The organism is Streptomyces sp. NPDC032198 (genome assembly GCF_040636975.1).
In the GTDB taxonomy this organism is placed as follows: domain Bacteria; phylum Actinomycetota; class Actinomycetes; order Streptomycetales; family Streptomycetaceae; genus Streptomyces.
The window spans coordinates 569,217-663,381 of the sequence record NZ_JBEZVL010000002.1 but is presented as its reverse complement, the minus strand read 5'-3'; the positions used below and the strand labels follow the sequence as shown (position 1 = coordinate 663,381).

General features: G+C 70.7%; 87 protein-coding genes (1 of these 87 running past the window's edge). 36 read left to right on the top strand and 51 right to left on the bottom strand.

Annotation, left to right across the window (positions count from 1 at the left end):
* The first annotated feature begins 528 nt into the window (after positions 1-528).
* Positions 529-1,539, top strand: coding sequence for a tryptophan--tRNA ligase (gene trpS, locus AB0E78_RS08175; RefSeq protein ID WP_361829501.1), 1,011 nt, complete (start codon positions 529-531; stop codon positions 1,537-1,539).
* On the opposite strand, the gene AB0E78_RS08170 is transcribed toward trpS, so the two are convergent.
* Positions 1,494-2,465, bottom strand: a complete 972-nt coding sequence (locus AB0E78_RS08170) for a helix-turn-helix domain-containing protein (RefSeq protein ID WP_361829555.1) — start codon at positions 2,463-2,465, stop codon at positions 1,494-1,496. The two genes, trpS and AB0E78_RS08170, sit on opposite strands and share 46 nt — an antisense overlap.
* A 146-nt stretch (positions 2,466-2,611) precedes the next feature.
* Here AB0E78_RS08170 and AB0E78_RS08165 point away from each other — a divergent pair, with 146 nt between their 5' ends.
* Positions 2,612-3,199, top strand: a complete 588-nt coding sequence (locus AB0E78_RS08165) for a cysteine hydrolase family protein (RefSeq protein WP_361829499.1) — start codon at positions 2,612-2,614, stop codon at positions 3,197-3,199.
* Between the two features lie 134 nt (positions 3,200-3,333).
* Here AB0E78_RS08165 and proC read toward each other — a convergent pair whose 3' ends face one another.
* From proC to AB0E78_RS08140, 5 genes are all read right to left on the bottom strand, one after another.
* A complete protein-coding gene (gene proC / locus AB0E78_RS08160; protein WP_361829497.1) occupies positions 3,334-4,146 on the bottom strand; it encodes a pyrroline-5-carboxylate reductase in 813 nt (270 codons plus the stop codon).
* A gap of 75 nt (positions 4,147-4,221) precedes the next feature.
* Positions 4,222-4,959, bottom strand: coding sequence for an ABC transporter permease (locus AB0E78_RS08155; protein WP_361829495.1), 738 nt, complete (start codon positions 4,957-4,959; stop codon positions 4,222-4,224).
* Complete coding sequence (locus tag AB0E78_RS08150) at positions 4,956-5,753, bottom strand: ABC transporter ATP-binding protein (protein WP_361829493.1); 798 nt, start codon at positions 5,751-5,753, stop codon at positions 4,956-4,958. The genes AB0E78_RS08155 and AB0E78_RS08150 overlap by 4 nt, the downstream gene beginning before the upstream one ends.
* Positions 5,754-5,805: 52 nt before the next feature.
* Positions 5,806-6,585, bottom strand: coding sequence for a class I SAM-dependent methyltransferase (locus AB0E78_RS08145; RefSeq protein ID WP_361829491.1), 780 nt, complete (start codon positions 6,583-6,585; stop codon positions 5,806-5,808).
* Positions 6,586-6,696: 111 nt separating this feature from the next.
* A complete protein-coding gene (locus tag AB0E78_RS08140) occupies positions 6,697-7,215 on the bottom strand; it encodes an EamA/RhaT family transporter (protein ID WP_361829489.1) in 519 nt (172 codons plus the stop codon).
* Between the two features lie 172 nt (positions 7,216-7,387).
* Here AB0E78_RS08140 and AB0E78_RS08135 point away from each other — a divergent pair, with 172 nt between their 5' ends.
* Complete coding sequence (locus AB0E78_RS08135; protein WP_361829487.1) at positions 7,388-9,655, top strand: PQQ-binding-like beta-propeller repeat protein; 2,268 nt, start codon at positions 7,388-7,390, stop codon at positions 9,653-9,655.
* Between the two features lie 58 nt (positions 9,656-9,713).
* On the opposite strand, the gene AB0E78_RS08130 is transcribed toward AB0E78_RS08135, so the two are convergent.
* The 5 genes from AB0E78_RS08130 to AB0E78_RS08110 all read right to left on the bottom strand — a co-directional run bounded on the left by AB0E78_RS08130 (position 9,714) and on the right by AB0E78_RS08110 (position 14,643).
* Positions 9,714-10,025, bottom strand: coding sequence for an SH3 domain-containing protein (locus AB0E78_RS08130; protein WP_361829485.1), 312 nt, complete (start codon positions 10,023-10,025; stop codon positions 9,714-9,716).
* Between the two features lie 107 nt (positions 10,026-10,132).
* Positions 10,133-11,986 carry a dihydroxy-acid dehydratase gene (gene ilvD, locus AB0E78_RS08125; RefSeq protein ID WP_361829483.1) on the bottom strand — a complete coding sequence of 618 codons (1,854 nt, stop codon included), beginning with the start codon at positions 11,984-11,986 and terminating at the stop codon, positions 10,133-10,135.
* Between the two features lie 155 nt (positions 11,987-12,141).
* Entirely contained in the window at positions 12,142-12,786 is a 645-nt protein-coding gene (locus tag AB0E78_RS08120) for a TetR family transcriptional regulator (protein WP_361829481.1), read from the bottom strand.
* Positions 12,783-13,607, bottom strand: coding sequence for a sugar phosphate isomerase/epimerase (locus tag AB0E78_RS08115; protein ID WP_361829480.1), 825 nt, complete (start codon positions 13,605-13,607; stop codon positions 12,783-12,785). Before AB0E78_RS08115 ends, AB0E78_RS08120 begins: the two co-directional genes overlap by 4 nt.
* A 76-nt stretch (positions 13,608-13,683) precedes the next feature.
* A complete protein-coding gene (locus AB0E78_RS08110) occupies positions 13,684-14,643 on the bottom strand; it encodes a Ppx/GppA phosphatase family protein (protein WP_361829478.1) in 960 nt (319 codons plus the stop codon).
* 71 nt (positions 14,644-14,714) lie between these two features.
* Between AB0E78_RS08110 and AB0E78_RS08105 the strand changes: the two genes are divergently transcribed.
* Positions 14,715-15,548 (top strand): hypothetical protein, encoded by an 834-nt coding sequence (locus AB0E78_RS08105; RefSeq protein WP_361829476.1) that lies wholly within the window; start codon positions 14,715-14,717, stop codon positions 15,546-15,548.
* 72 nt (positions 15,549-15,620) lie between these two features.
* Here AB0E78_RS08105 and AB0E78_RS08100 read toward each other — a convergent pair whose 3' ends face one another.
* Positions 15,621-17,312: a hypothetical protein gene (locus AB0E78_RS08100; RefSeq protein ID WP_361829474.1), complete on the bottom strand. Its 1,692-nt coding sequence runs from the start codon at positions 17,310-17,312 to the stop codon at positions 15,621-15,623.
* A gap of 223 nt (positions 17,313-17,535) precedes the next feature.
* On the opposite strand from AB0E78_RS08100, the gene radA reads away from it, so the two are divergent.
* Both radA and disA read left to right on the top strand, forming a co-directional pair.
* Positions 17,536-18,945 carry a DNA repair protein RadA gene (gene radA / locus AB0E78_RS08095; protein WP_361829472.1) on the top strand — a complete coding sequence of 470 codons (1,410 nt, stop codon included), beginning with the start codon at positions 17,536-17,538 and terminating at the stop codon, positions 18,943-18,945.
* 79 nt (positions 18,946-19,024) lie between these two features.
* Complete coding sequence (gene disA, locus AB0E78_RS08090; RefSeq protein ID WP_249588570.1) at positions 19,025-20,149, top strand: DNA integrity scanning diadenylate cyclase DisA; 1,125 nt, start codon at positions 19,025-19,027, stop codon at positions 20,147-20,149.
* 52 nt (positions 20,150-20,201) lie between these two features.
* Here the strand turns inward: disA and AB0E78_RS08085 are convergent, their stop codons facing one another.
* Entirely contained in the window at positions 20,202-21,029 is an 828-nt protein-coding gene (locus tag AB0E78_RS08085; protein WP_361829470.1) for a hypothetical protein, read from the bottom strand.
* Between the two features lie 185 nt (positions 21,030-21,214).
* Here AB0E78_RS08085 and AB0E78_RS08080 point away from each other — a divergent pair, with 185 nt between their 5' ends.
* Positions 21,215-21,874: a phosphatase PAP2 family protein gene (locus AB0E78_RS08080; RefSeq protein ID WP_361829468.1), complete on the top strand. Its 660-nt coding sequence runs from the start codon at positions 21,215-21,217 to the stop codon at positions 21,872-21,874.
* A gap of 50 nt (positions 21,875-21,924) precedes the next feature.
* Here AB0E78_RS08080 and AB0E78_RS08075 read toward each other — a convergent pair whose 3' ends face one another.
* Positions 21,925-22,578, bottom strand: coding sequence for a response regulator transcription factor (locus tag AB0E78_RS08075; RefSeq protein ID WP_361829466.1), 654 nt, complete (start codon positions 22,576-22,578; stop codon positions 21,925-21,927).
* Complete coding sequence (locus AB0E78_RS08070; RefSeq protein WP_361829465.1) at positions 22,575-24,152, bottom strand: histidine kinase; 1,578 nt, start codon at positions 24,150-24,152, stop codon at positions 22,575-22,577. Before AB0E78_RS08070 ends, AB0E78_RS08075 begins: the two co-directional genes overlap by 4 nt.
* Positions 24,153-24,302: 150 nt before the next feature.
* Here AB0E78_RS08070 and AB0E78_RS08065 point away from each other — a divergent pair, with 150 nt between their 5' ends.
* The 5 genes from AB0E78_RS08065 to cseC all read left to right on the top strand — a co-directional run bounded on the left by AB0E78_RS08065 (position 24,303) and on the right by cseC (position 28,765).
* Positions 24,303-25,226 carry an A/G-specific adenine glycosylase gene (locus AB0E78_RS08065; RefSeq protein WP_361829463.1) on the top strand — a complete coding sequence of 308 codons (924 nt, stop codon included), beginning with the start codon at positions 24,303-24,305 and terminating at the stop codon, positions 25,224-25,226.
* A gap of 195 nt (positions 25,227-25,421) precedes the next feature.
* Complete coding sequence (locus tag AB0E78_RS08060) at positions 25,422-25,970, top strand: SigE family RNA polymerase sigma factor (protein ID WP_361829462.1); 549 nt, start codon at positions 25,422-25,424, stop codon at positions 25,968-25,970.
* On the top strand, positions 25,958-26,611 hold the full coding sequence (locus tag AB0E78_RS08055) for a hypothetical protein (RefSeq protein ID WP_361829460.1): 654 nt from the start codon (positions 25,958-25,960) through the stop codon (positions 26,609-26,611). The genes AB0E78_RS08060 and AB0E78_RS08055 overlap by 13 nt, the downstream gene beginning before the upstream one ends.
* Before the next feature lie 9 nt (positions 26,612-26,620).
* Positions 26,621-27,334 carry a two-component system response regulator CseB gene (cseB, locus tag AB0E78_RS08050; protein ID WP_361829458.1) on the top strand — a complete coding sequence of 238 codons (714 nt, stop codon included), beginning with the start codon at positions 26,621-26,623 and terminating at the stop codon, positions 27,332-27,334.
* A gap of 60 nt (positions 27,335-27,394) precedes the next feature.
* Positions 27,395-28,765: a two-component system sensor histidine kinase CseC gene (gene cseC / locus AB0E78_RS08045; protein WP_361829456.1), complete on the top strand. Its 1,371-nt coding sequence runs from the start codon at positions 27,395-27,397 to the stop codon at positions 28,763-28,765.
* A 112-nt stretch (positions 28,766-28,877) separates the two neighbouring features.
* On the opposite strand, the gene AB0E78_RS08040 is transcribed toward cseC, so the two are convergent.
* Entirely contained in the window at positions 28,878-30,575 is a 1,698-nt protein-coding gene (locus AB0E78_RS08040) for an MDR family MFS transporter (protein ID WP_361829454.1), read from the bottom strand.
* Positions 30,576-30,732: 157 nt separating this feature from the next.
* Here AB0E78_RS08040 and AB0E78_RS08035 point away from each other — a divergent pair, with 157 nt between their 5' ends.
* The gene (locus AB0E78_RS08035; RefSeq protein ID WP_361829452.1) at positions 30,733-31,308 is read left to right on the top strand and encodes a TetR/AcrR family transcriptional regulator; all 576 of its coding nucleotides are present in this window, start codon (positions 30,733-30,735) and stop codon (positions 31,306-31,308) included.
* Positions 31,309-31,321: 13 nt separating this feature from the next.
* Here the strand turns inward: AB0E78_RS08035 and AB0E78_RS08030 are convergent, their stop codons facing one another.
* Positions 31,322-32,002 carry a M23 family metallopeptidase gene (locus AB0E78_RS08030; RefSeq protein WP_361829451.1) on the bottom strand — a complete coding sequence of 227 codons (681 nt, stop codon included), beginning with the start codon at positions 32,000-32,002 and terminating at the stop codon, positions 31,322-31,324.
* 519 nt (positions 32,003-32,521) lie between these two features.
* On the opposite strand from AB0E78_RS08030, the gene AB0E78_RS08025 reads away from it, so the two are divergent.
* On the top strand, positions 32,522-35,665 hold the full coding sequence (locus tag AB0E78_RS08025) for an NACHT domain-containing protein (RefSeq protein WP_361829449.1): 3,144 nt from the start codon (positions 32,522-32,524) through the stop codon (positions 35,663-35,665).
* Here AB0E78_RS08025 and AB0E78_RS08020 read toward each other — a convergent pair.
* The gene (locus tag AB0E78_RS08020; RefSeq protein WP_361829448.1) at positions 35,655-36,083 is read right to left on the bottom strand and encodes an ATP-binding protein; all 429 of its coding nucleotides are present in this window, start codon (positions 36,081-36,083) and stop codon (positions 35,655-35,657) included. The genes AB0E78_RS08025 and AB0E78_RS08020 overlap by 11 nt on opposite strands.
* 321 nt (positions 36,084-36,404) lie before the next feature.
* On the opposite strand from AB0E78_RS08020, the gene AB0E78_RS08015 reads away from it, so the two are divergent.
* On the top strand, positions 36,405-37,307 hold the full coding sequence (locus tag AB0E78_RS08015) for a helix-turn-helix transcriptional regulator (RefSeq protein WP_361829447.1): 903 nt from the start codon (positions 36,405-36,407) through the stop codon (positions 37,305-37,307).
* Complete coding sequence (locus AB0E78_RS08010; protein WP_361829445.1) at positions 37,304-37,498, top strand: DUF397 domain-containing protein; 195 nt, start codon at positions 37,304-37,306, stop codon at positions 37,496-37,498. Before AB0E78_RS08015 ends, AB0E78_RS08010 begins: the two co-directional genes overlap by 4 nt.
* Here the strand turns inward: AB0E78_RS08010 and AB0E78_RS08005 are convergent.
* From AB0E78_RS08005 to AB0E78_RS07995, 3 genes are all read right to left on the bottom strand, one after another.
* A complete protein-coding gene (locus AB0E78_RS08005) occupies positions 37,479-38,021 on the bottom strand; it encodes a hypothetical protein (RefSeq protein ID WP_361829444.1) in 543 nt (180 codons plus the stop codon). The two genes, AB0E78_RS08010 and AB0E78_RS08005, sit on opposite strands and share 20 nt — an antisense overlap.
* Before the next feature lie 93 nt (positions 38,022-38,114).
* Positions 38,115-38,846: a DUF4232 domain-containing protein gene (locus tag AB0E78_RS08000; RefSeq protein WP_361829442.1), complete on the bottom strand. Its 732-nt coding sequence runs from the start codon at positions 38,844-38,846 to the stop codon at positions 38,115-38,117.
* A 123-nt stretch (positions 38,847-38,969) separates the two neighbouring features.
* Entirely contained in the window at positions 38,970-39,983 is a 1,014-nt protein-coding gene (locus tag AB0E78_RS07995) for a YafY family protein (protein WP_361829440.1), read from the bottom strand.
* Between the two features lie 144 nt (positions 39,984-40,127).
* Here AB0E78_RS07995 and AB0E78_RS07990 point away from each other — a divergent pair, with 144 nt between their 5' ends.
* The 3 genes from AB0E78_RS07990 to AB0E78_RS07980 are packed head-to-tail and all read left to right on the top strand — an operon-like array spanning position 40,128 to position 45,780.
* Complete coding sequence (locus tag AB0E78_RS07990) at positions 40,128-40,544, top strand: VOC family protein (RefSeq protein WP_361829437.1); 417 nt, start codon at positions 40,128-40,130, stop codon at positions 40,542-40,544.
* A 58-nt stretch (positions 40,545-40,602) separates the two neighbouring features.
* Positions 40,603-43,158, top strand: coding sequence for an NACHT domain-containing protein (locus AB0E78_RS07985; RefSeq protein WP_361829435.1), 2,556 nt, complete (start codon positions 40,603-40,605; stop codon positions 43,156-43,158).
* A gap of 57 nt (positions 43,159-43,215) precedes the next feature.
* A complete protein-coding gene (locus tag AB0E78_RS07980) occupies positions 43,216-45,780 on the top strand; it encodes an NACHT domain-containing protein (RefSeq protein WP_361829433.1) in 2,565 nt (854 codons plus the stop codon).
* Between the two features lie 143 nt (positions 45,781-45,923).
* On the opposite strand, the gene AB0E78_RS07975 is transcribed toward AB0E78_RS07980, so the two are convergent.
* Positions 45,924-48,449: an ATP-dependent Clp protease ATP-binding subunit gene (locus tag AB0E78_RS07975; RefSeq protein ID WP_361829431.1), complete on the bottom strand. Its 2,526-nt coding sequence runs from the start codon at positions 48,447-48,449 to the stop codon at positions 45,924-45,926.
* 441 nt (positions 48,450-48,890) lie between these two features.
* On the opposite strand from AB0E78_RS07975, the gene AB0E78_RS07970 reads away from it, so the two are divergent.
* Positions 48,891-49,484, top strand: coding sequence for an SCO3374 family protein (locus AB0E78_RS07970; RefSeq protein WP_361829429.1), 594 nt, complete (start codon positions 48,891-48,893; stop codon positions 49,482-49,484).
* Here AB0E78_RS07970 and AB0E78_RS07965 read toward each other — a convergent pair.
* From AB0E78_RS07965 to AB0E78_RS07915, 11 genes are all read right to left on the bottom strand, one after another.
* Positions 49,463-49,801 carry an Lsr2 family protein gene (locus tag AB0E78_RS07965; RefSeq protein WP_361829427.1) on the bottom strand — a complete coding sequence of 113 codons (339 nt, stop codon included), beginning with the start codon at positions 49,799-49,801 and terminating at the stop codon, positions 49,463-49,465. The two genes, AB0E78_RS07970 and AB0E78_RS07965, sit on opposite strands and share 22 nt — an antisense overlap.
* Positions 49,802-50,024: 223 nt before the next feature.
* Positions 50,025-50,558 (bottom strand): amino-acid N-acetyltransferase, encoded by a 534-nt coding sequence (locus tag AB0E78_RS07960; protein ID WP_361829426.1) that lies wholly within the window; start codon positions 50,556-50,558, stop codon positions 50,025-50,027.
* A 9-nt stretch (positions 50,559-50,567) separates the two neighbouring features.
* Positions 50,568-51,068 carry a BlaI/MecI/CopY family transcriptional regulator gene (locus tag AB0E78_RS07955; RefSeq protein ID WP_361829424.1) on the bottom strand — a complete coding sequence of 167 codons (501 nt, stop codon included), beginning with the start codon at positions 51,066-51,068 and terminating at the stop codon, positions 50,568-50,570.
* Positions 51,069-51,240: 172 nt separating this feature from the next.
* The gene (locus AB0E78_RS07950; RefSeq protein WP_361829422.1) at positions 51,241-51,411 is read right to left on the bottom strand and encodes a hypothetical protein; all 171 of its coding nucleotides are present in this window, start codon (positions 51,409-51,411) and stop codon (positions 51,241-51,243) included.
* Between the two features lie 13 nt (positions 51,412-51,424).
* A complete protein-coding gene (locus AB0E78_RS07945; RefSeq protein WP_361829553.1) occupies positions 51,425-52,036 on the bottom strand; it encodes a hypothetical protein in 612 nt (203 codons plus the stop codon).
* 147 nt (positions 52,037-52,183) lie between these two features.
* The gene (locus tag AB0E78_RS07940) at positions 52,184-53,851 is read right to left on the bottom strand and encodes a hypothetical protein (protein ID WP_361829420.1); all 1,668 of its coding nucleotides are present in this window, start codon (positions 53,849-53,851) and stop codon (positions 52,184-52,186) included.
* Positions 53,852-53,999: 148 nt separating this feature from the next.
* Complete coding sequence (locus AB0E78_RS07935; protein WP_361829418.1) at positions 54,000-54,806, bottom strand: type III pantothenate kinase; 807 nt, start codon at positions 54,804-54,806, stop codon at positions 54,000-54,002.
* Between the two features lie 7 nt (positions 54,807-54,813).
* Positions 54,814-55,797, bottom strand: coding sequence for a carboxylating nicotinate-nucleotide diphosphorylase (gene nadC, locus AB0E78_RS07930; RefSeq protein WP_361829417.1), 984 nt, complete (start codon positions 55,795-55,797; stop codon positions 54,814-54,816).
* A gap of 2 nt (positions 55,798-55,799) precedes the next feature.
* Positions 55,800-57,512: an L-aspartate oxidase gene (locus AB0E78_RS07925; RefSeq protein WP_361829414.1), complete on the bottom strand. Its 1,713-nt coding sequence runs from the start codon at positions 57,510-57,512 to the stop codon at positions 55,800-55,802.
* The gene (panC, locus tag AB0E78_RS07920) at positions 57,509-58,510 is read right to left on the bottom strand and encodes a pantoate--beta-alanine ligase (RefSeq protein ID WP_361829412.1); all 1,002 of its coding nucleotides are present in this window, start codon (positions 58,508-58,510) and stop codon (positions 57,509-57,511) included. Before panC ends, AB0E78_RS07925 begins: the two co-directional genes overlap by 4 nt.
* Positions 58,507-59,445 carry a DUF2520 domain-containing protein gene (locus tag AB0E78_RS07915; protein WP_361829411.1) on the bottom strand — a complete coding sequence of 313 codons (939 nt, stop codon included), beginning with the start codon at positions 59,443-59,445 and terminating at the stop codon, positions 58,507-58,509. The genes panC and AB0E78_RS07915 overlap by 4 nt, the downstream gene beginning before the upstream one ends.
* Before the next feature lie 147 nt (positions 59,446-59,592).
* Here AB0E78_RS07915 and AB0E78_RS07910 point away from each other — a divergent pair, with 147 nt between their 5' ends.
* Positions 59,593-60,813, top strand: coding sequence for a beta-eliminating lyase-related protein (locus tag AB0E78_RS07910; protein ID WP_361829409.1), 1,221 nt, complete (start codon positions 59,593-59,595; stop codon positions 60,811-60,813).
* On the opposite strand, the gene AB0E78_RS07905 is transcribed toward AB0E78_RS07910, so the two are convergent.
* A complete protein-coding gene (locus tag AB0E78_RS07905) occupies positions 60,770-60,997 on the bottom strand; it encodes a hypothetical protein (RefSeq protein ID WP_361829407.1) in 228 nt (75 codons plus the stop codon). The two genes, AB0E78_RS07910 and AB0E78_RS07905, sit on opposite strands and share 44 nt — an antisense overlap.
* Positions 60,998-61,240: 243 nt before the next feature.
* On the opposite strand from AB0E78_RS07905, the gene AB0E78_RS07900 reads away from it, so the two are divergent.
* Entirely contained in the window at positions 61,241-62,353 is a 1,113-nt protein-coding gene (locus AB0E78_RS07900; RefSeq protein WP_361829551.1) for a DUF5937 family protein, read from the top strand.
* A gap of 17 nt (positions 62,354-62,370) precedes the next feature.
* Here AB0E78_RS07900 and AB0E78_RS07895 read toward each other — a convergent pair whose 3' ends face one another.
* Positions 62,371-63,045, bottom strand: a complete 675-nt coding sequence (locus AB0E78_RS07895) for a response regulator transcription factor (RefSeq protein WP_361829405.1) — start codon at positions 63,043-63,045, stop codon at positions 62,371-62,373.
* A gap of 92 nt (positions 63,046-63,137) precedes the next feature.
* Complete coding sequence (locus AB0E78_RS07890) at positions 63,138-64,340, bottom strand: sensor histidine kinase (RefSeq protein WP_361829403.1); 1,203 nt, start codon at positions 64,338-64,340, stop codon at positions 63,138-63,140.
* 162 nt (positions 64,341-64,502) lie between these two features.
* On the opposite strand from AB0E78_RS07890, the gene AB0E78_RS07885 reads away from it, so the two are divergent.
* On the top strand, positions 64,503-65,492 hold the full coding sequence (locus AB0E78_RS07885) for an SAM-dependent methyltransferase (RefSeq protein ID WP_361829549.1): 990 nt from the start codon (positions 64,503-64,505) through the stop codon (positions 65,490-65,492).
* Here AB0E78_RS07885 and AB0E78_RS07880 read toward each other — a convergent pair.
* Positions 65,457-66,608, bottom strand: coding sequence for an NADH-quinone oxidoreductase subunit D (locus tag AB0E78_RS07880; protein WP_361829401.1), 1,152 nt, complete (start codon positions 66,606-66,608; stop codon positions 65,457-65,459). The two genes, AB0E78_RS07885 and AB0E78_RS07880, sit on opposite strands and share 36 nt — an antisense overlap.
* A 63-nt stretch (positions 66,609-66,671) precedes the next feature.
* Between AB0E78_RS07880 and AB0E78_RS07875 the strand changes: the two genes are divergently transcribed.
* The gene (locus AB0E78_RS07875) at positions 66,672-67,199 is read left to right on the top strand and encodes a PH domain-containing protein (protein WP_361829399.1); all 528 of its coding nucleotides are present in this window, start codon (positions 66,672-66,674) and stop codon (positions 67,197-67,199) included.
* Positions 67,196-68,539 (top strand): PH domain-containing protein, encoded by a 1,344-nt coding sequence (locus AB0E78_RS07870; protein WP_361829398.1) that lies wholly within the window; start codon positions 67,196-67,198, stop codon positions 68,537-68,539. The genes AB0E78_RS07875 and AB0E78_RS07870 overlap by 4 nt, the downstream gene beginning before the upstream one ends.
* Positions 68,540-68,582: 43 nt before the next feature.
* Here AB0E78_RS07870 and AB0E78_RS07865 read toward each other — a convergent pair whose 3' ends face one another.
* The 4 genes from AB0E78_RS07865 to AB0E78_RS07850 form a co-directional block, all read right to left on the bottom strand.
* Positions 68,583-69,656 (bottom strand): hypothetical protein, encoded by a 1,074-nt coding sequence (locus AB0E78_RS07865; RefSeq protein ID WP_361829396.1) that lies wholly within the window; start codon positions 69,654-69,656, stop codon positions 68,583-68,585.
* A 152-nt stretch (positions 69,657-69,808) separates the two neighbouring features.
* Entirely contained in the window at positions 69,809-70,783 is a 975-nt protein-coding gene (locus AB0E78_RS07860) for an ABC transporter substrate-binding protein (RefSeq protein WP_361829395.1), read from the bottom strand.
* A gap of 73 nt (positions 70,784-70,856) precedes the next feature.
* Positions 70,857-71,537 (bottom strand): ABC transporter permease, encoded by a 681-nt coding sequence (locus AB0E78_RS07855; protein ID WP_361829393.1) that lies wholly within the window; start codon positions 71,535-71,537, stop codon positions 70,857-70,859.
* Positions 71,534-72,262, bottom strand: coding sequence for an ABC transporter permease (locus tag AB0E78_RS07850; protein WP_361829391.1), 729 nt, complete (start codon positions 72,260-72,262; stop codon positions 71,534-71,536). The genes AB0E78_RS07855 and AB0E78_RS07850 overlap by 4 nt, the downstream gene beginning before the upstream one ends.
* Positions 72,263-72,394: 132 nt before the next feature.
* Here AB0E78_RS07850 and AB0E78_RS07845 point away from each other — a divergent pair, with 132 nt between their 5' ends.
* Positions 72,395-73,552, top strand: coding sequence for a betaine/proline/choline family ABC transporter ATP-binding protein (locus AB0E78_RS07845; RefSeq protein WP_361829389.1), 1,158 nt, complete (start codon positions 72,395-72,397; stop codon positions 73,550-73,552).
* 42 nt (positions 73,553-73,594) lie between these two features.
* Here the strand turns inward: AB0E78_RS07845 and AB0E78_RS07840 are convergent, their stop codons facing one another.
* Positions 73,595-74,713, bottom strand: coding sequence for an alpha/beta hydrolase-fold protein (locus AB0E78_RS07840; RefSeq protein ID WP_361829387.1), 1,119 nt, complete (start codon positions 74,711-74,713; stop codon positions 73,595-73,597).
* 187 nt (positions 74,714-74,900) lie between these two features.
* On the opposite strand from AB0E78_RS07840, the gene AB0E78_RS07835 reads away from it, so the two are divergent.
* From AB0E78_RS07835 to AB0E78_RS07810, 6 genes are all read left to right on the top strand, one after another.
* Complete coding sequence (locus AB0E78_RS07835; RefSeq protein WP_361829386.1) at positions 74,901-76,748, top strand: phosphatidylglycerol lysyltransferase domain-containing protein; 1,848 nt, start codon at positions 74,901-74,903, stop codon at positions 76,746-76,748.
* Positions 76,749-76,778: 30 nt separating this feature from the next.
* Positions 76,779-77,651, top strand: coding sequence for a dihydropteroate synthase (folP, locus tag AB0E78_RS07830; RefSeq protein ID WP_361829385.1), 873 nt, complete (start codon positions 76,779-76,781; stop codon positions 77,649-77,651).
* Positions 77,648-78,175, top strand: coding sequence for a nuclear transport factor 2 family protein (locus tag AB0E78_RS07825; protein WP_361829384.1), 528 nt, complete (start codon positions 77,648-77,650; stop codon positions 78,173-78,175). The genes folP and AB0E78_RS07825 overlap by 4 nt, the downstream gene beginning before the upstream one ends.
* A gap of 133 nt (positions 78,176-78,308) precedes the next feature.
* Complete coding sequence (folB, locus tag AB0E78_RS07820) at positions 78,309-78,668, top strand: dihydroneopterin aldolase (protein WP_160506392.1); 360 nt, start codon at positions 78,309-78,311, stop codon at positions 78,666-78,668.
* Positions 78,665-79,276, top strand: coding sequence for a 2-amino-4-hydroxy-6-hydroxymethyldihydropteridine diphosphokinase (folK, locus tag AB0E78_RS07815; protein WP_361829383.1), 612 nt, complete (start codon positions 78,665-78,667; stop codon positions 79,274-79,276). The genes folB and folK overlap by 4 nt, the downstream gene beginning before the upstream one ends.
* Before the next feature lie 63 nt (positions 79,277-79,339).
* Positions 79,340-79,828, top strand: a complete 489-nt coding sequence (locus AB0E78_RS07810) for a DUF3180 domain-containing protein (RefSeq protein ID WP_361829381.1) — start codon at positions 79,340-79,342, stop codon at positions 79,826-79,828.
* Positions 79,829-79,854: 26 nt separating this feature from the next.
* Here the strand turns inward: AB0E78_RS07810 and folE are convergent, their stop codons facing one another.
* The 6 genes from folE to dacB form a co-directional block, all read right to left on the bottom strand.
* Positions 79,855-80,460, bottom strand: a complete 606-nt coding sequence (gene folE, locus AB0E78_RS07805; protein ID WP_344522535.1) for a GTP cyclohydrolase I FolE — start codon at positions 80,458-80,460, stop codon at positions 79,855-79,857.
* 110 nt (positions 80,461-80,570) lie between these two features.
* Positions 80,571-82,595 (bottom strand): ATP-dependent zinc metalloprotease FtsH, encoded by a 2,025-nt coding sequence (ftsH, locus tag AB0E78_RS07800; protein ID WP_361829378.1) that lies wholly within the window; start codon positions 82,593-82,595, stop codon positions 80,571-80,573.
* A 193-nt stretch (positions 82,596-82,788) separates the two neighbouring features.
* Positions 82,789-83,349 carry a hypoxanthine phosphoribosyltransferase gene (gene hpt, locus AB0E78_RS07795; RefSeq protein ID WP_135330538.1) on the bottom strand — a complete coding sequence of 187 codons (561 nt, stop codon included), beginning with the start codon at positions 83,347-83,349 and terminating at the stop codon, positions 82,789-82,791.
* Positions 83,350-83,400: 51 nt separating this feature from the next.
* Entirely contained in the window at positions 83,401-84,528 is a 1,128-nt protein-coding gene (tilS, locus tag AB0E78_RS07790; protein WP_361829375.1) for a tRNA lysidine(34) synthetase TilS, read from the bottom strand.
* Positions 84,529-84,764: 236 nt separating this feature from the next.
* Positions 84,765-85,883: a zinc-dependent metalloprotease gene (locus AB0E78_RS07785; protein WP_361829373.1), complete on the bottom strand. Its 1,119-nt coding sequence runs from the start codon at positions 85,881-85,883 to the stop codon at positions 84,765-84,767.
* A gap of 141 nt (positions 85,884-86,024) precedes the next feature.
* Positions 86,025-87,491: a D-alanyl-D-alanine carboxypeptidase/D-alanyl-D-alanine-endopeptidase gene (gene dacB, locus AB0E78_RS07780; RefSeq protein ID WP_361829371.1), complete on the bottom strand. Its 1,467-nt coding sequence runs from the start codon at positions 87,489-87,491 to the stop codon at positions 86,025-86,027.
* 193 nt (positions 87,492-87,684) lie between these two features.
* Here dacB and AB0E78_RS07775 point away from each other — a divergent pair, with 193 nt between their 5' ends.
* Positions 87,685-88,173, top strand: coding sequence for an inorganic diphosphatase (locus tag AB0E78_RS07775; protein ID WP_135330561.1), 489 nt, complete (start codon positions 87,685-87,687; stop codon positions 88,171-88,173).
* Between the two features lie 142 nt (positions 88,174-88,315).
* A complete protein-coding gene (locus tag AB0E78_RS07770) occupies positions 88,316-89,989 on the top strand; it encodes a threonine/serine exporter family protein (RefSeq protein ID WP_361829368.1) in 1,674 nt (557 codons plus the stop codon).
* Positions 89,990-90,036: 47 nt separating this feature from the next.
* Here AB0E78_RS07770 and AB0E78_RS07765 read toward each other — a convergent pair whose 3' ends face one another.
* The gene (locus AB0E78_RS07765; RefSeq protein ID WP_361829366.1) at positions 90,037-90,729 is read right to left on the bottom strand and encodes a VTT domain-containing protein; all 693 of its coding nucleotides are present in this window, start codon (positions 90,727-90,729) and stop codon (positions 90,037-90,039) included.
* 136 nt (positions 90,730-90,865) lie between these two features.
* Here AB0E78_RS07765 and AB0E78_RS07760 point away from each other — a divergent pair, with 136 nt between their 5' ends.
* Positions 90,866-91,234 carry a YbjQ family protein gene (locus AB0E78_RS07760; RefSeq protein ID WP_351171935.1) on the top strand — a complete coding sequence of 123 codons (369 nt, stop codon included), beginning with the start codon at positions 90,866-90,868 and terminating at the stop codon, positions 91,232-91,234.
* 77 nt (positions 91,235-91,311) lie between these two features.
* Here the strand turns inward: AB0E78_RS07760 and AB0E78_RS07755 are convergent, their stop codons facing one another.
* Positions 91,312-92,070 (bottom strand): MerR family transcriptional regulator, encoded by a 759-nt coding sequence (locus AB0E78_RS07755; RefSeq protein WP_361829547.1) that lies wholly within the window; start codon positions 92,068-92,070, stop codon positions 91,312-91,314.
* Positions 92,071-92,229: 159 nt separating this feature from the next.
* On the opposite strand from AB0E78_RS07755, the gene AB0E78_RS07750 reads away from it, so the two are divergent.
* Positions 92,230-93,666, top strand: coding sequence for a glutamate decarboxylase (locus AB0E78_RS07750; RefSeq protein ID WP_361829364.1), 1,437 nt, complete (start codon positions 92,230-92,232; stop codon positions 93,664-93,666).
* 15 nt (positions 93,667-93,681) lie between these two features.
* Here the strand turns inward: AB0E78_RS07750 and AB0E78_RS07745 are convergent, their stop codons facing one another.
* Positions 93,682-94,165: the 3' portion of an ABC transporter permease gene (locus tag AB0E78_RS07745; protein WP_361829362.1), read on the bottom strand. It continues 344 nt past the right edge of the window; only the last 484 of its 828 coding nucleotides appear in the window; its start codon lies off the right edge, out of view — the gene reads right to left on this strand; it ends in the stop codon at positions 93,682-93,684.

The following is a 94,165-nucleotide window of genomic DNA, read 5'->3' as shown; positions in this document are numbered from 1 at the left end:
TTTCCCTTTCCGGCGAGTCCGACTCTACCAGATCCTTTCGGGCCTGATTCCCAGTCAGCGGGGCTTGTCTTCCCGGCTGTTGGGCCGTTCCGACGAGTGAGACTTTAGCGGAATCCTCGCTCCCGACCTAATCGGGGCGTCCTTTCGAACGCGGATTCCTCATTTCGCAAAAGCGCATGAAAACGAACAGACGACGGGTCATCGAAGAGACACGACATCGATCGCTTGAATGGTTGTTGCGGAATGGCTGCCCGGGGACCGACCAGGGGTCGGCGCTCACGCCGGACAACTCGGAGAACACTACGTACGCGGTCTGGGCGTGTCAACCCTGGTACACGGCGGCCCGGGAGGACTACCGTAGGAGCCGTGACTACACATGCGCACACCCAGCTGTGGTGGGCCGCCTGACCGGCGGCCGTACACGCATGTACTCAACGGCTGCCGACTTGGCGGCCGTTTCTTGTTTCTCCCCCTGGAGGACCCGGAGCCCGGTCGTCGGGCCGGCGGTTCTGACCAGGAGGCGGAGAGATGACGAGGATCTTCAGCGGGATCAAGCCGACGGGGCACCTGACCCTCGGGAACTACCTGGGCGCCCTGCGCCAGTGGGCCGAAGTTGATCAGCACCGGGCGGAGTCGCTGTTCAGCATCGTCGATCTGCACGCCCTGACCGTGGAGCACGATCCCGGGCGGGTGCGCAGGCTCAGTCGGCAGGCGGCGACGCTGTTCCTCGCGTCGGGCATCGATCCCGAGAGAGCCGTCGTGTTCGCCCAGAGTCATGTGGACGAGCACGCCCGGCTCTCGTACCTGCTGGAGTGCGTCGCGACGGACGGCGAGATGCGCCGGATGATCCAGTACAAGGAGAAGTCCGCGCTGGAGGCGGCGCGGGGCGGGAGTGTGCGGCTTTCGCTGCTCACCTATCCCGTGCTGATGGCGGCGGACATCCTGGCGTACGGCGCGGACGAGGTGCCGGTCGGGGACGACCAGGTGCAGCACATCGAGCTGACTCGGGATCTGGCGGTGCGGTTCAACCAGCGGTACGGACACACGTTCGTGGTGCCGCGGGCCACGTATCCCAAGGTGGCGGCCAGGGTCATGGATCTGCAGGACCCGACGTCGAAGATGGGGAAGTCCGGCGATGCCGGGGCCGGGATCGTCTATCTGCTGGACGAGCCGGACGTCGTGCGGAAGAAGATCATGCGGGCCGTCACCGACAGCGGGTCCGAGGTCGAGTACGACCGTGAGGCCAAGCCGGGCATCTCGAATCTGCTGGAGATTCTTGCGTCCTGTGAGGGTGGGAACCCCGAGGGCTTGAGCGGTGTATATGAAACGTACGGGGCTTTGAAGAAGGACACCGCCGACGCCGTGGTGGAGCTCTTGAGGCCCCTGCAGGAGAGGCACAAGGAGCTGGTTGCTGACCCCGCGTATGTAGAGGAGGTGTTGCGGCGGGGGGCCGAGCGGGCGAGGGCGATGGCCAGGCCGACGGTGGACACCGCTTATCGCGCGATCGGTCTGCTGCCGCCGGTGAACGAGGCGCGGTAGGCGCGGGGGCTGGTGGTGAGGCGCGATGCGAAGTGCTGGCGCATCGTGACCTCGCTGCCGAAGCCCGCGCGGCGTGCGACTTCGGGCATGGGCAGGTCGGTGCGTTCGAGGAGCTTCTGCGCGGTCGCCAGGCGCTGGTCCAACAGCCAGCGCAGTGGAGTGGTGCCGGTGGCCGTGGTGAAGTGACGGGCGAAGGTGCGTGCCGACATGCTTGCCCGGGTGGCGAGGTCGGTGACGGTGAGCGGTTCGTGGAGGTGACGAAGGGCGTATTCGCGTACGGAGGCGAGGGCATCGGCGTCGCGGTCGGCGTGCGGGGTGGGGTGCTCGATGAACTGGGCTTGGGTGCCGGTTCGGAAGGGGGCGGTGACCATCGAGCGGGCGATGGTCGCGGCTGCTTCGGAGCCGTGGGCCTTGCGGACCAGGTGCAGGCAGAGGTCGATGCCGGCGGCCGTGCCCGCGGCGGTCCAGATGTTGTCGTCCTCGATGAAGAGGGCGTCGGGTTCGACGGTGACAAGGGGGTGGTGGGCACGGAGCAGGTCGACGAGGCCCCAGTGGGTGATCGCGCGGCGGCCGTCGAGGAGGCCTGCCTGGGCGAGGGTGAAGGCGCCGCCGCAGAGGGCCGCGATGGTGGTGCCTCGGGTGTGTGCCTTGCGCAGGGCTTCCAGGACCGGGGGTGGTGCGGGGGTGAGGTGGTCGTCGAGGCCGGGGACGACGATCAGGTCGCTGCCGGTGAGGCGGTTCAGCCAGGCGAGGGTGCGGTCGGGGGCGAGGGTGAGGGCGCCGCGCATCGGGACGGGTGCGGGGTCGGTGCCGACACGGCGGAGATTGAAGGGGGGTACGCCTCGGTCGGTGCGGTCCGTGCCCCAGACCTCCGTGATGACCGAGACGTCGAAGGCGCGGATGCCGGGGAAGGCGAGCAGGGCGATGCGCTGGGGGGCGGTGGTGGCTGCGGTGACCGCCGTGGCGGGGGGCGTGGCGGTGGCGGGAGGCTTGGGCACGATGGCAGTAAACCATCGATCGATGGCTTTCTTTCCTCTGGGCCGGAGGGTGGTGCGTTGGCAGCATCGTCGTCATGGAGATCGCAGGGAACGCAGCGCTGGTCGTGGTGGACGTGCAGAAGGGGTTCGAGGAGGAGGAGTTCTGGGGAGCACGGAACAACCCGGGGGCCGATGAGAACATCGCGTCGCTCATCGACACCTGGCAGGCCACGGGGCGGCCGGTCGTCTTCGTACGGCATGACTCGTCTCATCCGCGGTCGCCGCTGCGGCTGGGGCATGAGGGCAACGACTTCAAGGAGTACGTCGAGCAGCGGCGGGGGAAGGGGGCCGGGTCGGAGCTGTTCGTGAGGAAGACCGTGAACTCGGCCTTCTACGGGACGCCGGATCTGGACGCGTGGTTCAAGGCGGAGGGGATCGACGAGTTCGTCGTGGCCGGGATCCAGACCAACATGTGCGTGGAGACGACCGCGCGGATGGGAGGGAACTTGGGGTATCGGGTGCTGTGCGCGCTGGATGCCACGCACACGTTCGACCTTGAGGGGCCGTTCGGCTGGCGGCGCAGTGCGGAGGAGTTGGCGCAGGCCTCGGCGGTTTCGCTGCACGGCGGGCGCTTCGCGGAGGTGCTGACCACGGAGGCTGTCGTCGACGCCGCGGGGCGGTGAGGGCTTGACGCGGTGAGGGCCTGACGCGGTGAGGGCGTGACACGGGGGATGCGGGGATCTGCCGGGGTGGGTGAGGGGTGACGTTGGGGGCGCGGTGGGTGCGCGCCCCCGGCCCTCCGGCCCCGGTCGGTCGGCTAGCTGTTGTTGCCGGAGGCCAGTTCGCGGCTGCGGTCGCGGGCGGCTTCGAGGGCGGCGATGAGGGCAGCTCGTACCCCGTGGTTCTCGAGTTCGCGGATGGCGTTGATGGTGGTGCCGGCCGGGGAGGTGACGTTCTCGCGGAGCTTGACCGGGTGTTCGCCGCTGTCGCGGAGCATCACTGCGGCGCCGATCGCGGCCTGGACGATGAGGTCGTGGGCCTTGTCGCGGGGCAGGCCGAGGAGGATGCCCGCGTCGGTCATGGCCTCGACCAGGTAGAAGAAGTACGCCGGTCCTGAGCCGGAGAGGGCCGTGCAGGCGTCCTGCTGGGTCTCGGGGACGCGGAGGGTCTTGCCGACGGCGCCGAAGATCGCCTCGGCGTGGGCGAGGTGGGTGGCGGTGGCCCGGCTGCCCGCGGAGATGACGGACATGCCTTCGTCCACGAGGACCGGGGTGTTGGGCATGACGCGGACGACGGGGGTGCCTTCGGCGAGGTGCTCCTCGATGAAGGAGGTGGTGATGCCGGCGGCGGCGCTGATGACCAGGCGGTCGGGGGCGATGTGCGGGGCGAGTTCCTCCAGGAGGCGGCCCATGTCCTGCGGCTTGACGGCGAGGATGAGGGTGTCGGCCTGCTTGGCGGCTTCGGCGTTGCTGACGGGGTCGACGCCGTAGCGGGTGCGGAGTTCCGCGGCGCGTTCGGAGCGTCGGGTGGTGACCAGGAGGTCGGCGGGGGCCCAGCCGGCCCGGATCATTCCGCTGAGGAGGGCTTCGCCGATCTTGCCGGTGCCGAGGACTGCTACGGGCTGGGGCATGTGTGGGTCACCCTCCGAGTACGGGGCTAGCGGGTCAGCGCTTCAGCTGGGTGGGGTCATCCTCGCATTGGTGGGTCAGGCGGTGCGGCGGCGGAGGGTGGCGGCGCCCAGGGCGAGGACGAGTACGGCGCAGCCCGCGACGATGACGGCGTCGCGGATGAAGTCGCCGGTGATGTCGGGGTGGCGGAGGACTTCGTTCATGCCGTCCACGGCGTAGGACATGGGGAGGACGTTGGAGATCGCTTCGAGGGCCGGCTGCATCTGGTCGCGCGGGGTGAACAGGCCGCAGAGGAGGAGCTGGGGGAAGATCACGGCCGGCATGAACTGGACGGCCTGGAACTCGGATGCCGCGAAGGCGGAGACGAAGAGCCCGAGTGCCGTGCCGAGCAGGGCGTCGAGGAGCGCGACCAGGAGCAGCAACCAGGCGGAGCCGGTGACGTCCAGGCCGAGGGCCCACAGGGCGAGGCCGGTGGCGAGGACGGACTGGATGACGGCGAGGAAACCGAAGGCGAGGGCGTAGCCCGCGATGAGGTCGCCCTTGGCGAGGGGCATCGCGAGGAGGCGTTCGAGGGTGCCCGACGTGCGTTCGCGGAGGGTGGCGATGGAGGTCACCAGGAACATCGTGATGAGGGGGAAGATGCCGAGGAGCGAGGCGCCGATGGAGTCGAAGGTCTGCGGGCTGCCGTCGAACACGTAGCGCAGGAGAAGGAGCATCACGCAGGGGACGAGCAGCATCAGCGCGATGGAGCGGGGGTCGTGGCGGAGCTGCCGCAGGACACGGGCCGCGGTGGCGAAGGTGCGGTAGGTGTTCATCGGGGGCTCCTGGCGGGGGTGGTGTCGGGGGACTTCTGGGCGGCTACTGCCTCGTCGACCAGGTGGAGGAAGGCCGCTTCGACGGTTTCGGTGGCGGTGCGGGTGCGCAGGGCCTCCGGGGTGTCGTCGGCGAGGAGCTCGCCTTCGCGCATCAGGAGGAGGCGGTGGCAGCGTTCGGCCTCGTCCATGACGTGCGAGGAGACGAGGATCGTGGTGCCTCGGTCGGCGGCGATGGAGTGGAAGAGGTTCCACAGGTCGCGGCGGAGTACGGGGTCGAGGCCGACGGTGGGTTCGTCGAGCACCAGGAGTTCTGGAGCGCCGAGGAGAGCCACCGCCAGGGAGACGCGGCTGCGCTGGCCTCCGGAGAGGTTGCCCGCGAGGGCGTCGGCGTGGGTCGTGAGGTCGACGTCTTCGATGGCCCGCGTGACGTGTTCGTGGCGGCGGTGGGCGGCGGGGCCGCGGCCGGGGTCCAGGACGGCGGCGAAGTAGTCCAGGTTCTGGCGGACGGTGAGGTCGTCGTAGACCGAGGGGCTCTGGGTGACGTAGCCGATGCGGGAGCGGAGGGCGGGGGCGCCGGCCGGCTGGTCGAGGACCTTCAGGGTGCCGGTGACCTTGGCCTGGGTGCCGACCGTTGCGCGCATGAGGGTGGATTTGCCGCACCCCGAAGGGCCCAGGAGGCCGGTGATCTGTCCCTTCGGGACGGTGAAGTTCAGGCCCTTCAGGACGGTGCGGGGGCCCCGGACGACGGTCAGGTCCGCCGCCTCGATGGCAGGCGGTTCCTCAATATTCATCATGTGATGATTATGACGCCTCCGGCGCGGGGGCCGTCAAGGGCTTCCGTCGGCGCTACCGGGCGGGGCGGAGATCCCGTACGACCGTGAGGTCCACGGCGTACGCCTCCTCCACCGTCCCCTCCGGGAAGAGGTCGAGCAGATGTGCGCGCTCGGCGGCGAGGACCGGTGCGGACTTCTCCGGGCCGAGCACGGCGAAGTAGGAGCGGCTGCCGAGGTGCCCGAGGTGTACGTCGACGGGGACGCGGCGGGTCCAGTGCAGGCGGCGGTAGACCGGACGGAGGTCCGGGAACAGGCCGAGGGCGATCTCGGCGGCGTCGGCCGTGATGCCGTGCGCGTGATAGCCGGGGAGGCGCGACTTGAGGCGTTCCTCCTGGTCGACGGTCCAGGCGGTGTCCGGGTCGGGCACGTTCCACCAGAGGGCGAGCGCGCCGCCGGGGCGCAGGACGCGCAGGGCCTCCGGCAGGGAGCGGGCCGGGTCGGTCCAGTGCCAGGACTGGGCGTAGGTGATGAGGTCGGCCGTGCCGTCCGCGAGGGGGAGGGCGTCGCCGACGGCCCGTAGGAGAGGAGTGTCCGGTAGCGCCGCCCGCAGCTGGGCACCCATGGCGGGGCCCGGTTCCACGGCCACGACCCGCGCGCCCCGGTCCAGGAGGAGACGGGTGGCTATACCGGTACCGGCACCCACGTCGACGGTGCGGGCTCCGCGCAGAGGTTGTTCCGCGAGTTCCTCGACGGTGGTGAAGAGGTGGGGCGGGTAGCCGGGCCGGGAGGCGGCGTACTGGGCGGCCACGGAGTCGAAGGAGAGGGCGAAGGGAGACGCGGCGTGATCATCCATACCCTCATCGTGACCGCTTCGGGAGTGGCGCGGGAGGGCTGGGCGTGGACCTGCCCGAGCGTGCGGGCTGCTGCGGGCTGCTGCGGGCTGCTGCGGGCTGCTGCGGGCTGCTTAAGCCTTTCTCCTCTTCCGGGACGGGTTGCCCGTGCGGCGCGTGGTGCGTTGGGTGTACTGCCGGCGGGCTGCTTCGTATTCCTCTCGGTGGAGTTGTTCGCCGGGGGCCTCGGTGAGGGAGCGGAAGAAGTGGGCGAGGAGTACGCCTACGAAGCCGATCGTCAGGAGGCCGCGCATCGAGGACTGGGACGCCGGGTCGTGGCGGCGGGTGAACCCCTCCCAGGTGCGGCGGAAGGCGACCGCGCTGCAGATCGAGAACATGATGAGGACCAGGAAGTTCACGAACGTCCCCACGTCCGCGACCGCCATGCCCTCGTACGCGAAGCGCAGCACGAAGCAGCCGGCCGCCGCCGCCAGCAGCGAGCCCACCGCGACGCCCGCGCGGCGCATGCCGTAGCCGTTGTCGTGGCCGACCCAGGTCGTGCCGAAGAAGCGGAGGGGCTCGGGCTGCGGGCCGGGGGCCGCCGAAGCGGCTGCCGTGTCCGTGCTGTCGGGGGTGCTGGAATCTGCGCTCACCCGTCGAGTATCGCCCGGCGTGGCCGCCGTACGAGTCCAGGACCTCGCCGGGCAGGCTCGCCCTATTCGTCCCCCGCCTTGCCCTCCCCTACCACTCGGCGGCTAGTTTGTGGGGCAGGACAGATAAACGGGCTCATGCGAAAACTGGTGCACGCGGGACGGGAGGTCGAGAGTGTCGCTCCGCGGAGGTGACCCCGCCGAGATCGGCGGCTACCCGCTCGAGGCACGGCTCGGCTCGGGCGGCATGGGCACCGTCTACCTGGCGCGTACGGCGTCCGGGCGGCCCGTGGCGATCAAGCTGATCCACCAGCAGTTCGCGGGGGACGAGGAATTCCGCATCCGCTTCCGGCAGGAGGTCGCGGCGGCACGGCGGGTGAGCGGCGCGTTCACCGCCGCCGTGATCGACGCCGACCCGGAGGCCGAGCACCCGTGGATGGCGACGACCTATATAGAGGGGCACACCCTCGCCCAGCAGATCGCCAAGAACGGCCCGCTGGCCGGCGCGGATCTGCGTACGCTCGCCATCGGTCTGACGGAGGCGCTGCGTGACATCCACCGTGTGGGCGTCGTGCACCGCGACCTCAAGCCCTCGAACGTCGTGCTCTCGCCCGAGGGGCCGCGCGTCATCGACTTCGGCATCTCGCGCGCCGCGGACCAGCAGACGCTGACGATGACGGGGCGGGTCATCGGTACGCCGCCCTTCATGTCGCCGGAGCAGTTGCAGGCGCCGCGCGGCGTCGGGCCGCGCTCCGACGTCTTCTCGCTGGGCACGCTGCTGGTGTACGCGGCGACGGGGCAGGGGCCGTTCGATGCGGACAGCCCTTATATGACGGCATATCAAGTGGTGCACGAGGCGCCGGAGTTGGACGCCGTACCGGCCGCGCTGCGTGCGGTGGTCGAGCCGTGCCTCGACAAGGACCCCGACGCGCGGCCCTCCGCGGACCAGCTCCTGGAGCGGCTGCGGGACCTGCCGGTCGAGTTGGGGGCCGCGGCCGGGGTGCGGGCCAGCCGTACGCGGGACATCGATACCCAGCATCACCGGCCCTCCGTGGACAGGACCGGGGCCGGGACCGACACCAGTAGCAGTGCCGGGGCCGACGGGTCTCTCAACACCCCCCGCCCCCGCCGCCGTTGGCGCACCGTTCTCGCCGCCGCCGTCGCCGTGGCCGCACTCGGCGGCGGGATCGCGGCGCTCCAGCTCGGCTCGTCCGACGACTCCACCGGCGATGACGGCGACGGCAAGGACCGCACCGTCGCGGCGGCCGAGGCTCCCCTGCCCGGCGGCTTCCGGCCGTGGCGCACGACGGTGCCCAACGACAAGGGCATCCCGGACGAGGTGCGCTGCGTGCCGCGCGGGGACGCGTTGTTCTGCGGGGGCGGCGGAGTCATCGCGACCCGGCTGCGGATCTCCGACGGCAAGGAGGTCTGGAAGGTCAAGAGCCCCGGTGTGCCCATGCAGGGCATGCACATCGTGGGCGCGACCAACGACACCGTTCTCGGCTACCGCATCCCGGATGACGCCGCCTCGTCCGGCAAGCCCGTCGAGCTGGTGGCCCTGGACGCCAGGACCAGCAAGGAACTGTGGTCACGGCCGATCGGCAGCCAGTCCCAGATCTACACCGGGCGTTCGCAGGACGCGGTCCTCTCCGGCTCGACGGTCCTCTCGGTCGACGCGGGCCGTACGCGGGTCGAGGCCAGGGACGCGCACAGCGGGCGTTCGCTCTGGTCGACGCCGTTCCCCGCGGGCTCGGAGTGCACACCGGTCCCGGCGGGCCAGCGGATGTACGCGATGTGCGCGCCCTCCGCCGAGGTCGACAACGTCGAGGTGAACCACCCCGTCCTCCACACCCTCGACCTCAAGGGGGGCACCTTCGGCAAGGGCATCCCGGTCGAGGGGCCGGTGCACCCGGTGGGTGACAGCGAGGGCAGGCTCGTCCTCCTTCACCAGCGTCTTAAGGGGCCCGAGTTCCTCGGGTACGACAAGGTGCTGCGGGTCGAACCGGGCAGCGGTCGCGTCTCGGCCCGGCCGCTGAAGAAGACGTACGGCGCCACGTCCGGCATCGCGGACGGCACGGTCTACTTCACGGAGCAGACCGGGCGGATCAGCGCGGTGGATCCCGCGACCGGCCGGCAGAAGTGGTCCCGGCAGACGAACGTCGAGGGCGCTTCGGGGCCCGTGCCGGACGCGAATCCGGTCGGCGGCAGCGGCACCGGGTCAGGAGCCGGGGCCCTGTACTTCAGCTCGGCCAGCGGGCGCGTCGTCGCCCTCTCGCCGCGCGGCGGCAAACCCCTCTGGACCACGGATCCGCGCGCGGAGGGCCTCGCCGGTGAGGTGAACGCGAGTCCGCGGGTCGCGGTCTCGGGGCGTGTGGTGGTCGTGACGGCGGCCGAGAACACCGTGTTCTCGTTCGACGCGACGAGGCCGCCGAAGTCCGGGTGAACTTCGGCGGCCTCGGCCGTCCGTGCCGTGTCGTTCCCTGCCGTGCCTGTCCTGCGTATCAGCAGCGGGGCGCCACGTAACCGTCGCTGCCCGTGCGGACGTACGTGTCGGAGACGTAGCGACCGCTGCCGATGCGGTCCCAGAGCTTCGACGTGCCGGTCGGGCCGGTGACGTTCTCGCCCGGCTTCTGGCACTGGATCGTCACCCGGGTTCCCGCCGAGAGGCGGCCCACCTTGCCGTACGACGTACCCGGACCGGAGCGGACATTGACGTCCGCCGCGATCGCGTACGTCCGTGCCGCCGCGGCCTCGACCGCCTCGACGGCTTCGACGGCCTCCGCCGACTCCGGTGCAATGACGTTCTCGCTCATGCTTCTCTCCCCCGTGAAGCGGCGGCTCGGGGCCGCCCTGTGCATGGTCGTCACAGGGTGGACGCGTGAGCGAGGCGGGACGGTTGCGGCTTCGCCGGGCCGGGTGTCTAGCCGAGCTTCGACACGTCGCGCACCGCGCCGCGGTCCGCGCTCGTGGCCATCGCCGCGTAGGCCCGCAGGGCCGCCGAGACCTTGCGCTCACGGGACTTGGGGGCGTAGACGCCGCCCAGGGCCTCGCGGCGGCGGGTCAGCTCGGCCTCGTCGACGAGGAGTTCGATGCCGCGGTTCGGGATGTCGATGCGGATGCGGTCGCCGTCCTCGACCAGGGCGATCGTGCCGCCGGACGCCGCCTCGGGCGACGCGTGGCCGATCGACAGGCCCGACGTACCGCCGGAGAAGCGGCCGTCCGTGACCAGGGCGCAGGCCTTGCCGAGGCCGCGGCCCTTCAGGAAGGAGGTGGGGTAGAGCATCTCCTGCATGCCGGGGCCGCCCTTGGGGCCCTCGTAGCGGATGACGACCACGTCGCCTTCCTTGATCTGCTTCTTGAGGATCTTGTCGACCGCTTCTTCCTGCGACTCGCAGACCACGGCCGGACCCTCGAACGTCCAGATCGACTCGTCGACGCCCGCCGTCTTCACGACACAGCCGTCCACGGCGAGGTTGCCCTTGAGGACCGCGAGGCCGCCGTCCTTCGAGTACGCGTGGGCCGCGTCCCTGATGCAGCCGCCCGCGGCGTCCGTGTCCAGGCTGTCCCAGCGCTTCGACTGGGAGAAGGCGGTCGCCGAGCGCTCGCAGCCCGGGGCCGCGTACCAGAGGTCGACCGCCTCGTCCGACGGCGAACCGCCGCGCACGTCCCACGTCTCCAGCCAGTCCTTGATGGACGCGGAGTGGACCGTGTGCACGTCCTCGTTCAGGAGGCCCGCGCGGTACAGCTCGCCGAGGATCGCGGGGATGCCGCCGGCGCGGTGCACGTCCTCCATGTAGTACGTGCCGCCGGGGGCGACGTTCGGGGCGACCTTGGCCAGGCAGGGCACGCGGCGCGAGACCTCGTCCATGTCAGCCAGGGTGTAGTCGAGCTCGGCCTCCTGGGCGGCGGCCAGGAGGTGCAGGATCGTGTTCGTGGAGCCGCCCATGGAGATGTCGAGCGCCATGGCGTTGTCGAAGGCGGCGCGCGTGGCGATGTTGCGCGGCAGGACCGACGCGTCGTCGCCGTCGTAGTAGCGCTTGGCGATCTCGACGACCGTCCGGCCCGCGTTCTCGTACAGCGCCTTGCGGCCGGTGTGCGTGGCGAGCATCGAGCCGTTGCCCGGCAGGGAGAGGCCGATGGCCTCGGTCAGGCAGTTCATGGAGTTGGCGGTGAACATGCCGGAACAGCTGCCGCAGGTCGGGCAGGCGTTCTCCTCGATACGGAGGATGTCCTCGTCCGAGACGCTCTCGTCGACCGCGTCACTGATCGCGTTGACCAGGTCCAGTTTGCGGACCGTGCCGTCGACCAGCGTGGCCTTGCCGGCCTCCATCGGGCCGCCGGAGACGAAGACCGTCGGGATGTTGAGGCGCAGGGCCGCGTTCAGCATGCCGGGGGTGATCTTGTCGCAGTTGGAGATGCAGATCAGCGCGTCGGCGCAGTGCGCCTCCACCATGTACTCCACCGAGTCCGCGATCAGGTCGCGGGAGGGCAGGGAGTAGAGCATGCCGCCGTGGCCCATCGCGATGCCGTCGTCCACGGCGATCGTGTTGAACTCGCGGGGGATGGCGCCCGCCGCGGTGATCGCCTCGGAGACGATCCGGCCGACCGGCTGCAGGTGGGTGTGGCCCGGGACGAACTCGGTGAAGGAGTTGGCGACGGCGATGATCGGCTTACGCCCGATGTCCGCGCCGGGTACACCGGAGGCACGCATAAGGGCGCGCGCGCCCGCCATGTTGCGGCCGTGGGTGACTGTGCGGGACCTGAGCTCGGGCATCGTCGCTCGCTCCTTCAGGATCGGAGAATCCGGGTAGCAGAAGCCATCTTCAGAGAGATATGACTGCTGTCGAGCGTACGCCGCCGCTCCACGATCTGGACAGGCTGTCCGAATAGCGGGACGGCCGTCTCGGTGAGCGGCCTGCCCGGAGCACCTCAGGGCCCGGTCAGATGCCCCTGCACCACCGGCGCGATCCGCGCGATGATCGCCTCCGGGTCCGCCGACGCGAGCGGCTCCACCTGGATCACGTACCGCAGCATCGCGGTGCCGACGAGCTGCGCGGCCGCCAGTTCCGCCCGCAGCTCCGCGTCCGGCTGGTCGATTCGGCTCGCCATCCTGCCGAGGAGCTGCGCCGCGATGAGGCGGCGGAAGACGGCCGCCGCCGTGTCGTTGTTCACCGCCGAGCGCACGATCGCCAGGAGCGGGACGCGGGTCGCGGGGTTCTCCCAGACGCCGAAGATGAAGCGGGTCAGGCGCTCGCCGACGCCGTCGAGGGGGCCGTCCTCGATGGCCGAGGGCGCGTCGAGCGCGGGCGCGAAGGCCACCTCGATCGACGAGGCGAAGACCTGCTCCTTCGTACCGAAGTAGTGGTGCACGAGCGCCGAGTCCACCCCGGCGGCCTTGGCGATCCCGCGCACGGACGTCTTCTCGTACCCACGGGCGGAGAACTCGGTGCGGGCCGCCTCCAGGATGCGGTCCCGCATCGCAGGGCCCTCGGCGGACTGCGTACGGGAGGGACGTCCCCTGCGGCGGGGTGCCGCACCGTCCTGTGCCGCACCGCCCCGTGCCGACGCCGTCACGACCGGGGCACCTTCACCGCGGACGCCAGATGCAGCCGCGTGTAGGCGAGGGCCTCGGCGAGGTCGGCCTCGCGTTCGGCGCTGGACATCGCGCGGCGCGTATTGACCTCGATGACGACGTGGCCGTCGAAGCCGGTCGTCGCGAGGCGCTCCAGGAGTTCGGCGCACGGCTGCGTGCCGCGGCCGGGCACCAGGTGCTCGTCCTTGGCGGAGCCCTTGCCGTCGGCGAGGTGGACGTGCCCGAGGCGGTCGCCCATGCGGTCGATCATCTGCATCGCGTCCGTACGGGCGGTCGCGGTGTGGCTGAGGTCGACCGTGAAGTGGCGGTAGTCCTCCTTGGTGACGTCCCAGTCGGGGGCGTAGGCGAGCATCTCGCGGTCGCGGTAGCGCCACGGATACATGTTCTCTACGGCGAACCGGACGTCCGTCTCGTCCGCCATCCGCCAGATTCCGTCGACGAAGGCGTTCGCGTACCCCCGCTGCCAGCGGAAGGGCGGATGCACGACGACGGTCGACGCGCCCAGCTTCTCGGCGGCGGCCTGCGCGCGCTGGAGCTTCACCCAGGGGTCCGTGGACCACACGCGCTGCGTGATCAGCAGACACGGGGCGTGAACGGCGAGGATCGGGATCTGGTGGTAGTCGCTGAGTCTGCGCAGGGCCTCGACGTCCTGGCTCACGGGGTCGGTCCACACCATGACCTCGACACCGTCGTAACCCAGGCGTGCGGCGATCTCGAAGGCCGTCGCCGTCGACTCCGGATAGACCGAGGCCGTCGACAGGGCGACCTTCGCATCCGGGATGCGCACCACTGGTTCTGCCACGAGGGACAGCGTACGGGCCGCGCCCGGGCACCGGGGAGGTGGTCTCCCGCACACCCGGGCCGGATGTGACGTACGTCTACGCCTCGTCGTCGGTGGTGGCGACCTGGGTGGCCGGAAGGTGGTCGAGCCGGCGCAGGATCACGCCCTCGCGCAGAGCCCACGGGCAGATCTCCAGCGTCTCGACGCCGAAGAGATCCATCGCACCCTCGGCGACGAGCGCCCCCGCGAGCAGTTGTCCCGCCCGCCCCTCGGAGACCCCGGGCAGCTCGGCGCGCTCGGCCGCCGTCATCGCGGCCAGCTGCGGGACCCAGTCCTCCAGGGACTTCCGCTTCAGCTCGCGCTGGACGTAGAGGCCCTCGGCGGAGCGCGCGGCGCCCGCGAGCCTGGCCAGTTGCTTGAACGTCTTCGACGTCGCCACTACGTGGTCCGGGGCGCCGAAGCGGGTGAACTCGCCCACCGTGCGCGCGATCTGGGCGCGCGCGTGCCGCCGCAGCGCCCGCACGTCGGCGGGGTCCGGCGGGTCCTGGGTCAGCCAGGCCGAGGTGAGGCGGCCCGCGCCGAGCGGCAGGCTGACCGCCGCGTCCGGTTCCTCGTCGATCCCGTACGCGATTTCGAGCGAGCCGCCGCCGATGTCGATGACCAGGAGCTTTCCCGCCGACCAGCCGAACCAGCGGCGGGCCGCGAGGAAGGTGAGGCGGGCCTCCTCGGCGCCGGAGAGGACCTGGAGGTCGACGCCGGTCTCCTCCTTGACCCGGGCCAGGACCTGGTCGGCGTTGCTGGCCTCGCGGACGGCGGAGGTCGCGAACGGCAGCAGATCCTCCACGCCCTTGTCCTCGGCGGCCTCCATCGCGTCCCGCACGGTGGCGACGAGGAGGTCGACGCCTTCGGGGCCGATGGCACCGGCGTCGTCGAGCAGTTGGGCGAGGCGCAGGTCCGCCTTGTGCGAGTAAGCGGGCAGGGGGCGCGCGCCGGGGTGGGCGTCCACCACCAGCAGATGCACCGTGTTCGAACCTACGTCGAGGACACCGAGTCTCATATACGGAACGCTACTGCGCGTGCGGCCGTCGCTGGTCCTCGGACCGGGTACCGCGCGCATACCCTGGAGACGTGCCAAAGACGAAAAAGGCGAAGACCGACAAAACGAAGTCACAGAAGAAGTCGGGGAAGCCGGAGAAGCCGGGAAAGGTGCAGCCGGACGAGAAGGGCCTCGACTTCGCCCGCGCCTGGGTGGAGTTCCCGGATCCCGCGGACGACGAGCAGGTCTTCCGCTGCGATCTGACATGGCTGACCTCTCGGTGGAGCTGCATCTTCGGCAGTGGCTGCCAGGGCATCCAGGCGGGCCGGGCGGACGACGGCTGCTGCACGCTGGGCGCGCACTTCTCGGACGAGGACGACGAGAAGCGGGTCGCCGAGTCCGTGGCGCGGCTCACCCCCGACATCTGGCAGCACCACGACATCGGCACGGTGAGCGGCTGGGTGTCGACGGACGACGACGGCGAACGCCAGACCCGTCCGTACAACGGCTCCTGCATCTTCCAGAACCGCCCCGGTTTCGCCGGGGGCGCCGGGTGCTCGCTGCACATCCTGGCGCTGAAGGAGGGGCGTGAGCCGCTGGAGACGAAGCCGGACGTCTGCTGGCAGCTGCCGGTCCGACGGACGTACGACTGGATCGACCGGCCCGACGACACGCGCGTCCTGCAGGTGACGATCGGGGAGTACGACCGGCGCGGCTGGGGCCCCGGAGGCCACGACCTGCACTGGTGGTGCACGTCGGCGACGTCGGCGCACGGCGCCGGTGACCCGGTGTACGTCTCCTACCGCCCCGAGCTGACGGAGCTGATGGGCAAGGAGGGGTACGACCGGCTCGCGGAGCTGTGCGAGGAACGCCTCGCGTCCCAGCTGCCGTTGCTCGCGCCGCATCCGGCGGATCCCTCTCGCTGAAACCTGCTGCCCCCGGGCCTTGCGTGCCGCGATCACCGGCTCCGCCGAGTTCGTCCTCAATCGCCGGACAGGCTAAGAAGTCGGACTCGGGCCACCGCTGTCGCTCGGCGGTGGCGTCGAGTCCCCCGGGTCTGACGGGGTCGGCGTCGGGTCCGGCGGGGTCGGGTCCGGGTCCGACGGCGTAGGCGTCGGGTCCGGGGTCGTAGGCGTCGGCCTCGGCTTCGGGGGCGTCGGCGTGGGCCTCGGGCCCGGATGCGTCGGGCGGCCCGATCCGCTGCCGTACCCGTCGATCGAGATGATCGCCCCCGAGGGCGCGATGGAGACGCGTGCGCTCCAGTGTCCGGCCGGCTCCCGCGCGTGGTCGACGTACACCCTGATCGTGAACGTCTCCCCCGGGGCGAGCGTCCCGGACGAACGGCTCAGGTAGAGCCAGGACGCCCCGGAGCTCGCCGACCAGTGGACCGGCTCGCCCCCGGACGCGGAGAGCGTGATCAGTGTCGTGCCGCCGCTCGACTGCGCCTGGACGGTGAGGCGTCCCGCGCCGGTCCCCGAACGGGACGGGGGCGATCCGGGGCTGATGACCTCCACGGAGACGTCCGGCGAGCGGCTGCCCGCGGTGAAGCGGGGGTCGGGCGGGGTGTCGGCGTTGCCCGCGTTCTCGTAGTCCTCGCGCCTGCGGTCGCCGTTCATCGAGTCGGAGCCGTCCTCGCTCGCGCTGACCGAGCGGCCGTCCTGGCCCTCGCCGGTCAGGGGCGCGCCTCTGTACGCCGCCCAGAGCGCGAGCACCGGGGCGGCCACCACGGTGGCGACGACGGTCGTCGTCACGGCACGCGCGCGCATCCGGTCGCGGCGGGCCGCGTGGTCCTTGGGGTCCATCGGGAAGCCGCGCCGGTCGAAGCGCGGAGCGGCGACCCGCGCGCGCGGGACGTGCGCCATCGCCACGTGCACGGCGGCCCGGGGGGCCTCGATGACGGGCAGCGCCGCGGGCGACGCGGCCGTGCCGGGCCAGGCGCCGGAGCCGGCGCGCTCGGCGGTGCGGCGGCAGCGCGGGCAGTCGTCGACGTGCCGGACCAGTTCGCGGCGCAGGGCCGTGCCCAGGAGGAGCTGGTTGTCGCCGGTGAGGCGGGCGACGATCGGGCAGGTGCCGGTCTCCACGACGGCGAGCGCGGCGCGGGTGCGCTCGACCTCGCAGGCGGCGGACGCGAGGAGGTCGCGCGCCTTCACGAGGTCCATGCCGATGACCGCGGCGACTTCCTTGGGGGTGAGCTGATGCCGTACGGCGAGCTCCAGGGCCTCGCGCTGTTCGGGCGTCGTCCCCGCGGCCTCCGGCCAGGCGAGCTGGGCGAGTTCACGGCGGCGCTGCCGCTCCGTCTCGTCCGGCGGCGCGTCGGCCCCGTCCTGCTTCGGGACGCGGGACGCCGCTCCGGAGGCGTGCGCGCCCTGCCGCTTGCGCTTGGCGTCGGCGAGGGCGCGCAGGCAGACCCAGCGGGCGAGTGCGTACAGCCAGGACTTCAGCTCGGCCTCGGTGCCGGGGCCGCGTGAGCCGCGGCGCTCGGCGATGGCGAGGACGTCGCCCAGGGCGGCGGTCGCGGCGTCGTGATCGCAGAGCACGGACAGGCAGTACGTGAACAGGCCGTCCAGACAGGGCTCATAGCGTGCGGGGGGCGCCTGCGGCACCGAGCGGGGCACAACGCGCTGGCGCGCGTCACGATGCGCCCGGTGTGCGCCGGTTGCTTGGGTGGGGGTTTCCGGCCTGCTGCTCATCACCCGTGCGAAGTTAGGCGGATGATGCCGGGTCCCTCTTCCCACTTGAGCACATTTAATCCTTACGGGTGAACAGATCCCTCAAAAGGGGACAGGAACCCATGATTCCGTGACGCGCGCCCCCGAGCGGAACGGAGCGCGTGCGCCGTGGTCGGCGCTGTCGGCGTTGTGAGCGCTGTCGGCGCTGTCGGCGCTGTCAGTGGCGCCCGCTACGGTTCGTTCCATGGTTGCCCGTACGAAGTCCGGCAAAGACCGGCCGTCCTATCGCTGCACCGAATGCGGCTGGCAGACGGCCAAGTGGCTCGGCCGCTGCCCCGAGTGCCAGGCCTGGGGGACGGTCGAGGAGTACGGCGCGCCCGCGGTCCGCACCACCGCCCCTGGTCGGGTCACCTCGTCCGCCCTGCCCATCGGCCAGGTCGACGGCCGCCAGGCCACCGCGCGCTCCACCGGCGTGCCCGAGTTCGACCGCGTCCTGGGCGGCGGCCTCGTCCCCGGCGCCGTGGCGCTCCTCGCCGGCGAGCCGGGCGTCGGCAAGTCGACGCTCCTCCTGGACGTCGCGGCGAAGTCGGCGAGCGACGAGCACCGCACCCTGTACGTCACGGGCGAGGAGTCGGCGAGCCAGGTCCGCCTGCGCGCCGACCGCATCAAGGCCATCGACGACCACCTCTATCTGGCGGCGGAGACCGATCTCGCCGCCGTTCTCGGTCACTTGGACGCCGTGAAGCCGTCCCTCCTGATCCTCGACTCGGTCCAGACGATCGCCTCGCCGGAGATCGACGGGGCGCCGGGCGGCATGGCCCAGGTCCGCGAGGTGGCGGGCGCGCTGATCCGCGCCTCCAAGGAACGCGCCATGTCGACGCTCCTGGTCGGCCACGTCACCAAGGACGGCGCGATCGCGGGCCCCCGCCTTCTGGAGCACCTCGTGGACGTCGTCCTGTCCTTCGAGGGCGACCGCCACGCGCGCCTGCGTCTCGTACGGGGCGTCAAGAACCGGTACGGGACGACGGACGAGGTCGGCTGCTTCGAGCTGCACGACGAGGGCATCACCGGCCTCGCCGACCCCAGCGGCCTCTTCCTCACCCGCCGCACGGAGGCCGTCCCCGGCACCTGCCTGACCGTCACGCTCGAAGGCCGCCGCCCGCTGGTCGCCGAGGTCCAGGCGCTCACCGTCGACTCCCAGATCCCCTCCCCCAGGCGCACCACGTCCGGCCTGGAGACCTCCCGCGTCTCGATGATGCTGGCCGTCCTGGAGCAGCGGGGCCGCATCACCGCCCTGGGCAAGCGCGACATCTACAGCGCGACGGTCGGCGGCGTGAAGCTCTCCGAGCCGGCCGCGGACCTCGCGATCGCGCTCGCCCTGGCCAGCGCGGCGAGCGACACCCCGCTGCCGAAAAATCTCGTGGCGATCGGCGAAGTGGGCCTCGCGGGCGAGGTCAGACGGGTCACGGGGGTCCAGCGCAGGCTGGCCGAGGCGCACCGTCTGGGCTTCACACATGCCCTCGTGCCCGCCGATCCGGGCAAGGTCCCGCCCGGTATGAAGGTCACCGAAGTCGCCGACATGGGGGACGCGCTGCGAGTCCTTCCGAGGTCGCGTCGCAGAGAGGCCCCACGGGAGGGCGAAGAGCGCCGGTAGACTTTGCCCTGGTCTCGCCCATCCGTACGAAGCAGTCGTGCGGACCGGGGCTAGGACAACCCGCGACCCGAGGAGTGCAGTGGCAGCCAACGACCGGGCGTCAGCTCCCGGCAAGCCCGGCGGGAGCTCCGGTGCCGAAGGGCTGATGCGCGCCTCCCTGAGCGCGGTCGCGCCCGGCACGGGCCTGCGCGACGGACTCGAGCGCATCCTCCGCGGCAACACCGGAGGGCTGATCGTCCTCGGCTGGGACAAGACCGTCGAATCGATGTGTACGGGCGGCTTCATCCTGGACGTCGAGTTCACGGCGACGCGCCTGCGCGAGCTGTGCAAGCTCGACGGCGGCATCGTCGTCGACAAGGACATCACCAAGATCCTGCGGGCGGGCGTGCAGCTCGTCCCCGACCCGACGATCCCCACGGAGGAGACGGGCACCCGGCACCGCACCGCGGACCGCGTGTCCAAGCAGGTGGGCTTCCCCATCGTCTCCGTCTCCCAGTCCATGCGCCTCATCGCGCTCTACGTGGACGGGCAGCGCAAGGTCCTGGAGGACTCGGCGGCGATCCTGTCCCGCGCCAACCAGGCCCTCGCGACCCTGGAGCGCTACAAACTGCGCCTCGACGAGGTGGCGGGCACGCTGTCGGCCCTGGAGATCGAGGACCTGGTGACGGTCCGCGATGTCACGGCCGTCGCCCAGCGCCTGGAGATGGTGCGCCGCATCGCCACGGAGATCGCCGAGTACGTGGTGGAGCTCGGCACCGACGGCCGTCTCCTCGCCCTCCAGCTGGACGAGTTGATCGCGGGCGTCGAGCCGGAGCGCGAGCTGGTCGTCCGGGACTACGTTCCCGAGCCGACCGCGAAGCGCTCCCGGACGGTCGAGGAGGCGCTCTTCGAACTGGACGCGCTCTCGCACGCGGAGCTGCTTGAACTGCCGACCGTGGCGCGGGCATTGGGGTACACGGGCTCGCCCGAGGCGCTGGACTCCGCGGTCTCCCCGCGGGGCTTCCGCCTCCTGGCGAAGGTGCCGCGGCTGCCCGGGGCGATCATCGACCGGCTCGTGGAGCACTTCGGGGGGCTGCAGAAGCTGCTCGCCGCGAGCGTCGATGACCTTCAGACGGTGGACGGGGTGGGCGAGGCCCGCGCCCGGAGCGTGCGCGAGGGGCTCTCGCGGCTTGCGGAGTCTTCCATCCTGGAGCGGTACGTCTAAAGGGTGCTGCTGGGTGGGTGGAGATTTTCCCACCCACCCGATCACTCGGCAGTCAGCTGTCCTCAAGCACGAACGACGCCTGCACCGAACCGAGTCCGGGTGACTTGGCCTCGATCAGGTACGTCCCCGGCTTCGCGCTCGCCGCCGGAGGCGTGGCGCAGTGCGGTTCGCTCCCCCGGCGGTCCCACTCGACGGTGCGCGTGACGCGTCCGTCGCCCGGCACCCGCAGCAACAGGCTCCCGCCACCGGCGGGGCAGTCCGCCGAGGACCAGATCTCCTTGTCGCTGTCGGCCTGAGTGATCGTCAGCACCGTCTTCTTGCCGCCGAGATCCACCTTGCAGGCCTTGCCCGCGCTGTTCAGGGCGATGAGTTCGAACTTCGGCTTCTCGCCGACCTCGTACCTGTTGTGGACGCTGCGGAGCTTCAACTTCACGTCGCCGCTCACGCAGTTGGGCAGGCTCGACCCCGCGGGGAGCTGGCCGCCCGAACCGCCGCCGCCCTTGGCGCCGTCGTCCGAGCCGCTGCCGTCGCCGCCGGAACCGCCCGAGCCGCCCGACCCCTCGGAGTCACCGGAGCCACCGCCTGAGCCGCCGGAACCGCCGGAGCCGGAGTCGCCGCCGTCGCCCTCGTCGTCCGACTCGTCGCGCCCACCCGGGTTTTGACTGATGGCGGGCCCGGAACTGGAGGGCCCCGGTGTGATGGAGGTGGCGGGTCCGGAGCCCGAAGGACCGTCGGCCCCGTCGTTCTTGCCCCCACCTCCCATGGTGAGCACCCACACGACCAGAAGCGCCATCAGTCCGATCAAGGACAGCAGAACGGCCCTCCGACGCCAGTAGATGGTGGAGGGAAGCGGCCCGACCGGATTGCGCAGAGATCCCACGGCCCAAACCTTACGAGAGATCCGCGCGTTGTCCTGCCCCACCCGCCGCCCAGAGTCACAAAGTTTGCGGATCATCATCACGGAACGGACTGTTCCGCTTTTCGTACCCCTGTCTTTCGTCAGGGGGTGTGACGGGTCGATCGCCGGGTGTGACGATTCGGCCGCACTCCGTACCGTCCGTAATCATGGACACCATGGACGACGATCTCTATCGCGATGTCACCGACTTCGCCCACGACACCCCTACCTGGTTCCAGCATCTCGCCGAGGTGTGGACGGAGCTCGGCCTGCTGCTCTTCGGTGTGCTCTTCATCGCCGCCTGGTGGCGGGCACGGCGCGGCGCCCCCCGCGCCCTCGCGATAGCCGTTCTCGCCCCCCTGGTCACGGCGGTGGCCTATGTGTGCAGCGAGCTGCTCAAGTCCGCGATCGACGAGGAGCGTCCGTGCCGGGCCGTCTCCGGGGCGCTGACCTCGATCGTCGAGTGCCCCGCGTACGGCGACTGGTCCTTCCCCAGCAACCACTCGACGATCGCGGGCGCGGCGGCCGTGGGCCTCGCGCTCGCCTGGCCGCGGATCGCGGCGCTGACGCTGCCGATGGCCGTGCTCATGGCGTTCTCGCGGGTGTTCGTGGGCGTGCACTATCCGCATGACGTGCTGGTGGGGCTGCTCCTCGGCGCCGCGATCACCTTCGTCCTCGTACGGCTGGCGACCCGGCCCGTGGCACGTGTCGTCGAGGCGATGCGCGGTTCCTCGACGGGCGTCGTCAGGTGGTTCGCGGGACCGGGGCTGCCGGTGCCGCATCCGCACGCGACACCGCAGCGGCGGCCCGCGTCGCATCGCCGCTGAGGCGTCGGAGCCACGCCTCGTGAGACGTCCGCCCCACGAGGCGTGAGGTGTCAGAGCCGCACAAGTCCCGCCTCGTGGGCGACGATCGCCGCCTGAACGCGGTTCTTGACCTCCAGCCGGTCGAGGACCGCGCTCACATAGGCCTTGACCGTGCCTTCGACGAGGTGGAGCCGGGCGGCGATCTCCGGGTTGGAGAGCCCCTCGCCGACGAGCCCGAGCACTTCACGTTCGCGCGGGGTGAGGGCCGCGGTCCTCGCGCGGGCGTCGGCGCCGCGGACCGTGCGCTGGGCGCCGTAGCCGTCGATGACATGGCGGGCCACCTTGGGCGAAAGGAAGGCGGCGCCGCCGGCCACCGCGCGCACGCCCGCGATGAGTTCGTACGGATCGCCGGACTTCAGCAGAAACCCGGTGGCTCCGCCGCCGAGCGCTCGCGCGACGTACGCGTCCTCGGAGAAGGTCGTCAGCATCGCGACCGCGGTGCCGGGCATCGTCCGTACGATCTCCTCGCCCGCGGCCAGGCCGTCGAGCCCCGGCATGCGGATGTCGAGCAGCGCGACGTCGGGCCGGTGGGCCTGGGCCAGCGAGATGGCCTCCCGGCCGTCGCCCGCCTCCGCGACGACCTCGATGTCCTCACCGGCGGCGAGGATCGCGCGGACCCCCGCGCGGATCATCGCCTCGTCGTCGGCCAGCAGTACGCGGATCACCGCACCCACTCCTTCTCGTGCTCCCGGACCTCGCCCATGGGCCCGGCCTTGGGGATCACACTCTTCTCCACGACGGCTCCGTCCCTGAAGCAGATCCTGAAGTGCTCGACGGTGACGAAGAGTTCACCGCTGGCGCGGTAGTAGCGGCAGTCGGCGCCCTGGGGCGGCGGGGTCGGGGCGCGCTCGTCGGGCGGGTCGGACGCGGCTCTGTCGGGGAGCAGCCGTTCGGCGTCGGACTGTGCCTGGCCGACCGACAGGCGTGCGAAGTCGGCCGGTTCGAGGACCGCGTGCGATCTGGAGTACGCGTACCAGGCGAAGGCACCGCCGACCAGCAGGACGCCGGTGGCCAGGGCGGCGCCGAAGGCCAGCAGGGTGCGGCGGCGCGCATGGGCGGGGCTGGGGCTGGGGCCGGAGCTGGCGGGTGCGGGCGCCGGGGTGGGGGTGCACCCCTCTCCCGGTGGGGGGAGCAGGGCGGCGACGCGGAAGCCGTCGCCGTGCGGCGCCGCGTCGAGGGTGCCGCCGAGGTCCTCGACCCTGGCCCGCAGGCCTACGAGGCCGGAGCCGGCGCCCGGGCCCGGACCCGGCTGCTGGGCGGCTCCGTTGGTGACGACGACGACGGCTTCCCGCACTTCTACGGTGACGGGGGCGCCGGGGGCGTGCTTGGCGGCGTTGGTGAGGGCTTCCTGGACCACGCGATAAACGACCCGCTCCCTCTCTCCCGCGGGCGTCTCCGCACGGTCGCCCGCCGCATCCCCCACGACGTACCGGACCGGGAGCCCCGAAGCCGCGGCCCTCTCCACGAGGGCCCGGACGCTTTCGCCCGCCGGGGCGAGCGGGGCGGCCTCGTCCCCCTCTTCCCTCAGCAGCCCGATGATCTCGTGCAGCCGGTCCGTGGCGTCCGATGCGGCCCCGCGCAGGTCGGCGACGGCGCCGCGGTGCCGTTCCGGCAGATCGGCGGCCACCTGGAGGGCGCCGGCCCGTACCGCGATGAGGCTCAGCTCGTGACCGAGGGAGTCGTGCATGTCCTGGGCGATCCTGGCCCGTTCGCGCAGCCGGGCCCGGTCGGCGACGATGCGCTGCTCGCGCTCCAGGTGGGCCGCGCGGGTCCAGCCTGCTGCGGTCAGCTCCCGGCCCTGCCTCAGGTAGCGGCCCGCGAGCCACGGGAAGACGGCGCCGAAGACGAGGGTGCCCATGAGGACGAGCCACTCCACCACGGGGTCGACCTCGCGAACGGCGATCTTGGCGGTGCCGAGCAGGACGGTGGCCCCGAAGGCGAGGAGGGCGGGCCTGACGCGGGCGGCGCGGCTGCCCATGAGCAGCGCGAAGACCGCCAGGGCGGGCCCGTACGAGAGCGTGAACAGGGAGGGCGCCGCCGCGAGCCCCAGCCCTGCCGCCGTCGCGAACGAGGCCGTCGGCCACCGTCGCCAGGCGCCTGCGGCCAGCGCCAGCGCGGCGGCTCCTGCGGCCTGCTGCCACGCGGACCGCGGTTCGTTCAGCCCCACGCGGTCCACGACCAACGCGGGCGCGGCCAGGACCCCCCACAGGAGGGCATCCCACCCTCTCCGACTCTCCACCCCTCGACGCTACTTCCCCCTCCGCTCCCCCACCCCTGCCGATCGTCAGGTCCTCCCTCCTGCCCCCCCCGCACCCTCAACGCGAAATCTCGCCCCGAGGCGCCCCGCCTGTCTCGTCGTCCGGGGTGCCCGTGGCAGGATCGTCATGCCATGACTGCGCCCACGAAGCCCATGCCAATGTCAGACAGCCCCGAGCCCGCCGGCGAGGCCCTGCACAGCCCCGTCATCGCCTGGTTCGACGCGAACGCGCGCGACCTGCCGTGGCGGCGGCCCGACGCCGGACCCTGGGGCGTGATGGTCAGCGAGTTCATGCTGCAGCAGACGCCGGTCAGCCGCGTCCTGCCCGTGTACGAGCAGTGGATCGCCCGCTGGCCCCGCCCCGCCGACCTCGCCGAGGAAGCCCCGGGTGAAGCCGTCCGCGCCTGGGGGCGCCTCGGTTACCCCCGCCGCGCGCTCCGGCTGCACGGCGCCGCCGTCGCCATAACGGAACGGCACGGCGGCGACGTACCGGCCAAGCACGCGCAGCTGCTCGCGCTGCCCGGCATCGGCGAGTACACGGCCGCGGCCGTCGCCTCCTTCGCGTACGGCCAGCGTCACGCCGTACTCGACACGAACGTGCGCCGCGTCTTCGCGCGCGCCGTCACCGGCGTCCAGTACCCCCCGAACGCCACCACCGCCGCCGAGCGCAAGCTGGCCCGCACCCTCCTGCCCGAGGACGAGCGCACCGCGTCACGCTGGGCCGCCGCCTCCATGGAGCTCGGCGCCCTCGTCTGCACCGCCAAGAACGAGAACTGCGCCCGCTGCCCCATCGCCGCCCAGTGCGCGTGGCAGGCGGCGGGCAAACCGGCTCACCAGGGTCCGGCCCGCCGCGGCCAGACGTACGCGGGCACGGACCGCCAGGTCCGCGGCAAGCTGCTCGCGGTGCTCCGCGAGGCCGTCGCCCCCGTACCGCAGGCGACCCTCGACCGGGTGTGGGACGAACCCGTGCAGCGGGCCCGCGCACTCGACGGCCTCGTCTCCGACGGTCTCGTCGAGCCGCTCCCCGAGGGGCTCTACCGCCTGCCCCTCACCTGAGAGCAGCCGACAACTCCCCACGAAACGCCCGCGCTTTACGGCCCGCCTACATCTGTTACACAACCGACGGAAGGCCGTGCGCCCTCCGCTGGCTGCTCCGCACAGCCCCGTGACAAGCCCTCCGTAGCTTCATTCGAGTACCGCACAGCAAGGACAGCGGTCAGAAGCATGTGGGTGGAACGGAGGCGGTTAGGTATGGCGCACGGCGAGGTGCTCGAGTTCGAAGAGTACGTCCGCACTCGGCAGGATGCCCTGCTGCGCAGTGCCCGGCGCCTGGTCCCCGACCCCATCGACGCCCAGGACCTGCTGCAGACCGCCCTCGTGCGGACGTACGGCCGCTGGGACGGCATAGCCGACAAGCGGCTCGCGGACGCCTACCTGCGCCGCGTCATGATCAACACGCGTACGGAGTGGTGGCGGGCCCGCAAGCTCGAAGAGGTCCCCACCGAGCAGATGCCCGACGCCCGCGTGGAAGACTCCACCGAACAGCATGCGGACCGGGCCCTCCTGATGGACATCATGAAGGTCCTGGCACCCAAGCAGCGCAGCGTCGTCGTGCTGCGACACTGGGAGCAGATGTCCACAGAGGAGACGGCCGCCGCGCTCGGCATGTCAGCGGGAACGGTCAAGAGCACGCTGCACCGGGCGCTCGCCCGGCTCCGCCAGGAGCTGGAGAGCCGGGACCGCGAGGAGCCCGCCACCGGCGCGCTCGAACGTGAGGAGCGGGAGCGTTGCGCGGCCTAAGCACCCGGGCTGGCAGGACCTTGAGGGCGGGGAGCACGGCAGTGGCCGCGCTCGCCGCCATCGGCCTTTTCGCCACGGCCTGCTCGACCGGCGGCTCCGGCGCCAGGGACGAGGGCCCGGGCAACCGGGGCGAGACGGTGATGACCCCCTCGCCGTCCCCCACACCGTCGACGACGTCCGCGCCCGCGCCGCCCACCAGCCTGGAGGCGGTGAAGCTCGTCAAGGACGACCCGAAGGTGAGCCAGACGGTCAAGCGCGACCTGAAGCCCTGCGTCGCCGACGAGTATCCGGTCGACGTCTCGTACGGCAACCTGACCGGAGGATCCGCCTCCGATGTCGTCGTGAACATCATGACCTGCGGCGATGCGGTCGGCACCAGCAGTTACGTGTATCGCGCCGAAGGCAAGAAGTACGAGAATGTCTTCCAGGACGAGGAGCCGCCCGTCTACGCGGAGATCGACCGGGGCGACCTGGTGGTCACCAAGCAGGTGTACGAGAAGGGTGACCCGGTGTCGTATCCGTCCGGCGAGGAAGTCATCACGTACCGCTGGTCCGCGAACCACTTCACCGAGACGGACCGCACCCGCAGTCACTACAGCAGCGCGGCAGGCAGCGACGCACCCGCTCCGACGGAGAACTGAGAGCACCCGATGGCAGAGCACACCCATGTCCTGTTCGTCGAGGACGACGACGTCATCCGCGAGGCGACGCAGCTCGCGCTCGAACGGGACGGCTTCGTCGTCACCGCGATGCCCGACGGGCTCCAGGGCCTTGAGGCGTTCCGTGCCGACCGGCCGGACATCGCGCTCCTCGACGTGATGGTGCCGGGGCTCGACGGCGTCTCGCTCTGCCGCCGTATCCGTGACGAGTCCACGGTCCCGGTGATCATGCTCTCGGCGCGTGCCGACTCCATCGACGTCGTGCTCGGCCTGGAGGCGGGGGCCGACGACTACGTGACCAAGCCCTTCGACGGTGCCGTCCTGGTGGCCAGGATCCGCGCCGTGCTGCGCCGCTTCGGGCACGCGAGCGGCCCCGACTCGGCGGCGCCCGCCGCCGGTGAGGGCGGTCCGGCGGACGGCGGTGTGCTGCACTTCGGCGATCTGGAGATCGACACGGAGGGCATGGAGGTCCGCAAGGACGGCGCCCCGGTGGCCCTGACGCCCACCGAGATGCGCCTGCTGCTCGAATTCTCGTCCGCGCCCGGCACGGTCCTCTCCCGTGACAAGCTCCTGGAGCGCGTGTGGGACTACGGCTGGGGCGGTGACACCCGCGTCGTCGACGTCCATGTGCAGCGGCTGCGCACGAAGGTGGGCCAGGACCGGATCGAGACGGTCCGCGGCTTCGGCTACAAGCTCAAGGCATGAGCCGGGACGAGCCGACGGCATGACGGACAGCATGGCTGAAGGACAGCACGGGGGACGTATATGAGCAGGGGGACGGTGGCCGCGCTGCGCGCCCGCCTGCGCACGCGCCTTGGCTCCGGCCTGCGTACCGGCGTGCGCTGGAAGATCAGCGCGGCGATCGCGCTGGTCGGCGCCCTGGTCGCGGTGGCGCTGAGCCTGGTCGTGCACAACGCCGCGCGCGTCTCGATGCTCGACAACGCGCGCGACGTGCAGGACGAGCGGATCCTGTACGCCCAGCGGATCTACGAGACGTCCGGGCGCACGGGCCAGTTCGGCATGAAGATCGACGACCCCGCGATGCCCAAGGATCTCCTGGCGAAGGTGCTCACCGGACGCCGCGCGACCTACGTGGAGGAGCACGACGGCGGGGTGCCGGACATCTGGGCCGCGGTGCCGCTGAGCAACGGCCACATCCTGTCGCTGCACACCAGCTTCACCGACCGCAGCGCCACCGTCATGAAGGACCTCGACCAGGCCCTGGTCATCGGCTCCATCTCCGTCGTCTTCGGCGGCTGCGCGCTGGGCGTGCTCATCGGCGGCCAGCTCTCGCGACGCCTGCGCAAGGCGGCGACCGCGGCCCAGGAGGTCGCCCAGGGGCAGACCGACGTGAGCGTACGAGATGCCATCGGCGGCGTCGTACGCGATGAGACCGATGATCTCGCGCGGTCGGTGGACGCGATGGCGGACGCCCTCAAGCAGCGCCTCGAAGCCGAGCGGCGAGTGACGGCGGACATCGCGCACGAGCTGCGTACGCCGGTGACCGGCCTGCTCACGGCTGCCGAACTGCTGCCGCCCGGCCGTCCGACGGAGCTGGTCAGGGACCGGGCGCAGGCGATGCGCACGCTCGTCGAGGACGTGCTCGAAGTGGCCCGTCTGGACAGCGCGGCCGAGCGGGCCGAGCTGCAGGACCTGATGCTCGGCGAGTTCGTGACGCGGCGGATCGCGGTGCTGAACTCGGACGTGAGCGTGACGGTGGTGCACGAGTCGGAGGTGACCACCGACCCGCGCCGTCTGGAGCGCATCCTGGGCAACCTCCTCGCCAACGCGGCCAAGCACGGGAAGCCGCCGGTCGAGGTCAGCGTCGAGGGCCGCGTGGTGCGGGTCCGCGACCACGGCCCCGGGTTCCCGGCAGGACTTCTGGAGGAGGGGCCGAGCCGCTTCCGCACCGGCAGCACGGACCGTGCGGGCGTCGGGCACGGCCTGGGCCTGACGATCGCGGCGGGCCAGGCGCGGGTCCTGGGCGCGCGGCTCACCTTCCGCAACGTGACCCCGGCGGGCGCGGGCCCGGACGATCCGGCGGAGGGCGCGGTGGCGGTCCTGTGGCTCCCGGAGCACGCCCCGACCAACACGGGGAGCTTCCCGATCCTGCAGCTGCCGGACAAATACAAGTAGCCGTACGGGTGTTCCCGTCGGGCATTCGCGTCGGGCATTCGCGTCGGGTGCGCAAGGGCCCCGGCACCATCAGGTGCCGGGGCCCTTTCAGCCGAGGGGGTCGGAGCGTGGGTCAGACGGACTCTGCGACCGTGTCCCGCGTCCCGGGTGCGGCGTCCCCAGCCACATCCTCGGCTTGCTTCACGAACCCGGGGGCGGAGTCCTTGAGCTCAGCGGCCCCGGTCTCGGCAGCCTCGGGGTCCTTGCTCGCGGAGGGCGCGGCATCCTTGGGGCCGGCGTCCTTGGGGCCGGAGCCCCGCAGGGGAACCTCCTTCACGAACAGGGCGGCGACGAGCGCGGCGAGCCCGATGATCGCGCCCAGCAGGAACGCGGAGTGCGTACCGGCCGACACCGCGTGCTGATACGCGGACTGCACCACGTCCGGCAGCTTCGCCAGGCTCTTCGCGTCCAGCTGCGCCGACTGCTCGGTGACCTTGCCGCCCAGTTCCCCGGCCCGCGAGGCCATCGTGTCCTCGACCCGGCTGTTGAACAGCGCGCCCATGATCGCGACGCCGAACGACGAACCGAGCGTACGGAAGAGCGTGGCCGAGGACGACGCGACGCCCATGTCCTTCATCTCGACGCTGTTCTGTGCGACCAGCATGGTGATCTGCATCAGGCAGCCCATGCCCGCACCGAGCACCGCCATGTAGACGCCCGCCATGAACCGCGTGGTGTCGGTGTCCATCGTGGAGAGCAGGAACAGACCGAGGACCATCAGTACGGTGCCGGCGATGGGGAAGATCTTGTACTTGCCGGTGGAGGTGGTGAACCGGCCCGAGAAGAACGAGACGACCATCATCGAGAGCAGCATCGGCAGGAGCAGCAGACCGGAGTTGGTGGCCGACGCGCCCTGCACCGCCTGCTGGTAGAGCGGCAGGAACAGCATCGCGCCGAACATCACGAACCCGGTGAGGAAGCCGATCACGGCCATCAGGGTGAAGTTGAGATTGCGGAAGATGTGCAGCGGCAGAATCGGTTCCGCGGCCTTCCTCTGCACGATGACGAAGCCGATGAGGGCGACGACGCCGATCGCGATGAGCTCCATGATCACGGTCGAGGTCCAGGCGTACTCGGTGCCGCCCCACGTGGTGACGAGCACGAGCGAGCTGATGCCCACGGTCAGCAGCGCCGCACCGAGGTAGTCGATGCGCCCCTTCGCCTTCTTCTTGGGAAGGTGGAGGACGGCGGTCACCATGGCGAGGGCGACGGCGCCGAGCGGCAGGTTGATGTAGAAGGCCCAGCGCCAGCCGAGGTGGTCGGTGATGGTGCCGCCGACGAGCGGTCCGCCGATCATGGCGACCGCCATGACGCCGGTCATCATGCCCATGTACTTGCCGCGGTCCCGGGGCGTGACGAGCTCACCGATGATCGCCATGACGCCGACCATCAGACCGCCGGCGCCGAGTCCCTGTACGGCGCGGAAGCCGATCAGCTGGCCCATGTCCTGCGCCATGCCGCTGAGCGCGGAGCCGGCCAGGAAGATCACTATGGAGGTGAGGAAGACGCCCTTGCGGCCGTACATGTCGCCGAGCTTGCCCCAGATGGGGGTCGAGGCCGCGGTCGCGAGCATGTAGGCGGTGACGACCCACGACAGGTGCTCCATGCCGCCGAGGTCGCCGACGATCGTCGGCATCGCGGGGCTCACGATCATGTTGTCGAGCATCGCGAGCAGGATCGTGCCCATCAGCGCCATCATCACGACGCGCACGCTGCGCGGCTGCGGCGCTTCCTTGGCCTGCTCTCCCGGTTTTTGCCTGATGTCCGCCATGTTCCCCAACTCCCCGGTTACCCCGACTACGTTTTGCCACTTACTTGCCGACCGGCAAGCTGGCTACACTGAGGGAAACTAGACCCCCAACTAGCCGGGCGTCAAGTAAGTAAAATCGGGTCCAAGGATTCGAGCCGAGGGAGCCAAGGAGCAAGAGATGGTCACGGGAAAGCAGCAGCGCCGCGGGGACACCCGCCAACGCATCCAGGACGTGGCCCTCGAACTCTTCGCCGAGCAGGGCTACGAGAAGACGTCACTGCGCGAGATCGCGGAGCGTCTGGATGTCACGAAGGCGGCGCTGTACTACCACTTCAAGACCAAGGAAGACATCCTCACCAGCATCTTCGAGGACCTGACCAAGCCCATCGACGAGCTGGTGGAGTGGGGCAAGGACCAGCCGCACACCCTGGAGGTCAAGCGGACGATCCTGACCCGCTACAGCGAGATCCTCACGGGCGCGGCCTCGCTCTTCCGATTCATGCAGGAGAACCAGGCGACGATGCGGGACCTGAAGACGGGCGAGACCTTCAAGGACCGCATGTTCAGCCTGCTCGACATCCTCCGGGAGCCGGGTGCGCCTATGACGGCGCAGGTGCGCTGCTTCAGCGCGCTGTTCACGATGCACGGCGGGATGTTCGTGCTCAAGGACGCCGAAGGCGACCCCGAGGAGAAGCGCAAGGCCATCCTGGAGGTCGCCATCGATCTGGTGACGCGGGCGCACGAGGGCGCCTGAGCGGCTGCTGGGGTCAGACGGTGACGCCGTTGGAGCGCAGGAACGCGACCGGGTCGACCGCCGAGCCGTAGTTCGGGGTCGTACGGATCTCGAAGTGCAGGTGCGGGCCGCTGGAGTTTCCGGTGTTGCCGGAGGCGGCGATGTGCTGGCCGGTGCCGACGGTCTGGCCGACGCGCACGTCGATCTTCGACAGGTGCGCGTACTGCGAGAACGTGCCGTTGTCGTGCTTGATCACGATGGCGTTGCCGTACGCGGGACCGTCACCGGCGCCGTTGCCGCCGGCCTTGACGACGGTGCCGTTGTGCACGGCCTCGACGGAGGTGCCGATCGACACGGCGAAGTCCTGGCCGGAGTGCTTGCTGGACCACATGTTGCCGCCGAGCCCGAAGGACGCGGAGAGCGTGTACTTGTCGACCGGGTCCTGCCAGGCGGCGGCCTTCTTGGCGGCGGCCTGCTTGGCCTTGGTGGCGGCCTGCTGAGCCTTCGACGCGGCCTTGGCCTGCGCGTCGGCCTGCGCCGATATCGAGTTGGCGGAGACGCCGGGCAGAGCGCCGCTCTTGGCGTCAGCGGCCGCCGCGACCCCGGTACCGAGAACGGCCGATGCGCCGAGCCCGACGGTGGCAACGGTGACGACGGCCGTCCGCGTACGGAGCAGGGACAGGCCGGACTGGTGGGACGTGGCGCGCTTCGACATGGCGGATGACCTCCGGGATGGGGAGCGTGTACGTGACACCGCCGCTGTCGCTGCGTGGCACGGACTGGGACACAAAGGGACCCGGCAGACGCTTCGCTGCGTTCCGCCGGGGCCTCACCTTGGTAACCCGCACCCCGCCCCCTGCTCAAACCCCCCATCTACTACCCAAAGCCGTAGCCAACCGCCCCTCTTTCGACCCCTTGACACCGACAAATTCCGACAATTACCCCTTCAACCACTTGCCGGATTTAACGGCTGCCGCCAGGTTTAACCCCACTTCGAGAGGGCGCCCCGGGCCAGCACTGGCACGTCCCGGGGGTGACCCCCGCCGACGCGTCGAAGGTCCCGGGGGTTGCGTGCCAAAGGTCCCGACGCCCTGGCTGGGCGGCACCACTATTCCGTCTAGTACCGGACAAATCGCCTGTGCGTCATGTCACCGGACCGCAAGATCCACCGAAGGGTGAGTGTGACGGGGACTACGCTTGGCCACCGATTCACGGCCCTCGGGGGGAACGGCACATGGATCCCGCAGTCCTCGGCACCCGCCTGGCATCGAGCCTGGTCGCACCGCTGGTCAAGAAGCTGTTCGTGCAGGAAGGGCCGGGCGCGGGCCTGGTGGACAGGCCGGTGCGCATCTCCGGGCTCGTCTCCTTCCGCGGCGAGAAGCGGACCCTCACCGACCAGGACGTGCAGCGGCTCGCGGCCCGGCTGGTGGATCAGTCCCTGTCCTCGCCGGGTGAGCGGCCCTTCCCCGAGGAGGAGAGGACGGCGGTCACCCACGCCCTGGCCCGCGTGCTCCTCGTACTCGGCGATCTTGGCCTCGACGACATCGAGGCGGTCACCATGGGCCACCGCGCGCTCGCGCGGGAGCTGCTGCGCGCAACGCCCCCGACCGGCCTGTCGGCCGACGCCGACCTCTTCCTCGGATCGGTCACCGAGTGGGCCTGCCTCCAGATCCTGCACTTCTTCACGCAGCGCTCCACGTTCGTGGCCCGCTCCCTGGTCGAGCAGAGCCGTACGCAGGCGGAGCTCATCGCCAGGCTCGACGAGCTGATCGCGCGCAGCCCCCGCGTGGACGCCCTCGACGCCCGCTTCGAGCGGCGCTATCTCGCGGCGGTCGCGAGGAAGCACAACCGACTGACGATCTTCGGGATCGATCTGGTGAATTCGCCGGGACGGTGGCCCTTGGACGCGGCGTACATGTCGCTGGAGGCGACGGCACGCCCCTCGCCCGACACGTCCTTCGAGTTGGATTTCGCGACGCTGCCCTCGGGCTCCGACCCGGAGATGAGGGCCTCATCCCTGCGGGAATCCCTCGGCGAGGCGCTGGCGACCTTCAACCAGAAATTCGAGGCTGCCCGCCCCGCCGACCAGGCCCTGGCGGACCACGAGCGCGTGCTCCTGCGGGGCGAGGCGGGCTCCGGCAAGACGACGCTGGTGCAATGGCTGGCGGTGAGCGCGAGCGCGGCCGACCCCGCCGGTCCCGACGGCCGGATGACGTACCTCCACGACCGCATCCCCTACGTACTCCCCCTGCGCACCCTCACCCGCCACGGCGAGCGCCTCCCCGCCCCCGCGGACTTCCTCAGGGCGGTCGGTTCCCCCCTGGCGGGTTCGCAGCCCACCGACTGGGAGACCCGTGTCCTGACGGCGGGCCGGGCGCTGGTCCTGGTCGACGGCATCGACGAGGTCCCGGAGTCGGAGCGCTCACGCACCCGGGAGTGGCTCGGCGACCTGATCGACGCGTATCCCGGCAACCGGTGGCTCGTGACGTCGCGCCCTTCGGCCGTGGGTGAGGACTGGCTGGCCGAGCAGGCGTTCACCGAACTGACGCTGTCGCCGATGAGCCGGTCGGAGGTGGCCGCGTTCATCCACCGCTGGCACCGGGCGGCACGCACAGGTGCGCCCGAGGAGGACGAGCCCCTCCTCGCGTACGAGGGGCAACTTCTGGAAGCGGTGGCGGTGAAGCCGGACCTCGGCCGCCTCGCGACCAACCCGCTCATGTGCGGTCTGATCTGCGCGCTGCACAGGGACCGGCGGGGCTTCCTCCCCCTGGGCCGGAAGGATCTGTACGCGGCGGCCCTGTCGATGCTGCTGATCCGCCGGGACCGGGAACGCGACATGCACGTACCGGAGCTCCGGGAGGAGCCGCAGCTCCAACTGCTGCAACGCCTCGCCTACTGGCTGATCCGCAACGGCCGTACGGAGATGGACCGTTCGCGGGCGGAGGCCATCATCGCCGACGCGCTGCCCGCGGTGCCGGAGGTGGCGGCGCTCGGCGACGCGAAGGCGGTGTACGGCCACTTCCTGCTCCGCAGCGGTCTTCTCCGCGAACCGGGCCCCGGTACGGTCGAGTTCGTCCACCGCACCTTCCAGGACTTCCTGGGCGCCAGGGCGGCGGTGGACGAGGGCGACTTCGGGGTACTCGCCCTGCACGCGGCGGACGATCAGTGGGAGGACGTCGTCCGGATGGCCGTGGCGCAGGCCCGTCCGCGTGAACGGGCAGAAATCATCAGGGGGTTGCTCGCCTCCGGCGACAGCCACCCGCAGGAGCGCGCCCGGAAGCGGATCCATCTGCTGGCCGCGGCATGCCTGGAGCACGCGGCGGAACTGGCACCCGAGGTGCGGCAGGAGGTGGAGCGGCGGATGAAGAAGCTGATTCCACCCCGCAGCAGCCAGGACGCCCGCGATCTCGGCGCCGTCGGAGCCATGGTGCTCGACCTGCTCCCCGGACCGGACACTCTCAGCGACAAGGCCGCCAAGTATGTGGCGATCACCGCGACGCACATCAAGTCGGACGCCGCGATCCCCTTCCTCGCACGACTCGCCCGGCATCCCGGTCTCGACATACGGAGTCAGCTCATGTGGGGGTGGGGCCGCTACGACTGTCGTGCGTACGCGGAACAGGTCATCGCCCACCTGGACGACGGGCAGGTCCACTTCACCCTGCGCAGCGACGAACAGGTCGCCGAGCTCGAACGTCTGCGGCTTCGTCCGCGACGGCTGGACATCCGTGGGACCGTCTCGCCAGAGGCCGCATCCCGGCTGCTCGCCGCCGCCGCACCCACCTACCTCTTGCTCGGGGTATCCCCCGCCCGCCTCACGGACGAGGCACTCGATGCGCTGCTCGACCTGGAGGACCTGCGCCTCTGTGAGATCAGCGAGCCGTACCGTCTCTCATCGCTCCCCGCCGGGGCTCCTCTGCGCAGCCTCGGGATCCTCGACGCGGATCAGGTGGAAGACCTGCACCACCTCGACAGATGGCCAGGGCTGGAGTGGGTGATCTTGGGCAAGCGATTCGGCCCCAGCTCCGCGGCGCACTGGGAGGCGTTCACCCGCCTCCCCCGCCTCACCCAACTGACTCTCCCGTCCGAGGCGTTCGCCACCGCGCCCGCGGGGATGGTCCTGCCCGGCGTGACGGACCTGATCCTGAACGTGGGGGACGATTGGGACACCGCGAAGGCGCATGTCGGCCGGGTGCTGCCGCGCCTCACCCACCTCCGGCTGCCGCTGCTCCCCGACCAGGATCCGGTGGACGTCTCCTCGCTGCCGGCCCTGCTGCCCGCCCTCAGGTACGTCACGGCACCGGCGCAACAGGTGCGGGGGGCTGCCGGCCTCCCCGCTCACGTCGAGGTGGACACCTACGCGTTCCTCAACGATTGAGCTGGAACCACACGCCTTTGCCGCCCCCGGCAGGCGTCACCCCGCAGAGGTCCGACAGTGCGGTCACCAGGAACAGGCCCCGGCCGCCCTCGGCCTCGGTGGGGGCGCTTCTGGGGGAGGGGAGCTGGTGGCTTGCGTCGTACACCGCGACGCGTACGTGCGTCGTTGCGATGGCGGCTCTCAGGTGGACGTCGCCCTTGGTGTGCTGGTGGACGTTGGTCACCAGCTCCGAGGTGCAGAGCGCGGCGGCCTCGGCGAGGTGGGCCAGGCCCAGGGTCAGCAGTGCGCCGCGCACGAAGTCACGGCAGATCTTCGGGGAGCTGGCGTCCGCCGGGGCGAACAGGGTGTAGGCACGCGGGGGTTCGGGGTGTTCCGGTTGTTCGGGTCCGCATACCGGGTCATGCACGGTTACGCCCATGAGACGCCTCCAAGGCGCGCGTCGGGGGTTCGCTGTGGCGGTGATGATCTCGCCTGACCTGACAATCGCCCGGCCGCAGTGGCTTACCGCCCCTCGCGAACAAGTCGCCGTCCGGCACGGTGACTTGGATCGGGCAGTGCGCTTCTGCGGGCAGGCACGGGGTTACTGCGCCAGCAGCGAGGCTTCCACCATCAGCGTGTGAGCGTCGCCACACACACCGTAGCGATACAGGGGTTACTTGTTCAAGCTAAAGCTCACCTTTGGTGGACCGAGACCCCGGCGCGGGGCAAACTGTCCCCACCTTCACAAGGGGAGACAGCGTTGGCACTGCGAACAGCTCCCACCGAGCGCCAGGTCCGACTCGGGTTCGAGCTCCGAAGGTTGCGTGAGCGCAGTGGGCTGACTGTGCAGGCAGCCGGAGAAGTCATCGGGATGGGACGTGTACACCTGACCCACGCGGAGAACGGGCGCACCCCGATCTCCGCCGAGCGCATCCGCACACTGTGCGGCACATTTGGGGTTACTAGTTCAACCTACGTCGATGCCCTGGTGGACCTGGCCGAGTCGAACGGGAAGGGCTGGTGGACCGGCTACAAATCCCAACTCCCGGCGTCCGCACTCGACCTGGCCGAGCTGGAGGCCGAAGCCGCAGCGCTCAGCTCCTACGAGTCGTTGTTCCTGCCGGGGCTGTTCCAGGTCGACGCCTACACACGCGCCATCTTCGAAGCCAGCGACGCGGTGAGCACGGCGGAGGAGATCGAGGCCTCTGTCCGCTTCCGCCAGGAGCGCCAGCGCGCGCTCAGGGCCGACAATCCTCCGCACATCCACGCCGTTATCCATGAAGCCGCCCTCCACATGCGCTTCGGCGGCCCGCACGTCATGCACCAGCAACTGCTCAAGCTGGTCGAGCTGTCCGAACTCCCGCATGTGGAGATCCAGATCATGCCCTTCACCGCAGTCGCGGTGTCGGCGCTCACCACACCGTTCTGCCACATCGCCTCGCACGACAGCGCGCTGGAGACCGTACTGCTGGAGCATCCGGCCCAGTCCATGTTCCTGTACGAAGAGGAACCTCTGGCCAAGTACCGCCGCCAGTTCGAACGGCTGAGCGCTGCCGCGCTCCCCGCCATCGACGCGACGGTGATCCCGGTGACACACGCGGCAAGGGACTCGCTCGGCCTCGTACAACACGTCCTGTACACGCTCCAGGAGGCACAAGCATGACCACGCTCGACTGGCAGAAGTCGTCCTTCAGCGGCGACCAGGCCAACTGCGTCTACGTCGCCGCCCCCCAGGACGGCACCGTGCGCCTTCGTGAGAGCGACGCCCCGGAGACGGCCCTCACCACTACACCCGAAGCTCTCGCGGCCCTGATACGTACCCTCAACGGCCCGGCTATTCGATGGTCAGGGTGAAGAACCGGACCGTGAGCGTCTCGGCGCCCGGGGTGTCGGGGTTCGGGGTCGCGGGGCGGTCGATGCGCTCCACGAACGCGCCCTTGAGGTGATACTGCTTCACGGTGCCGTCCTGGTAGTCGAGCAGCTCAAGGGTGACGTCCTTGAGGCGCCCCTCGCGGTCCTCGGTGGCGGCTTCGATCCAGCGGTCGACCTCGGCGCTGTGGGTGGCGCCCCGCACCAGGGTCACCTTCTGGTCCTCCAGACCGGAGACCTCCTGGAGGTTCTCGACGGGGGCGCCGTCCATCCGCAGGCGGAAGTTGTGCGACGACAAGGCGTCCCCCGGCTGGAGCTGGCCCTTCGTGACCGTTCCCTTGTCCGCACTGGCCTTGGCAGGGGCGGAGGTAGAAGCGGAGGCACGCGGCGCGGAGTCGGAGTCCGAACCCGTGGCCATCGCCACCGTGGTGCCGCCCGCGGCGAGTAACAGGGCACTGGCGAGGCCGGCCCAACGCGCCTTGCCGCTCCTCAGAAAAGTGCTGCTCATGACGTTCGCCTCGTGAAGAAGTCGATCCTGGGTGGCGCGCTCGGTGACGTACTGGATGACGTACTGGATGACGTACTGAGTGGCCTGCGGGGCCTAGGAGGCGCCGCCCTGGCCCGCGCTGCCGATCGGGAAGACCTTGACCGGGGAGCCGGCGCCGTCGGTGACGGGCAGGCTGGAGGCGCCGGGCCACTCGATGGAGAGCGACTTCGTCTGTCCGGGCGGGGTCACGGTCAGGCCGGTGATGCCCACGCCGGAACCGCCCGAGTCGTTCATCGGGTAGCTGATGCTGAAGAACACCGACTTGCCGTTCTTGAGGACCATCCGGTCGGCGGGCTTGCCACTGCGCGCGGCGGACAGCGGGCCCTCGCTGGTCTCCAGGTCCACACCGGCGAAGCCGGACATCACGCAGTCCTTGCCGCCGACGTTCTTCAGCTCCACCGCGACAGAGCCCTCGTCGTCGCCGTCGATGGTGCTGTCCGAGGCCGAGGCGTCCACGTCGTCGGTACGGCACTTGCCGAGCGCGGCACTCTGATCGCTCTGACCCGAACCGCCGCTCCCGGCAGCCGTGCCCTGCCCGGCGGAGCTCTTCTCGGCGGAGTCCTTACCGCCGCCCTGCTCCGACCCGCCCGAGCCCGACCCGCCGCCCGACGAACCCGAGCCGCTGTCCGAGGAGGACGCACTCGACGCGGCCGAGGGATCGCCCTGCCCCGTCACGTCATCGCCGTTGCAGGCGGTCAGCGAGAGGCTCGCGGCGACGGTCAGGGCCGCGGCGGCGAAGCGCAGGTTGCGGCGACGGTTTCCACGGATGGTGGTGTTGGAGCGCATGGCGTGTCCCCCGGTAGGTGGTGGGTGGCGTCCCCTCCCTGGGAACAACACCGACTCTGGTGGAGGCCGCTAATGCCGGGTTCCCGTCCCGCTAACTTCCGCCTAACGCATCCGTGACCAACCTCAAAGGCCTGTTCGCGGGGCCTTTCGCCGGGCCGCCGACACCGCAAGTCGTTCGGCGAACTCCGCTACCAGGCCCCGTAGTTCATCCGGCTGCTCGATGACGAACGGGCGGTCCAGTGAGGCGAGCACGGCCGGCAGCCAGTCCAGCCGCTCCACCCGCATGTCCACGCGGGACCAGGGCTCGGCGGCCCCCGGATCCGCGTCACCCGGCGGCGGCAGCTCCTCCACGACCGCGACGCCCGCCGGGAACCGGGCGCGGACGACCTCGGCCGTACCCTGGACGCACAGACTCACCTCGTACCGGTACGGAGCCGTGGCGAGCCCCGTCAGAACCCGCTGCGCCGCGTCGACACCGGCCGGCGGTTCGAACGAGCCCGGCAGGGTCCGCACCTCGGCGATGCGGTCCAGCCGGAACATCCGGTCCTCGCCGCTCCCGAGATCCGCAGCCGTCACGTACCACTTGCCCGAGTGCGCCACGAGCCCGTGCGGGTGCAGCGTGCGTTCGCTGCGGCGGCCGTTCCCCGCGGTGTACCGGATCGAGACCGGCCGGTGGTGAGCCACGGCGTCGGCGACCGGAAGCAGGACCGCCGATTCCGGGGCTGCCGTGCCACCGGGCGGAACGGTGAAAGCGACCGAGTCCAGCACCGCGTCGAGCCTGCGCCGCAGCCGCTCCGGCAGCACCCGCCGGATCTTGGCCGCCGCCGTCTCGCTCGCCGTGCCCGTGGCCGTGGTCAGACCGGCCCGTCTCCCCGCGACCAGGCCGAGCAGGACGGCGAGCGCCTCGTCGTCGCTCAGCATGAGCGGAGGCATACGGAAACCGGCGGTGAGCCGGTAGCCGCCGTGGCGCCCGCGCACCGACTCGACGGGCACGTCGAGGTCGACGAGGTGGCCGATGTAGTGCCGCACCGTGCGTTCGTCGACGTCGAGCCGGTCGGCCAGTTCGGCCGCGGTGCGGAGGCCGCCGGACTGCAGGAGCTCCAGCAGGGTGAGTACGCGGGCGATGGGACGGGACATGGGGAGAAGTCTCCCGCAGATACCGGGCGGGTTCCGCCCGGTATAGGTCGTAGCGTTCATTCAGAAGCACCGATCAGAACCACCGAGCGGCCCTGCTCCGCAACCCGGTGCACCCCTGCACAACCCTGTGACCTGGAGAAACCCATGAACTTCGTCTCTGTCCGCGTCATCACCGGCGACGTCGACCGCCTCGTCGCGTTCTACGAGCGCGCCACCGGAGCGACCGCCGACCGGCCCACCGAGGACTTCGCCGAGCTCAGGGTCGGCTCGGCCACCCTCGCGATCGGCAGCACCCGCACGGTCCCCCTGTTCGCGCCCGGCTCCGCCCGGCCCGCCGACAACCACAGCGTCATCCTCGAATTCCTGGTCGACGACGTGGACGCCGTGCACAGGAACCTGACCGGCTTCGTGGAGGACTTCGTCAACGAGCCCACCACGATGCCCTGGGGCAACCGCGCGCTCCTGTTCCGCGACCCCGACGGCAACCTCGTCAACTTCTTCACCCCGGTCACGCCCGCCGCCATCGAAAAGTTCGCCGCCGTCGAGAAGTCCACCCACTGAAGTCAGGGCGGAGCCCCAACTGCCCCCGCCCCCAAGCCCCTTCACCTACTCTCGACACATGGTCGAAGCCAGCGCGCTAGGCGCCCGCATCGCGTCCGGCGTCGTCGTGCCGCTCATCAAGAAGCTCTTCGTGCCGGACCAGCCGGGCGCGGCCCTGGTGGACAAGCCCGTGCGCATCGCCTCGCTCGTCTCGTTCAGCGGCGAGAAGCGCAACGTCACGCCGAAGGACGTCGAGAAGGTCGCCGACGAGCTCGTCCGCAGGGCGCTCAAGGCGGCCGGGCCCCGCGAGCAGCCCGTCGATCCGGCGGAGGCCCTCGCCGTCAGGAACGCCCTCGCCCGCACGCTCGCCGTCCTCGGCACCCTCACCATCGAGGACTACGAGGCCGTCGCCCTGGGCCCCGAGGCCTTCGCGAGCGAGCTCCGCGCCCGGGCGCTCCTGTCCGTCTCCGCCCTCTCCCGCGACGCCGAATTCTTCTACGACCAGCTCCTGCACACCGCCGCCCTGCACATCCTCAACTTCTTCTCCCAGCGGTCCACGTTCATCGCTCGCCAACAGCTCGTACAGACACAGCAGTTGGCCCGCCTCGTGCAGACCCTGGACATCCTTCTCGACCGCCTGCCCTCGCAGACCGCCGAGGACGCCGCCTTCGAGGCGCTGTACGCCACCCACATCGGCGAGCGGCACGGCACCCTCACCATCTACGGCCTGGACGCCGGAACCAGCGAGTGGCCCCTCGACACCGCCTATCTCAGCCTCGAAGCCACCCGCGAGCGCACCGGCCCCGGCGGCAGCGGACTGCACGTCCCCGCCGAGCAGGTCCTCGCCCAGCACGACCAGGTCCTGCTGCGCGGGGTCGCCGGGTCCGGCAAGACCACCCTCGTCCAGTGGCTCGCCGTGACGGCGGCGAGCCGGACGTACGAGCACGGGCTCACGCACCTCATCGGGCGCGTGCCGTTCGTCCTGCCGATGCGGCGGATCCTGCGGCCGGGGGCCGAGCTGCCCACCCCGGGGAAGTTCCTGGACGCCGTCGCCTGCCCGGTCGCGGGCGAGCAGCCGCGCGGCTGGGTCGAGCGCGTCCTGCGCGCCCGGCGCGGGGTGCTCCTCGTCGACGGGATAGACGAGATCGCCGGTGACCGGCGGGAGAGCGCCCGCCGGTGGCTGCGCGAGCTGGCGCGGACCTTCCCCGGCAACCTGTGGCTCGTCACCTCACGCCCGTCCGCCGTCCCCGAGCAGTGGCTGACCGCCGCCGGCTTCAACGAACTCACGCTCTCCCCGATGTCCCGGCACGACGTCGCCACGTTCGTACGCCGCTGGCACAGTGCCGCCCGGGCGGACGCGTCCACCGGGGTGTCCCTGCTCCAGGCCGTACGGACCACGACCGAGCTGAACCGCCTCGCCACCAACCCCCTGATGTGCGGCATGCTGTGCGCCCTGCACCGGGACCGCAACGGCTTCCTGCCCGAGGACAGGAAATCGCTCTACGAGGCCGCGCTCTCCATGCTGCTCGAACGGCGCGACAGGGAAAGGGGGTTGGACGATCCGGGCGGCGTGCGGATTCCGTACGCGACGCAGATCCAGCTCCTTCAGCGGCTCGCGTGGTGGCTGATCCGCAACGGCCGCTCGGAGATGGACCGTTCGGACGCGCTGCACATCATCACGCAGGCGCTCCCCTCGCTGAACCTGAACAGCGACGCCGAGGAGATCTACACCTCGCTCCTGCTGCGCTCCGGTCTGCTGCGCGAACCCGCCGACGGGCGCGTGGACTTCCTCCACCGGACGTTCCAGGACTACCTCGGCTCCCGTCTCGCCGTACAGGAACTGGACTTCGATCTGCTCCTGAACAACGCGGACAAGGACCAGTGGGAGGACGTCGTCCTGCTCGCCATCGCGCACGCGCGGCCGAAGGAGGCCGAGCAGATGCTGCGGCGGCTCGTCGAGCAGGGCACCCCGCGCGGCAAGCTCCTTGCCGCCGCCGGGCTGCCGTACGCGGCGGAGGTGGCGCCCGCGATCCGCTCGTTCGTGGAGGTCGGGGTGCGCCTGATCGTGCCGCCCGGATCCAGCGCGGAGGCCGAGGAACTGGCGCGGGTCGGCGGTGAGCTGGTGCTCTCGCTGCTGCCCTCCGCCGAGGGGCTCGACGACGCGACGGCACGCCATGTCGTGCGCGCTGCAAGCGAGTTGGGCAGCGAGTCGGCCCTGCATTTCCTGACCCAGTTCCGCGAGCACCCGAACATCGACGTCCAGCGGACCCTCGCCGCGTGCTGGCCGCGCTTCGACCGCGAGCTCTACGCCCGCGAGATACTCGCGTACCTGCCCCGCCAGCCCCGGGTCACCGTGCGCGACACCGATGACCTGCGTGCCCTGCGTGCCATCGGCGGCTGGGCGGACATCCAGGTCGTGGGCGCCTACCGCGTCGAGGACCTGACCGAACTGATCGTGGGCGAGAAGCTCACCCGGCTCGGCCTGGAGGCGTCCCACCCCGTCGAAGGACTGGCCTGGCTGTCGGTCTTCCCGAACCTCAGGAGGGTCCATGTGGCCTCTGAGGTGGCTGAGGCGGTGGCGCAGCAGGCGCCGGGCCGGATCGAACTCATCACCCCGCCACCGTGGAGGAGTTGACCTACCCTTGACCCTCCACGACACACGACATCCCACCCGCAGGGACCCGCTATGTCCATGGAGCCCGTTGTCCGCATCCCCTCGACGCTCGCCGCACCCCTGGTACAACGGCTCATCCGGCTGCCCACCGAGCAGCCGCCCGTCACGCCCGACCTGATCGCCGCCCTCGCCACCTGGCGCGGCGCCGACGCCCCGGCGACACCTGACGACGTGCACCGCACCGCCGCGGACTTCGTCCACGTCGCCGCCGAGGCGCGCGCCGCACCGTCGACCGAACTCGCTTCCGTGGTCGACGTGTTGACGCGCACGCTCCTTGCCATCGGCGAACTGGACCTCACGGACGTGGACGCCGTGCGCCTCGGGCCGCAGGACTACGCACGGCGGCTGAGGGGCGCCGTGCAGGGCGCGGACCGCTCCCTCTCCCCCGGCGCCGCGTGGTTCCACGACGAACTGCTCGTGGCCGTGTGCCTGCACGTCCTCTACCACTTCGTCCGGCGCTCCCCGTACATCCAGCGGCACATGGCCGAGCGGGCGAGCCGCATCCGCCAGCTCATCGACCTGAACGACGCGGAGGCCGCCGCCCGCCAGCCCGAACGCTCGCAGGAGGACCGGGATTTCGAGTCCCTGTACGCCGAGGAGGTCGTACGTCAGCACGGCTGGCTCACCATCGTCGGCGTGGACCTCGCCAACGCGCCGGACCGCTGGGCCCTTGAGGACACCTACCTCAGCCTGGAGGCGGAGGAGAGCAGCGGCAGCGGCGTACCGGGTGAACCACGGACCGTGCTGCTCGCCGACCGGGCCCTGGAGGGCCCCGAGCGGGTGCTGCTGCGCGGTGTGGCGGGCTCGGGCAAGACGACCCTCGTGCAGTGGCTCGCCGTGGCCGCGGCGCGCGAGGGCGCCCGGGTGCCCTTCGTGCTGCCCGTACGCCGCTTCGCCCGCGAGGGCTTCCCCGCCCCGGACGACTTCCTGCACGCCATCCGCCACCCGCTGGCCGACCAGGCACCGGAGGGCTGGGTCGTGCGCACGCTGCTCGCGGGCCGCGCCATGCTCCTGGTCGACGGGATCGACGAGGCCCCGGAGGCCACCCGCGGCGAGCTGCGCAACCAGCTGCGGCGCCTGCTGCGCATCTTCTCCGGCAACGGCTGCCTGGTGACGTCCCGCCCCTCCGCCGTCGAGGACGGCTGGCTCGCCCAGGAGCGCCTCGCCGAGGAGGGCTTCAAGGAACTCTCCCTCGCGCCGATGTCACGCGACCAGGTCACCCGCTTCATCCATGACTGGCACGCGGCGGCGATGAGCGACGACCAGTGCAAGGAACAGGCGGACCGCGACAAGCTGCGGGAGTACGAGGAGCGGCTGCTGCACTCCGTGCGCATCTACCGCGAGCTGCGCCAGCTCGCCACCAACCCCCTGATGTGCGGCCTGATATGCGCCCTCAACCGCGACCGCTCCGGCTCCCTGCCCAAAGGCCGCAAGGAGCTGTACGACGCCGCCCTGGAGATGCTCCTCCAGCGCCGCGACCCCGAACGCGACGTCCTGTACGCCGATGACGTGCGCCTCCAGCAGGGCCCCCGGGAGCTGCTCCTGCGCAAGCTGGCCCACGCGATGGTGGAGGAGGGCGTCTCGGAGCTGCCGCGTGAGCGCGTCGTCTCCATCCTGGACGGCGCCCTGCCCGCCATCCCCTCCGCACGCGCCGAGGGCGACGGCGAGAAGATCTTCCGTCATCTGCTGCACCGCACGGGGCTCCTTCGCGAACAGGCGGGCCTCTCGGTGGACTTCATCCACCGCACCTTCCAGGACTACCTGGCCGCCAAGGAGATAGTGGCCCGGGGCCGGCTCCGCGCCCTCGTCGAGCACGCGCACCGCGCCGAGTGGGAGGAGGTCATCCGCATGGCCGCCGCCCACGCACGTCCCGAGGAGTGCGCCGACTTCCTGGAGCGGCTCCTGGCCGCCGCCCCGAACCTGCGCCGCCCGCACGTGAACCACCGGCGCCTGATGGCCGCGGCCTGTCTGGAGCACGTCACCGAGCTCGACCCGGCGGTGCAGCAGCTCGTCCACGACCGCACAAAGAACCTCGTGCGCCCCACGACGGAGCTGGCCGCCCGCAGCCTCGGCTGGGTCGGTCCCATCGTCCTGGAGCAGCTGCCGGACCCCGAGCAGGTGCCGAGCGACCAGCAGGCGCTCCTCCTGGCGATCACGGCCACCCGCGTCCAGGACGACGCCGCCATCGACTACCTCGCCCGGCTGCGCCACCGCTCGGCGCTGTCCATCCGCACCGAGCTGGTCCGCCCCTGGCGGCACTTCGACACGGAGCGGTACGCGCGCGAGATCATCGCCCACCTCGATCCGGTCGGCCTGTACTTCCCGGTGTCCGACACCGCCGAGCTCGCGGCGCTGCGGCACCTCGGCGGGCGGCCGTGGATCCAGGTCGTGGGCGTCATGCGCACCGAGGAGCTTCTCGACGGCCTGGAGCACGAGCAGCTCACCCATCTGTGGGTCACCGCCGAGCTGGCCGACACGGACATGTCCTGGCTCGCCCGCTTCCCGAACCTGAGCGTCCTGCGGGTGAACCCCCGCCTCCCCCGCGTGCGGAACGTACCGGAGGGGATCACGATCACGTCGTAGCCGCGGGGAGCGCCCCAAAGGGGCGCGGGGAACTGCGCGAGCAACCACAACGCACCCGCAGCCGGACAAAGCCAGAAAGGGGCTGCCCCGGACCGTAAGAAACGATCCGGGGCAGCCCCTGCACTGCTCTGCGGGCCGGAGGCTTACGCCTCCTTGCTCAGGTTCGGCCCGGCGCCACCAGCCGCCTGCTCGATCGGCGGGACGTCCGGAAGCGCCGCCTTCTCCTCGCCGCGGAAGGTGAACTTGGCTTCGTCGCCCTCACCCTCCGTGCCGACGACCACGATGTGGCCGGGGCGGAGCTCGCCGAAGAGGATCTTCTCCGAGAGGATGTCCTCGACCTCGCGCTGGATCGTCCGGCGCAGCGGCCGGGCGCCCATGACGGGGTCGTAACCCTTCTTGGCGAGGAGCTTCTTCGCGTCACCGCTGAGCTCGATGCCCATGTCGCGGTCCTTGAGACGCTCGTCCACCTTGGCGAGCATGAGGTCGACGATCTGGATGATGTCTTCCTCGGTGAGCTGGTGGAAGACCACCGTGTCGTCGACACGGTTCAGGAACTCCGGGCGGAAGTGCTGCTTCAGCTCGTCGTTGACCTTGGTCTTCATGCGCTCGTAGTTCGTCTTGACGTCACCCGCGGCGGCGAAACCGAGGTTGAAGCCCTTGGAGATGTCCCGCGTGCCGAGGTTGGTCGTCATGATGATGACCGTGTTCTTGAAGTCCACGACCCGGCCCTGGGAGTCGGTCAGACGACCGTCCTCCAGGATCTGCAACAGCGAGTTGAAGATATCGGGGTGGGCCTTCTCGACCTCGTCGAAGAGGACGACCGAGAACGGCTTGCGGCGGACCTTCTCCGTCAGCTGACCGCCCTCTTCGTAACCGACATATCCGGGCGGCGAACCGAAGAGACGCGAGACCGTGTGCTTCTCGCTGAACTCCGACATGTCGAGGGAGATCAGGGCGTCCTCGTCACCGAAGAGGAATTCGGCGAGCGTCTTGGAAAGCTCCGTCTTACCGACACCGGACGGGCCGGCGAAGATGAACGAGCCACCGGGACGCTTCGGGTCCTTCAGACCGGCGCGCGTACGACGAATCGCCTGCGAAAGCGCCTTGATGGCGTCCTTCTGGCCGATGACCCGCTTGTGGAGCTCGTCCTCCATGCGCAGCAGACGCGAGGACTCCTCCTCGGTCAGCTTGAAGACCGGAATGCCCGTCGCCGTGGCGAGGACCTCGGCGATGAGCTCGCCGTCGACCTCGGCGACGACGTCCATGTCGCCGGCCTTCCACTCCTTCTCGCGCTTGGCCTTCGCCGCGAGCAGCTGCTTCTCCTTGTCGCGGAGAGACGCCGCCTTCTCGAAGTCCTGGGAGTCGATGGCCGACTCCTTGTCGCGACGCACGCCCGCGATCTTCTCGTCGAACTCGCGGAGGTCCGGCGGCGCGGTCATCCGGCGGATGCGCATCCGGGAACCGGCCTCGTCGATCAGGTCGATCGCCTTGTCCGGCAGGAAGCGGTCCGAGATGTACCGGTCGGCCAGGGTGGCGGCCTGCACCAGCGCCTCGTCCGTGATGGAGACCCTGTGGTGGGCCTCGTAACGGTCGCGCAGACCCTTGAGGATCTCGATGGTGTGCGGCAGGGACGGCTCCGCGACCTGGATGGGCTGGAAGCGGCGCTCGAGGGCCGCGTCCTTCTCCAGGTGCTTGCGGTACTCGTCCAGCGTCGTGGCACCGATGGTCTGCAGCTCGCCTCGCGCCAGCATCGGCTTGAGGATACTCGCGGCGTCGATCGCGCCCTCGGCGGCGCCCGCACCCACCAGGGTGTGGAGCTCGTCGATGAACAGGATGATGTCGCCGCGGGTGCGGATCTCCTTGAGGACCTTCTTCAGGCGCTCCTCGAAGTCACCGCGGTAGCGGGAGCCAGCGACCAGCGCGCCGAGGTCAAGCGTGTAGAGGTGCTTGTCCTTCAGCGTCTCGGGCACCTCGCCCTTGACGATGGCCTGCGCCAGGCCCTCGACGACGGCGGTCTTGCCGACGCCGGGCTCGCCGATGAGCACGGGGTTGTTCTTCGTGCGGCGGGACAGCACCTGCATGACCCGCTCGATCTCCTTCTCGCGCCCGATGACCGGGTCGAGCTTGGACTCACGAGCGGCCTGGGTGAGGTTCCGGCCGAACTGGTCGAGCACCAGGGACGTGGAAGGCGTGCCCTCCGCAGGACCGCCGGCGGTGGCGGTCTCCTTGCCCTGGTATCCGGAGAGCAGCTGGATGACCTGCTGCCGCACCCGGTTGAGATCGGCGCCCAGCTTCACGAGGACCTGGGCTGCGACGCCCTCGCCCTCGCGGATCAGGCCGAGCAGGATGTGCTCCGTGCCGATGTAGTTGTGGCCCAGCTGAAGGGCCTCGCGGAGCGAAAGCTCCAGGACCTTCTTGGCACGGGGGGTGAAGGGGATGTGGCCGGACGGGGCCTGCTGGCCCTGACCGATGATCTCCTCCACCTGCTGGCGGACCGCCTCGAGCGAAATCCCGAGGCTCTCCAGGGCCTTAGCGGCGACACCCTCGCCCTCGTGGATCAAGCCCAGGAGGATGTGCTCGGTGCCGATGTAGTTGTGGTTGAGCATCCGGGCTTCTTCCTGAGCCAGGACGACAACCCGCCGCGCGCGGTCGGTGAACCTCTCGAACATCGTTAATCGCTCCTCAGAGCGGTCAGGCAGTAAGGGGGCTGTCCCCTCCCTGTCCTTCCGCAGCTTAGTCCCGCAAGCGGGGACCGCTCATTCCAACTGCCGACACCCGGCCGAGAACAAGAGGTGCCTCCTGACCCCGAACGCCGACAACTGCTCCAACCCGATGGTGCGAGACGATGTTCCCGCAGGCCAAGCACTTACCCTCACCACCACTACGCCGATGGCGAACGTGAGACGGCCTCGCGCGTGTGTCGCCCCTCCCCACTAGGGATGTCTTACCCGCAAGGACTGACACTCCATGCGGCGCGCGCCGGTTCCCTCCGCTACGGGCGAACACCCTTGCGCGGCCGAACACGCCCTTACGCCCCCTTTCCGGGCACTGAGCGCGATCGTGACGACACGCTGCGTAACCCCGGACGCTTCCGGGCGGTTGCTCCATGCATGGCTTTCACCGTTCCCCAGCCCCGTGTACCGGTCGAGCAGAGCGACCCGGTGCGTCAGTGGTACGAGAACGAACTCGGCTGGGCGACGGAGGACCGCCGCCCCGGGCTGCCGGTGCGGCTCCTGACGGGGCTCCGCTTCGACGTACTGCAGCTGCCCGCCGAGGCCGGCTTCGCCGCGCTGAGGCATCTCGGACCGAAGGCTCCGGTGGCTCTGCGAGGAGAATCGATGCGGCTCTTCGTGGCCGCGGGGAGCGCCGACGAACTGCCCGGGCTCCTGGAGTGGCTGGAGTGGGGTGACATCCCACTGGACCTCACGGCCATCGGTGCGGGCGGACGGATCGACGCGCCCACGCCTCCGGGGTGGTCCGGCTCGCAGGGGGCCGCCGTGTGGCTGCGACCCCCAGAGCCCGGGTGCGAGGTGGAGCCGACGCTGCCGGCACTGCCGTCCCTGTCCTGCGTGGGGGGTGGCACCGTGCCCCACAGCGACCCCGCCGTGGGCTCCGGTCTCGTACGGCTTGTGGACACGGCGGCAACGCAGTGCCACCGGGTCCGGTTGCGACGGACCCGTCGTCAGCCGTTGGCCTTCTCGTAGGCCTCGCGAATGGAAGCGGGGACACGGCCGCGGTCGTTGACCTCGAAACCGTTGTCCTTCGCCCAGGCACGGATCGCCGCGGTGTCCTGACCGCCGCTCGCGGCAGAGGCACGGGCCTTGGCGCGCCCGGCCGAACCGCGGCCACCGGTACGACGACCACCCTTGAGGTAAGGCTCAAGGAGACCGCGGAGCTTGTCCGCGTTCGACGTGGTGAGGTCGATCTCGTACGACTTGCCGTCCAGCGCAAACGTCACGGTCTCGTCTGCCTCGCCACCGTCGAGGTCATCGACAAGAAGGACCTGAACCTTCTGTGCCACCGGATTTCCTTTCATCGATAACTTAGGGCCGGATCGCACGGCGTGAGCCGCAGAATCGCCGCCCCCTGTTATATGCAGTACTGCAGTACGTCGGAAAGCAAACCGCTTTTGCTGGGAAAACACAAACCCCCGGGAGAGACCGACGACCCCGAGAACCCAGGAAACATGCGCGTTTCGGACATAGGGAACCGGGGCAGCAGGCAGCCCGGAATACCGGCGACGATCACAGATGCAGAAGCATCCGGCTGTTGCCCAAGGTGTTCGGTTTCACTCGTTCGAGGCCGAGGAACTCCGCGACGCCCTCATCTTTGGAACGCAGCAGCTCGCTGTAGACATCTCCGTCGACAGGTGTCTCACCGATCTCCACGAAGCCGTGCTTCGCGAAGAAGTCGACTTCGAAGGTGAGACAGAAAACCCGCCGGACACCGAGCCAGCGAGCGGTCTGCAGCAACTTCCCCAACACCTGATGCCCCACTCCGGCCCCCTTGACGTCGGGGTTCACGGCGAGAGTGCGGACTTCCGCGAGGTCTTCCCACATCACATGCAGGGCGCCGCAGCCGACGACCTCGGCGTTGTCGTCGCGTTCCGCCACCCAGAACTCCTGGAGGGACTCGTAAAGCGCGACCGTCGCTTTGTCGAGCAGGATCCCCTGACGGGCGTAGGAGTCCAGGAGGTTGCGCACGACCGGCACATCGGCTGTGCGCGCCCGGCGTACGGAGACTGCTTTAGCGCTGAGTTCAGGGGGTTCTGCTGGCATGACCGGACGCTATCGCTCTGCTTCGGGCTCCGCCTCGCCGGGGTTCTCCGCGGCTTGAGTGGCGGGATCTCGGGAGATCGGGGCTTCGGAGATCGAGGGTTCGGAGATCGGGGCTTCGGAGTTGGAGGCCTGAGAGATCGGGGCCTGAGAGACGGGGCCCACGATCCGCATCGCGTCACTGAGTGCTTCGCGCTGTTCCTCCGACATCATCCCGAAGAACGCGACGAGAGCGGCGGCCGGGTTGTCGCTCTGCGACCATGCTTCGTTCATCAGTGCGGCGGCGTAGGCGGCCCGAGTGGAGACCGCCTCATATCGATAGGCACGGCCTTCCGCTTCACGGCGCACCCAGCCCTTCTGATGAAGATTGTCCAAAACGGTCATGACAGTGGTGTACGCGATGGACCGTTCCTGCTGAAGGTCTTCCAGGACTTCTCGAACGGTCACGGGGCGGTTCCACTTCCACACCCGTGTCATGACTGAGTCTTCGAGTTCTCCCAAGGGGCGAGGCACACCAGAACAATAGTGGGAGATGTCACTAATGACGTGACGGACGTGGCGGAGGTGCCATTTCCCCAACAAAAAGGGCGTACGACTCGGAATGTGAGCGAGTCGTACGCCAAGAGTGTGCGGATGGTGACCTCGGGTCACCGGAAGCCCTGGTCAGGCCTCGGCCTGGTACCGGTCAGGCCTTGGGGGTCTGCCGGGCGCCTTCGGCGCGGGAGAGCACGGCGTCGACGGCCGCGTCCTCCTTCGCCTTGTTGGCGCCGCCCTGGGTCTTCACGATCGTCACGATGAGACCGCCGAAGAACACGGCCATCACTACGGGGGGCAGGAGCGCGGAGACGTATTCCATGCCCCCAGAGTAGCTAGCCCGCGGCGAGCTGGTGCGGCGGGTCCGTCGGGCGGCGCTTGGGAGGGAAGACCTCGGCCGGGGTCGGCACGGGGCGTGGCGGCTCGGGCTGGGCCGGTTTCCCCGGCGGGGAGTTCGGCGTCTTGGGCTTGGGCGCCGTCCGGTCGTCCGCCTCGCTCCGGCCGCCGGGGAGGGCCAGCAGGCGCGTGCGGGAGGCGGGGACGAGGGGGCGGGGCGCCGGGACGGTCGTATGGGACCGGCCCGAGAGGCGGGCGCGTACGGCCTGTTCGGCGACGGTCCGGCAGCGGTCCAGGAGGGCGGCGGCCGCCGGGTTGCCGCGCAGGGCGCGCAGCGCGGCGAGGTCGTCGGCGCCCGGCTGGTAGCCGGCACCGAGGACGTCCTCCAGGAGCGCGAGGTAGCCGGTCGCGGTGCCGGGCAGGGCCGCTCGGTAGCGGGAGAGGTCGGCCAGCAGGAAGGCGCGGAGCCTGGCGCCCTCGCTGACCGCTTCGTCGACGGCGTCGGCTAGGCGTAGGCAGTCCTGGACGTCCGCGTCGGAGACGGGGCTGGGATGCAGGGCGAGGGCCAGAGCGCGGCGGAGCACACGCAGCTCCTCCGCACCGAAGGCCATGCCGCCGCGAGATCCGTATGGCGTGGGCATGGCCTGACGATACGTGCGAAGTGGACAAAATCCGCTTAACGCCAATATGTGGCGTGGCTTGTGGCGGCGTCTTTTGCGGGTGGCTTCTTTCGGGGCGGGCCGCGGTGGCGCCCCGGGTCACTCCGAGCGGCGGCGGACCGTCGCGAAGACGACCGCTCCGACGCCGAGCAGCGCGGCGGCGCCCGCCGCGATCCAGGGCAGGACGCCCGCGCCCGCTTCCGCCATGGGGCGGGTCTGCGCGTCGGCGGTTGCCTTGCCGACGACGATCTCCGCCTTGTCGTTCGACGGAACCGGGTCGTTGATCTCGAAGCCGCCGTCTCCGGGGCGGTCGGCGTCTCCGGAGCGCACCCGGACCGTTCCCCTGACGTCCTCGACGTCCTTCTCGTAGCGGACCTCGAAGTGGAAGGACTGGCTGTCCCCGGAGTCCTGCCACCCGGCATCGGGGCACAGATAGCGCCGGTGCCCCGCCCGGAACGGCTTGCGCTCGCCGTTCTCGTACGTGAAGCAGTCGCCGCCCGCCTTCTCGTCCGGCTCTTCGTCGAGCTGTACGGAGGTCGCCACGACGCCCTTGGGGAGCGTCACGTCTACGTAGAGGGCCGGTTCGCGCAGGGGGCGGGCCACCAGGGCAGGGCCCGCGTTGAGCAGACCGAAGGAGAGTTCGCGGGTCGCGCCCTTCGCGCCGGGCTGCAGGGTGTCGCCCTGCGCGCGGACGTCCGCGGTGTTCCGGGCCGCGTACCGCACCACGTGCTCGGGCGCGAAGTCCGTGCCCCGGCCCCGCGCGGGGACGAGGCCGAGCTCCGGGCCGCTGCCCGCGTCGCCCGCGACGCTGGTGTCCTCCTCCGCCGGTACGGCCTCCGCGGAGTACGTCGCCCAGGTGTGGAAGGCGTCACTGGTGAGCGACCCGGGCAGCGGCGAGGCCAGGGCCACGGTCTCGCCGGGTCGTACCGCCCGCTTGAAGTAGCAGGTGGCCTCGGAGTCGTAGTCCCCGTAGGAGCCCACTCGGTAGTGGCAGTTGCTGTGCCGCCCGGCGAGCTTCAGGCCCGCGTCGCCCGCCACCTTGAGGGCGATCTGTTCGGTCCGCAGATCGCCGGTGTTGCGCAGCACGACCGGGAGCCCGATGTCCTGGCCGGGCTTCAGGCCCTCCTTGTGCGGGAGTTGGGCGACCTCCATCCCAGGGGTCCCGACCGTGACGCGGGTCGTGTCCGTGCTCTCGGTGACGCGGTCGCCGGTCAGGGTGTAGCGGATGGTCCCGGACTTCCCCTTCGCGGCGGCGTCGCCGACGGCGGTGACGGAGAAGGCCTTGTCGGGGGTGCGCAGGTACTTGTCGAAACCGCAGGTGATGACGGCGCCTTCGGCCGTGCACCGCTTGTTCGTGACCTTGACGGTGGCGATGCCCCGCAGGCCGCTCGCGTCGATGACGAACGTGAGGTTTCGGGGCTTGGGGAGGGACTTCGCGCCGTCGATGAACTCGACGCGAGGGTCCGGGGAGACGGCTGATTCAGTGCGGGGCAGGGATATGTGGGCGGCGACCTGGATGCGGGACCAGACCTCTGCGGGGTCGTCAGGAGGACCTGTGGGGCTCGGGGAGGGCTGGGGCGTCCGGGGCGTCCTGGGGGCAGCCGGAGCCTGCGTGACGGCCTGTGGGGCGGTCTGTGGTGCGGTCTGCGTGGCTGCTTGTGGGGCGGCTCGTGTGGCGGCCTGGGCGGGGGCTGTTGGGCCCGCCGCCGGTATCGCCAGTGCCGTGGCCGCCGCCGCAGCAGCCCACAGTCGTCCCTTACGCCTCATTCGCCCCAGCCCGTCCGAACCCCGTACCCGACCCGTCCCTGCGCAGACTCTTGTATGGGGCGCAGGGTTGTGTGCGCAAGCCCCGCTTGTGAGCCGTCAGTTATGAGCCGTCGGGAGTTCGTCGGGGAGTGGGGCGGGCGTGGGGTCCTCAACTCCGGGAGACGTTCCGTTCGTAGACGAGGCGGAGGCCGATGAGGGTCAGCCACGGCTCGTGCTCGTCGATGACCGTGGCCTCGCCGAGCACCATGGGCGCGAGGCCGCCGGTCGCGATGACCGTCACGTCGTCGGGGTCGCCGCCCGGACCCGCGAGCTCGCGCGCCATGCGCTGCACGACGCCGTCGACCTGGCCCGCGAAGCCGTACAGGATGCCCGACTGCATGGCCTCCACGGTGTTCTTGCCGATGACGCTGCGCGGCCGTGCCAGCTCGATCTTGCGGAGCTGGGCGCCCCGCACGCCGAGGGCCTCGACGGAGATCTCGATGCCCGGGGCGATGACGCCTCCGGTGTACTCCCCGCGCGCGGAGACCGCGTCGAACGTCGTCGCCGTACCGAAGTCGACGACGATGGCGGGGCCTCCGTAGAGCTCGACCGCCGCGACCGCGTTGATGATGCGGTCGGCGCCGACCTCCTTGGGGTTGTCCATGAGGATCGGCACGCCGGTCTTGATGCCGGGCTCCACGAGGACGGCGGGCACGTCTCCGTAGTAGCGACGGGTGACCTCGCGCAGTTCGTGCAGGACGGAGGGGACCGTCGAGCAGATGGCGATGCCGTCGATGCCGTCACCCAGCTCGTCACCGAGGAGCGGGTGCATGCCCATCAACCCGTTGAGGAGCACGGCGAGTTCGTCCGCCGTGCGGCGGGCTTCGGTGGAGATGCGCCAGTGCTCGACGATGTCTTCGCCGTCGAAGAGGCCGAGGACGGTGTGGGTGTTTCCGACGTCGATGGTCAGCAGCATGTCGTCGTCACTCCGCCGCGCGCAGGTCGAGGCCGATGTCCAGGACCGGCGAGGAGTGGGTGAGAGCGCCCACCGCAAGGAAGTCCACGCCCGTCTCGGCGTACGCCTTGGCGTTCTCCAGGGTGAGGCGGCCGGAGGACTCAAGCATCGCGCGGCCGTCCACGAGGGCCACGGCCTCCTCGGTCTCGCCCGGCGTGAAGTTGTCCAGGAGGATCAGGTCGGCGCCCGCGTCCACGACCTCGCGCAGCTGGTGGAGCGTGTCGACCTCGACCTCGACGGCCAGGTCGGGGAAGGCCTCGCGCACGGCCTTGAAGGCCTGCTCCACGCCTCCGGCGGCCACCACGTGGTTGTCCTTCACCAGCGCCGCGTCGGAGAGCGACATGCGGTGGTTCACGCCGCCGCCCATGCGCACCGCGTACTTCTCCAGGGCGCGCAGCCCGGCCGTCGTCTTGCGGGTGTCGCGGACCTTGGCCTTCGTCCCCTCGAGGGCGTCGGCCCACGCGCGCGTGGCCGTCGCCACGCCGGAGAGGCGGCACAGGAGGTTCAGCGCGCTGCGCTCGGCGGTGAGCAGGTCGCGGGTGCGGGTGGTGACGCTCAGGAGCTTGGTGCCGGCCTCCACGCGCTCGCCGTCCTCGACGTGCCGCTCCACCTCGAAGGTGTCCGTGCAGACGATGGAGATGACGGCTTCGGCGATACGCAGGCCCGCGACGGTGCCGGCCTCGCGCGCGGTGAAGTCGCCGGTGGCGACGGCCCCTTCGGGGATCGTGGCGACCGACGTGACGTCCACGCCGCCGTCCAGGTCCTCCTCGATCGCCAGGTGCGCGAGGTCCTCGACCTGTACGGGGTCGAGCCCCGCCTCGGTCAGGAGCTGCGCGAGAGCGGGGTCCAGGCCGCACTCCAGGGGGTCGTACGCGTCGTCTCCGCCGCAGCCGCAGGCATCGCCGCAGCCGCCGGTGGGGGCGAGAGGGAGGTCGTCGGGGGTGCTGCTCACGGTCACTTCTCCTGAAGGCTGGTCGTCGGAGGGAACTCTGCGGTCTCGGTCGTCTGCACGGCCAGCGTCCGGTCCGCGTTGAGACGTACGACGATGTGGCGCCGCCAGGCCTCGTCGTCGCGGTCGGGGCGGTCCTCGCGCCAGTGGCAGCCGCGGGTCTCCTCGCGGCGCTGCGCGGCGGCCACCAGGACGCGGGCGACGCACAGGAGGTTGGTGGTCTCCCAGGTGTCGACGCCGGGCTCCGCCGTCTTGCCGTCCTCGGCGAGCGCGCCCGCGGCCTCGGCGTGGATGCGGGCGAGCCGGGCCGCGGCCTCGGAGAGGGAGTCGGCGGACCTGAGCACTCCGGCGCCGTCGGTCATCACGCGCTGGATGGCGAAGCGGGCCTCGGGGGGCAGCAGGGGGTGCGCCGGGGTGTCGGGGTGGGCAACCGGTGCGGGCACGCGCGCGTGGAGGGCGTTCTCCGCGTGCCGGGAGGCGATGTCCGCGGCGATGCGCTCGGCGTAGACCAGGCCCTCCAGAAGGGAGTTGGAGGCCAGGCGGTTCGCTCCGTGCACGCCGGTGCAGGCGACCTCGCCGCAGGCGTACAGGCCCGGGACCGTGGTGTGGCCCCGCGGGTCCGTGCGGACGCCGCCCGAGGCGTAGTGCGCGGCCGGGGCGACGGGGATGGGCTCGGTCACCGGGTCGATGCCGTGGGAGCGGCAGGCGGCGAGGATCGTCGGGAAGCGGTTCTCCCACATCTCGGCGCCGAAGTGCCGGGCGTCCAGGTACATGTGCTCGGCGCCCCGTTCCTGCATGCGCCGCGTGATGCCCTTGGCGACGATGTCCCGGGGTGCGAGCTCCGCGAGCTCGTGCTGCCCGACCATGAAGCGCACGCCGTCCGCGTCCACGAGGTGGGCGCCCTCGCCGCGCACGGCCTCGGAAACCAGCGGCTGCTGGCCCTCCGCGTCGGCGCCCAGGAAGAGCACGGTGGGGTGGAACTGCACGAACTCCAGGTCGCTGACCTCGGCGCCCGCGCGCAGGGCGAGCGCGACGCCGTCGCCCGTCGAGACGGACGGGTTCGTGGTCGCCGAGAAGACCTGGCCCATGCCGCCGGTGGCGAGGACGACCGCGGGAGCGTGGACCGCGCCCACGCCGTCGTGCTGGCCCTCTCCCATGACGTGCAGGGAGACGCCCGCGGTGCGGCCGTCGGCATCCGTGAGGAGGTCGAGCACGAGGGCGTTCTCGACGGTCGGTATGCCCTGCGCGCGCACTGCTTCGACCAGGGCGCGGGAGATCTCCGCGCCGGTCGCGTCGCCGCCCGCGTGCGCGATGCGGCGGCGGTGGTGGCCGCCCTCGCGGGTCAGCTCGATGGCGCCCTCGGGGCCCGTGTCGAAGTGGGCGCCGGTCTCGATGAGGCGGCGCACGGCGTCGGGGCCCTCGGTGACCAGGATGCGCACGGCCTCCTCGTCGCACAGGCCGGCGCCCGCCACGAGGGTGTCGTCCAGATGCTGCTCGGGGGTGTCGCCCTCGCCGAGTGCCGCGGCGACGCCGCCCTGGGCCCAGCGCGTGGAGCCGTCGTCCAGGCTGGCCTTGGTGACCACGACGGTCCTCAGGCCCGCCGCCGAGCAGCGCAGGGCCGCGGTGAGACCGGCCACTCCGGAGCCGACGACGACGACGTCGGCCGCCAGGGACCAGCCGGGGGCGGGGGCGTGCAGCCGTATTCCGGTGGCACTCATGTGGTGGCTCCGAACGTGAGCGGGATGTTGTCGATCAGCCGGGTCGCGCCGACCTTGGCCGCCACGGCGAGGACCGCTTCGCCGGTGTGGCCGGGCCGTACGTCCGTGAAGTCGGCCGGGTCGACCAGCGCCAAGTAGTCCAGTTCGAGCGGGGGTTCGGCGCGGGCCGCCTGGTCGAGGATCTGGCGGGCGGCGGCACGGACGGCCGCGGGGCCGCCGGGCACGGACGGGGTGACGGACTGGGCGACCGCGTGGGTGTCGGCCGCGGCGCGGGACTCCCCCAGGGCGTTCAGGGCGTCGGCACGCGCGTGCGTGACGGGGGCGAGCGCCGCCCGCGCGTGGAGGGCCTCCTGCGCGGCGTGCCGGTCGCGGCCCGCGAAGAGTGCCTGGGAGAGCGCGAGCGCGGTGCGCCGCTCGGCCGGGGAGAGATAGCGGTTGCGGCTGGAGAGCGCCAGACCGTCGTCCTCGCGCACGGTGGGTACGCCGACTATCTCGACGCCGAAGTTCAGGTCACGCACCATGCGTCGGATGAGGGCGAGCTGCTGGGCGTCCTTCTGGCCGTACAGCGCGACGTCGGGCCGGGTGAGGTGCAGCAGCTTGGCGACGACCGTGAGCATGCCGTCGAAGTGCCCGGGGCGGGTGGCCCCTTCGAGGAGTGCGCCCATGGGGCCCGCGCTGATCCGCACCTGCGGTTCGCCGCCCGGGTAGACCTCGTCGACGGAAGGGGCGAACACGAGGTCCGCGCCTTCCTGTTCGGCGATCTTGACGTCGGCGTCCAGGGTGCGGGGGTAGCGGTCGAGGTCCTCCCCCGCGCCGAACTGGAGGGGGTTCACGAAGACCGTGACCACGACTTCGCCCTCGTCGCCCGCGATGCGGCGTGCGGTGCGGATCAGGGTGGCGTGCCCCTCGTGCAGGGCGCCCATCGTCATGACGACGACGCGGCGCCCGGCACGTGCGCGCGTGCGCAGGAGTTCGGCGGTGTGCACGAGGCGGGTCACCGGGTGCCTCCCTCGGCTTCGCCCGCCGTGCTCCCGCCGTTGGCCAGGACGCCCAGGAGGTCCTCGGCGAACTCGGGCTTGAGCAGTCCGTGGGCGAGCGCGCGGTCGGCGGTCGCGCGGGCCATCGCGAGATATCCGGCGACGGTCTGCGGGGCGTGCTTGCGCAGCTCGGCGACGTGCGCGGCGACCGTGCCCGCGTCCCCGCGCGCGACGGGTCCGGTGAGGGCTGCGTCGCCGGACCGCAGTGCGTTGTCCAGGGCGGCGCCGAGCAGCGGGCCGAGCATCCGGTCGGGGGCGGCCACGCCCGCGTCCCGGAGCAGGTCCATGGACTCGGCGACCAGCGTGACCAGGTGGTTCGCGCCGAGCGCGAGCGCCGCGTGGTACAGCGGCCTGGAGTCCTCGGCGATCCACTCGGGCTCGCCGCCCATCTCGATGACCAGGGCCTCGGCGGCGAGGCGCAGCTCGTCGGGAGCGGTCACGCCGAAGGAGCAGCCCGCGAGGCGCTGCACGTCGACGGGAGTGCCGGTGAACGTCATGGCGGGGTGCAGGGCGAGCGGCAGGGCTCCGGCGCGCAGCGCGGGTTCGAGCACCTTGACGCCGTACCGCCCGGACGTGTGCACCAGCAGCTGGCCGGGACGGATCGCCCCGGTCTCGGCGAGGCCCTCGACAAGGCCGGGCAGGGCGTCGTCGGGAACGGTGAGGAGGACCAGGTCGGCGCGCTCCAGGACCTGGGCGGGGGGGACGAGGGGGACGTCGGGCAGCAGGGCCGCCGCGCGTCGTACGGAGGCGTCGGAGACGCCCGACGCGGCGACCGGGCGGTGCCCGGCGAGCTGGAGTGCCGCGGCGAGCGCGGGGCCGACACGGCCCGCTCCCACGACGCCCACCGTGAGCCTCGCGGGGCGGTCCCGCGGGTCTGGCTGATGAGGTGCGTTCACGCGATGACGCCTTCCCGTTCCAGTCCGCTCGGGGTACCGGACGATTTCTCGTCATGCTAACGCGATTGGTCCGCGCCGCGTCCTCCGCTGTCCACAGCCTGTGGGTATTCATATGACCGGTGGCCGATCGCACGCCATGCTCGGGGGATGACTTCACATGACGGAGCACAGGGGCCGGGGCCGGAGCCGGAAGCGGGGCCGCAGCAGGTGCAGGAACCGGAGCAGGCCCAGGACCCAGGGCAGGACCAGTCCGCCGCTCGCCGCCGGGCCGCCGCCCTAGGCGCCACCCGCACCCTGCACCGCTGGTCCGCGCACCTCCCGCTCGCCACGCGGCTCGCCGCTCTCGCGGACGCGGCCTCCGAGGTCGTGGACCCGGACGAGCCCATCGACCTCTACGGCAACGGGGTCGTCGCCCGCCTGGAGGACGAGGTCGCGCGGCTGCTCGGCAAGGAGACGGCCGCCTTCTTCCCGACCGGCACGATGGCCCAGCAGGTCGCCCTGCGCTGCTGGGCGGGCCGCACGGGCAACGCGACCGTCGCCCTGCACCCGAAGGCCCACCCCGAGATCCACGAAGGGGGCGCCCTCGCCGCGGTGAGCGGGCTGCGCACGGTGCATCCGACGAGGGAGCCGCGGCTGCCCACGGCCGACGAGGTGCGGGACTTCGAGGAGCCCTTCGGGACGCTGATGCTCGAACTGCCGCTCCGGGACGCCGGTTTCGTGCTGCCGTCCTGGGAGGAGCTCGAAGAGGTCGTGGAGGCCGCCCGGGAACGCGACGCCGTCGTGCACTTCGACGGTGCGCGCCTGTGGGAGTGCACACCGCACTTCGGCCGCTCCCTCGCGGAGATCGCCGGGCTCGCGGACACCGTGTACGTGTCGTTCTACAAGTCCCTCGACGGCCTGAGCGGCGCGGTGCTCGCGGGCCCGCGCACCCTGGTCGACGAGGCGAGGACCTGGCGGCACCGCTACGGAGGCCAGGTCTTCCAGCAGTACCCTGCCGCCGTCGCCGCCCTGCTCGGCCTGAAGAACACGCTGCCGCGGCTGCCGGAGTACGTGGCCCACGCGCGCGTGGTCGCCGACGCACTGCGCGAAGGGTTCGCCGCCGCCGGGGTGCCCTGGTCACGCGTGCACCCGGAGCGGCCGCACACCCACCAGTTCCAGGTCTGGCTGCCGTACGACTGCGAGGTCCTGACCGAGGCGGCGCTCGGCCAGGCCGAGGAGACCAAGACCCAGCTCTTCGGCCGCTGGTCCCCCGACGGGCCGCCCGGCCTCTCGGTCACGGAGGTCACCGTGACCGAGGCGGGCCTGGAGTGGACGGCCGGCGACGTCAGTGACGCAGTCGCGGAGTTCGTGCGCCGGATCCCCGGATGAGCCGGGCCACCGCGGCCCGGATCCATCCGTGGGCGGGGCGTTCCTCGACGACGGCACGGAAGCGGCCGTAGTCGCGCACCTCACGGATGACCTGCCAGTCCTGCCTGCCGGGGGCGGGCGGGGTGCGTTCGTCGTGCTGGACGGCGCGGTAGCTGTCGAGCAGGTACTGCTGGGTGATGCTCATGACGGGTTCGCCTCTCATGACAATTGTTACTTATCGGGCGCCCTTGGGTCGACGGGAAACAAGGTCGGCACAGGTGGCGCGGTCGGCACAGGGAGTTCGGATTCCGGGTCCGGCGGCGGCACTGCCGTGCGGCCCGGTCATCACAGACTGCTCCCGGTGCCACCCCGGCGTCGCGCCGATTGACGGCGGCAGTCAATCGGCGGTTGGGATGTCGGTGGCGCGGTGCACGATGGATCCATGAGCGTGCACATCGAGATAGCGGGCCTGCCGCAGGAGCGGATCTTCTTCCACCCTTCGCCTTTGGCGGAGCTGGGCGTCGCCCTGCACGCGCTGGCCGAGCCCGGGCACCATCCGGGCCTGCACGGCTGGGCCACCGCGACCACCGCGTGCCTCAAGCCGGACCTCGCCGACCGGCTGTGCGAGGCCGACTTCCTGTGGCGGAACACGTTCTCGGACGTCTTCATGCCGTTCGCCGGGCTCGTCGACGGCGACGGCAGGCCGGGCGCCACGCTCTCCGAGGAGCTGGACCTGCTCGACCGCCTGGACGACGAGCGCTTCGTCATGGCTGCCCTGGAGTTCACCTGCGGCACGACCTACGACGAAGGCGGCCCCTCACCGCTCGTCGACCCGGTCCGGGGCGCTCGCGCCCTGGAGCTCGCCGCCACGCGCGGCAGCCGCCAACTGGACTTCGCCAACCGGCTCCTGACCGACCCACAGGGTGTCCGGGCCTGGCTGCGGCGCCTCCTTGAGGACTGCGACGAGGCGTTCTTCGCGGACACCTGGCGGCGGGTGCGCGTCCAACTGGCCGCCGACGCACGGCACAAGACCGAGATCCTGCGCCACAAGGGCCTCGCCGAAGTACTGACCTCGGTGTCGGCCGCGCTCTCGGTGGACGAGGACCGCAGCCGCATCACCGCCGACAAGCTCGTGCCGGGCACCACGACCGCCTTGGACCACACCCTGGGCGCGGGGCTCACATTCGTGCCGTCGCACTTCGCCTGGCCGCACCTGATGATCCTGCACGCCCCGGGCTGGCGCCCGGTGATCCACTACCCCGTGTCCGCCCCGGACCTGGCCAAGCCCACCTCGGTGGAGACGCTGGAGCGGCGGCTCACGGCCCTCGCGCACCCCGTGCGCCTGCGGCTGTGCCGCAACATGGCCCGCGCGCCCTTCAGCACCGGAGAGCTGGCCCACGCGATGGGCCTGACGGCGCCGGAGGTCTCCCGGCACCTCACACTTCTCAAGAAGGCGGGCCTGGTGACCACGACACGGCGCGGCCGGTACGTGCTGCACCAACTGGACGTCACCGTGGTGGCCCGCCTGGGCAGCGACTTCCTGGAGGGCATCCTGCGCTGACGCCCCGGCCGGGGGCCCTAGGCCGCCCCGCCACCCGCCCGCACGAGACCCGTCTCGTACGCGAGAACGACCACCTGCACCCGGTCCCGCAGACCGAGCTTGGTCAGGATGCGGCCCACGTGGGTCTTCACCGTGGCCTCCGACAGGACGAGCCGCGCCGCGATCTCCCCGTTCGAGAGGCCCTGGGCGACCAGGATCATGACCTCGCGCTCGCGGTCCGTGAGCCGCTCCAGCTCCTTGAACTGCGGCTGCCCGCCCGCGTTCGGCAGCATCGGCGCGAAGCGGTCGAGAAGGCGCCGCGTCGTGGACGGCGCGACCACCGCGTCACCGCTGTGCACGGAGCGGATCGCGGCGAGCAGCTCCCCCGGGGGCACGTCCTTCAGCATGAAGCCGGATGCGCCCGCCTTCAGCCCCGAGAAGGCGTACTCGTCGAGGTCGAAGGTCGTCAGGATGAGGACCTTCGGCGGGTTCTCGTCCTGGCAGATGCGCCGGGTCGTCTCCACACCGTCGAGTTTCGGCATGCGTACGTCCATGAGCACCACGTCGACCTCGGTCGTCCGCAGCACCTGGAGCGCCTCGACCCCGTCGCCCGCCTCGGCGACGACGTCCATGTCCGGCTGTGCGGCGAGCACCATCCGGAACCCTGTGCGCAGCAGCGCCTGGTCGTCGACGAGCATGACGCGGATCGACATCAAAGGCCCCTTCGTGGATGTGCTCGTCAGCGATGTACGAGCGAAACGGATGTGGTCATGAGCGTAGGGCGTGGACGTTTCGGTGACAGGTGTCAATGTGCGGGCTTGAGCGGGAGAAGCGCACTGATGCGGAATCCACCGCCCGGCCGCGGCCCCGCGTCCAGGGTGCCGCCGACCATGCCGACGCGCTCCCGCATGCCGATCAGGCCGTGCCCGCTGCCGTCGGCGCCGCCGTCCTCGTACAGCTCGTGCGGCGCGCCCTTGCCGTCGTCCTCGACGAGCAGCCCCAGGCCGTCGTCGAAGTAGACGAGGCGCACGCTCGCGCCGGTGTTCTCGCCGCCGTGCTTGCGGGTGTTGGTGAGCGCCTCCTGCACGATGCGGTACGCCGTGAGCTCGACGCCGCTGGGCAGCGGACGCGGCGTTCCCTCGACCTTGAAGTCGACGGGGAGGCCGGCCGTGCGCACCTGCTCGATGAGCTCGTCGAGCTGCTCGACGTCGGGCTGCGGGACGTACTCGCCGCCCTCCTGGTGCTCGCCGGTGCGCAGCACGCCGAGCAGCCTGCGCATCTCGGCGAGCGCCTGTCGCCCGGTGCCGGAGATGGTCTCCAGGGCCTGTTTGGCCTGCTCGGGGGCCGCGTCGAGGACGTAGGCGGCGCCGTCGGCCTGGACGACCATCACCGAGACGTTGTGCGCGACGACGTCGTGCAGCTCGCGGGCGATGCGGGCCCGCTCGGCCGCCACCGCGACCTTGGACTGCGCCGCCCGCTCCTTCTCCAGGCGGTCGGCACGCTCCTCCAGCTGCGCGAAGTAGGCGCGGCGGGTGCGGATGGAGTCGCCGAGCACCCAGGCGAGGGCGAAGGGCACCATCTGGAAGACCGAGTAGAGGACGTTGCCGAAGGCGCTTATGGACTCCACCGGCCAGCGCATCGACGAAAGCGGAGCCGCGCACAGGCCGCCGATCAGGGCGAACCGCGAGGCCCACTTCGCACCGTCGGCGGACGCCGTATAGATGATCACCAACATCGCGAAGTCGGCAGGCATCGTCTGGATGTCGAAGATCAGCTGGACGACACCGAGAATGACGGTGAGCACCAGCATCTTCTCGGTGTACTTGCGGCGAAGCGCCACCACCACGGACATGCCGGCGACGACGACGGCGGCCAGGACCGCCGGGTCATCGCCCGTCCCCTCGGCATTGGAGACCAGACCGATGCCGGAGACCGCGAGCAGGGCGACGGCCCAGAAGCCATCGACCCCGGTCGGGTGTCTGCGGAAGAAGTCATAGACGCGTTGCACGTAACCCAGCGTAGGCAGCGGGAAGCCCCTCCGGGGTCAACCGGAGGGCCGATCCGTACCCCTCGCACGTACTCCCCAAGGTGGAGGCCCGTTTAGCCTTCTCGCGTGACGAACGAGGTCCGAGGTGAGCGGCGAGACGCGCGGCGTGGCTGGCAGGAGGCCATGGAGGACGCCCTATACGGGCCTGACGGCTTCTATCTGCGCCCCGAAGGACCCGCGGGACACTTCCGGACGTCTGTACACGCCTCGCCCCTTTTCGCGGGCGCGGTGGCGCGGCTGCTGTGCCGGGTGGACGAGGCACTCGACCACCCGGACGAGTTGGTTTTCGTCGATCTCGGTGCGGGACGCGGCGAGTTGAGCGCGGGCGTTCTCGCCGCGCTGCCCGCCGACGTGGCGCCACGCGCGCGTGCCTGTGCCGTCGAGCGGGCCGGGCGCCCGGCGGGACTCGACCCGCGCATCGAGTGGCACGACCGGCCGCCCGTCGGCGTCACCGGCCTGCTCTTCGCCAACGAGTGGCTGGACAACGTCCCCCTGGACGTCGTCGAGGTGGACCCCGAGGGTCTGGTGCGGCACGTGCTCGTGGGCGAGGACGGCACCGAATCCCTGGGCGGCCCGGTCGAGGGCGCGGACGCCTCCTGGCTCGCGCGCTGGTGGCCGCTCGCCGCCGAGCCCGGCCTGCGCGCGGAGATCGGCCGCCCCAGGGACGAGGCGTGGACGAGGGCCGCGGCGACACTGACGCGCGGCTTGGCGGTCGCGGTCGACTACGCGCACGATCGCGCGGGACGGCCGCCCTTCGGAACGCTGACCGGCTTTCGCGCGGGCCGCGAGACGGCGCCCGTGCCGGACGGCACCTGCGACATCACGGCCCACGTGGCACTCGACGCGTGCGCGCGGCCCGGAGCCTCCCTGCTGACCCAGCGCGCGGCCCTGCGGGCCCTGGGCGTGAGCGGGGGCCGCCCGCCGCTGTCCCTGGCCTCCAGTGACCCGGTGGCGTACGTACAGGCCCTCACGCGCGCGGGAGAGGCGGCCGAGCTGATTGCTGAAGGCGGGCTGGGTGACTTCGGATGGCTGACCCAGCCGGTGGGGATCGCGGACCCCCTGGGCCCGGTCGGCCCGCTACTTGTCGATGTCGCCGACCACGAAGAACAGTGACCCGAGGATCGCCACCATGTCGGCGACGAGCTGTCCCGGCAGCAGCTCGGCGAGCGCCTGGATGTTGTTGTACGACGCCGAGCGGAGCTTCAGGCGGTACGGGGTCTTCTCGCCCTTGGAGACCAGGTAGTAGCCGTTGATGCCCAGGGGGTTCTCGGTCCACGCGTACGTGTGGCCCTCGGGGGCCTTGAGCACCTTCGGGAGGCGCTGGTTGATCGGCCCCTGCGGCAGCTCGGCGAGCCGCTCCAGGCAGGCGTCGGCGAGGTCGAGGGCGTTGTGGGTCTGTTCGAGGAGCACCTCGAAGCGGGCCAGGCAGTCGCCCTCCTGGCGCGTGACGACCTTCAGGGTGTCCTGGAGTTCTCCGTACGCGAGGTACGGCTCGTCGCGGCGCAGGTCGAAGTCGACTCCGGAGGCGCGGGCGATGGGACCGCTCACTCCGTAGGAGTGCACCGCCTCCGGGGAGAGCACGCCGACGCCGCGCGTACGGCCCCGGAAGATCTCGTTGCCGAGCACCAGCTTGTCGTAGACGTCCATGCGGGAGCGGACCGAGGCGACCGCCGCACGCGCGCGCGTGGCCCATCCGGCGGGCAGGTCCTCCTTGAGGCCGCCCACGCGGTTGAACATGTAGTGCATGCGGCCGCCGGAGATCTCCTCCATCACGTTCTGGAGCTCCTCGCGCTCCCGGAACGCGTGGAACACCGGGGTGATGCCGCCCAGTTCGAGCGGATACGAACCGAGGAACATCAGGTGGTTGAGGACGCGGTTCAGCTCGGCGAGGAGCGTGCGCATCCAGACGGCGCGCTCGGGCACCTCCATGCCGAGCATCCGCTCCACGGCAAGGACGACCCCGAGTTCGTTCGAGAACGCGGACAGCCAGTCGTGCCGGTTGGCGAGCACCACGATCTGCCGGTAGTCACGCGCCTCGAAGAGCTTCTCCGCCCCGCGGTGCATATAGCCGATGACCGGTTCCGCCTGCTGGATCCGCTCGCCGTCGAGGACGAGGCGCAGCCGCAGCACGCCGTGCGTGGACGGGTGCTGCGGGCCGATGTTGAGCACCATGTCGGTGCTCTCCGCGGCGCCGCCGATGCCGAGCGTGGTCTCCGTCGTGGGGCTCATGCGCGCATTCTCTCGTACGCGCGCTCATACGCGACCGTCACCTCGGCTACGTACGCTTGCGGCATGGAAACGTCGACGCCACGACCGGCGGGACCGGCACGGCCCGCACAGCCGGGAGAGTCCGTCACGGAGCCGGTGTGGACCGGGCTGCCACGGGACCTGCTGCGGATGCGGCGGCTCCTCCTCGTGGTGTGGCTCGTGCCGCTCGCGGTGGCCGTCGGAGTGCTCCTGTGGATCTTCGCCGGGCCGGTGTGGGCGGCCTTCGCGGCCGTTCCGCTCGCCCTCGTGGTGTGGGGCTGGCCGATGCTGGGGCGCAACTGGCGCTCCTGGCGGTACGCGGAGCGGGCCGACGACCTCCTGATCAGCCGGGGCGTGCTCTGGCGCGAGGAGACCATCGTCCCGTACGGCCGGATGCAGCTCGTCGAGGTGACATCGGGGCCCGTGGAGCGGCACTTCGGCCTGGCCAGCGTGCAGCTGCACACGGCGGCCGCCGCCACGGACGCGCGGATCCCCGGCCTCATCCCCGAGGAGGCCGAGCGGCTGCGCGACCGGCTCACCGAGCTGGGCGAGGCCCGCTCGGCGGGGCTGTGAGCGGCGTGCAGGAGGTGGCGGGGGAAGAACGCGCCCCGGGCACCGAGGACCTGCGAGAGAGGCGCCTGCACCCCGTCACGCCCCTGCGCAGGGCCTGGGCGCCGGTCGCGGTCATCGTGGGCTTCGCGGTGCACGACCCGAACGGCACGCAGCAGCGGGTCTCCGAGCTCCCCGTGACCCAGCTGCTCGCGGGGATCGCCGTCGTCCTCCTGGGCGGCGCCGTCTACGGCTTCATGAGCTGGTGGTTCACGCACTTCGCCGTCACCGACACCGAACTGCGCATCCGCACCGGCCTGATCTTCCGGCGCACCGCCCACATCCGGCTCGACCGGCTCCAGGCCGTGGACGTGACGCAGCCGCTCGCGGCCCGTATCGCGGGCGTCGCCAAGCTCAAGCTGGACGTCGTCGGGACGGAGAAGAAGGACGAACTGGCCTATCTGGGCGAGGAGGAGGCCTCCGTACTGCGGGCCGAGCTCCTCGCGCGTGCGGCCGGTTTCGCGCCCGAGACGGCACGTGAGGTCGGCGAGGCGCCGGTCAACGGCCTGGTGCACGTCCAGCCGCGGATGCTCGCGATCTCCCTGCTGCTGACCGGCACGACGTGGGGCATGCTCGTCGCCACGCTCGTCGTGCCGCCCCTCCTGTGGTTCGCCACCCACAACCTGTGGACAGTTCTGGCGACCGGACTGCCCATGCTGGGCGGCGCGTTCGCCAGCAGTGTGGGCCGGTTCATCGGGGAGTACGACTGGAAGGTCGGCGAGTCCCCCGACGGTCTGCGCATCGACCACGGGCTGCTCGACAAGGCGCACGAGACGGTGCCGCCGGGGCGGGTGCAGACGGTGCGCGTCGTGGAGCCGTGGCTGTGGCGGCGGCAGGGCTGGGTGCGGGTGGAACTGGACGTCGCGGGCTCGTCGAACGGCGTGCTGCTCCCGGTCGCGCCGCGCGAGGTCGCGGAGTCCGTGATCGCGCGGATCCTGCCGGGCGTGCGGGTGCCCGCCGCAACCGAGCTGATCCGCCCTCCCGCGCGGGCCGCGTGGTGCCTTCCGGTGTGGTGGAAGGGGTACGGCCTGACGGTGACGGACACGGTGTTCGCGGCGCGGCACGGTCTTCTGCGCCGCCGCCTGTCCCTGGTGCCGCACGCGAAGGTGCAGAGCGTGCGGCTCACGCAGGGGCCCTGGGAGCGGTTCAAGGGCGTGGCGGACGTGCACGTCGACACGGGGGCCAACAAGACGGTGACGGCGCGGCTGCGTCCCGCCGATGAGGCGGTCGCGCTGCTGTCCGCGCAGGCGGAGAGGTCCCGTACGGGGCGCAGGACGGCACGGCCGGACCGCTGGATGGCGTGACGACCGCTGGATGGCGTGACCCGTGCCCCCTACGGGGGCGGCACTACGCCCGCAGCGCCGTCCGCAGCCCGGCCACGTCGATCTGCTCGGTCTCGTCGTGCGCCGTCAGGTCGATGACCTGGCCCACGCCCTGCTCGGCAGAGCCTTCCGGCGCGTTCTTGAACTCGGCCTCGGACTCCGCCTTGTGCACGGCGAGTGCCTCCTCGCCCACCACGTCCGCGAGGTCCACGTTCTGTACGGATTCCAGCGCCCCGGCGGTCGCCTCGCTCTTCGTGCCGAAGAAGTCGAAGCCGCCCTGAGCGGTCTGGCGTCGCCTCTGCGCGGGCGGCGCGACGGCGACCGCGCGCTCATGCCCGCCGTACCCCTCGGCCGCCCCGGACTTCCCCCGCGCTTCGTCCCCGTCCGTGGCGCCGTCGGAAGGCTTCGGTGCGGCGGCAGGCTTCTCCGTGACGGAGGGCTTCGGTGCGGCGGCAGGCTTCCGTACGGCGGAAGGCCTCGGCGCGAGCCGGTCGAGCGCGGCGTTCGCACGGTCGTACAGCGACGGAGGCGTGCTCGCCCCCGGCCACACGACGGGAGCCGCGGCCTCGGCCGGCGCCGGCACCGGGGCGGGCGCCGGAGCCGCGGCGGGAACGGGGGCCGGCGGCAGTGCGCGCGCCGGGGTGGACGCCTCTATGGCGAGCAGCCGCCGCCCCTCAAGGGCGCTGGCCCGCTCGGTCTCCGCGGTCGCGTACCGACGCAGCAGGGCCGCGTGTTCGTTGCGCAGGGCGGCGAGCTCGGCCCGCTTGGAACGGAGCTTCGTCTCCAGGCGGCCTCGCAGCTCGCGGGACTCGTCGAGATCGGACTCGCACTCGGCTATGCGTTCCTCGTAGCGCCATTCGTCGCTCTTGCGGGCCCGGCCCAGCTCGGCGACGCGTCTGCCCGCCGCCAGGTCCCAGCGGCGCATGACGACCGAGCCCACGACGGCGGCAGCGGCCGCGGCGGCGACCAGGCCGCGGAGCACGACGGGTTCCGCGAACAGCCAGGCGCCGCCGGCGCAGACAACGGAGATCCCTGCGACCGTCGAGGGCGGCAGCAGCCTGTGCAAGGGTGGGGAATGGCGGTGACGTCCACGTGGCATGGCCAGAAACTTACCGCGCGTAGGCGAACTATGGTGCCCCGCCCGCCAAAATGACAGCGTCACAGCGCTAACTCCCCACCCTTGTCGCTCCTCTTCGGTCACTCAACTCCACTTTCGGCCGAGTCACTTCGAGGATGCGCCCTCCGGACGCGCTACTTCTTGATCAATCCCTTCGACTCCAGATACTCCCTGGCGACATCGGCTTCCTTCTGCCGCTCCACATCGACCTTCCGGTCGAGTTCCGCGAGGTCTTCCGTCGTCAGGGTCTTGGTCAGCTTCCCGAGCGCTTCGGCTATCTCCTTGTCGCCCGCTTCCTTCGCGTTCACAACCGGAAGGATGTTGTCCGCGTTCTGCAGCTTCTTGTCGTCCTCAAGGGCCACCAGACCGAGGCCGTCGAGCGTCGCGTCGGTGGTCGTGGTCAGCACCACCTGGTCCGTGCCGTTCTTCACGGCCTGCTTGGACTGCGTGGTGCCGACGCCCTTGGGGTCGATTCCCGCGACATCGATGCCGTACGTCTTCTTCAGTCCCGGGGCGCAGAACGGCCGCGACTCGCATTCGTCACTCGCGGCGATCTTGACCTTCTCGCCGGACTTACCGAGGTCCGAAAGCGTCTTGAGCTTGTGCTCCTTCGCGTATTCCTTGCTCACCGCGAACGCGTTCTGGTCGACGGCCTCGCCGACGGGAAGCACCTTCAGACCGCGGGGTTCGGCGAGCTTCTTCAGCGCGGTCACCGTGTCGTCCACATCATTCGAGGCGACCGGCTTCGCCTTCGGGCCGTTCTTGCCGAGGTTCAGGAACTCGGCGAGCGTCGCCGCGTATTCGGGAGCGACATCGATCGTGCCCTTCTTCAGCTCGGGTTCGTAGACCTCGCGGTTCTGGACGGTCTTGACCTCGGCGTCGTATCCGGCGTCCTCGAGCACGCCCACATAGAGCTCGGCGAGCACCTTCTGCTCGGTGAAACGGGCCGAGCCGACGACTATCTTGCCCTTGTCGCCCGCTTTGTCCGAGCCACCCTTGCCGTCCTTCTCCAGGCTGTCCCCGCCGCACGCGGTGAGCCCCGCGGTCAGCGCCACGACGGCCACGGCCGCCCCTGCCATCCGTCGCGCGCGACGCGTTGTGCTGTTCATCGGTGAACCACCATTTCGAAAGCCCTTGGAAACTTGGAAACACTGGAAACTGCCACAGACTGCCACTTGAAGATCACTGCGCGACGCCCGAGCGCCCTCGCATGGGATTGAAGACCTTCCCCACCACGACGAGCACCACCTCCACGAAGAGCGCGAGCAGCGCCACGAGGAGTGCGCCCGCCACCACTTGGGGCGTGTTCTGCAGGTTGAATCCGGCGGTGATGATCCGGCCGAGGCCCCCCTCACCCGCCATCGCGGCCAGCGTCGCCGTGGCGACGACCTGCACGCCGGCGGACCGCACACCGGTCATGACCAGGGGGTACGCCAGGGGAAGTTCGACCCGGGCGAAGAGCTGGCGGCCGCTCATGCCCATCCCCCGGGCGGCCTCCACCACCGCCCGGTCGACCTCGCGCATCCCGATGTACGCGTTGGTCAGCAGCGGCGGCACCGCGAAGAGGACGAGCGCGATCAGCGTCGGCAGGTCCCCGCGCTCGCCGAGCGGGGTGAGCGTGAGCAGCACGAGCACCGCGAGCGTCGGCACCGCCCGCCCGATGTTCGAGATGTTCACCGCGAGGGCGCCGCCCTTGCCGATGTGGCCGAGGTACAGGGCGATCGGCAGCGCGATCAGGCACGCGACGGCGAGGCACACACCGCTGAAGTACAGGTGCTCGGCGAGGCGGTGCCACACCCCCTTCTCGCCCTGCCAGTTGGCACCCGTGGTCAGCCAGTCGTACGCGCCGGTTATCGCGTTCATGCAGGTTCAGCCACCTTGGCCGTGCGCTCCGCGGGGGCGGAACGCTTCGTACGTATGCGACGGACGCGGGTCCACGGCGTCAGCCACCGCTGGAGGGCGAGGAGGAGCAGGTCAGCGACGACGGCGAGGAGCACGCAGAGCGCGGACGCGGTGAGCACCTGTGCCTTGAAGGTCGTGTCGAGGCCGTCGAGGATCAGCGATCCGAGGCCTCCGTAGTCCACGATCGCCCCTACGGTCGTGAGCGCCACCGTCGAGACCGTGGTGATGCGGACACCGGCGAGCAGCGCGGGCAGCGCGAGCGGCAGTTCGACCTCCCACAGCAGCCGCACCGGCCCGTACCCCATGCCCCTGGCCGCGTCCCGGGCCTCCTCCGGCACGGCCTGGAGCCCCGCCAGGATGTTCCGCACGAGGATCGTCAGGGAGTACAGCACGAGGCCCGTGACGACCAGCGAGGCCGACAGCCCGAAGAAGGGCAGCAGGAGCGAGAACATCGCGAGCGAGGGCACCGTGTACAGCACGGTCGTCACGCCGAGGATCGGGCCCGCGAGGAAGCGCCAGCGCCGCGCGAGCAGCGCGAGCGGCAGCGAGACGGCGACACCGATGGCGACCGAGGCCGCGGTGATGCCGATGTGCTGCACGGTGGCGTCGATCAGCTCCTGGCTGCGGGAGCGGACGTACTCCCCGCAGATCCAGTCGTTCGTCACCAGACAGTTCTGCTCGCTCATCCCGCCCCACTCCCCCCGAGTCCCGTTTCCTGAGGCCGTCTGGCGACCCTAACGCGGAGCACCGACAATCGCCGAGACTCGTCGTACTGGCGCAACATGGGCTTTACACAACGCCCGCAACAATGGGGAATCATGATCCGGTTCGAGCACGTCACCAAGCGGTACGAGGACGGCACCACGGCCGTCGACGACCTGTCCTTCGAGGTCGCCGAGGGCGAACTGGTCACGCTCGTCGGTCCGTCGGGCTGCGGCAAGACGACGACGATGAAGATGGTGAACCGCCTCATCGAGCCGACCGAGGGCCGGATATATGTCGACGGGGATGACATATCCACCACCGACCCGGTCCGACTCCGGCGCCGCATCGGCTATGTCATCCAGCAGGTCGGCCTCTTCCCGCACAAGACGGTCCTGGAGAACACGGCGACCGTCCCGCACCTGCTCGGCGTGAAGCGCGGCAAGGCCCGCGAGCGTGCCGCCGAACTCCTCGACCTGGTCGGCCTCGACCCCGCCACCTTCGGGGACCGCTACCCCGAGCAGCTCTCCGGGGGGCAGCGCCAGCGGGTGGGCGTGGCCCGCGCCCTGGCGGCCGACCCGCCCGTGCTCCTGATGGACGAGCCGTTCGGCGCCGTCGACCCCGTGGTGCGCGAGCACCTGCAGAACGAGTTCCTCCGCCTCCAGCAGGCCGTCCGCAAGACCGTTCTCTTCGTCACGCACGACATCGAGGAGGCGGTCCGTCTGGGCGACCGCATGGCCGTCTACGGAGAAGGGCGCATCGAGCAGTTCGACACCCCGTCGACGATCCTGGGCGCCCCGGCCAACGACTACGTGGCGGACTTCGTCGGCGCGGACCGCGGCCTCAAGCGCCTCTCCGTAACGCCCATCGAGGAGGGCGACCTGGAGCAGCCACCCGTCCTGCACCTGGACGACCCACTGCCCACGAAGCTCGACGCCCGCTGGGCCGTGGTCCTGGACGGCGAGAACAACCTGCACGGCTGGATCTCCGCCGAGCACGCCCACGGCGGCCGGGGGGCGGTCCGGGACCACGCCCGCCGCATGGAGGCCTGGCTCCCGGTGGGCGCCACCCTGAAGCAGGCGTTCGCGACGATGCTCCAGCACGACGCGGGCTGGATCGCGGTCATCGACAAGGACAGCGAGGGCCGCTTCCTGGGCGTCCTCACCCCGGCCCGGCTGCACGAGGCGCTGCGCAGGTCGACGGCCGCGGACGCGCGCGCGATCGCGCGCGGGGAGGTCGAGTTGGAGACCATCACGGCCATCGGCGGGAGCTGACGGACCGGTCGGCGCCGGTGAGCTCCTTGCCGTTCGGGAGAGCTACTTGCCGTTCAGCCGCCCGCTGATCCACTCCAGGGTCGCGGGGATCTCCCTGCGCCACGTGTTGAAGTTGTGCCCGCCGCTGTCGAGCGTGATCGACGAGACCCTGGTGGGCGACTTCACCTTGCCGATGAACTTCTCGGTCTCCGCGAAGTTGTCCTCTCCTTGTTTGCTGGTGGTGACAAGGAGGGACGTCTTGGGCGCCGGCATGTGGTCGAGGTACCACATGAGGTCGGCGCGCTTCTCCAACTCCTTGTCGCCGTGGAAGAGGTCACCCGTCGTCACGTCGATGGGCGCCTTGTAGTACGCGGAGAGGCCCGCCCCCGCGGCGTAGACGTCCGGGTGGTGGACGGCGAGCTTCAGGGCGCAGTAGCCGCCCGTGGAGTCGCCGATGACGCCCCAGCTGCCCGCGGTGCGGCCCGCCCGGTAGTGCTCGGAGATGGCCTTGGGCAGGTCCTTGGCGAAGAACGTCTCGGTCTGCGGGCCACCGGGGATGTCCACGCACTCGGTGTCCCGCGGCGGCGCCACCGTGGGCCGCATCATCACCAGGATCATCGGCTTCATGTTGCCCCGCCTGACCTCCGCGTGGGCGGTCTGCGGGTAGTGCAGGCCCTTGATCAGCGCCTCGGCGGTGCCGGGGTAGCCAGTCAGCACCACGGACACCGGAAACGTGCGCTTCTTGTACCGCTCCTGGAAGTACTCGGGCGGCAGGTAGACGTACGCCGGGCTCGCTATGTCGGCCTCCTTCCCGCTGACGACCACCTTCTGGATCTGGCCGCCGGTCGACGGCCTGCCGCCGCCGGGCACATTCACCGCCCGGGTGCTGCGCACGTCGACGGGCGTCTCGCCCTTGGCGGGATCGTGGTCGACGACGACACCGGGGCTCGTCTCCTGGCCGAAGAGATCCGCCCACGTGGCGTAGAAGCCGAACGCCTGATTGGCGGCGAGGCCGACCGAGGCGAAGATCGCCAGCTGCGTGGCAACGAGGAGACCGATACGGCCGGTGACGGTCCGCCAGGACTGGCGGGCCAGGCGCGGCCAGAACCAGACCGTGCCGATGAACAGCACGACGGCGAGGAGAACCGCCAACGTGAGGAGCTTGTTGCTCGTCAGACCCATGGGACGCTCTGCCTGCGCTTTCTGCCTGTTCCGTGGATATTTTCCAGCGGTTTTCCGGTCGGGAGTGAACCCGACTCCCTGAAGAGCCGTCCTAGAGGGCGCAATGTCGCCGGATGCCGTTTTGGTGCCGGATTCAAGGTCTCTCGCAGAACCACGGGATGCGATGTCTGTCAGGATAGATGCGGAAATGTCGGGTGGGGTTCCGGACAGTGAGGGCAGCCGCCCCGAGGGACGGCGCCGTACCGGGCTCCGTGACGGCAGACTCGGCCGGCTGCTCCAGGGCCCGAGCCCCGAGGGCGTACCGACCCTCGTCGCCCGCGCCTGCACCCTCGTCGGCCTGCTGAACGTCGCGGCCGGTGTCTTCCCGCGCTTCCGCAACAGCCGCATGCACGCCATCGCCGAGGTCCTGCCCGGCGCGCTCGGCCCCTTCGCCGCCGCGCTCGCGCTCAGCTCCGGGGTCCTCCTGCTGCTGCTCGCGCACGGCCTGCGCCGCCACAAGAGGCGGGCCTGGCGGGCCGCCGTGGTGCTGCTCCCGGCCGGCGCCGTGGCGCAGTTCGCGTACCGGCACTCGGTCATCGGGGTACTGATCTCGCTCGCCCTCCTGGCGCTGCTGCTGCGCCATCGGGGTGAGTTCGCCGCGCTGCCCGACCCGCGCAGCCGCTGGCGTGCGCTGGCCAACTTCGTACTCCTCGGGGCCGGTTCCCTCGTCCTCGGCCTGGTAATCGTAAGCGTCCACCCGGGGAAGGTCGTCGGCGACCCGAGCATCACGGACCGCCTCGCGCACGTCCTGTACGGCCTGTTCGGCTTCGAGGGACCCGTGGACTACTACGGGCGTACGTCCTGGACCGTCGGCTGCTCGCTCGGCGCCCTGGGCCTGCTCACCGCGATCACCACCATCTACCTGGCGTTCCGCCCCGAGCACCCCGCCGCGCGCCTCACCGAGGACGACGAGACGAAGCTGCGCGCCCTGCTCGACAAGCACGGCGCCCGCGACTCCCTCGGCCACTTCGCGCTCCGCCGCGACAAGGGCGCCGTCTTCTCCCCCAGCGGCAAGGCCGCGGTCACCTACCGCGTCGTCTCCGGAGTGATGCTCGCCAGCGGTGATCCGATCGGCGACGTGGAGGCGTGGCCCGGCGCGATCGAACGCTTCATGGACGAGGCGAAGGCCCACTCCTGGACACCCGCCGTGATGGGCTGCTCCGAGACGGGTGGCGAGGTCTGGACCCGGGAGACCGGCCTGGACGCCCTCGAACTGGGCGACGAGGCGGTGGTGGACGTCGCGGATTTCTCCCTGGCCGGGCGTGCGATGCGCAACGTACGCCAGATGGTCAAGCGGATCGAGCGCAATGGCTACGAGACGCGCGTACGGCGCGTGCGTGACCTCGGTGAACGCGAGCTGGAGCGGATACAGCGCGCCGCCGACGACTGGCGCGGCACCGACACCGAACGCGGCTTCTCGATGGCGCTCGGCCGCATCGGCGACCCGGACGACGGCGACTGCCTGATCGCCACCGCCCACAAGGCCGACGACGAACCGGGCGCCTACGGAGACCTCAAGGCCGTCCTCCACTTCGTCCCCTGGGGCAAGGACGGCGTCTCCCTCGATCTCATGCGCCGCGACCGCTCGGCCGACCCCGGCATGAACGAGCTGCTCATCGTGGCCGCCCTGCAGGCCGCCCCCAAGCTGGGCATCGCCCACGTCTCGCTCAACTTCGCGATGTTCCGCGCGGCCCTCGCCCGCGGCGAGAAGATCGGCGCGGGCCCCGTCCTGCGCGCCTGGAGGGGCCTGCTCGTCTTCCTCTCCCGCTGGTTCCAGATCGAGTCCCTGTACAAGTTCAACGCGAAGTTCCGCCCCCGCTGGGAGCCCCGCTTCGTGGTCTACCGCTCCTCCAAGGACCTCCCCCGCATCGGCTTCGCCGCCATGCAGGCCGAGGGCTTCGTGACCCTCGCGATGCCCCGCTTCCTGCGCCGGGGGAGCGCGCAGCGCCGCCCCTGCCCGCATCACGCGACGGAGCGCGAGGTCCGGGCGGCATAGAGCCCGGCCGCACGGGCCTAGGCTGGAGGCATGAGTACGTTGCGCGGGCGGGGATCGGTCGAGGGGCTGCCGGACTGGGGCCGCTGTGCGGTCATGGGGGTCGTGAACGTGACCCCCGACTCCTTCTCCGACGGGGGCCGCTGGTTCGACACCACGGCCGCCGTCAAGCACGGCATCGACCTGGTTGCCCAGGGCGCCGACCTGGTCGACGTGGGCGGTGAGTCGACCCGTCCCGGCGCCTCGCGCGTGGACGAGGACGAGGAGCTGCGGCGCGTGGTCCCCGTCGTGCGGGGCCTGGCCGCCGAGGGCGTGACGGTCTCCGTGGACACCATGCGCGCCACCGTGGCCGAGCAGGCGCTCGCCGCGGGCGCCGTCCTGGTGAACGACGTCAGCGGCGGCCTCGCCGACGAACGCATGGTCCCCGCGGTGGCCGCCGCCGGGGCGCCCTTCGTCGTGATGCACTGGCGCGGCTTCCTCGCCGACATCCACGCCACTCCCGTCTACGAGGACGTGGTCTCCGAAGTCGTCGACGAGCTCCACGCGCGCGTGCGGGCCGCCATCGAGGGCGGCATCGCCCCCGAGCGCATCGTCGTCGACCCCGGCCTCGGCTTCTCCAAGGACGCCGAGCACGACCTGGCGCTCCTGGCCCGCCTCGACCGCCTCCGTGGGCTCGGCCACCCGATCCTGGTCGCCGCCTCCCGCAAGCGCTTCCTGGGCCGCGTCCTCGCGGGCCCCGAGGGCGCGCCGCCGCCCGCCCGCGAGCGCGACGCCGCCACGGCCGCCGTATCCGCCATCGCCGCCCACCAGGGCGCCTGGGCGGTCCGTGTGCACGAGGTGCGGGCCACCGCCGACGCCGTCCGTGTCGCACACGCCGTGACCAGCGCGGCGGGCGGTCCTCAGTGACCGGGGCCCGGACCGACGTGGAACAGGTCGAGCTGGCCAACACGGCCTTCTACGAAGCACTGGAGCGCGGCGACTTCGACGAGCTCTCCGACATCTGGCTGGACACGGGCACGGCCCCGGAACCGGACGATCCCGACGCCCGGGACGACGAGGACGCCGCCGAAGACGGTGACGAGCCCGCGATCTCCTGCGTCCACCCCGGCTGGCCGGTCCTCACGGGCCGCGGCGAGGTCCTCAGGTCGTACGCGCTGATCATGGCGAACACCGAGTACATCCAGTTCTTCCTGACCGACGTGCATGTCGGGGTGGCCGGGGACACCGCCCTGGTGACCTGCACGGAGAACATCCTCAGCGGCGGCCCGCCCCCGGAGGCGGGCGGTGAACTCGGCCCGCTCGTAGGCCAGCTCGTCGTCGCCACCAATGTGTTCCGCCGCACAGTCGACGGATGGAAGCTCTGGTCACACCACGCCTCACCCGTACTGGCGGAAACCGACGACGAAGAGGGCGAGGAGTCACCCTCCTGAGTGGGTAGGTGCGGTTCCGGGAGCCCCCGCGGGCAGGAGCTGTCAGTGCGCGCAGGTAGATTCGATCGAGGCCGGTGTGCCGACCGCACTCGGTGCAGGCCTGCCGATAACGACGATTGCAGGAGTGATTCGCGTGGATCGTGTCGCGCTGCGCGGCCTCAAGGCCCGCGGGCACCACGGTGTCTTTCCGCGGGAACGCGAAGAGGGCCAGACCTTCATCGTGGACCTGGTCCTTGGCCTGGACACCCGTGCGGCCGCCGCCGACGACGACCTGGCGAAGACCGTGCACTACGGCGTCGTGGCCGAAGAGGTCGTGGCCGCCGTGGAAGGCGATCCGGTGGACCTCATCGAGACCCTCGCCGAGCGCATCGCCCAGACGTGTCTGAAGCACGAAGGGGTCCTGGAGGTCGAGGTGTGCGTCCACAAACCGGACGCCCCGATCACCGTCCCCTTCGACGACGTGACCGTCACCATCACCCGGAGCCGAGTATGACCGCGTTTTCCACGCAAGGGCAGAGCGACCCGACCGTCCAGCCGGTGCCCACCGCCGTGGTCGAGCAGGTCGACGCCGCCGACACCACCCTGTCCAACCCCAAACGCGCCGTGATCTCCCTCGGCAGCAATCTCGGCAACCGCCTGGAGACGCTGCAGGGTGCGATCGACGCCCTGGAGGACACCCCCGGCCTGCGCGTCAAGGCGGTCTCTCCGGTGTACGAGACGGAGCCCTGGGGCGTCGACCCCGGCACCCAGCCGTCGTACTTCAACGCGGTGGTCGTCGTGAAGACGACCCTGCCGCCCTCCTCGCTCCTGGAGCGGGCACACGCGATCGAAGAAGCGTTCCACCGCGTACGGGACGAGCGCTGGGCCGCCCGCACGATCGACGTCGACATCGTGGCGTACGCGGACGTCGTGTCGGACGACCCGGTCCTCACGCTCCCGCACCCGCGCGCGCACGAACGTGCCTTCGTCCTGGCCCCCTGGTACGACGTGGAGCCCGAGGCGCAGCTCGCGGGCCGCGGCCCGGTCGCCGATCTGCTGGCCAAGGTCACCCGCGAGGGCGTCACGCCCCGCGTCGACCTGGAACTCCGCCTGCCCGAGTAATCGTTAGGGTCTATCGGACCCGCACGACGAGAAGCGGATCCGTACGACGATGAAGGGTCATCCGTGAAGCAGCTGCGCATCAGGACGCTGGCCGGCCTCTTCTTGGTGGCCGGTGTGCTGTCCTGGGCGGGCGCCCGGCTGTGGGACTCCGTGGGCACCCTGCCGCGGGTCCCGCTGGCCGCGCCCATCGTGCTCGCGGTGATCGCCGCGGTGCTGCTGGCCACGGCGCTCTCCCTGCGCTCCCGGCTGCGCGCCCAGCGCGAGCGGCGCCCCGGGGCGAAGGGCGTCGAGCCGATGATGGCCGCGCGTGCGGTCGTCTTCGGCCAGGCGAGCGCCCTGGTCGCCGCCCTCGTCGCCGGAATGTACGGCGGCACGGGCGCCTTCCTCCTGGAGTACCTGGACGTCCCGTCCCGCCGCGACCAGGCCATCTACGCAGGCCTCTCTCTGCTGGCGGGCATCGCCGTCATAGCGGCCGCCTTCTTCCTGGAGCGGGTCTGCCGGCTCCCGGAGGACGACGACGTGAACGGCGGCACGGCTGCCCCGGCCGCCTAGGGCAGCCGGGGCGGGTGTCCCGCTCGCTAGCGCGCCATGATCAGGCTCATCGCCTCGTTGCGCGTCGCGGGGTCCCGCAGCTGCCCGCGCACCGCGGACGTGATGGTCTTGGCGCCCGGCTTCCGCACCCCGCGCATGGTCATGCACATGTGCTCGCACTCGACGACCACGATGACGCCGCGCGGCTCGAGGATCTCCATCAGGGAGTCCGCGACCTGGGTGGTCAGCCGCTCCTGGACCTGCGGACGGCGCGCGTACACGTCCACGAGGCGGGCGAGCTTGGACAGGCCGGTGATCTTGCCGTCGGACGACGGGATGTAGCCGACGTGCGCGACGCCGTGGAACGGCACCAGATGGTGCTCACACGAGCTCTGCACCTCGATGTCCTTCACCAGGACCATCTCGTCGTGGCCGAGATCGAACGTCGTCGTCAGGACATCCTCGGCCTTGAGCCACAGACCGCCGAATATCTCCTTGTACGCGCGTGCCACACGGCCCGGAGTCTCCCGCAGGCCCTCGCGGTCCGGGTCCTCTCCGACCGCGATCAGGAGCTCGCGTACGGCGTTCTCGGCGCGCTTCTCGTCGAACACGCCGATCGTGCCCTCGCCGTCCAGCGTCACGGGGTCGGTCATGTGTGCCTCGTTCCTAGCGGTCCCGCACCAGTGCAGATGAAAAACTGCGCCCCCCAGGCTAGAACCAGGGGGGCGCAGCTTCCATTCCGGGCCTGTTGAGGCGCTCGGGATCAGCTCTCGGGGCGGTCTTCCTTGGTCACGTCGACCGGCGTGTCCGTCGGTCCCGCGGTGACCGCGGGGGTGGCGCCGTTCGCACCGTTCGTCAGTGACAGCTCCCGGGGGGAGAGCACCGGCGGGCGGGTCGAGGGCGTACGCCGCGTGGAACCGGTCCACGCCGGGCGTGCCGGGCGCTTCACGATGCCGGCGAAGACCTCGGCGATCTGCTCCTTGTTGAGCGTCTCCTTCTCGAGGAGCTGGAGGACCAGGTTGTCGAGAACGTCGCGGTTCTCGACGAGGATCTCCCAGGCCTCGTTGTGCGCGGTCTCGATGAGCTTCTTGACCTCTTCGTCGACCAGCGCCGCGACCTCTTCCGAGTAATCGCGCGGGTGACCCATCTCGCGGCCCAGGAACGGCTCGGTGTTGTCACCGCCGAACTTGATCGCGCCGAGCCGCTCGGTCATGCCGTACTGCGTGACCATGGCCCGTGCGGTCGCGGTGGCCTTCTCGATGTCGTTCGCCGCGCCCGTCGTCGGGTCGTGGAAGACGAGCTCCTCGGCCGCGCGCCCGCCCAGCATGTACGCCAGCTGGTCGAGCATTTCGTTGCGCGTGGTCGAGTACTTGTCCTCGTCCGGCAGGACCATCGTGTAACCGAGGGCCCGGCCGCGCGACAGGATCGTGATCTTGTGGACCGGGTCCGAGTTCGGAGACGCCGCCGCGACCAGGGCGTGTCCGCCCTCGTGGTACGCGGTGATCTTCTTCTCCTTGTCGGACATGATCCGCGTCCGCTTCTGCGGACCCGCCACGACGCGGTCGATCGCCTCGTCGAGCGCGTGGTTGTCGACCAGCTTCTTGTCGCCGCGCGCCGTCAGGAGCGCCGCTTCGTTCAGCACGTTCGCCAGGTCGGCACCCGTGAAGCCGGGCGTACGCCGGGCAACCGCGCCCAGGTCGACGTCCGGGGCGACCGGCTTGCCCTTCTGGTGAACCTTGAGGATCTCCAGACGGCCCAGCATGTCCGGGCGGTCGACCGCGATCTGACGGTCGAAACGGCCGGGGCGAAGGAGCGCCGGGTCGAGGATGTCGGGGCGGTTCGTGGCGGCGATCAGGATGACGCCGCCCTTCACGTCGAAGCCGTCCATCTCGACGAGCAGCTGGTTCAGCGTCTGCTCGCGCTCGTCGTGACCGCCGCCCATACCGGCACCGCGGTGCCGGCCGACGGCGTCGATCTCGTCGACGAAGACGATCGCCGGGGCGTTCGCCTTGGCCTGCTCGAAGAGGTCACGCACACGCGAGGCACCCACACCGACGAACATCTCGACGAAGTCGGAACCGGAGATCGAGTAGAACGGGACGCCGGCCTCACCCGCGACAGCACGCGCGAGGAGCGTCTTGCCCGTTCCGGGCGGGCCGTACAGGAGTACGCCCTTGGGAATCTTGGCCCCGACGGCCTGGAACTTCGCCGGCTCCTGGAGGAACTCCTTGATCTCGTGGAGTTCTTCAACGGCCTCGTCCGATCCGGCCACATCGGAGAACGTCGTCTTCGGGGTGTCCTTGGTGATCAGCTTGGCCTTGGACTTCCCGAACTGCATGACCCGGGAGCCGCCGCCCTGCATCTGATTCATCAGGAACAGGAAGACAACGACGATGAGCACGAAGGGGAGCAGGGAGAGCAGGATGCCGACGAACGGGTTCTGCTTCGACGGCGAGACGGTGTAACCGTCCGGGATCTGCTTGTCCTGGTACTTGTCCTGCAAGGTCTTGGCGAGGGCGACACCCTGGTCGCCGATGTAGCTCGCCTGGATCTTGCTGCTGTCCTTGACCTTCTGGCCATCCTTGAGCTCGACCTTGATGATCTGCTCGTCACCGGTGGTGATCTTGGCGGACTCGACCTTGTTGTCGTTGATCGCCTGAACAACCTGGCCGGTGTCCACCGTTTTGTAGCCGCCGGACGAACCGACGACCTGCATCAACACGACCACGGCAAGGACGGCCAGCACGATCCACATGACTGGCCCACGGAAGTATCGCTTCACGTCCATCCATACGGAGCGATGACGCCCCGTCCCTCCTGCCATAGTGAGTTTGATAAAGACTGTTCTTCGGACGGTACCCCAGCATTGTCACCCGAAGCCGCACGGGACGGCTGACAAACCCGTCTTCGCATGCTTCAACGCGGGGAAACGGGTGAGGGTTCCCGGCCGCCTCCGTGGAGTTGGCCGGGAGGGCCGGTGATCAGCCGCCGTAGACGTGCGGAGCGAGGGTGCCGACGAACGGCAGGTTGCGGTACTTCTCCGCGTAGTCCAGGCCGTACCCGATGACGAACTCGTTCGGGATGTCGAAGCCGACCCACTCCACGTCGATCGCGACCTTGGCCGCCTCGGGCTTGCGCAGCAGCGTGCACACCTTCAGCGACGCGGGCTCGCGCGAGCCGAGGTTGGAGAGCAGCCAGGACAGCGTCAGACCGGAGTCGATGATGTCCTCGACGATCAGGACGTGCTTGCCCTTGATGTCGGTGTCCAGGTCCTTGAGGATCCGCACGACACCGGAGGACTGGGTGCCCGCGCCGTACGACGACACGGCCATCCAGTCCATGGTGAGCGGGGTGGACAGCGCACGCGCCAGGTCCGCCATGACCATCACCGCGCCCTTGAGCACACCGACGATCAGCAGGTCCTTGCCCGCGTACTCCGCGTCGATCTTCGCGGCCAGCTCAGCCAGCTTCGCGTCGATCTCTTCCTTGGTGATGAGCACCGACTGAAGGTCGGTGCCCATGTCTTTCGCGTCCACCCGCATCACTTTCGGTCGTCCGTCACACCGGCTGCGCGGGGCCCGGGGACCCCTCGGTCAACAGCCTTGCCGGATCACCAGTCTGCCACCCTGCCGCTGGGCGACGACTTTGCCCGGGAGATTGATGGCTCCCTGGCCGCGCCAGCCCGTGATCAGCCGGTCCACCTCTTCGAGATGCCGGGCGAACAGCGCGCCTGCCGGGGCGCCTGCCTCGATGGCGGCGCGGCGCACGATGCGGCGGCGGACGGCGGGCGGCAGGGCGTAGAGCTTGGCGCACTCCAGGAGCCCCGCGGCGTCACGCACGGAAGCTTCCGCCTGTGCGGCCCAGTGGTCCAAGGCGTCGGCGTCATCCCGGGACAACTGGGCCGTACGGGCGAGTGCTTCCACGACGCCCTTGCCGAGCGCTTTCTCCAGGGCGGGCAGACCTTCGTGCCGCAGCCGGGAGCGGGTGTAGGCGGGGTCGGTGTTGTGCGGGTCGTCCCAGACCGGCAGCGACTGGACCATGCAGGCCTTGCGGGCGGTCTGCCGGTCGATATGCAGGAAGGGGCGACGGTAGCGGCGGTCGGCGCCCGGGCCACCGGACACGGCCGCCATCCCGGACAGGGAGCGGATGCCGGAGCCACGGGCGAGACCGAGCAGGACGGTCTCCGCCTGGTCGTCGCGGGTGTGGCCGAGCAGGATCGCGGCGGCGCCATGGCGCTCGGCGACGGCGTCCAGCGCGCCGTACCTCGCGTCGCGGGCCGCGGCTTCGGGGCCGCCGTCCCGGCCGACGTCGACGGCGACGGACTCGATCGGGTCCAGGCCGAGCGCGGTGAGCCGCACGACGACCTCGGCGGCGCGCAGTTCGGACCCCTCCTGCAGGCCGTGGTCGACGGTGACGCCGCCGGCGCGGATGCCGAGCTTCGGGGCCTCGAAGGCGAGGGCGGAGGCGAGCGCCATCGAGTCCGCGCCGCCGGAGCACGCGACCAGCACGAGTGGCGGTGTGGCCCGCTCGCGTGGAGGGTGGGGGGGCGCGGAGTGAACGGGGAGAGCGGGGCGTGCGGGAACGTGCTCGGGGGTGCGCTGTGCTTCCGGGCGCCTCAGGTCGGCGCGCTGGGTGTCGGTGCGCTGTACGTCGGTCAGTACGTCGTGGAGTACGCGGCGGACCGCCAGGCGTATCGCCGCGACCGCAGGATGGGGACCCATGTCCGGTTCCCTTCATGAAGTTCGGGGGTGAGCCTCGGACCTGTCACTCAGGACCACACTCGGGAGATCGGGCCTCAGGCAGATCCCACGAGGTTAGTCACTCAGAGTGTGTCGATGGTGACAGAGCCGAGCCGTTCCCCGAGCATTGCACGCCTACCCATGGCTCACGGTCCCTCGGACGGGTGATTGCGGGGGCGTTCTCCTGCCATCGGCCGCAACTCGCTCCCCTGCTTCCCTCACTCTCCCTTACGGTGCACCCGCGCGACCCAGTCCGCCGGTTTGGCGATCTCCGACTTGGTGGGCAGCGTGTTCGGTGAAGTCCAGACCCGGTTGAAGCCGTCCATACCGACCTCGCCGACGACCGCGCGCACGAAACGCTCGCCGTCGCGGTATTGGCGCAATTTCGCGTCGAGGCCGAGCAGCTTGCGCAGCGCCTGGTCAAGGCGGCTCGCCCCGCGGGCCCTGCGCTGCTGGAACTTCTCGCGGATCTCGTTGACGGAAGGCACCACGTCGGGTCCTACGCCGTCCATCACGAAGTCCGCGTGGCCCTCCAGGAGCGACATCACTGCCGTGAGCCGGCCGAGGATCTCGCGCTGGGCGGGGGTCTGGACGAGCTCCACGATGGAGCGGCCCCCGTCGTCCTCCTCGCCCTCGGGCCGGCCGCCCGCGAGGGACTGGGCCGCTTCCCTGATGCGCTCGAGGACCGTCATCGGGTCGACCTCGGTCTCCGAGAGGAATGACTGGATCTCACCTTCGAGGTGGTCGCGCAGCCAGGGCACGGCGGAGAACTGCGTGCGGTGGGTCTCCTCGTGCAGGCACACCCAGAGCCTGAAGTCATGGGGGTCCACGTCGAGTTCGCGCTCGACGTGCACGATGTTCGGGGCGACCAGGAGGAGCCTGCCGCCGCCGTGCTCCCCCGCCGGGAGGTCGCGGGCGGCCGGGGCGAAGGTCTCGTACTGCCCGAGGACGCGGGAGGCGAGGAAGGAGAGCAGCATTCCCAGCTCCACGCCGGTCACCTTGCCGCCGACCGCCCCGAGCACGGCACCGCCGGGGCCGCTGCGCCGGTCCTGCATCTTCTCCAGGAGGGGCTTGAGGATCTCCCGGAACCCGGCGACGTTCGCCCGGATCCACCCGGCCCGGTCGACGACGAGCACCGGGGTGTCGTGAGTGTCCTCCGTGCCCATCCCGGTGAAGGAACGGACATGCTCCTCCGAGGACTTCGCATGCTTTCGGAGCTCGGCGACGATGGCCCGCGCCTCGTCCCTGCTCACTTCTGGACCCGGCCGAACGAGCCGGGTCGCGGTCGCCACCGCGAGATTCCAGTCGACCATCTCCGCACCACCGATGCTCGTCATGCGTCAACGGTACGTGGTCGGCCCCGCCCGCGGAGGGGGTTGAACCCCGAGATTGCCCCCATCTCCGGGCCCACAGAGCTCAGCAGCCCCCGCGGGACCCGGCCGGAGGCAGGGGGCCGAATCAGTGACGCCCGGCGGGGTTCAGCGGCAGCCGCACTTCGCCACCGCCGATGCCATCTGGTCCAGTGCCGCCTGGGCCGCCTTGGGGTCCGTCGTGCCGGTGGTCATGAAGGCGAAGACCAGGAGGCGGCCCTCCGCGTCCACGACCGTGCCCGCGAGGGTGTTCACGCCGGTCAGGGTGCCGGTCTTGGCGCGGACGACGCCGGTGCCCGGGGAGTTCTTGGGGTAGCGGTCGACCAGGGTGCCCGTGAAGCCCGCCACGGGCAGGCCCGTCACCACCGAGCGCAGTTCGGGGTGGGCGGGGTCGGCGGCGCGGGCCAGGAGCGCCGCGAGCAGCTCGGCCGAGCTGCGGTCCGCGCGGTCCAGGCCGCTGCCGTCGGCGAACTTCGTCCCGGCAAGCGGCAGCTTCGCCTTCTTGAGCTGGGCGTCGATCGCCTTGCCCGCGCCGTCGAAGCTCACCGGCTCCTTCGAGGCGAGCGCCGTCTGGCGGGCCAGCGCCTCGGCGATGTCGTTGTCGCTGTGCGTCAGCATCCGCTCGACGAGCGCCGAGAGCGGCGGGGACTCGACCTTGGCGAGGGACTCGGCCCGGCCGCTCGCCTTGGAGGGGCCGGGGTCCCTCTTGTCCTTGGTGCCGGTCTCGATGCCCTCCTCCTTCAGGAGGTCGGCGAACTTCTTCGCCGCGTCGCCCGCCGGGTCGCCCGAGCGCGGGGCGGGACCGCTGGAGGAGTCGTCGAGGCGGCCCTCGTCGGCCATCAGCGCGCTGACCAGGGTGAGGTTCTCGTTCGGGCCGATGGGGTGCTGCGGCTCCCCCGCGTAGAGCGAGGTGTCGTACGTCAGGGTCACCTTGTCGGCGCCGCGGTCCTTCAGGGCGCGCGCGGTGTCCTCGGCCAGCTCGCGCAGGCTCGCGGCGCTTCCCGCGTAGGGGCCGTCCTTGCGGGCGGTGAGCGTGGGGTCGCCGCCTCCAACCAGGACGACTTCCTTCGAGTCCGGCTCGATGACCGTCTTCGTGGTGATGCGGTGGTCCGCCCCCGCCGAGGTCAGCGCCGCCACCGCCGTGGCGATCTTGGTGGTGGACGCGGGCGTGAGGGCGTCGCCGCCGCCCTTGCCGTAGACCTGCCGCCCGGTGCCCGCGTCGATCACGACCGCCGAGCGCTCGGGGCCGAGCGCCGCGGCCTTCAGGAGCGGGTCGAGGACGCCGGCGAGCGCCTTGCCGTCCGGAGCGGGCGCCGAGCCGCCGTGCGCGGAACCCGCGGGCACCCCGAGCCCTCTGAGCACGGACGGGGCGCTCGGAGGGGCCGCGGGCGCCCGTCCGGACGTACGACCGCCGTGATCTGTGCCACCCCCGGCCTCCTGGGAGGCCGCCCAGTCCCGCTCGGCCGTACGCTGACCGGAGGAGTCCCAGGGGCCGGCCGCGGCCACCGCACCGGCCGCGATCGCGAGTCCGACGGTGGCGGCACCCGCCGTGAGCTGCCAGGTCTTGAGCTTCACCGGAGTTCTGAGAGCGGCAGGGATCTTGGGCGCCGGAGGCTTGGGAAGCTGCCTCAGTAGCCCCCGAACCTGCTGCCGGGTCTGCTGCCAAGGCTTGAGCTCGGGCACGACGACCAGCCCCTTTCGCGATCACACATCTGCGTGAGGGACACTTAACCACCCGAAGTATGTGCTGATCATGGAGGAGCCACCCGTGGAGTTCGACGTCACCATCGAGATTCCGAAGGGTTCGCGGAACAAGTACGAGGTGGACCACGAGACCGGCCGGATCCGCTTGGACCGTCGCCTCTTCACGTCGACCAGCTACCCCGCTGACTACGGATTCGTCGAGAACACCCTCGGCGAGGACGGTGACCCGCTGGACGCCCTCGTCATCCTGGACGAGCCGACCTTCCCGGGCTGCCTCATCAAGTGCCGCGCGATCGGCATGTTCCGGATGACCGACGAGGCGGGCGGCGACGACAAGCTGCTCTGCGTTCCGGCGTCCGACCCGCGCGTGGAGCACCTGCGCGACATCCACCACGTCTCCGAGTTCGACCGCCTGGAGATCCAGCACTTCTTCGAGGTCTACAAGGACCTGGAGCCCGGCAAGTCCGTCGAGGGCGCCGACTGGGTCGGCCGTGCGGACGCCGAGGCCGAGATCGAGAAGTCGTACAAGCGCGCGGAGGCCCAGGGCCACTGAGTGCCCCTGCCGCACCCCTGCAGTGCCTCTGAACCGGGCCGCGTGATCTTCACCAGGACCACGCGGCCCGTTCGCGTATCTGTGCGCATACTGTTCGTACTGGAGGTGCACAAGGTTCGTATGTGGGAGCGAGGCAGTGAAAGTGGCTGACCAGGAGGCCGAAGACCGCAAGCCACAGTCGGATGAGGCACGGAGTGCGTTCACTCAGCCCACCGGCGTGCTGCAGCAGCCACCGGCGCCCGAGGACGAGTCGCAGACGACCTCCGAGTTCGCGATCCCGACCGGTCTGCCGAATCCTTCGTCGACCACGCAGGAGACGGAGAAGTCGGCGTTCACCACGCCGCACACCTACAGCTCCCGCAACGCCCCGCCGGCCTTCACGCCCCCGCACGGCATACCCCTGGTGAAACTCACCAAGGAGACGCCCTGGCAGGACCAGATGCGCACGATGCTGCGCATGCCGGTCGCCGAACGGCCCACTCCGGAGGCCTCGCAGAAGCACGAGGACGAGTCCGGTCCCGCCGTGCCGCGCGTGCTCGACCTGACCCTGCGTATCGGCGAGCTGCTGCTCGCGGGCGGCGAGGGCGCCGAGGACGTGGAGGCGGCGATGTTCGCCGTCTGCCGCAGTTACGGCCTGGACCGCTGCGAGCCGACCGTCACGTTCACGCTCCTGTCGATCTCGCACCAGCCCTCGCTGGTCGACGACCCGGTCACGGCCTCCAGGACGGTACGCCGCCGGGGCACCGACTACACCCGTCTGGCGGCGGTCTTCCAGCTGGTGGACGACATCAGCGACACGGACATCGACGTCTCCCTGGAGGAGGCCTACCGCCGTCTGGCGGCGATCCGCCGTAACCGCCACCCCTACCCCGGCTGGGCGCTCACGGCGGCCGGCGGGCTCCTCGCGGGCTCGGCCTCCGTGCTCGTCGGCGGTGGCGCCCTGGTCTTCCTGGTCGCGGCGTTCGGCGCGATGCTCGGCGACCGGCTCGCCTGGCTGTGCGCGGGCCGCGGGCTGCCGGAGTTCTACCAGTTCGTGGGCGCCGCGATGCCGCCCGCCGCGATGGGCGTCACGCTCAGCCTCGTGCACTCCCAGGAGGTCAACGCCTCCGCGGTGATCACCGGTGGGCTCTTCGCGCTGATCCCGGGGCGGGCCCTGGTGGCCGGTGTCCAGGACGGCCTGACCGGCTACTACATCACGGCGGCCGCCCGCCTCCTGGAGGTCTGCTATCTCGTCGTCGGCATCGTCTGCGGCGTGCTGCTCGTCCTGTCGCTCGGCGTGATGCTCGACGCGACGAGCCTGCAGCCCGAGACGGCGTTCGTGGCGACCGATTCGCGCCCGGTGATCCAGATCCTGGCGTCGATGGCGCTGAGTCTCGCCTTCGCGATACTGCTCCAGCAGGAACGTCACACCGTGCTCATCGTGACCCTGAACGGCGGTATCGCCTGGGTCATGTACGGCGCGCTCGCCCAGACGTCGATCGCCCTCTCGCCGGTGGCGGCGACGGCCGTAGCGGCCGGGCTCGTGGGCCTGTTCGGCCAGCTCTTCTCGCGCTACCGCTTCGCTTCTTCACTGCCGTACGTCACCGCGGCGATCGGCCCGCTGCTGCCCGGTAGCGCGACGTACTTCGGTCTGCTGGCCCTGGCCCAGAACGACATGAACACGGGCATCAACTCGCTCACCAAGGCGGCGGCGACGGCGCTGGCCATCGCGATCGGCGTGAACCTGGGCAGCGAGGTCTCGCGCATGATCCTCAAGATCCCGGGCGCCACCACCGCGGCGAACCGCCGTGCGGCGAAGCGGACCCGAGGCTTCTGAACCCGGGTCCCGCCGGCTTCCGCCCCCGGGTCCCGCCGGCTTCCGCGCTAGCGCTTCGCGTGCCGGCCGCGGGAGGCCGGGGCCGCTCCGGGGGCCTCGCCCTCGGCCGCGGCGGCCTTCTTGGACTTGCTGCGCGCCCGCAGGAACTCGATCGCGATCGGCACCACCGAGATCAGGACGATCAGGATGAGGATCGCCTCGATGTTCTTGTGCACGAAGTCGACGTTGCCCAGCCAGGCGCCGAGCATCGTCACGCCCGCGCCCCACAGGACGCCGCCGATGATGTTGAACGTGATGAACGAGCGGTACCGCATGCCGCTGACGCCCGCGATGATCGGCGTGAACGTCCGCACGATGGGCACGAAGCGGGCCAGGACCAGGGACTTCGGGCCGTACTTCTCGAAGAACTCGTGGGCCTTGACCACGTTCTCCTGCTTGAACAGCTTGGAGTCCGGGCGGTTGAAGAGGGAGGGGCCGACCTTCTTGCCGAAGAGGTAGCCCGCCTGGTCGCCGAGGATCGCGGCGACGCAGATGAGGACGACGCAGAGCCAGAGCGGGAAGTCGAGCTGCTTCGTCGTGATCAGCAGGCCCGTCGTGAACAGCAGCGAGTCACCCGGCAGGAAGAAGCCGATGAGCAGACCCGACTCGGCGAAGACGATCGCGAGCAGACCCCAGACCCCGAACGTGTTCAGGAGGTAATCCGGATCCAGCCAGCTAGGTCCGAGCGCAAGCGTCGTCACGGTTCGGGACTCCTGAGGGTGAGAGGGCGATGCGGCGGGGATGGCCGCCCAAAGCTATCAACGCGAGGTGAAGCGCCCAGGTTCCACCGTTCTCCCCAGGGTGCACTGTGCGTGATCCGGGGGAAAGCTGTGTGCCATGGGTATCGAAGACTTCGGCGGTGGCACCGACCCGCACTCCGACGTACTGGTCGTGACGACGAACGACGTACCGGGCTACCGCGTACAACAGGTTATCGGTGAGGTCTTCGGCCTCACCGTGCGCTCCCGCCACCTGGGCAGCCAGATCGGCGCGGGCCTGAAGTCCATGATCGGAGGCGAGTTGAAGGGCCTCACGAAAACGCTGGTGGAGACCCGCAACCAGGCGATGGAGCGGCTCATCGAGCAGGCACGCGCGCGGGGCGCCAACGCGGTCCTGATGATGCGCTTCGACGTCACCGAGGCCGCGGACGTGGGCACCGAGGTGTGCGCCTACGGCACGGCCGTCGTGATCGCCCAGGAGCAGTGACGTAACGGGTAAGGGGCGCCCACCCTGGGTGGACGCCCCTTACCGGCCCGCTGGCCGAAACCGACCCTCTGGCCGGCTCAGCTGCTGCGCACCCCGTTCGCCAGGATCGCGTCCCGCATGTACACCGCGAGCCCCGGCCGGATGGCCTCGTAGGTGGCCGCGAAGCGCTCGTCCGCCACGTACATCTCGCCGAGGCAGGTGTGGAACTCGTGCGAGCAGGCGTAGTGCCAGCGCCCGATGAACAGGCGGTGCTCCTCCGCGACGTCCATCGCCTCCCCGGAGTCGGCGGGCACCCCCCGGGCGAGCAGGTCCGCCATGCGCGCGTGCAGGGCGTTGAACCCGTCGGCGATCCGCTGATAGTCCTCCTTGGTGTACGAGGCGGCCTTGCGCATCGACTCCTTGTAGGCGTCGGTGTCGCCCCAGCGCCGCTCGGCCTCCTCCGCGTACTGGTCGGGGTCGTGGTCCCCGAAGACCTCGAACTTCTCCTCGGGCGTGAGGTTGATGCCCATCTTCTTCGCCTCCATGGCGGTCTGGACGGCGGCGGCCATCTCCTGGAGCTTGGTGATCCGGGCGGTCAGCAGTTCGTGCTGGCGCCGCAGATGCACCTGCGGGTCCGTGCCCGGGTCGTCCAGGAGGGCCGCCACCTCGTCGAGGGGGAAGCCGAGCTCCCGGTAGAACAGGATCTGCTGCAGCCGGTCCAGGTCGTCGTCGCAGTAGCGCCGGTGGCCCGCGTGGCTGCGCTCACTGGGCACGAGCAGGCCGATCTCGTCGTAGTGGTGCAGCGTGCGCACCGTCACCCCGGCGAAACCGGCGACCTGTCCCACGGAGTAGCCCATGGGGCTCATGGAGCCCTTGTGGCCCATGGCTTCCGCCTCTCTCTCGGTACGCGTTCCAGCCTGAATCCTCACGCCGCGTGAGGTGCAAGTGCAGACCCCGGCAGCCGCCCATATCCTCGCCAGCAGGGACAGCAGACCTCGGCCAAGAGGAGACCGCCCATGCCGCTCCACCGCAGCGAGGACCAGAACGACCAGAACGGCGACCCCAAGAGGCGCACCCTCGCGGTGAACCCCTTCTACGGAGAGGCCAACCCGGTCAGCGGCATGACCGAGGCCCCGCCCAAGCACCGCCTCCCCGACGGACCGCTGCCGCCCACGACGGCGTACCAGCTGGTGCACGACGAGCTGATGCTGGACGGCAACTCACGCCTCAATCTCGCGACCTTCGTCACGACGTGGATGGAGCCGCAGGCCGGCGTCCTCATGGCGGAGTGCCGGGACAAGAACATGATCGACAAGGACGAGTACCCGCACACCGCCGAGCTGGAGCGGCGCTGCGTGGCCATGCTCGCCGACCTGTGGCACGCCCCGGACCCGTCGGGCGCCGTCGGCTGCTCGACGACGGGGTCGAGCGAGGCGTGCATGCTCGCCGGGATGGCGTTCAAGCGCCGCTGGGCCAAGGACAAGCGCAACAGCGACCGCTATCCCTCCCCCACCGCGCGCCCGAACCTCGTCATGGGCGTCAACGTCCAGGTCTGCTGGGACAAGTTCTGCAACTTCTGGGAGGTCGAGGCGCGCCAGGTCCCCATGGAGGGCGACCGGTTCCACCTCGACCCGGTGGCCGCCGCCGAGCTCTGCGACGAGAACACCATCGGCGTCGTGGCGGTGCTCGGCTCCACCTTCGACGGGTCGTACGAGCCGGTGGCCGAGCTCTGCGCGGCCCTCGACGACCTCCAGGAGCGCACCGGGCTCGACATCCCCGTGCACGTCGACGGCGCGTCCGGCGCGATGGTGGCGCCCTTCCTCGACGAGGACCTGGAGTGGGACTTCCGGCTGCCGAGGGTGGCCTCGATCAACACCTCGGGCCACAAGTACGGCCTGGTCTATCCGGGTGTCGGCTGGGCGCTGTGGCGGGACGCGGACGCGCTGCCGGAGGAGCTGGTCTTCCGGGTGAACTACCTCGGCGGTGACATGCCGACGTTCGCGCTGAACTTCTCCCGGCCGGGCGCGCAGGTCGCCGCGCAGTACTACACGTTCCTGCGCCTGGGCCGCGAGGGCTACCGCGCCGTCCAGCAGGCGGCCAGGGACGTCGCCCGCGGCCTCGCGGAGCGCATCGAGGCACTCGGCGACTTCCGGCTGATCACCCGCGGGGACCAGCTGCCGGTGTTCGCCTTCACGACACTGGACGACGTGAAGGCGTACGACGTCTTCGACGTGTCCCGGCGGCTTCGCGAGCGGGGCTGGCTGGTCCCCGCGTACACCTTCCCGGCCCACCGCGAGGATCTGGCGGTCCTCCGCGTGGTCTGCCGCAACGGATTCACGGCAGACCTCGCGGAGCTCTTCCTGGCGGATCTGAGCAGCCTGGTGCCCGAACTGCGCCAACAGCCGCACCCGTTCACCCGGGACCGGGACGCTGCGACGAGCTTCCACCACTAGGGCGGCGGCACGCGGCTACTTGCTGAGCGCCCCGAACCTCCGCACGGCCAGCGGCATGAACAAGCCCACCAGCAGCACGGGCCAGACCACGGCGAGCAGCCCCGCGTGCTCGGCCGCCCACGAAGTGCCCACCACCCCGGGGTCGTTGCCGAACAGGTCGCGCACGGCCGTGGCCGTCGCCGACATCGGGTTCCACTCGACCACCGCGCCCAGCCAGCCCGGCATGTTCTGCGGGACCGTGAAGGCGTTGGAGAGGAAGCCGACCGGCCAGACCAGGACCTGCACGGCCACGACCATCTCCGGCCTGCCCGCGACCATCGCCAGGTGGATGCCGATCCACAGCATCGCGAACCGCAGCAGGAGCAGCAGCCCGACCGCGCCGAGCGCCGCCCCGGACGAGCCGTGCCAGCGCCAGCCGATCGCGAGGCCGACGCCGATCATGACGATCAGCGAGGCGAGCGACTGCAGCATGTCCGCGACCGAACGGCCCACAAGCACC

Bases quoted from the DNA above. Each gene is read 5' to 3' on its own strand.
- AB0E78_RS08065 (WP_361829463.1), top strand. From the start codon at position 24,303: ATGACTGCGCCCACGAAGCCCATGCCAATGTCAGACAGCCCCGAGCCC.
- AB0E78_RS07910 (WP_361829409.1), top strand. From the start codon at position 59,593: ATGACTTCACATGACGGAGCACAGGGGCCGGGGCCGGAGCCGGAAGCG.
- AB0E78_RS08100 (WP_361829474.1), bottom strand. From the start codon at position 17,312: ATGAGCAGCAGGCCGGAAACCCCCACCCAAGCAACCGGCGCACACCGG.
- AB0E78_RS07905 (WP_361829407.1), bottom strand. From the start codon at position 60,997: ATGAGCATCACCCAGCAGTACCTGCTCGACAGCTACCGCGCCGTCCAG.
- AB0E78_RS08030 (WP_361829451.1), bottom strand. From the start codon at position 32,002: ATGTCGAAGCGCGCCACGTCCCACCAGTCCGGCCTGTCCCTGCTCCGT.
- AB0E78_RS08060 (WP_361829462.1), top strand. From the start codon at position 25,422: ATGGCGCACGGCGAGGTGCTCGAGTTCGAAGAGTACGTCCGCACTCGG.
- ftsH (WP_361829378.1), bottom strand. From the start codon at position 82,595: ATGGACGTGAAGCGATACTTCCGTGGGCCAGTCATGTGGATCGTGCTG.
- AB0E78_RS07865 (WP_361829396.1), bottom strand. From the start codon at position 69,656: ATGCCACGTGGACGTCACCGCCATTCCCCACCCTTGCACAGGCTGCTG.
- AB0E78_RS07895 (WP_361829405.1), bottom strand. From the start codon at position 63,045: ATGTCGATCCGCGTCATGCTCGTCGACGACCAGGCGCTGCTGCGCACA.
- AB0E78_RS07970 (WP_361829429.1), top strand. From the start codon at position 48,891: ATGGCTTTCACCGTTCCCCAGCCCCGTGTACCGGTCGAGCAGAGCGAC.
- AB0E78_RS08155 (WP_361829495.1), bottom strand. From the start codon at position 4,959: ATGAACACCTACCGCACCTTCGCCACCGCGGCCCGTGTCCTGCGGCAG.
- AB0E78_RS07845 (WP_361829389.1), top strand. From the start codon at position 72,395: ATGATCCGGTTCGAGCACGTCACCAAGCGGTACGAGGACGGCACCACG.
- ilvD (WP_361829483.1), bottom strand. From the start codon at position 11,986: ATGCCCGAGCTCAGGTCCCGCACAGTCACCCACGGCCGCAACATGGCG.
- AB0E78_RS08150 (WP_361829493.1), bottom strand. From the start codon at position 5,753: ATGATGAATATTGAGGAACCGCCTGCCATCGAGGCGGCGGACCTGACC.
- AB0E78_RS07975 (WP_361829431.1), bottom strand. From the start codon at position 48,449: ATGTTCGAGAGGTTCACCGACCGCGCGCGGCGGGTTGTCGTCCTGGCT.
- AB0E78_RS07950 (WP_361829422.1), bottom strand. From the start codon at position 51,411: ATGGAATACGTCTCCGCGCTCCTGCCCCCCGTAGTGATGGCCGTGTTC.
- AB0E78_RS08020 (WP_361829448.1), bottom strand. From the start codon at position 36,083: ATGGGCGTAACCGTGCATGACCCGGTATGCGGACCCGAACAACCGGAA.
- AB0E78_RS07945 (WP_361829553.1), bottom strand. From the start codon at position 52,036: ATGGCCTTCGGTGCGGAGGAGCTGCGTGTGCTCCGCCGCGCTCTGGCC.
- AB0E78_RS07995 (WP_361829440.1), bottom strand. From the start codon at position 39,983: ATGTCCCGTCCCATCGCCCGCGTACTCACCCTGCTGGAGCTCCTGCAG.
- proC (WP_361829497.1), bottom strand. From the start codon at position 4,146: ATGCCCCAGCCCGTAGCAGTCCTCGGCACCGGCAAGATCGGCGAAGCC.
- AB0E78_RS07840 (WP_361829387.1), bottom strand. From the start codon at position 74,713: ATGGGTCTGACGAGCAACAAGCTCCTCACGTTGGCGGTTCTCCTCGCC.
- folP (WP_361829385.1), top strand. From the start codon at position 76,779: ATGAGTACGTTGCGCGGGCGGGGATCGGTCGAGGGGCTGCCGGACTGG.
- AB0E78_RS07750 (WP_361829364.1), top strand. From the start codon at position 92,230: ATGCCGCTCCACCGCAGCGAGGACCAGAACGACCAGAACGGCGACCCC.
- AB0E78_RS08000 (WP_361829442.1), bottom strand. From the start codon at position 38,846: ATGCGCTCCAACACCACCATCCGTGGAAACCGTCGCCGCAACCTGCGC.
- radA (WP_361829472.1), top strand. From the start codon at position 17,536: ATGGTTGCCCGTACGAAGTCCGGCAAAGACCGGCCGTCCTATCGCTGC.
- AB0E78_RS08010 (WP_361829445.1), top strand. From the start codon at position 37,304: ATGACCACGCTCGACTGGCAGAAGTCGTCCTTCAGCGGCGACCAGGCC.
- AB0E78_RS07755 (WP_361829547.1), bottom strand. From the start codon at position 92,070: ATGGGCTACTCCGTGGGACAGGTCGCCGGTTTCGCCGGGGTGACGGTG.
- AB0E78_RS08130 (WP_361829485.1), bottom strand. From the start codon at position 10,025: ATGAGCGAGAACGTCATTGCACCGGAGTCGGCGGAGGCCGTCGAAGCC.
- AB0E78_RS07925 (WP_361829414.1), bottom strand. From the start codon at position 57,512: ATGAGTGCCACCGGAATACGGCTGCACGCCCCCGCCCCCGGCTGGTCC.
- AB0E78_RS07935 (WP_361829418.1), bottom strand. From the start codon at position 54,806: ATGCTGCTGACCATCGACGTCGGAAACACCCACACCGTCCTCGGCCTC.
- AB0E78_RS08025 (WP_361829449.1), top strand. From the start codon at position 32,522: ATGGATCCCGCAGTCCTCGGCACCCGCCTGGCATCGAGCCTGGTCGCA.
- AB0E78_RS07850 (WP_361829391.1), bottom strand. From the start codon at position 72,262: ATGAGCGAGCAGAACTGTCTGGTGACGAACGACTGGATCTGCGGGGAG.
- folE (WP_344522535.1), bottom strand. From the start codon at position 80,460: ATGACCGACCCCGTGACGCTGGACGGCGAGGGCACGATCGGCGTGTTC.
- AB0E78_RS07875 (WP_361829399.1), top strand. From the start codon at position 66,672: ATGGAAACGTCGACGCCACGACCGGCGGGACCGGCACGGCCCGCACAG.
- AB0E78_RS07855 (WP_361829393.1), bottom strand. From the start codon at position 71,537: ATGAACGCGATAACCGGCGCGTACGACTGGCTGACCACGGGTGCCAAC.
- AB0E78_RS07885 (WP_361829549.1), top strand. From the start codon at position 64,503: ATGGAGGACGCCCTATACGGGCCTGACGGCTTCTATCTGCGCCCCGAA.
- AB0E78_RS08035 (WP_361829452.1), top strand. From the start codon at position 30,733: ATGGTCACGGGAAAGCAGCAGCGCCGCGGGGACACCCGCCAACGCATC.
- AB0E78_RS08110 (WP_361829478.1), bottom strand. From the start codon at position 14,643: ATGAGACTCGGTGTCCTCGACGTAGGTTCGAACACGGTGCATCTGCTG.
- tilS (WP_361829375.1), bottom strand. From the start codon at position 84,528: ATGGGTCCCCATCCTGCGGTCGCGGCGATACGCCTGGCGGTCCGCCGC.
- AB0E78_RS08165 (WP_361829499.1), top strand. From the start codon at position 2,612: ATGGAGATCGCAGGGAACGCAGCGCTGGTCGTGGTGGACGTGCAGAAG.
- AB0E78_RS08080 (WP_361829468.1), top strand. From the start codon at position 21,215: ATGGACACCATGGACGACGATCTCTATCGCGATGTCACCGACTTCGCC.
- AB0E78_RS08005 (WP_361829444.1), bottom strand. From the start codon at position 38,021: ATGAGCAGCACTTTTCTGAGGAGCGGCAAGGCGCGTTGGGCCGGCCTC.
- AB0E78_RS07980 (WP_361829433.1), top strand. From the start codon at position 43,216: ATGGAGCCCGTTGTCCGCATCCCCTCGACGCTCGCCGCACCCCTGGTA.
- AB0E78_RS07985 (WP_361829435.1), top strand. From the start codon at position 40,603: ATGGTCGAAGCCAGCGCGCTAGGCGCCCGCATCGCGTCCGGCGTCGTC.
- cseC (WP_361829456.1), top strand. From the start codon at position 27,395: ATGAGCAGGGGGACGGTGGCCGCGCTGCGCGCCCGCCTGCGCACGCGC.
- AB0E78_RS07860 (WP_361829395.1), bottom strand. From the start codon at position 70,783: ATGAACAGCACAACGCGTCGCGCGCGACGGATGGCAGGGGCGGCCGTG.
- AB0E78_RS07990 (WP_361829437.1), top strand. From the start codon at position 40,128: ATGAACTTCGTCTCTGTCCGCGTCATCACCGGCGACGTCGACCGCCTC.
- folK (WP_361829383.1), top strand. From the start codon at position 78,665: ATGACCGCGTTTTCCACGCAAGGGCAGAGCGACCCGACCGTCCAGCCG.
- AB0E78_RS07835 (WP_361829386.1), top strand. From the start codon at position 74,901: ATGTCGGGTGGGGTTCCGGACAGTGAGGGCAGCCGCCCCGAGGGACGG.
- AB0E78_RS07940 (WP_361829420.1), bottom strand. From the start codon at position 53,851: ATGAGGCGTAAGGGACGACTGTGGGCTGCTGCGGCGGCGGCCACGGCA.
- cseB (WP_361829458.1), top strand. From the start codon at position 26,621: ATGGCAGAGCACACCCATGTCCTGTTCGTCGAGGACGACGACGTCATC.
- AB0E78_RS07785 (WP_361829373.1), bottom strand. From the start codon at position 85,883: ATGACGAGCATCGGTGGTGCGGAGATGGTCGACTGGAATCTCGCGGTG.
- AB0E78_RS08040 (WP_361829454.1), bottom strand. From the start codon at position 30,575: ATGGCGGACATCAGGCAAAAACCGGGAGAGCAGGCCAAGGAAGCGCCG.
- hpt (WP_135330538.1), bottom strand. From the start codon at position 83,349: ATGCGGGTGGACGCGAAAGACATGGGCACCGACCTTCAGTCGGTGCTC.
- AB0E78_RS07760 (WP_351171935.1), top strand. From the start codon at position 90,866: ATGGGTATCGAAGACTTCGGCGGTGGCACCGACCCGCACTCCGACGTA.
- trpS (WP_361829501.1), top strand. From the start codon at position 529: ATGACGAGGATCTTCAGCGGGATCAAGCCGACGGGGCACCTGACCCTC.
- AB0E78_RS07960 (WP_361829426.1), bottom strand. From the start codon at position 50,558: ATGCCAGCAGAACCCCCTGAACTCAGCGCTAAAGCAGTCTCCGTACGC.
- AB0E78_RS07880 (WP_361829401.1), bottom strand. From the start codon at position 66,608: ATGAGCCCCACGACGGAGACCACGCTCGGCATCGGCGGCGCCGCGGAG.
- AB0E78_RS08145 (WP_361829491.1), bottom strand. From the start codon at position 6,585: ATGGATGATCACGCCGCGTCTCCCTTCGCCCTCTCCTTCGACTCCGTG.